95 protein-coding genes and 2 riboswitches (2 of these 97 running past the window's edge) are annotated in these 115343 nt (G+C 37.4%); of the genes, 20 read left to right on the top strand and 75 right to left on the bottom strand.

Annotated elements, in window-relative coordinates; translation table 11 throughout:
* Both AC4G3L_RS09545 and AC4G3L_RS09540 read right to left on the bottom strand, forming a co-directional pair.
* Positions 1 to 153, bottom strand: the 5' portion of a protein-coding gene (locus tag AC4G3L_RS09545; protein ID WP_491076722.1) for a phosphocarrier protein HPr. The gene continues 114 nt to the left of window position 1, outside the view; only the first 153 of its 267 coding nucleotides appear in the window; it begins with the start codon at positions 151 to 153; the stop codon falls past the left edge of the window.
* A 387-nt stretch (positions 154 to 540) separates the two neighbouring features.
* Entirely contained in the window at positions 541 to 1284 is a 744-nt protein-coding gene (locus AC4G3L_RS09540; protein WP_491076721.1) for an SDR family NAD(P)-dependent oxidoreductase, read from the bottom strand.
* A gap of 215 nt (positions 1285 to 1499) precedes the next feature.
* On the opposite strand from AC4G3L_RS09540, the gene AC4G3L_RS09535 reads away from it, so the two are divergent.
* Positions 1500 to 1997 (top strand): sigma-70 family RNA polymerase sigma factor, encoded by a 498-nt coding sequence (locus AC4G3L_RS09535; protein ID WP_491076720.1) that lies wholly within the window; start codon positions 1500 to 1502, stop codon positions 1995 to 1997.
* A 71-nt stretch (positions 1998 to 2068) separates the two neighbouring features.
* On the opposite strand, the gene ykzS is transcribed toward AC4G3L_RS09535, so the two are convergent.
* Positions 2069 to 2263 (bottom strand): protein YkzS, encoded by a 195-nt coding sequence (ykzS, locus tag AC4G3L_RS09530; protein WP_491076719.1) that lies wholly within the window; start codon positions 2261 to 2263, stop codon positions 2069 to 2071.
* Positions 2264 to 2532: 269 nt separating this feature from the next.
* Between ykzS and AC4G3L_RS09525 the strand changes: the two genes are divergently transcribed.
* Positions 2533 to 2712 (top strand): YkvS family protein, encoded by a 180-nt coding sequence (locus AC4G3L_RS09525; protein WP_491077180.1) that lies wholly within the window; start codon positions 2533 to 2535, stop codon positions 2710 to 2712.
* A 168-nt stretch (positions 2713 to 2880) separates the two neighbouring features.
* The gene (map, locus tag AC4G3L_RS09520) at positions 2881 to 3624 is read left to right on the top strand and encodes a type I methionyl aminopeptidase (protein ID WP_491076718.1); all 744 of its coding nucleotides are present in this window, start codon (positions 2881 to 2883) and stop codon (positions 3622 to 3624) included.
* Positions 3625 to 3714: 90 nt separating this feature from the next.
* Here map and AC4G3L_RS09515 read toward each other — a convergent pair whose 3' ends face one another.
* The 6 genes from AC4G3L_RS09515 to AC4G3L_RS09490 all read right to left on the bottom strand — a co-directional run bounded on the left by AC4G3L_RS09515 (position 3715) and on the right by AC4G3L_RS09490 (position 12052).
* Positions 3715 to 4740 (bottom strand): YkvI family membrane protein, encoded by a 1026-nt coding sequence (locus tag AC4G3L_RS09515; RefSeq protein ID WP_491076717.1) that lies wholly within the window; start codon positions 4738 to 4740, stop codon positions 3715 to 3717.
* A gap of 291 nt (positions 4741 to 5031) precedes the next feature.
* Complete coding sequence (locus tag AC4G3L_RS09510; protein ID WP_491076716.1) at positions 5032 to 5466, bottom strand: MarR family winged helix-turn-helix transcriptional regulator; 435 nt, start codon at positions 5464 to 5466, stop codon at positions 5032 to 5034.
* 571 nt (positions 5467 to 6037) lie between these two features.
* Positions 6038 to 6208 carry a Spo0E family sporulation regulatory protein-aspartic acid phosphatase gene (locus AC4G3L_RS09505; protein ID WP_491076715.1) on the bottom strand — a complete coding sequence of 57 codons (171 nt, stop codon included), beginning with the start codon at positions 6206 to 6208 and terminating at the stop codon, positions 6038 to 6040.
* Between the two features lie 207 nt (positions 6209 to 6415).
* Positions 6416 to 8587 carry an ATP-binding protein gene (locus AC4G3L_RS09500; protein WP_491076714.1) on the bottom strand — a complete coding sequence of 724 codons (2172 nt, stop codon included), beginning with the start codon at positions 8585 to 8587 and terminating at the stop codon, positions 6416 to 6418.
* Positions 8588 to 8738: 151 nt separating this feature from the next.
* Entirely contained in the window at positions 8739 to 11039 is a 2301-nt protein-coding gene (locus AC4G3L_RS09495; RefSeq protein WP_491076713.1) for a thiamine pyrophosphate-dependent enzyme, read from the bottom strand.
* A complete protein-coding gene (locus tag AC4G3L_RS09490) occupies positions 11039 to 12052 on the bottom strand; it encodes a 2-oxoacid:acceptor oxidoreductase family protein (RefSeq protein ID WP_491076712.1) in 1014 nt (337 codons plus the stop codon). Before AC4G3L_RS09490 ends, AC4G3L_RS09495 begins: the two co-directional genes overlap by 1 nt.
* Before the next feature lie 341 nt (positions 12053 to 12393).
* On the opposite strand from AC4G3L_RS09490, the gene AC4G3L_RS09485 reads away from it, so the two are divergent.
* Together AC4G3L_RS09485 and AC4G3L_RS09480 are read left to right on the top strand one after the other, a co-directional pair.
* Positions 12394 to 13464: an acyltransferase family protein gene (locus AC4G3L_RS09485; protein ID WP_491076711.1), complete on the top strand. Its 1071-nt coding sequence runs from the start codon at positions 12394 to 12396 to the stop codon at positions 13462 to 13464.
* A gap of 195 nt (positions 13465 to 13659) precedes the next feature.
* Entirely contained in the window at positions 13660 to 15417 is a 1758-nt protein-coding gene (locus AC4G3L_RS09480; protein WP_491076710.1) for a B12-binding domain-containing radical SAM protein, read from the top strand.
* 33 nt (positions 15418 to 15450) lie between these two features.
* Here AC4G3L_RS09480 and ykzP read toward each other — a convergent pair whose 3' ends face one another.
* The gene (gene ykzP / locus AC4G3L_RS09475; protein ID WP_491076709.1) at positions 15451 to 15606 is read right to left on the bottom strand and encodes a protein YkzP; all 156 of its coding nucleotides are present in this window, start codon (positions 15604 to 15606) and stop codon (positions 15451 to 15453) included.
* A gap of 193 nt (positions 15607 to 15799) precedes the next feature.
* Here ykzP and AC4G3L_RS09470 point away from each other — a divergent pair, with 193 nt between their 5' ends.
* Positions 15800 to 15994 (top strand): alpha/beta-type small acid-soluble spore protein, encoded by a 195-nt coding sequence (locus tag AC4G3L_RS09470; protein WP_491076708.1) that lies wholly within the window; start codon positions 15800 to 15802, stop codon positions 15992 to 15994.
* A 179-nt stretch (positions 15995 to 16173) separates the two neighbouring features.
* On the opposite strand, the gene AC4G3L_RS09465 is transcribed toward AC4G3L_RS09470, so the two are convergent.
* The 4 genes from AC4G3L_RS09465 to AC4G3L_RS09450 form a co-directional block, all read right to left on the bottom strand.
* Positions 16174 to 16950, bottom strand: coding sequence for a TerC family protein (locus AC4G3L_RS09465; RefSeq protein WP_491076707.1), 777 nt, complete (start codon positions 16948 to 16950; stop codon positions 16174 to 16176).
* 19 nt (positions 16951 to 16969) lie between these two features.
* Positions 16970 to 17129, bottom strand: a riboswitch (yybP-ykoY riboswitch).
* Between the two features lie 71 nt (positions 17130 to 17200).
* Positions 17201 to 18745, bottom strand: coding sequence for an aldehyde dehydrogenase family protein (locus tag AC4G3L_RS09460; RefSeq protein WP_491076706.1), 1545 nt, complete (start codon positions 18743 to 18745; stop codon positions 17201 to 17203).
* Between the two features lie 16 nt (positions 18746 to 18761).
* On the bottom strand, positions 18762 to 19859 hold the full coding sequence (locus AC4G3L_RS09455; RefSeq protein ID WP_491076705.1) for an SDR family oxidoreductase: 1098 nt from the start codon (positions 19857 to 19859) through the stop codon (positions 18762 to 18764).
* Positions 19860 to 19990: 131 nt separating this feature from the next.
* Positions 19991 to 21571 (bottom strand): peptide chain release factor 3, encoded by a 1581-nt coding sequence (locus AC4G3L_RS09450; protein WP_491076704.1) that lies wholly within the window; start codon positions 21569 to 21571, stop codon positions 19991 to 19993.
* Positions 21572 to 22201: 630 nt separating this feature from the next.
* Here AC4G3L_RS09450 and AC4G3L_RS09445 point away from each other — a divergent pair.
* Complete coding sequence (locus tag AC4G3L_RS09445) at positions 22202 to 23041, top strand: formate/nitrite transporter family protein (RefSeq protein WP_491076703.1); 840 nt, start codon at positions 22202 to 22204, stop codon at positions 23039 to 23041.
* 65 nt (positions 23042 to 23106) lie between these two features.
* On the opposite strand, the gene AC4G3L_RS09440 is transcribed toward AC4G3L_RS09445, so the two are convergent.
* Both AC4G3L_RS09440 and AC4G3L_RS09435 read right to left on the bottom strand, forming a co-directional pair.
* The gene (locus AC4G3L_RS09440) at positions 23107 to 26637 is read right to left on the bottom strand and encodes an AAA family ATPase (protein WP_491076702.1); all 3531 of its coding nucleotides are present in this window, start codon (positions 26635 to 26637) and stop codon (positions 23107 to 23109) included.
* Between the two features lie 3 nt (positions 26638 to 26640).
* On the bottom strand, positions 26641 to 27906 hold the full coding sequence (locus AC4G3L_RS09435; protein WP_491076701.1) for a metallophosphoesterase family protein: 1266 nt from the start codon (positions 27904 to 27906) through the stop codon (positions 26641 to 26643).
* A gap of 248 nt (positions 27907 to 28154) precedes the next feature.
* Here AC4G3L_RS09435 and AC4G3L_RS09430 point away from each other — a divergent pair, with 248 nt between their 5' ends.
* The gene (locus AC4G3L_RS09430) at positions 28155 to 28796 is read left to right on the top strand and encodes a Bax inhibitor-1/YccA family protein (protein ID WP_491076700.1); all 642 of its coding nucleotides are present in this window, start codon (positions 28155 to 28157) and stop codon (positions 28794 to 28796) included.
* A 166-nt stretch (positions 28797 to 28962) separates the two neighbouring features.
* A complete protein-coding gene (locus AC4G3L_RS09425; protein ID WP_491076699.1) occupies positions 28963 to 30186 on the top strand; it encodes an MFS transporter in 1224 nt (407 codons plus the stop codon).
* 265 nt (positions 30187 to 30451) lie between these two features.
* Here the strand turns inward: AC4G3L_RS09425 and AC4G3L_RS09420 are convergent, their stop codons facing one another.
* The 6 genes from AC4G3L_RS09420 to ligD (AC4G3L_RS09395) form a co-directional block, all read right to left on the bottom strand.
* A complete protein-coding gene (locus tag AC4G3L_RS09420; protein ID WP_491076698.1) occupies positions 30452 to 31990 on the bottom strand; it encodes a solute symporter family protein in 1539 nt (512 codons plus the stop codon).
* The gene (locus tag AC4G3L_RS09415; RefSeq protein WP_491076697.1) at positions 31991 to 32326 is read right to left on the bottom strand and encodes a DUF485 domain-containing protein; all 336 of its coding nucleotides are present in this window, start codon (positions 32324 to 32326) and stop codon (positions 31991 to 31993) included. It lies immediately after the preceding gene.
* Positions 32327 to 32535: 209 nt separating this feature from the next.
* Positions 32536 to 33993, bottom strand: a complete 1458-nt coding sequence (locus AC4G3L_RS09410) for a murein hydrolase activator EnvC family protein (protein WP_491076696.1) — start codon at positions 33991 to 33993, stop codon at positions 32536 to 32538.
* Positions 33994 to 34429: 436 nt separating this feature from the next.
* Positions 34430 to 35257, bottom strand: coding sequence for a non-homologous end joining protein Ku (ku, locus tag AC4G3L_RS09405; RefSeq protein WP_491076695.1), 828 nt, complete (start codon positions 35255 to 35257; stop codon positions 34430 to 34432).
* Between the two features lie 79 nt (positions 35258 to 35336).
* Complete coding sequence (gene ligD / locus AC4G3L_RS09400; RefSeq protein WP_491076694.1) at positions 35337 to 36542, bottom strand: non-homologous end-joining DNA ligase; 1206 nt, start codon at positions 36540 to 36542, stop codon at positions 35337 to 35339.
* Positions 36539 to 37480, bottom strand: a complete 942-nt coding sequence (gene ligD / locus AC4G3L_RS09395) for a non-homologous end-joining DNA ligase (protein ID WP_491076693.1) — start codon at positions 37478 to 37480, stop codon at positions 36539 to 36541. Before ligD (AC4G3L_RS09395) ends, ligD (AC4G3L_RS09400) begins: the two co-directional genes overlap by 4 nt.
* Before the next feature lie 393 nt (positions 37481 to 37873).
* Between ligD (AC4G3L_RS09395) and AC4G3L_RS09390 the strand changes: the two genes are divergently transcribed.
* Positions 37874 to 38221 (top strand): short-chain dehydrogenase, encoded by a 348-nt coding sequence (locus tag AC4G3L_RS09390; protein ID WP_491076692.1) that lies wholly within the window; start codon positions 37874 to 37876, stop codon positions 38219 to 38221.
* A gap of 230 nt (positions 38222 to 38451) precedes the next feature.
* Here AC4G3L_RS09390 and AC4G3L_RS09385 read toward each other — a convergent pair whose 3' ends face one another.
* On the bottom strand, positions 38452 to 39240 hold the full coding sequence (locus AC4G3L_RS09385) for an SDR family oxidoreductase (protein WP_491076691.1): 789 nt from the start codon (positions 39238 to 39240) through the stop codon (positions 38452 to 38454).
* A gap of 214 nt (positions 39241 to 39454) precedes the next feature.
* Between AC4G3L_RS09385 and AC4G3L_RS09380 the strand changes: the two genes are divergently transcribed.
* Positions 39455 to 40495 (top strand): AI-2E family transporter, encoded by a 1041-nt coding sequence (locus tag AC4G3L_RS09380; RefSeq protein WP_491076690.1) that lies wholly within the window; start codon positions 39455 to 39457, stop codon positions 40493 to 40495.
* A 200-nt stretch (positions 40496 to 40695) separates the two neighbouring features.
* On the opposite strand, the gene AC4G3L_RS09375 is transcribed toward AC4G3L_RS09380, so the two are convergent.
* The 5 genes from AC4G3L_RS09375 to AC4G3L_RS09355 all read right to left on the bottom strand — a co-directional run bounded on the left by AC4G3L_RS09375 (position 40696) and on the right by AC4G3L_RS09355 (position 45734).
* On the bottom strand, positions 40696 to 41400 hold the full coding sequence (locus tag AC4G3L_RS09375; protein ID WP_491076689.1) for an ABC transporter ATP-binding protein: 705 nt from the start codon (positions 41398 to 41400) through the stop codon (positions 40696 to 40698).
* Entirely contained in the window at positions 41397 to 42209 is an 813-nt protein-coding gene (locus AC4G3L_RS09370) for an ABC transporter permease (RefSeq protein ID WP_491076688.1), read from the bottom strand. Before AC4G3L_RS09370 ends, AC4G3L_RS09375 begins: the two co-directional genes overlap by 4 nt.
* 74 nt (positions 42210 to 42283) lie before the next feature.
* Positions 42284 to 42778 carry a nitrous oxide reductase accessory protein NosL gene (locus AC4G3L_RS09365; RefSeq protein WP_491076687.1) on the bottom strand — a complete coding sequence of 165 codons (495 nt, stop codon included), beginning with the start codon at positions 42776 to 42778 and terminating at the stop codon, positions 42284 to 42286.
* On the bottom strand, positions 42775 to 44052 hold the full coding sequence (locus AC4G3L_RS09360) for a right-handed parallel beta-helix repeat-containing protein (RefSeq protein ID WP_491076686.1): 1278 nt from the start codon (positions 44050 to 44052) through the stop codon (positions 42775 to 42777). The genes AC4G3L_RS09365 and AC4G3L_RS09360 overlap by 4 nt, the downstream gene beginning before the upstream one ends.
* A 482-nt stretch (positions 44053 to 44534) precedes the next feature.
* Positions 44535 to 45734 (bottom strand): helix-turn-helix domain-containing protein, encoded by a 1200-nt coding sequence (locus tag AC4G3L_RS09355; protein ID WP_491076685.1) that lies wholly within the window; start codon positions 45732 to 45734, stop codon positions 44535 to 44537.
* A gap of 152 nt (positions 45735 to 45886) precedes the next feature.
* Here AC4G3L_RS09355 and AC4G3L_RS09350 point away from each other — a divergent pair, with 152 nt between their 5' ends.
* Positions 45887 to 47155: an MFS transporter gene (locus AC4G3L_RS09350; RefSeq protein WP_491076684.1), complete on the top strand. Its 1269-nt coding sequence runs from the start codon at positions 45887 to 45889 to the stop codon at positions 47153 to 47155.
* A 356-nt stretch (positions 47156 to 47511) separates the two neighbouring features.
* On the opposite strand, the gene cdr is transcribed toward AC4G3L_RS09350, so the two are convergent.
* The 3 genes from cdr to gntK all read right to left on the bottom strand — a co-directional run bounded on the left by cdr (position 47512) and on the right by gntK (position 52826).
* Positions 47512 to 49158: a CoA-disulfide reductase gene (gene cdr / locus AC4G3L_RS09345; RefSeq protein ID WP_491076683.1), complete on the bottom strand. Its 1647-nt coding sequence runs from the start codon at positions 49156 to 49158 to the stop codon at positions 47512 to 47514.
* Between the two features lie 243 nt (positions 49159 to 49401).
* Positions 49402 to 50892 (bottom strand): amino acid permease, encoded by a 1491-nt coding sequence (locus tag AC4G3L_RS09340; protein ID WP_491076682.1) that lies wholly within the window; start codon positions 50890 to 50892, stop codon positions 49402 to 49404.
* A gap of 90 nt (positions 50893 to 50982) precedes the next feature.
* A riboswitch (Lysine riboswitch) is annotated at positions 50983 to 51187 on the bottom strand.
* A 100-nt stretch (positions 51188 to 51287) separates the two neighbouring features.
* Positions 51288 to 52826, bottom strand: a complete 1539-nt coding sequence (gntK, locus tag AC4G3L_RS09335; RefSeq protein ID WP_491076681.1) for a gluconokinase — start codon at positions 52824 to 52826, stop codon at positions 51288 to 51290.
* A gap of 173 nt (positions 52827 to 52999) precedes the next feature.
* On the opposite strand from gntK, the gene AC4G3L_RS09330 reads away from it, so the two are divergent.
* Both AC4G3L_RS09330 and AC4G3L_RS09325 read left to right on the top strand, forming a co-directional pair.
* Positions 53000 to 53548 (top strand): TlpA family protein disulfide reductase, encoded by a 549-nt coding sequence (locus AC4G3L_RS09330; RefSeq protein WP_491076680.1) that lies wholly within the window; start codon positions 53000 to 53002, stop codon positions 53546 to 53548.
* Positions 53549 to 53676: 128 nt separating this feature from the next.
* Entirely contained in the window at positions 53677 to 53856 is a 180-nt protein-coding gene (locus AC4G3L_RS09325) for a hypothetical protein (RefSeq protein WP_491076679.1), read from the top strand.
* A gap of 47 nt (positions 53857 to 53903) precedes the next feature.
* Here AC4G3L_RS09325 and AC4G3L_RS09320 read toward each other — a convergent pair whose 3' ends face one another.
* The 19 genes from AC4G3L_RS09320 to AC4G3L_RS09230 all read right to left on the bottom strand — a co-directional run bounded on the left by AC4G3L_RS09320 (position 53904) and on the right by AC4G3L_RS09230 (position 78279).
* The gene (locus AC4G3L_RS09320; protein WP_491076678.1) at positions 53904 to 54968 is read right to left on the bottom strand and encodes a lactonase family protein; all 1065 of its coding nucleotides are present in this window, start codon (positions 54966 to 54968) and stop codon (positions 53904 to 53906) included.
* A 140-nt stretch (positions 54969 to 55108) separates the two neighbouring features.
* Complete coding sequence (locus AC4G3L_RS09315) at positions 55109 to 56779, bottom strand: glycerol-3-phosphate dehydrogenase/oxidase (protein WP_491076677.1); 1671 nt, start codon at positions 56777 to 56779, stop codon at positions 55109 to 55111.
* Positions 56780 to 56947: 168 nt separating this feature from the next.
* Positions 56948 to 58441, bottom strand: coding sequence for a glycerol kinase GlpK (glpK, locus tag AC4G3L_RS09310; RefSeq protein ID WP_491076676.1), 1494 nt, complete (start codon positions 58439 to 58441; stop codon positions 56948 to 56950).
* 60 nt (positions 58442 to 58501) lie between these two features.
* A complete protein-coding gene (locus AC4G3L_RS09305; RefSeq protein WP_491076675.1) occupies positions 58502 to 59341 on the bottom strand; it encodes an MIP/aquaporin family protein in 840 nt (279 codons plus the stop codon).
* A gap of 185 nt (positions 59342 to 59526) precedes the next feature.
* The gene (locus AC4G3L_RS09300) at positions 59527 to 60078 is read right to left on the bottom strand and encodes a glycerol-3-phosphate responsive antiterminator (RefSeq protein WP_491076674.1); all 552 of its coding nucleotides are present in this window, start codon (positions 60076 to 60078) and stop codon (positions 59527 to 59529) included.
* Between the two features lie 102 nt (positions 60079 to 60180).
* Complete coding sequence (locus AC4G3L_RS09295; RefSeq protein WP_491076673.1) at positions 60181 to 63516, bottom strand: YhgE/Pip family protein; 3336 nt, start codon at positions 63514 to 63516, stop codon at positions 60181 to 60183.
* A 266-nt stretch (positions 63517 to 63782) separates the two neighbouring features.
* Positions 63783 to 64397, bottom strand: coding sequence for a flavin reductase family protein (locus AC4G3L_RS09290; protein WP_491076672.1), 615 nt, complete (start codon positions 64395 to 64397; stop codon positions 63783 to 63785).
* A 15-nt stretch (positions 64398 to 64412) separates the two neighbouring features.
* Positions 64413 to 65021, bottom strand: a complete 609-nt coding sequence (locus AC4G3L_RS09285) for an alpha/beta hydrolase (RefSeq protein ID WP_491076671.1) — start codon at positions 65019 to 65021, stop codon at positions 64413 to 64415.
* A 344-nt stretch (positions 65022 to 65365) separates the two neighbouring features.
* On the bottom strand, positions 65366 to 66604 hold the full coding sequence (locus AC4G3L_RS09280) for a cation:proton antiporter (RefSeq protein WP_491076670.1): 1239 nt from the start codon (positions 66602 to 66604) through the stop codon (positions 65366 to 65368).
* Positions 66605 to 67108: a cation:proton antiporter regulatory subunit gene (locus AC4G3L_RS09275; RefSeq protein ID WP_491076669.1), complete on the bottom strand. Its 504-nt coding sequence runs from the start codon at positions 67106 to 67108 to the stop codon at positions 66605 to 66607.
* Between the two features lie 305 nt (positions 67109 to 67413).
* Entirely contained in the window at positions 67414 to 68334 is a 921-nt protein-coding gene (locus AC4G3L_RS09270; RefSeq protein ID WP_491076668.1) for a C40 family peptidase, read from the bottom strand.
* A 15-nt stretch (positions 68335 to 68349) separates the two neighbouring features.
* Positions 68350 to 69432: a mandelate racemase/muconate lactonizing enzyme family protein gene (locus AC4G3L_RS09265; RefSeq protein ID WP_491076667.1), complete on the bottom strand. Its 1083-nt coding sequence runs from the start codon at positions 69430 to 69432 to the stop codon at positions 68350 to 68352.
* Positions 69419 to 70360, bottom strand: a complete 942-nt coding sequence (locus AC4G3L_RS09260; RefSeq protein WP_491076666.1) for a S66 peptidase family protein — start codon at positions 70358 to 70360, stop codon at positions 69419 to 69421. Before AC4G3L_RS09260 ends, AC4G3L_RS09265 begins: the two co-directional genes overlap by 14 nt.
* Positions 70361 to 71063: 703 nt before the next feature.
* Positions 71064 to 72062, bottom strand: a complete 999-nt coding sequence (locus AC4G3L_RS09255; RefSeq protein ID WP_491076665.1) for a glycosyltransferase family 2 protein — start codon at positions 72060 to 72062, stop codon at positions 71064 to 71066.
* Between the two features lie 14 nt (positions 72063 to 72076).
* The gene (locus tag AC4G3L_RS09250; protein WP_491076664.1) at positions 72077 to 73765 is read right to left on the bottom strand and encodes a DUF6044 family protein; all 1689 of its coding nucleotides are present in this window, start codon (positions 73763 to 73765) and stop codon (positions 72077 to 72079) included.
* A gap of 365 nt (positions 73766 to 74130) precedes the next feature.
* Positions 74131 to 74919, bottom strand: coding sequence for an HAD family hydrolase (locus tag AC4G3L_RS09245; protein WP_491076663.1), 789 nt, complete (start codon positions 74917 to 74919; stop codon positions 74131 to 74133).
* Positions 74920 to 75041: 122 nt separating this feature from the next.
* A complete protein-coding gene (locus AC4G3L_RS09240) occupies positions 75042 to 76403 on the bottom strand; it encodes an aspartate kinase (RefSeq protein ID WP_491076662.1) in 1362 nt (453 codons plus the stop codon).
* Positions 76404 to 76893: 490 nt separating this feature from the next.
* Positions 76894 to 77424 carry a tetratricopeptide repeat protein gene (locus AC4G3L_RS09235; RefSeq protein WP_491076661.1) on the bottom strand — a complete coding sequence of 177 codons (531 nt, stop codon included), beginning with the start codon at positions 77422 to 77424 and terminating at the stop codon, positions 76894 to 76896.
* 321 nt (positions 77425 to 77745) lie between these two features.
* Entirely contained in the window at positions 77746 to 78279 is a 534-nt protein-coding gene (locus AC4G3L_RS09230) for an RNA 2'-phosphotransferase (protein ID WP_491076660.1), read from the bottom strand.
* A 227-nt stretch (positions 78280 to 78506) separates the two neighbouring features.
* On the opposite strand from AC4G3L_RS09230, the gene AC4G3L_RS09225 reads away from it, so the two are divergent.
* Complete coding sequence (locus AC4G3L_RS09225; protein ID WP_491076659.1) at positions 78507 to 79238, top strand: NAD-dependent protein deacylase; 732 nt, start codon at positions 78507 to 78509, stop codon at positions 79236 to 79238.
* 149 nt (positions 79239 to 79387) lie between these two features.
* On the opposite strand, the gene AC4G3L_RS09220 is transcribed toward AC4G3L_RS09225, so the two are convergent.
* From AC4G3L_RS09220 to AC4G3L_RS09205, 4 genes are all read right to left on the bottom strand, one after another.
* A complete protein-coding gene (locus tag AC4G3L_RS09220; RefSeq protein ID WP_491077179.1) occupies positions 79388 to 79951 on the bottom strand; it encodes an NAD(P)/FAD-dependent oxidoreductase in 564 nt (187 codons plus the stop codon).
* A 443-nt stretch (positions 79952 to 80394) separates the two neighbouring features.
* Positions 80395 to 80934 (bottom strand): helix-turn-helix transcriptional regulator, encoded by a 540-nt coding sequence (locus AC4G3L_RS09215; RefSeq protein WP_491076658.1) that lies wholly within the window; start codon positions 80932 to 80934, stop codon positions 80395 to 80397.
* A complete protein-coding gene (locus tag AC4G3L_RS09210; protein ID WP_491076657.1) occupies positions 80931 to 81773 on the bottom strand; it encodes a sialate O-acetylesterase in 843 nt (280 codons plus the stop codon). The genes AC4G3L_RS09215 and AC4G3L_RS09210 overlap by 4 nt, the downstream gene beginning before the upstream one ends.
* A 234-nt stretch (positions 81774 to 82007) precedes the next feature.
* Positions 82008 to 83201: an MFS transporter gene (locus tag AC4G3L_RS09205; protein WP_491076656.1), complete on the bottom strand. Its 1194-nt coding sequence runs from the start codon at positions 83199 to 83201 to the stop codon at positions 82008 to 82010.
* A 1003-nt stretch (positions 83202 to 84204) separates the two neighbouring features.
* On the opposite strand from AC4G3L_RS09205, the gene AC4G3L_RS09200 reads away from it, so the two are divergent.
* Positions 84205 to 88923 carry an Ig-like domain-containing protein gene (locus AC4G3L_RS09200; RefSeq protein WP_491076655.1) on the top strand — a complete coding sequence of 1573 codons (4719 nt, stop codon included), beginning with the start codon at positions 84205 to 84207 and terminating at the stop codon, positions 88921 to 88923.
* A gap of 147 nt (positions 88924 to 89070) precedes the next feature.
* On the opposite strand, the gene AC4G3L_RS09195 is transcribed toward AC4G3L_RS09200, so the two are convergent.
* On the bottom strand, positions 89071 to 90138 hold the full coding sequence (locus AC4G3L_RS09195; protein ID WP_491076654.1) for a DUF3626 domain-containing protein: 1068 nt from the start codon (positions 90136 to 90138) through the stop codon (positions 89071 to 89073).
* Between the two features lie 224 nt (positions 90139 to 90362).
* On the opposite strand from AC4G3L_RS09195, the gene AC4G3L_RS09190 reads away from it, so the two are divergent.
* Complete coding sequence (locus AC4G3L_RS09190; RefSeq protein WP_491076653.1) at positions 90363 to 91586, top strand: NupC/NupG family nucleoside CNT transporter; 1224 nt, start codon at positions 90363 to 90365, stop codon at positions 91584 to 91586.
* Positions 91587 to 91894: 308 nt separating this feature from the next.
* Here the strand turns inward: AC4G3L_RS09190 and AC4G3L_RS09185 are convergent, their stop codons facing one another.
* Positions 91895 to 93184 (bottom strand): C40 family peptidase, encoded by a 1290-nt coding sequence (locus AC4G3L_RS09185; protein WP_491076652.1) that lies wholly within the window; start codon positions 93182 to 93184, stop codon positions 91895 to 91897.
* A 543-nt stretch (positions 93185 to 93727) separates the two neighbouring features.
* On the opposite strand from AC4G3L_RS09185, the gene AC4G3L_RS09180 reads away from it, so the two are divergent.
* Positions 93728 to 93880 carry a hypothetical protein gene (locus AC4G3L_RS09180; protein WP_491076651.1) on the top strand — a complete coding sequence of 51 codons (153 nt, stop codon included), beginning with the start codon at positions 93728 to 93730 and terminating at the stop codon, positions 93878 to 93880.
* Positions 93881 to 94289: 409 nt separating this feature from the next.
* Here the strand turns inward: AC4G3L_RS09180 and AC4G3L_RS09175 are convergent, their stop codons facing one another.
* From AC4G3L_RS09175 to AC4G3L_RS09160, 4 genes are all read right to left on the bottom strand, one after another.
* On the bottom strand, positions 94290 to 94799 hold the full coding sequence (locus AC4G3L_RS09175) for a DUF1643 domain-containing protein (protein WP_491076650.1): 510 nt from the start codon (positions 94797 to 94799) through the stop codon (positions 94290 to 94292).
* Between the two features lie 98 nt (positions 94800 to 94897).
* Entirely contained in the window at positions 94898 to 96175 is a 1278-nt protein-coding gene (locus AC4G3L_RS09170; RefSeq protein ID WP_491076649.1) for a DUF4179 domain-containing protein, read from the bottom strand.
* The gene (locus AC4G3L_RS09165) at positions 96168 to 96686 is read right to left on the bottom strand and encodes a sigma-70 family RNA polymerase sigma factor (protein ID WP_491076648.1); all 519 of its coding nucleotides are present in this window, start codon (positions 96684 to 96686) and stop codon (positions 96168 to 96170) included. The genes AC4G3L_RS09170 and AC4G3L_RS09165 overlap by 8 nt, the downstream gene beginning before the upstream one ends.
* Positions 96687 to 97304: 618 nt before the next feature.
* On the bottom strand, positions 97305 to 98207 hold the full coding sequence (locus AC4G3L_RS09160) for an AEC family transporter (protein ID WP_491076647.1): 903 nt from the start codon (positions 98205 to 98207) through the stop codon (positions 97305 to 97307).
* A gap of 193 nt (positions 98208 to 98400) precedes the next feature.
* Between AC4G3L_RS09160 and AC4G3L_RS09155 the strand changes: the two genes are divergently transcribed.
* Positions 98401 to 99657: an MDR family MFS transporter gene (locus AC4G3L_RS09155; protein WP_491076646.1), complete on the top strand. Its 1257-nt coding sequence runs from the start codon at positions 98401 to 98403 to the stop codon at positions 99655 to 99657.
* Between the two features lie 150 nt (positions 99658 to 99807).
* Here the strand turns inward: AC4G3L_RS09155 and AC4G3L_RS09150 are convergent, their stop codons facing one another.
* Positions 99808 to 100119: a hypothetical protein gene (locus AC4G3L_RS09150; protein ID WP_491076645.1), complete on the bottom strand. Its 312-nt coding sequence runs from the start codon at positions 100117 to 100119 to the stop codon at positions 99808 to 99810.
* A 288-nt stretch (positions 100120 to 100407) separates the two neighbouring features.
* Here AC4G3L_RS09150 and AC4G3L_RS09145 point away from each other — a divergent pair, with 288 nt between their 5' ends.
* Positions 100408 to 101172, top strand: a complete 765-nt coding sequence (locus tag AC4G3L_RS09145; protein ID WP_491076644.1) for a DUF4931 domain-containing protein — start codon at positions 100408 to 100410, stop codon at positions 101170 to 101172.
* Positions 101173 to 101294: 122 nt separating this feature from the next.
* Here the strand turns inward: AC4G3L_RS09145 and AC4G3L_RS09140 are convergent, their stop codons facing one another.
* From AC4G3L_RS09140 to AC4G3L_RS09075, 14 genes are all read right to left on the bottom strand, one after another.
* On the bottom strand, positions 101295 to 102290 hold the full coding sequence (locus AC4G3L_RS09140; protein ID WP_491076643.1) for a glucosamine inositolphosphorylceramide transferase family protein: 996 nt from the start codon (positions 102288 to 102290) through the stop codon (positions 101295 to 101297).
* Between the two features lie 16 nt (positions 102291 to 102306).
* The gene (locus AC4G3L_RS09135) at positions 102307 to 103857 is read right to left on the bottom strand and encodes a lipopolysaccharide biosynthesis protein (RefSeq protein ID WP_491076642.1); all 1551 of its coding nucleotides are present in this window, start codon (positions 103855 to 103857) and stop codon (positions 102307 to 102309) included.
* Between the two features lie 26 nt (positions 103858 to 103883).
* On the bottom strand, positions 103884 to 105077 hold the full coding sequence (locus tag AC4G3L_RS09130; RefSeq protein WP_491076641.1) for a glycosyltransferase: 1194 nt from the start codon (positions 105075 to 105077) through the stop codon (positions 103884 to 103886).
* Positions 105074 to 106135, bottom strand: a complete 1062-nt coding sequence (locus tag AC4G3L_RS09125) for a glycosyltransferase (RefSeq protein WP_491076640.1) — start codon at positions 106133 to 106135, stop codon at positions 105074 to 105076. Before AC4G3L_RS09125 ends, AC4G3L_RS09130 begins: the two co-directional genes overlap by 4 nt.
* 38 nt (positions 106136 to 106173) lie before the next feature.
* Positions 106174 to 106509, bottom strand: a complete 336-nt coding sequence (locus tag AC4G3L_RS09120) for a helix-turn-helix domain-containing protein (RefSeq protein WP_491076639.1) — start codon at positions 106507 to 106509, stop codon at positions 106174 to 106176.
* 33 nt (positions 106510 to 106542) lie between these two features.
* Positions 106543 to 107688, bottom strand: a complete 1146-nt coding sequence (locus tag AC4G3L_RS09115; RefSeq protein WP_491076638.1) for a DegT/DnrJ/EryC1/StrS family aminotransferase — start codon at positions 107686 to 107688, stop codon at positions 106543 to 106545.
* Positions 107669 to 108331, bottom strand: coding sequence for an acetyltransferase (locus AC4G3L_RS09110; RefSeq protein ID WP_491076637.1), 663 nt, complete (start codon positions 108329 to 108331; stop codon positions 107669 to 107671). Before AC4G3L_RS09110 ends, AC4G3L_RS09115 begins: the two co-directional genes overlap by 20 nt.
* A 5-nt stretch (positions 108332 to 108336) precedes the next feature.
* Positions 108337 to 108933, bottom strand: a complete 597-nt coding sequence (locus tag AC4G3L_RS09105) for a sugar transferase (protein ID WP_491076636.1) — start codon at positions 108931 to 108933, stop codon at positions 108337 to 108339.
* 161 nt (positions 108934 to 109094) lie between these two features.
* On the bottom strand, positions 109095 to 110285 hold the full coding sequence (locus tag AC4G3L_RS09100; protein ID WP_491076635.1) for a glycosyltransferase: 1191 nt from the start codon (positions 110283 to 110285) through the stop codon (positions 109095 to 109097).
* Between the two features lie 11 nt (positions 110286 to 110296).
* Positions 110297 to 111412, bottom strand: a complete 1116-nt coding sequence (locus AC4G3L_RS09095) for a glycosyltransferase family 1 protein (RefSeq protein ID WP_491076634.1) — start codon at positions 111410 to 111412, stop codon at positions 110297 to 110299.
* A gap of 5 nt (positions 111413 to 111417) precedes the next feature.
* Positions 111418 to 112485 carry an EpsG family protein gene (locus AC4G3L_RS09090; RefSeq protein ID WP_491076633.1) on the bottom strand — a complete coding sequence of 356 codons (1068 nt, stop codon included), beginning with the start codon at positions 112483 to 112485 and terminating at the stop codon, positions 111418 to 111420.
* Positions 112486 to 112521: 36 nt separating this feature from the next.
* Complete coding sequence (locus AC4G3L_RS09085; protein WP_491076632.1) at positions 112522 to 113415, bottom strand: glycosyltransferase family 2 protein; 894 nt, start codon at positions 113413 to 113415, stop codon at positions 112522 to 112524.
* Complete coding sequence (locus AC4G3L_RS09080) at positions 113399 to 114547, bottom strand: glycosyltransferase family 1 protein (protein WP_491076631.1); 1149 nt, start codon at positions 114545 to 114547, stop codon at positions 113399 to 113401. Before AC4G3L_RS09080 ends, AC4G3L_RS09085 begins: the two co-directional genes overlap by 17 nt.
* Positions 114532 to 115343, bottom strand: the 3' portion of a protein-coding gene (locus AC4G3L_RS09075; RefSeq protein WP_491076630.1) for a glycosyltransferase family 4 protein. 343 nt of this gene lie beyond the right edge of the window; only the last 812 of its 1155 coding nucleotides appear in the window; the start codon falls outside the window, past its right edge; it ends in the stop codon at positions 114532 to 114534. Before AC4G3L_RS09075 ends, AC4G3L_RS09080 begins: the two co-directional genes overlap by 16 nt.

Here is a 115343-nt window from a genome sequence, read left to right as displayed (position 1 = left end):
CATAACACCCATGATTGATTTAAGATTTACTTTCTTTTCTTTATATTCTAAGTTGATATCTGAATTGAATTTACCTGCTGCTTGTACTAGCAAAGTTGCCGGACGAGCATGAATTCCTGTTTCTGCAGTTACATGAAAAGTTTTTTGTACCAAAGTAATCGAACTCCTTTATTAATAGTTATTGTTGTGTTTTGGCCATAATTAATTCTAGCTGCTTACATCTTTATGATTTTACCCAGTTTCAACCGGTCCTATGTATAAAATGATGTACAGTTGAATTATGTACCTTTCCTCACAATATAGGCTATACCCTATAAGAAGAATGTACAGAAAAAATCTAAATTTTTCAACTGCTTTTACATATTTAGAACCATAAATTAATCTAAACTATAATAATGAATGAAACATAAATGGTTCACAACTATATATATAGCTTGGCAATACAAGTAAGTATTGTATATCTTTCTCGATTTTACAACAAAGGTATTTATAATGACAAATTTGAAGAACCTGTCCAATCATTTTATCTATTAAAATATATCAATCTTTATAAATCATTTTTCTGGTCATACCGCCATCAATCACCAAATTTTCTCCATTAATAAAATCGTTTTCGGGGTCACTTAAAAACAAGCATGCTTTTGCTATGTCTGATGGCTTTCCGACTCTGCCTGAGAAATGCTGAGTGTGATCCATTTCACGTAAAGCAGAGTAATTATCCGTTTGGATCCAGCCAGGGCTTATACTATTTACACAAATGCCTTTTTCAGCTAATGAAGCGCTTAATGCATGAGTTAGGGCAAGGATTCCACCTTTTGACGCAGCATAGGCTTCTGAATTTGGTTCAGATTGGATTGCACGGGTAGACGCAATATTAATAATCGAACCACCCTCTTCGTCCATGATTTTAGCTCCTTCTCTTGAAAGGATAAATACACTTCGTAAATTTGTATTAATAATACGATCCCATTCTTCTGTTTCCAACTCAAAAAACGGAGTAAATGCTGACACCCCCGCATTATTTATAAGGATGTTGAGCTTATTCCATTTATCTTTAATTACTTTCATTAGATGAAGGCAGTCTTCTTCTTTACTGAGATCAGCTCCAATAAATGAAACTTCGTGTCCCTTTCCCCTTAAATCTGCTTCTACTACCCTTCCTGTTTCTTCCTCTATATCGGTTAATACAACAGTTGCTCCCTTTAATGCATATTGTGTTGCGATTTCTTTTCCAATTCCGTTTGCAGCGCCCGTTACTAATACAACTTGATTTTTACTATTCATATGCCAATTTCCTTTCTTAAATTATTAAAATGTACAGATTCCACAAAATAAGTCCATAATTTTAAAAATATAATCCATTTTAATTAAAAATAAACGATTTTCGGCTAAATAACACATCATATTTTCGTATTTCATTTTTTTACAACAACGAACTTACCCCTTACTTTAGAGATACCCGGGAAAATAGAGGTCGCTCCTCACAAGGAAGGGTCAATGTGGATAATTTTGATTCATTAGTTAGCCAATATAATCCATTAATTCATCATATGATAAAAAAGCTTCATATCATATGTGATCATGATGAATATTATCAAATAGGATTAATTGCTCTTTGGGAGGCAAGCCTTAACTTTGATCCAGCAAAAGGTCAATTCCTCTCTTATGCATATAAATCCATACAAGGTAAAATGCTTATACAGCTTTGTAAGTCAACTAAAATAAGTGAAAGAGAATCAAAAAAATCACCTGAATACTGGGATCTTTTAAAAGTTGAAGATGATGTGCTTAGCCTGGAATGGTACTTTCCTAAGCCTTTACTTACATCCTTAACAAATAACCAATATAATTGGCTGTTTGAATACATTCAATTTGGTAAAACCATTACAGATATTGCATACGAATACAACACAACCTATGCAACGGTAAAATCCTGGAAACAAACGACATTAAAAAAAATAAAGGGCTATCTTCATACGCATCCAGACGCTTTCTAACTGTAAATGTTCTTCTTACGCCATAAACTAACACAAACCCAATTTTAAGCAATTGGGTTTGTCTATTCCATTTAACTACGGGGATCCTTAAAATATTGATAGGTTAGATCACCGCCTATATGAGCTGTACCGCGAAAATGTTTAAAATCTTCCCTCTCCACTAGCACAGAGCGAAAAGCCATGAAATCCTGTTTTTTAACATCCAGTTTATCTATATCGCCATTCTTTAATTGATCAAATAATGATTGAATTTCTTCTTTATTCATTAACATAACCTCCTTAGTTATACATCAACATCATACTCTTTAACTCCCATCGTAAACAAGTATTCCATATGGTCAGAAAAATAGTGATTATTTGCTCTATTAAGATTCCAATTAATCACAATTTATACTATAATTACAATATTAATTCCACATAAACTAAATAGTAGGGATTTTTACTATATAAGCAACCTTCCAATCCCCATATTCAAAGATAAGTTTACTATTTAGATATCTTGACAACTTTACTAAACTGAAAAGGTGTGAACATGATGAAGAAAGCTGATGTAGGCAATTTGATTGAATTTCGCAATGGTTTACGCGGAATTGTTGAGAAAGTGAATGAAAACTCTGTCATTGTGGATTTAACTTTAATGGAGAATTTTGATGAATTGGAGCTGGAAGAAAAAACGGTTGTCAATCATAAAAATTATAAAATTATATACGAATAATCTAAAGAACGAGGCTTAATTGTCCTCGTTTTTATTTTTAGCCTTAACATCCCTTACTTTAATTTTGTTAGAAACTTAGATATAATAATAAGAATCGATTCCATTTGGAACCTTTCAACTAAACTTTTCATACGAATGAAGAGCATAACAGAAAGCGGGTTTAGTATCATGATTGTAAAAAACGATAAAGACTTAGAAGGATTAAAAGCAGTAGGCGCAGTAGTCTCACGTGTCAGGGAAACTCTGAAAGCCGCAACAGTTCCTGGGATTACAACGTTGGAACTTGACTTAATCGCAAAGAAATTATTTGAAGAAACAGGTGCTGTGTCTGCTCCAAAAAACGAGTATGATTTCCCCGGATATACATGTATCAGCGTGAACGAAGAAGTAGCTCATGGAATTCCAGGTAAACGGATTATAAACGAAGGCGATATGGTAAATATCGATGTCTCCGCCGTATTAAATGGATATTATGGTGATACGGGCATTTCATTTCCCGTCGGCTCTACAACCAGTCAAAAAGAAAACTTATGCCAATGTGCAGTAGATGCCTTCCATCACGGAATCAGCAAAGCAAAAGCCGGATCCAAAAAAAATCAAATTGGTAAAGCTGTTTACAATACAGCCAAACAAAATGGATTTAATGTAATTAAAAACCTAACTGGCCATGGAATTGGAAGAAGCCTGCATGAAAAACCAGATCATATTTTAAACTATTATGATCCATGGGATTCTGAACTTCTTCAGGAAGGCACTGTTTTAGCTGTTGAACCGTTTATCTCCACAAAAGCTACAATGGTGACAGAAGCCGGTGATGGCTGGACGTTTATAACAAGCGATAAGAGCTTGGTTGCACAATGTGAGCACACCATTATCGTGACAAAAAATGAACCGATTATTTTAACTTTATAAATAAAAACACTAAAGAGAAGGGAAACTCCCTTCTCTTTCTTTATGCCTGCTATACAGGGAGCTTTTATCCCTCACTAATGGTAACAGGTCTTATTTTCTCACAGCTATTAATAGTAAAAAGCTTAAACTAATGTACCCAAAAATCGGATACAACAAAGAAATTAACGGGCCGTAATCCATCTGTCCTACACATAAACAAATCGCGAATATCCCAACATAAAGCGACCAGGAAGGTAATTCGGTTGTTTTTTTCAGTTGCCTTTCAAGCCCAAAGGCATTCCCAATTAAGCTTGAAAAAATTTCTCCAAAAATAATGAATAAATAGAGCCCATATAAAAACGGTGCAATCTGTTTCATTACATAGGCAGTTGGTATATTCATAAGCCCTATTCCCGTCACGGATGATAGGGAAATATGGCTGCTCACCAAAATAATGGCTAATATAAAACCTCCTAAATTAGCCCCTTTTCGGATTATATTTTCATCCTGAATTTCGACTGCAAGCGGGACAAGGACAGCCTGCGTCAATGCCAGATTAAATGCCGCATAGGAAAAGGGTGATAAAATGATTTTCCAGCTAACTGAATCCGGAACGTTAAACAAAGTATGGATAGGATTGATATTGACTATAGAAATGCACATTAGGGCTAAATTAAAGACAATCATCGCCGGCACCACAAACGTATTAATCGATAATAATCCCTTAGTCCCCCAGCTCATCACAACAACTGAGAGAAACGTCGTAAAAATCATTCCACCGGTTTTAGAAAAGCCTAATTGCTCTTCAAACAGGCTGCCAACTCCTGCCATCATAACACCTGTAACCCCAATCAGCATACCCATAAACAGAATATTGACAACAAAGGATATACTTTTACCGAATAGCCAATCGTTGAATTCCATATAATTTTTTAAATTTTTATGTAAAGCAATAATCATTATTTTACTGCCAATCCTAATAAAGATAAAACCTGCAAGGACAATGCCAAATAAACCATAAATTCCATATTGGGTAAAAAATTCATATATTTCCTTACCAGTTGCAAAACCCGCTCCAATTACCGTACCAACATATACAGCTGCAACCTGGAAGATACTTACACGCTCATTATTCACCCTTGTCCCTCCCCCGCTTATTCTCACTTTATGCAGGTTGAGTGTCTTTATGAATAAATGTTTTTTGCAAGGCCTTGGATGGAATATAGCCCATTTGAAATATAAAAAGACATCTCTCCTATCTTGGAATAATCAGAGTATATATGACACTGTCTGTTCATTACTCAAATCTGGTCAATTTCATCAGGCAAAAAATAGCTGTCGAAATAATCGACAGCTAACCTATGTATAAGAGCTTATCCTATTCTTTTATTAGAATACAGACCTCTATGATTAAATGGGTACAGATATTTATTTAAGAGGGACAGATTTGCCTATTTTTTTTAGAAGTTCAATCACAATTTTTTTCTCTTCAGCTGTTAAATCATCCATTAAACCCTCAATTCGTTCCTGATGCTCAGGAAATATACCTTCCAGGAATTCCTTGCCCTTATCAGTTATTTGCGCATAGGTCACACGTCTGTCAGAAGGGCTTGCAACTCTTTTTAATAATTGTTTTTTTTCCAGTTTATCTACAACATAGGTTATACTGCCACTGGCAAGTAATATTTTATCTCCTATATGCTGCAATGGCTGATCTCCTTTATGATAAAGAAGTTCAAGTACTGCAAATTCGGTAGGGTTAACTCCTGATTTTTGAATATATTTATTTGTATAGTCACTGATTGCCCGGTAAGCTCTCGACAGGACAATAAATATTTTTAAAGATTGATTTTGTTCTTCCATATCTAATCACCTACATTTGACGGTTAAAATTCAGATTATCATCCGCGTAATTATACTTCTTTCCATTTAAAAAGTAAAACTATATAGTAATGGTGTTATTCGTATTTATACAATAGTTCAATCTTCCGATTATGGTGGTCCTACTACCTTTCTGTTCCTCTAGTCTATTTGAGGCTATAATTTTCTTTTATAAGTATACATCTTAAGAGCAGAGTCATTGAAACTTAAGAAGATTTTGGCTGGAAGAAGTATACGGAAGATATAAAAGTTTTAGTTCATACAGTTTGGGTGTCCCCATAAGCTTTCATTAGCATCTGTTCCGATTATGTTGACTCGCAGAATGGTATATGAATCAGCCTAGCCCTAATACATCGGATGAACCTACTGAGGAGGATTGGATTAATTGCTCTTACCTAAAACTGTTTGAAAGGTCGGATTCGGCTTTGCATCTTACACTTGATCCTAAGAGAATAGCCATACAGTATGGAGGAGTTGTTTTAAAAAAAACGGAGTAATACTCAATTAAGAGACAACGCCAATAACAATCTTTAATCATTCCTAAAACAATTTACTAACTAACTATTGAGTATTCCATTCTGATATGCTCTATTATTAACTGGTCAAGCTGCCTGCTCAATTTTAATGTTCCTTCATCTAAAAAACCATTTGTCGTGGCATGACTAATCATCTTTTCTCTTATAGTTCGTATGGCTGTTTCAAGACTTTCTTTTCGATTCTGCAAGAAAAAGCTCCTCCTTCTAATTTCCACAAATACATTAAAAAGAATTATGCCAAAATTACAAAACATTGTAAATACTATCGCAAAAATAGACAAAAAACAATGATGATTACTTATTTTTTATACATTATTCAGCAAAATCCTCAAATCAAAAAATAAGAAACCCCCATTGGATGAAAGAGTTTCTCACTTCCTCATATTTCTTTATTATTATGAGAATTCATGATTAATAGGCAGATAGATTTGAAACAGAGTTCCTTTCCCTTCTTCACTTGCCACTTCAATCCAGCCGGCATGCTCTTCAATAATTTTATAGGTAACCATCAATCCGAGACCTGTACCCTTTTCTTTGGTTGTATAAAATGGTTCTCCTAACTTATCAAGGACAGCCTCTGAGATTCCAGTTCCATAATCCTGTATCGAAATTATTACATGATTATCAAAAAATAATTCTGTTGTAATATCAATAAATCCACCTGCAGGCATGGCTTCAATAGCATTTTTGATTAAATTTATAAAAACTTGCTTAAGTTGGTTGCTCTCACAATGGATCGGAGGGATTTTGGAAAAATGTGTATGAAATTGAATATTCAGCATAGATGCCTGTGCGCTTAAAAGATCCAACGTATTAGCAATAATGGTATTAACCTGTTTGACTTGATAGGAAACAGCCTGTGGCTTTGCAAGGATTAGAAAGTCCGTGATTATCGTTTCAATTCTTTGCAATTCAGATGATATAACCTGAAAATACGTTGAATATTCGCCATGTAAACTTCCTTCCAGCAATTGAATAAAACCTTTCAAAGCAGTCATCGGGTTTCTGATTTCATGGGCAATCCCAGCAGCCAACTCTCCCACTACATTTAATGTGTCTGATTTTTTCAATTGTTCCTCCATCCTTAGTTTATCCGTTACATCTCTAAAGATTGTTAAATTCTTACCAGGTATTATATCCAGCCTCGATGAAAAATCCAGTTGTTTACTTTGTCCGTCTCTGCATGCAAGTTCACACACAAAGTGATGGTGTTTATTTTTGTTAATTAACGATATATGCCTCTGTAAATGTTTGATCTGCTGGCCGCTCAGCTTAAATATTTCTCGTAATCCTTTGTTTTGTATATCCTTAATTGGAGCCCCAATAATCGCAGCCCCAGGTTCATTAATATCAAAAATCCTGCCGTCTGAACCCCAGATAATAATCCCATCAAAAGTACCGTCAAAAATTTTCTTGAATTTATTTTCTGATATGCGAAGCTCTTGTTCCATCTCTCGCTTATCACTAATATCCTTACAGAGAAAAAGGGTATATGGACTTTTGCTAATCTGTTTCTTTGTTAACTCAAGAATCTTCTTTTTCCCACTTGAAAAATGGCAGATTAGTTCCGTTTTCTCTTGGTCATCCATGCTTTTCAAAGTTTCCGAATAGAATAAGGTATCTGTCTTATCACCTCTGATATCCATTATATTCATATTGATTAAGTCTACATGGGACTTTTCAAACAAGGCACAAACATGTTCATTGGCCTGAAGGATCTTTCCTTTAGAATCTACCATAAAAATCCCATCCATTGATTGGCAAAACACATTTTGAATTCCTTCAATCAGATGATGATGATCCGATTCTTCAAGGACATCATAGATAACCGTATAGTATAAACCGCTGTAAAAATTAAAATGGGTAGTATATTGGTATGTAATCTCCTTTGAATCCACTAGAAGTTCAATTAGACGCAAATTGGAACTATTCGAAGGTAAGTGATTGAGTATTGTTTCAAAGTTATCTTTGTAAGCCGTTGTAATAAATTGATATAGGCTTTTTCCAAGAATTTTTGCTTTATCTATATTTACGAGCTCACAAAATGCTTTATTTCCATCTACAATAATACCTTCTTTTGTATGGATGATGATATAGCACTTTAAGTCATTTATGATATCGACGTACAGATTATCCTGACTTGCATCACCCTTCTTAAACCCATTATTTGATGGAAGTAACATATAGGTTATCCTCTCAGAATGTGGATCCAGAACAGCATTTACTTCAAGTCCAACTGTAAATGGTCCAGAAGCCTTTAAAAACCATTTATCCTCTGAATAACCCTTCTGATTCAATTTACTAATATGGTCTTCAATGAACGTATTGGGTACTGATAAAAGAAACTCCCGTAGATTACCAGGTGAACCCTCGCTCCCTAACTGCCTGTACAAATTAACCGCCTGCTCATTTTTTGATATTATATTCAATTCCATATCTGTTATAATAATGGCTTTTGTAAATAAGGAAAAAAAGTGCTCCCATGTTTGCTGACTTGTACGCAAATTTGTATTTTCTTCAATCATACTTGTATTATTTTCCCGTCCATTCAAATCCGTATTAGTCAAGGGGGATCCTCCTCACACTAGTGACATATGATACGATACTTATTCTACAAAATTATGGAAAAACCTTTTTTAATTAACCAGAACCAGACTAAAAACCCCCGAAAGAGATTCATTTATCGAATCTCTTTCGGGGGTTTGAAAGACGAAACAGTTAAAGAGTAGGATTCTCATGCTTGGCAAGCAATTGATTCCATCTTCTATTCACTTCTTGTTCAAATTCCTCTAGCATCCAGGCATTCTCTTCTTTTAGCAAATGCTTAGTTTTCCCCATATACGTTAACCATTCGGATAGTTCAATCCGCTTTTTCCTTGCTTCCGGGTTATACGTTATGGTTGTCTCTCCATTTTCAACTTCATACAGCGGGAAGAAACATGAATTCACAGCTGCTTCCATAATTTTTGTTCCATAGCGTTCTTCTGCTTTCCAATTCAATGGACAGGTGATTAAAATTTTACCGTATACAGTCCCTATATTTTGTGCATACCATTGCGCTTTAGCCGCTTTTTTAATTAAATCCTGCGGGAAGGCTTCTGATCCTGTAAAAACATAGGGAATACCAGTCGCAGCCATTATTTGAGCTGTGTCTTTATGGTGGAACGCTTTTCCTTTTTGCGCTCTCCCTACCCCTGTTGTACTTGTCATATGGCCCATTGGTGTAGAATAGGACATTTGCGAACCAGTATTCATATAGCCCTCATTATCGTACTCAAGCATAATTAGTTTATGATTACGTAAAGCTGTCCCAATAGCGGAACCCATTCCAATATCCATTCCACCATCTCCGGTAATCATGATAAAAGTCGCGTCATCACTGATGGAAATTTCACCCCGGCGTTTTTTCTCTAAAAATGCTTCGAGAGTTCCGGATAACGTCGCTGGTCCATTTTGGAAAAGATTGTGTATCATCGTCTGTTTATGAGAACTGTAAGGATAAGCTGTTGTCACTACATAGGCACAACCTGTTTGAAACAGGACCACAATATCCCCTTCAATTCCTTTAAAGAACAATTCCAATGCAGGGAAGATTCCACAACCCGGACATGCTCCATGACCTGAAGCCAAACGCTTCGGCTTGCTCATCAATGAGCGTAAAGGAGGAATACGAACCTTTAATTTTCCGCTCTCCTCATCTGGGGTAACCTGAATAAGCCCTGTTTTATATTCATCACCACTATGTGACTCTACTGAAGGCTCTGGCGCGACTTCAGGAATTCCCGGATTGACCCCGTAATAATCAAATGTTTTTTCAATGGAGCCGTTATTTAATGCTTGCAGCGTCATTTCAAAAAATGCTTTTGCATCTTCAGGATAAAAGTCTTTTCCTCCCAAACCAAACACACGGCTTAACACAATTGTTTGGTTATCTCGATCTTCCTGTAAGGCCGATTTCACTTCATGAGTCAAATTAGGACCATTCGCACCATAGGAATCTGCTCGCTCTCCAACTAATAGCACTTTCACATTCTTAAGAGCCTGTCTGATTTCTTCAGCCGGGAACGGACGGATGATATTAGGGCTGATTACACCAGCTTTAATGCCTTGTTTTCTTAAATCATCGACAACATCCTTGGCTGTTTCAGCTGCTGAATTCAACAGGAATAAAGCTACTTCCGCATCTTCCATCTCATAAAGATCCAGAGTTTCATATTGACGTCCTGATAGTTCTGCATATTCACTAGCCACCTGCTTATAGATCTCCCCTGCCTTATACATGGCTTCCGACTGCTGGTAGTGATTATTCATTAAGTCATCCCCGTTCATATGGGCACCAATCGTTACGGGATTATGAATATCAACATGCGGAAAATTAGTTGGCGTTTCGCCTACAAATTTCTGAACAACAGCTCTGTCACTAAAATAGTTCACTTTTCTCTTTTGATGAGAGGTAAAGAATCCATCATAAGCAACCATAACCGGTAAACGAACATCCGCATGCTCTGAAATTTTTAAAGCCATGATATTCATATCGTAAACAGCTTGTGGCGTTCGGGCAGTTAAAATGATCCAACCTGTATTTAAAGCAAAGTATAAATCAGAATGATCTCCCCGAATATCAAGTGGACCACTGATCGACCTTGTCACAAGGTTCATCACCATTGGAAAACGGGTACCTGATTGAACCGGCAACTGTTCGAGCATATACATGAGACCATTTGCACTTGTTGCATTAAACACCCTGGCTCCTGTAACAGCAGCACCATAACAAATTCCTGCTGAACCATGTTCTCCATCAGCTGCAATCAACTGGATATCGTGTTCACCTCTTGATCTCATAATATCTAAATACTGAGCAATTTCAGTTGAGGGGGTAATGGGGAAGTATCCCATGACATGATAATTAATTTGGGCTGCCGCCATTGCTGCCATTTCATTACCTGATTCAAAGGTAGTCACTTGTTCGGCCATTTTATCCTTTACCAATTCAGACAGTTCCATTTCTGATATCGCCATTATTTCATCTCCCCTGCTTCAGTTGATAACGTTTGTTTTACAGTATTTTTCTCAGCAAACCCTATAATTTCTCGCATTTCCTGGAGAGCGCTAGTTGGACACGCTTCTATACATTTTAAGCAGCCTTTACAGTATTGATAATCAATTCCTGTTAAAAACATTTGCTTACGCCCGCGCTTATCTTCTCCCTCTTCCCAGACAAAACAAAAATCCGGGCATGCTGTATCACAGGCAGAACAATGTATACATTTTTCAACATCCCATTCAGGCAAAAACCCTTGTCTAGATCCGGATAAATCTTTTAGTATGCTATTTCCCTGAGCGATAATCGTGCCACCAATGACTTGGGTTTCATATCCCAATGCCGGTAATTCTCGTTTATAACTTTTACCTTCTGCATCTTTAGGTGCTTCATAGTGCTTAAAACTTACTTCATGATAACCCCGTTCAAATGTACGAATATTCGGCTCAACTAAATGCGGATATTTCTTTTCAAATGTTTTTCTAATAACTTCTTTCATCGATTCCGGATTAAGGAAATCACATATACGGAATAAGGCTCCAAGCATAGCCGTATTTACCTTGGTCTTTTCTTCAACTGCTATACCAAGGGCATCGACTATAGCTAATGTCCCATATTGGAGATTTAAATCCTTTCTTATTTGATCGAACATCCTCGTCGAATTAACGAGCACAATTCCATCCGGACGTAGGCCGCTCACAACATCGACCATTTTATACAATGCTTCATGAAAAACTCCGATAACATGCGGTTCTTCAATCGGACTGTGATCACGTATTTCAGTGCCCGCATCACAGAAACGCACAAAACTCTTCACTGGGGATCCTTTTTTTTCAGAACCATAAGAAGAGAAGTTGGACCCATTAAATCCATGCCCAAGTACACCTGATTCAGCAAGCATCTTCCCAGCCAGATTCGCCCCAAGTCCTCCGATTGACTCCAGGCGAATCTCATAAAAACCTTGTTGATTCTTTTTTGGAAGAACGGTCATTTATCTTTCCTCCCTATTTCCTTACGATAAAATTTGCGGTTTACCTATAGATATTTATTACAAATATATTGAAAGTTAATAAATACAGTTCTCGTTGGTATTATTTTTATATTGAATCTGTTAGCTGTTTTCCATTTAAACTATATACAACAGCTATCTATATTTTTGTATTACAGATACATCCCAATCTACCATTTAGATTATAGTACGGAAATAGATGATTATCACATTGATAATCATGGTTTAATTGGATGGTTATACTAATTTTCCATCTGACTTGTTTATTACCTTTAAGAAGGGGAATAATAGAAAGAATTTGCCAGGAAATTTAGGAGGCAGCTATGAGGCAGAGAGAAAGCTATTTTGACAATGCAAAATTCATATTAATGTTCTTTGTTGTCTTTGGTCATATTTTACGAACGTATATTAATGAAAATGAAACAATCTATGCTCTATATAATACAATTTACACCTTTCATATGCCTGCTTTTATATTACTCTCAGGTTTTTTTGCAAAAGGCTTTAAGAAAAAAGGCTATATAAAGAAACTGAGCACGAAATTAATTCTTCCCTATTTACTTTTCCAAGTTCTCTATACGCTTTATTATTATTATTTATTCGATAAATCAACTCTTAGGTTCGAAGCATTGGAACCTAACTGGTCCCTGTGGTTTCTATTAAGTCTATTCTTTTGGAATTTAATGCTTTTCGCTTTTACAAAATTTAAACCTTTAGTAGGTATTGGATTAGCAATCGGAATTTCTTTACTGATCGGATATTTTGATACAATCTCTACTTATCTCAGTTTATCGCGGACATTTGTCTTTTTCCCGTTTTTCCTGATAGGCTATCATTTACAAAAAGAACATTTTCAAAAAATAACGACTGTAAAAAATAAAGTTTTCGCATTGGCATCCTTTGGTATAATTTTTATTTGGTTCACCTTTTTTCCAGAGTTAGACTCCCAATGGCTACTCGGTTCAAAGCCTTATTCTGAGATTGAAACTGTATCGTACCTGTCTATGTTTAAACGACTTGGATTTTTCACCATTAATTTTTTTATGATTATGAGCTTTATGGTCCTTGTGCCTAAGGGAAGTTATTTTTTTACAAGTTGGGGCAAGCAAACCCTATATGTATATTTATTGCATGGCTTTTTTGTACGTACTTTCAGATTTACAAGTTTTAATGAATACTTTACGACAGTAGAAAGTTATATTTTATTGGCAGCAATGTCGTTGATCATTACAATTATTCTGTCAAGTACTCTAGTCAGATCAATTACACAGCCCATGATTGAGTTTAATACCCGTCATACAAAAATAATGCTGTATAAATTAAAAGGCTATTTACATTTTTATAAACAAAAATTTGATTTATCTAAATCCATGAATCGCAGTCCTTCAGAATAAGAAATATTCCGAAGGACTTTTTCTTTATTATTTCAGCGTCCTTTTATCATAGCCCTATTATTCCTTCTGTTATCTCTCATGAATAAATAGTACCAGCCTTAAATCTTATGTAAAATAACACCATTACTGTAAAGCCATTCACATATATGATAATATGAATTGTTAGCAAACGGTGAAAGGAAGTATGACAAATACATGAGAATTATTGGAACTACTTTAAATGCCAAATATATTCATACCAATTTAGCCCTTCGTTATTTAAAAGCTTATGCAGCACCGGAGTATAATGTAGAAATCATTGAATACACCATTAAAGATCCGGTTATGAACATCGTTACGGACTTGTATAACCAAAAGCCAGATGTCATTGGCTTTAGTTGTTATATTTGGAATATGGAAGAAATAAAAAAAGTCATTACGATACTCAAAAAAATTAATCCGGATATCTACATTGTGCTTGGCGGTCCAGAGGTGACATACGATCCATTCTTCTGGCTTAAAGACATACCTGGAGCTGATTTTATTGTAATAGGTGAAGGAGAAGCCACATTTAAAAATCTTATAGCTGAAATAGATGGCAATAAAGACTTTCACAGTGTTCAGGGAATAGCGTTTCTTGAAGGTGAAAAACCTATCCTGACACCTGCTGCTCCAAAGGTAGATTTAAAGTCTATTCCATCACCATTTAGATTTGAAGAGGACATCCCTAACTTATCGAAGCGGATTACGTATATTGAAACAAGCCGTGGTTGCCCTTTTAACTGTCAGTTCTGCCTCTCATCCATTGAAACCGGCGTTCGTTTCTTTAACAGAGAGGATATTAAAGAAGACATTCGATTTCTGATGAAAAATGGTGCAAGAACGATTAAATTTATGGACCGAACTTTTAATATCAGCCGTAGCTATGCTCTCGATATATTTGAATTTCTCATTAAAGAACATGAACCAGGTTGTGTTTTTCAATTTGAAATTACAGCGGATATTATGAAGCCTGAAGTAATTGAATACTTAAACAAAGAAGCTCCTCCCGGCTTATTCCGCTTTGAGATCGGAGTCCAATCAACAAATGATTATACGAATGAATTAGTAAAACGAAAACAAAACTTCGACAAATTAAAACGCACAGTCACCATGATTAAAGACGGCGGGAAAGTAGATCAGCATCTAGATTTAATTGCGGGCCTACCTGAAGAGAATTATAACTCCTTCCGAAAAACATTTGATGATGTGTTTGAAATGCGGCCAGAAGAACTACAATTAGGCTTTTTAAAAATGCTTCGAGGTACAGGTTTGAGAACTCAGGCTAAACAATGGGATTATCAATATATGGATCAAGCCCCATATGAAATTGTCAGCAATAATGTAATGCCGTTTTCCGATATCATAAAAATCAAGCAGGTTGAGGATGTACTGGAGAAATACTGGAATGATCATCGATTGGATCTGGGAATGGAGTATATAGTTAGCACTGTTTATAGCTCTCCCTTTGATTTCTTCCAGGAATTCGGAAGCTATTGGGACAAAAAAAATTGGTCCCGTATCGGTCATCAGCCGGAGGATTTATTTAAACGCCTGGTTGAATTTATCAGCGTTACGCATCCTCAGAATCTCGATACACTTAAATCACTATTAAAAGTGGATTATTTATCACCACTTACCTTTAAACCACGTAAACCATGGTGGGAATATTCTATGACTAAGACAGAGAAATCTCCTATTTATCAGGCTGTTTTGTCTAATCCTCACTTGGTTGGAGAAGAATTTAAAGAACTGAAATTAAATGAAAAAGAACTCTATAAGCATGTACTGATTGATGAACTTTCCATTGATATGATGCATTATTTAGAAACAGGCGAAATCATAACGGCTCAGACCTTGTTGATTGCATACTTCAATCCTAAACTTGGCGGTTCAAAGCTTTTTTATGTACATTCTGATGTATTTACAAAATGAATAGAGCTCGACTGATGTCGAGTCTCTATTTTTTTATTTGCCTTGTTTACCACGTTTGGAATTACGGTTTGCCCCCTTCATAGGATTCTCACCATGTGTAAATTCTGCGGAAAACTCTGTATCCTCCAGATTTTTTTTAGGTGTTTTACTCAGTTTATTAACTGCATTCATTTCAGCCTTGCGTTTCATTTTAGACACTCCTTTCCTTTTCTGTTAGTATCCGTTTCAATTTTCAGTTTCATGCAGAATTTCTTCCTTACTTAAAAGGGAAACCATGCCTATTCATCCATACAATAAACTGCATTAGATTATAGCTTTCATCCATATTAAAAATGTGGACGAATCATAACGTCCACAGTAATAGCAATGTGAGGTGAATGAAATGTCCAACAGTAATAAATTATTGGTACCAGGTGTACAACAAATGCTTGATCAATATAAATATGAAATAGCTGCCGAATTCGGCGTTACATTAGGTTCAGATACGGTTTCCCGTGCAAATGGTTCAGTAGGTGGAGAAATAACAAAACAGCTTGTTAAACATGCACAAGCGCAACTAGGCGGAAAAACTAAATAAATGGCATAAAAATGTCCGGTCAAAACCGGACATTTTAGACTGTAAGCAAAGTACCTTGGGAGACCTTGTCTACAGTATTTTTCTTTTTTGCTGTTCTCTCCTATCCGGTTTCCCGCAGAACTAAAAAACCGGAATACTTGGCAGAAACCATGTATTCCGGTAATCATACAACTATTAAATTACATTTCCTGATCAATTTGGTTATTGGCTTTAACATCTTTACCTGAGACAAGGAATCCAATGACAACAATTGCTACTAGTACACCCCAGAAGATGAGTTTCCATGTTGTTGACTCTGGGAAATGATGATCAATGATTGCAACGCCTGGATGTGCAAAAGTCATGACTGCAAGCTTCACTCCAACCCAGCCGACAATAAGAAAAGCTGCTGTCTCAAGGGATGGACGTTTGTTCAGCAATACAACAAACTGTGTTGCTGCAAACCTCATAATGACCAAACCAATGAATCCTCCAAGGAACATGACGATGAATTGTCCCCCATTAATGCCTCCAATTTGGAAAGAACCAACTTCCGGTAAAGTAACAGCCAGAGCAACAGCTGCAAGCATAGAGTCAACCGCAAACGCCAGGTCTGCTACCTCGACTTTCAGAACAGTCATCCAAAAACCGGATTGCTTTCTTTCCTTAACATTTTCTCCTTCGGATTTTATTAGGTAGTGTTTTACTAAATAATTAATCATAATATATAGCAGATATACGGCTCCAATCGCCTGTATTTGCCACATATCAACAAGTAAGGAAATCAGGAATAAGGAACCAATCCTAAAGAAGAAAGCTCCAATCAATCCATAAAATAATGCTTTTTTCTGTTGTTCCTTCGGAAGATGCTTAACCATAACAGCCATAACGACTGCATTATCGGCTGCCAAAATTCCTTCAAGTCCAACTAACACCAATAATACCCAGGCATACTCCATAAATATTGCCCAATCCATAAGTCCAATTACCTCCTTAAATTTTCCAACCCAACAAAAAAGACCAATGCCAAAAAAGTATCTTTTTGACAAAGGTCTTGCTAGACATTGTTTAGATGCCAACAAAGCCGATGGTAAAAAACCACGTAATGACGACTTTGTTTTAGGTTTCCCTAACGCTACTCCCCTTTGAAAGGTTTGTATGAAGTTTGTATACCTTATTATATTGGCTCCCATTTAGAAGTGCAAGCAATAACTTATAAAATCGAATTCATTTTGATAGTTTAATAAGTTTTAAATATTCCTTGAGCACAGTAATCATTGATGACTGTTTACCAAAATAGGCAGTTAAGAGTGAATGGAAATGCTGATATTTCCCTTTATAAGGGTACCACTGAATTTCTGATTTTTTGAATCCCAAATCTTCCATCACCGCTTTTTCATGACAAAATATACGAAGGCCTTCATCTCCATGATACCTTCCTATTCCACTATCTTTAACACCTCCAAAAGGCAGATTATTATTGGCAACTGTTATTAATACATCATTAATTAGGACAGCACCTGACATTAGCCTTTTGGCAGTGTTTCTTCCTTTTTCCTTATTCGTAGTCCAAACACTGGCATTTAAACCGTAATTGGAATTATTAGCTGCACGTATGGCATCTTCTTCCGTATCGACAGTTAAAATAGGCAGAATAGGCCCAAAGGTTTCCTCCTGCATAACCAGCATATCTTCTGTGACGTTTGTTAATACGATGGGTTTAATATACATAGAATTTTCATCCCATTCCGCTGGCGGTTCTCCGGTTAGAATTGTTGCTCCTTTTTCAAGTGCATCTTCAACATGCTCTCTTACAATAGATATTTGCTGAATAGAGGTCATAGAACCAATATCTGAATCTTTGCCATTCCCTTGCTTTAATTGATTAACAATGGGTAACAGTTCCTGTAAAAAAGGTTCAAGTGCTTCACGCTCAATAATTAACCTTTCTACACTCATGCAAACTTGGCCGCTGTTCGTAAAAGCTCCCCAAACAGCTGCTTGGGCTGCGCGCTTCAAATCAGCATCATTAAACACAATCATCGGATCCTTTCCGCCCAATTCAAGAGTGGTAGGAATGAGATCGCGTGCTGCTATTTCCTGAATAATTCTCCCCGTTGCAACAGAACCGGTAAAAAATATATAATCTGGTTTCTGTTTAGTCAGACTAGAACCAAGTTCTTTACCACCATGCGCTACCTGAAAGACATCCTTTGGGAACCCTGCCTCCTCAAATAGGCCTTCTATCATTTTACCCACTGCTGGAGTAACTTCAGATGGTTTTAAAATAACTGTGTTTCCGCCCGCAAGTGCCGATACAATAGGGACCATCGCTAAAAGGAACGGATAATTCCATGGAGATATAACCAATACAACTCCTCTTGGCATGTAGTGAATACTCGATTTGTGACCAATCAACAAAAATGGCGTACTCACTTTTTGAGATTTCAATGACTTTTTGGCATGTTTCTCAATGTGCTTAATGGCATCCAGGGTTGGCATAATATCAGCCACTAAAGCATCCGTTTTCACTTTTCCAGTATCCTTAGAAATAAGTTCAGCTATCTCATCAAGCCTATCAACAATAGTCAATCTCAATTGCTTAAGATAGAGTAGACGTTCTTCAACGTTTACTTGTGACCAGGGAACAAATGCATTTTTTGCTTTATTCATCATTTCACCAGCAGAACTTGCCGGTGTCTCTTCATACTGCATAATTACTTCCCCAGTTGCAGGTGCATATACATTTACTTTTTCTTTTAAGGCTTCCATATTTGTTCCTCCTCAATTATGTAATCGCTATATGAAATGCCCGATTATTCTTATTGGCTCTATAATATTCTACCATTGGTGTCACGCCCTCTTTAAAATCAGGACATTTAATGCCCCCTTCAGCAAGATCAGCCTGTGCCTGGGTACAGTCAAAATCTCCTTTCCATGTAAAATAGTCGAGAGATTCTACTTCCACACCCAAAAATTTTCTTAAGGGTTTGATTGATAAAGCCATTTTGGTCATTCCAAATGGAATATAACCTATTGGTTGCTTATCATTATACTCTTTCATAAACATCTTATAAATATCTGTAACCGTATAAGGTTTTGGGTCCGTTAAATGATAAGTTTTCCCAGCACCTTTAGGGCTCAACGTCAGATAGGCTGTTGCCTTTATGATATAGTCAACAGGAACCAAATTTATAACACAGGTCGATTTTGTTATGTTGGGGATAATTGGAAGGAACTTGATTCTGTCCAAGAAATTTAATATAAAATATGGGCCATCAAACTTAATGGTTTCTCCAGTCAATGTGTTTCCTTTCACGATACCTGGTCTTATAACTGTAACAGGTACTTGATGCATGATTTTCCGAACTAGAACTTCCGCTTCATATTTGGTTTCTTCATAATAATTTTTGAATTGGTCTGGCCTGATAAGTTCATGCTCATATAATTTTCCTTCACGCCTTCCAGCCACATAGGCTGTACTGAAATAAGTATATCTTTTTAAGTTAGGAAGGGATAATACATATTCATTTACATTGCGTGTTCCTTCTACATTAACCGAATAGGCTAAATTTTTTGGGACGGCTAAATCATAAATGGCAGCCAAGTGAAAGAAATGAGTAATATCTTCTTTTTTGAAACCGTTTTCTTTTTTACTTATGTTTAAATTTGGTTTTGTGATGTCCCCTTCCATGAGAATAAACTGTTTTTCATCTAGATGAAGATCGTTTAAAATTTTCAATCTTTCATTTACAGCCTTATGCCATTCAGATGGCAGTACAACAGCAATCAATTTATCAAATAACTGATCCTGTTTTCTTAATTCTCTTATTAATTGATTTGAAATAAAACCTGGAAAACCGGTGAAAAAATAGACATGTTTCATTCTTCACTCTCCTATCATCCTCTTTTCCTATTTTAAGAATATTTAGAAAAATATGTCAACATTTAATTGTTATAGAACAGTAAAAAGCAGGATTTCTTCCCTTACTGGGTTAAAATCCTGCTTAAACTTAATTAACGTTCATGCTGATCCATTGGATTATATAGTTCGATAGAAGGGTTTTTCTCTTGGAACCAACGTAAAGCAAAGTCATTTTCAAATAAGAAAGCATATTGATCATAGCGGTCACGGACTAGAATACTTCTTGAGCTTGAAAGCTTTTCATCGATTTTTTCATTTGTTGTCCAACGCGCAATCTTGTCACCCATTCTTTCCATGATGACTTCTGTGTTGTATTCGTTTTTCATACGGTGCTCGAATACTTCAAATTGCAACTGTCCGACTGCTCCAAGAATATAGGATTCAATCCCAACCGTTTTAAATAATTGAATGGCACCTTCCTGCACCAACTGGTGGATTCCTTTATGAAAATGCTTTTGCTTCAACACATTTTTGGCACTTACACGTACAAACATCTCAGGTGTAAATTGTGGCAATCGTTCGAATGAGAACGCTTCTTTCCCCGAAGTTAGTGTATCACCAATCTGATAGGTTCCTGTGTCATATAATCCTATAATATCTCCGGCTACTGCTTCAGCAATATTATTTCTTTCCTCAGCAAGAAATTGTGTAGAATTATTAAGTTTCATCGGCTTGCCAGTTCGGCTTAATTGAACAGTCATTCCTCGTTCAAACTTCCCGGAACATATGCGTAAAAATGCAATCCGGTCACGGTGCATAGGATTCATATTCGCCTGAATTTTAAATATGAATCCGGAAAAAGTATCCTGAATCGGTTCAACTGGACCCATGGTGGAAGGTCTTGGCTGTGGCTTTGGTGCAAACTCTAAATACGTATCCAAAAACGTTTGTACACCAAAGTTTGTCAGGGCACTTCCAAAAAATACAGGAATTAATTCACCATTTTTTACTTTTTCACGTGAAAATTCATTACCTGCCTCATTTAATAAAAGAACTTCTTCCAATGTTTGCTCATATAAAGGAGATTCAACAATTGAATGATCTCCAGCCACTTCGCCTTCTTCATTTAATTTTAAATAATGTTCGTCATCCTCGGCTTTAAACATCTCAATACGGTTATAATAACGGTCATATATACCGAGGAAGTCCTTACCCATCCCAATTGGCCAATTCATTGGATAGGACTCTATTCCAAGTACTTCTTCCAGTTCCGCCAATAACTCAAGCGGTAATTTACCTTGTCGGTCCATTTTATTAATAAATGTAAAGATTGGAATACCTCTCATACGGCAAACTTTAAATAATTTCAGTGTCTGTGCTTCTATCCCTTTGGCTGCGTCAATAATCATAACCGCACTATCCACTGCCATTAACGTACGATACGTATCTTCACTGAAATCTTGGTGTCCAGGTGTGTCAAGGATATTAACACGTGTCCCATTATAATCAAACTGCATAACACTGGAGGTTACAGAAATCCCACGTTGTTTCTCAATTTCCATCCAGTCACTTGTCGCAAATTTGCCGGTTTTTCGTCCTTTTACAGTACCCGCATCACGGATTGCGCCTCCAAATAACAGCAATTTTTCTGTTAATGTTGTCTTACCTGCATCCGGGTGAGAAATAATTGCGAAGGTCCTTCTTGATTCAATCTGTTCTTTTAAATTAGTCATGTGAGCCATCCTTTTATATATAGTGAAACTTTCTACTATTCATATCCTGACAATTTCCAACAATACTTTAAAGCCTGCTAAACAATTTGAATAGCTGCTTGATCCCCAAAATACGCTAGTATGGTGATTCCTTATATTATTAGAGTCCTTAAATACATCTTATCAAATATACCATGTAAAAAAATAATATGTGAATAGGCGAACCATAAGTTTTAATCAAACAGTCATATTTTCTCATATATAGTGAATCACAGTCAATTCGTGTTCATACAAGTATTTTATTAATCATTGGGGCAAAGTAAGTTTACAAAAAAAAAAAACGAGCAATCATGCCCGTCCCTTACGCTATTTTTTTCTCTTCGTTATTTTTTTTGTAATATAACTAATCAAAAGTGGCGCAGCTGCTGCAATGATTCTTTTAAAGATTTTATTTTTCAAAATAATCACCATCCTTATACTTCCTATACCCGTATTACATGGAAGATAATCACACGATTAAGCATGTTTTACCTTATTTGAATAGATAAGCCTATCAGAAAAGTGAATAATTTCACAAACTTATTGATTAATTAAAGAAGTCATAGTAGTTTATTAAATGGACATTTTTTCAACACAGGAGGATTTAACATCATGGAAGAACAAGGATTACAGTATTTAGTTGCCCTTGCCAATAAAAAGAAAAAATTGTTAGACCATTTCCCTCTTCATTATTTCTTGAGAGCAATGATGGCAGGAATATTTGTAGGGTTTGTCATCATTACCTGCTTCAGAACAGGAGAATATTTCAGAGTAGCCGATTCACCTTTCGCTTACCTTTTCCCTGCCCTTTTTTTTGGTATCGCATTAATATTAATTATTTATGGCGGTGCAGAATTATTTACGGGTAATACCGCTTATTTCACAGTTGCTTATATGCGTAATGCCGTTACACTGAGAGATTTAGGCAGAAACTGGGGCGCTTGCTATCTTGGGAATGCTGTTGGAGCCATTTTCTTTGCCGTTCTATTTTATCTTACGGGCATATTTAGCCATATTCCAAACGAGCATTTAATGCATGAAATTGTATCCTATAAAATGCATGGATCTGTTACAGCTTTATTCTTTAAAGGGATCCTTTGTAACTGGCTTGTTTGTTTAGCTTGTTACTTGCCTAGCCAAGTAAAAGGTGACGGAGCTAAAATGGGAATGATGATCGCAGTCGTATTTTTATTCTTCTCATCAGGCTTTGAACATAGCATTGCGAACTTATCTTTATTCTCTATTGCTTTAGTATCACCGCACCCTGATACCATTACAATCGGAAATGCGATTTACAATTTAATTCCCGTTACTTTAGGAAATATTGTCGGTGGAGCGATTTTTGTAGGAATGTTATATCAATTCTTAAGTAAATCAAGTACAAAGCTTCAATTACAGGATAACATGAATAAAATCACTGAAATCACAGAGAAACAGAAAAATACAAAATAATTCATACTCAAATGAAACCAACAGAAAGAAGACCAATTCACACTTTATGAATTGGTCTTCTTTATTTAATTCAGGACTGCCTCTTTATGAATGTGTATCATTTGATAATCCTCTCCATCGAGTGTTTGCTCCAACAAGTGAACTAAATGATAATGATGAGTAAAAAAGATTACTTGAGTCTTTTTTGATAAATCTTTTAAGATCGATAAAGTGACCTTAGATCGGTCATTATCAAAGTGAACTAAAATGTCATCGACGATAAATGGGATAGGTTCATTTTCTTCACAATATTTTTCAATACTCGCAACCCTTAAAGATAAATATAATTGATCTTTTGTCCCATCACTCATCGCTTCAATTCCAATTTTCTCATTATTTCTGAGACCCATTAGCACTTCTTCATCTTTATCATTATAATCAACGGTCAACCCTTCAAAGGAGTTCAAGGTTAATTTCGCAAAAAGCTTTGATGCTTTTGTTAAAATCGGATTTTGATTTTCAGAACGGAAATATTCTATACCCTTCTGTAATACAAAGGTAGCTAATTTTTTTTGGACATATTGATCGGTCAATTCCGCCAGCTCAGCCAAAATACTTTCTCTTTCTTCAGCGGACTGAACAGCTGCGTATGAATTCCCCTTAATCTTTTCTTCATATTCTTTTCTGCAAACACCAAAGATTTGGTTTTGCTCCGTTCTTTTCTCTTCCAAATCGGCAAGCTCTGTCTTCAATTCTGCCATTTGACTTTCCAAAAAATCTAAATCAAGCTTATCTATTTCATCTTTCATTTCTTGAATCGATAAGCCATTGCCAATCTCAAGTAACACCTTCTCCAGATTAATTAATTCTCCAGATAGCTTTTGCTTTTGTCGATATTTATCTTCAATAATTTGCATTTCCTCGATAGTCTTTACACGAGCTGTCTGTAACAATTCATCAAGACGATTAAGCGCCATCTCCTTCTTATCCTTCGCTAATCGATATTCTTTTTTTCGTTTATCCAATTGCGCATTCCATTCGAGTTGATTTTGTTTACACTTTTTCTGCTCCTGCAACTGATTGGTTAAATCATAGACAAACGATTGGATATTTATAGGTTCGGGTAACTGTAAAGTGTCAGCTACGATTCTGATATGGTCTAAATATTCACGGACAAATAAAATGCCAGCTTTTGCTTTGCTATTAATATCAGTCCATTCATCATACGTAGCTGTCAATTCATTGTACTTATCAAGCATTTCCAATGTGTAATCAATTGAAGCCTGTCTTTCAACTTGCAAGGGGCTAGTAGCTTCCTTCCATGCCTCTTGCCAATTGACTAACTCACTTTGCTTACTCGCAACCTCTTGCTCGATTTGTTTAAGATCAGCAGCCTTGCTCTTCCACTCTTTTTCCAACGAATTTCTCTCATTGATACGCTCTGTTGCTAAATGGATTACCCTATTTGCTTCTCTGATTAAGTCAGTAAGAGTCCATTCTGATACTTGAGCATCTAGATCATCGGTTAATTCAGAAAGGGCAAGGTATAGGCGGCTTTTGATGGCTAATCGTTTTTCTGTCAGCTCATCCCAAAGTTTCTGTTTCTTTTTATATTCGCCTTGATTCTGTTTAATAACCGTGTATTTTCTTACCCATTCTTTCATTTCAATTGGCGATAATGGCTCAATACTGAACGGTTCCCAAAGCTCGTTCCATTTCTGGAAAAACTGACTCATCTCATCTTTGAGGCACTCAAGTTTTGTCTCTGCGGTAGCAATCTTGGTTTCTGATCTCTTAATATCCTGCAAAGACTTATTCTTCATGCCCACTTTTGCAGATTCTTTCCACATAATATCTGAAAGCTCATCCGTTGTTTTCAAATCATGCTCGAATTTATCTTCTACCTCAAGCTGGCTGCAGTAATCCTCAATTAATTCACGATCAATGACTTCACCTTTAAGTTTATTTTTAATTAAGCTCCAACCACGGTCACGAATCTGACGGCTTTTCTGTAAATCATCTTCTGTAGGAATAACAGACAAGGCTTCTAATTCAGCAATTGATTTTTCTGCTTCCAGAATAATCGTTTTCTCAACTTTAATACCACGTTCCAAATTAGTTTTATCTTCATTAAATCTTTCAAGTTGCTCGATGTACTGATTAATGGTTTCTTCTAAAATGGAAATATAAAAGGAATCAAACTCCTCTATCGAACCCTCCCATAGTGGTAAATAGTTGAGCTCTTCCATTGTTTTGTCTTTAAGATCCTTTATTTCCTGTGATAGAACATCAATAGTTTTTTCGATATTTCCTTCTATTTGGGCGTGGTCAAGTACAAGTTTAAGCTTGGCAATATCCTTTACCTCTCCAAAACCTTCCCATTTCGCACGCATTAATGCAACAGTTTCCCTTAAACTTTCATGTCGTTTATTAATTTCTTTTATCGTTTCATGTAAGATCCCATATTGCTTATAAAGCATACGGATCTTTTCTTTGCGAGAAATGGCAATTCTAAAATCCTCAATATTGACACTATCTACACTACGATAGCCCAGCTTAATGAGAATATCGTTCATCCGATTAAGCGCCTGCTCAGCCTTTGCCTCATTTACATGTAAGTCTTTATTTTCTTTCTCGTATGCACCAACTTGGCTGAAAAGAGATTGAATCATAGACTCACATGTTAAAAGTTTTTCATCGATATCCAGTTTGGCTAACTTTTCTTCGAGCGCCATTATTTCTGTATGGGATATTTTAGCATTTTCATCAGAATGTTTTAATTCATTTAATACATTTTCTCTTTGTAAATTAAAATCGTTGGGTAAATCCGGAATTTCAGTGAAGCTCTTTTGTTGCTCGATTAATGTGTCTCTTTCAATAAGAATCGGAGCAGCTTGGTTTAGCTTGGATAATTTTTTTAGAGTTGCGTCTACCTGGAGGTACTGCTCCCTTAATTCATCCAGCTGTTTCTTACCATGATGATAATCATCCTCCAGCTGCTTCCATTGTCTGGCAAGCATTTGCGAATCATTAAGTCGGCGAGCTAATTCTTTTTCTTTCTTTAATAATTCATTAATCCTTGGTTTTGAGCCACCTGATTTATATAATTCCTTACTTGCCGAATCAAATTCTTGCATAATTTTCTTTACTGCATTAATCCCAGAGGCCGCAGCAAACAAACTTTCTCCGACGCTACCATTTGACTCTAGCAAGGCTTCTCCGCCTTCCCGCAGAGTTTCATGATTGAGTGCAAACATATTTCGAAATGTTTCCTCTGACAACACATTTATATACGGTGATAAAACATTGTCTGGTAACGCTTCTCCGTTTTCACTAAGAATGGTCTTTGACTTTCCTTTTCTTCGTACGAAGGACAAAGAGTTACCTGATGAATTGGATAGGCGGGCCTTTATACGTAAATTTGAATTGGGATGTATAAATGAATCCTTAGAATTATGCGGAATGCCATACAAGAGTTGAGTAATGGAACGCAGCATAGTACTCTTTCCAGCTTCATTATTTCCATACAGGACGTGTAAAGATTGATTTGGTTGAAAGGTAACCGGATAATCAGTAAAATGACCAAACGCAGTCAGATTTAACTCTTCAAAACGCATGCCTTATTTACCCCCTTCCATTTGTAGCTCAAGGCTCACCAGTTGTTTAACTTCCTCCAGCTTTTCTTCCAGCATGGAAACTGAATCAGGTACAACCATATTCTCTCCTCTTTTTAAATCGGTCGGCAATACGTTGGTAATCGCCGAAAACTCTTTTCTCACATCTTCGAGCAATTCATCCAGATCACTGGTCTCAAGCCAATTAAAAATGGAATTCGCTGGATTGTTTTCACCAGAGAAATGTTTGGACTCTACCGGTGGGGCCGTTTTATTCTTTATTTTCTCTATCCATATTTGTCCATGCCCAACAGCGAAAGCAGCGGACCTAATATCATTTAATACTCTTTCTTTATTTTTCAAAAGCTCCTGATATATAGAAGTATTGCCACTAACGGCTACTCTGGCTGCGAGCATTCTACCATCTGCATGATCTAAGTGTTTTTCCAGCTCCTCTTCAATTTTTTGAAGAAATTGATCGTAATCAGTTAGACGTGCAGCATCTATCTCAATGATCTCCCAGCGTAATACATCCAGTGATATATGATTTAATTCCTGTATGCGACCATCGCTAACTTTAATTAAGGAACATCCTTTTGGACCTGTCTCTTTACTGTGTCGGCTTTGAATATTTCCTGGAAAAAGAATGACTGGGTTTCTTTCACATAAAAATTCCCGTTTATGGATATGCCCTAGAGCCCAATAGTCATATTCTTTTCCCTTCATATCCTCTATGGAACATGGAGCATAGTTCTCATGACCTTCCCGACCGACAGCTGAAGTATGCAGGATCCCTATATTAAAATATCCACTCTCTTTCGGAGGATAGTTTTTGGTGAGGTTATCTTTAACTGCCCGGGTAGAAAAACTCTGTCCATGAAGGGCGACACCCAGCTCGTCAATAAAAATACTATTGCATTTTTTATCATCAAACACATATACATTATCAGGCAGTTTTATTTCTTTAGTTATGATACTTGCTGCGTCATGATTCCCTTTTATCATATAAACAGTGATATTATATTGTTTTAACCTAGCCATTTCATTAGCAAAAAAGAGACCTGTATTGTAATCCTTCCAATCCCCATCATACAAATCCCCTGCAATGATTATGAAATGGACCTCTTTTTCAATCGCTAAATCTATTAAATTTTTAAATGCATCTCTGGTGGCACTGCGCAATCTTTCGACAGGTGCTCCCTCATATCTTGATAATCCTTTTAAAGGACTGTCCAAATGAATATCTGCAGCATGTATAAATGAAAAATTCAAAAGTTCTCCCCCTTTCCCAGTTCTTCTAACCATAGAATAGCATAAAGCGGAATGCCCGGCAGTCAAATTTTCACACTACCAAACACTTACAAAGATGTTAACTTACCACACAAACAGAACGTTTGTTCTTATATTTAATTATATACAATCCGTTTCGATTTGTCTCTAGTAGATATATTTATATCAGATGAAACCTTTGATAAAGTATAACGTAAATAATAGTACTACAAAAAAAGAGAGGTAATTGGATGAATTCGTATACTGAAAGTAATAAATACCATATTCCTGCCGTTATAAGAACATTCGCTATATCTTTAGCCATTTCCTTAGTTGGATTTGTAGCCGGTAATTTTGTCCCTCCATCCTTGTTCTTACCACTGATGATCATTGAATTCGGCATGTTGCTTGCAGCATTTTTTGTGAGGCGGAGGAAACTTCTCTCATATAGTTTCTTATATGCGTTTACTTTTATATCAGGCATCACCTTATATCCTGTAATCTCAAACTATTTGGTAACAATAGGACCACAGCCCATTATCATGAGCTTAGCTGCTACAGTAGTTGTATTTGGCGGACTCTCCCTATATGCCGCAACAACAAAGCGGGATTTAACATTTTTAAGCGGATTTCTGTTAGCCGCATTGCTCGCCATCCTTGTTATTGGTATATTTAATATTTTTTCACCTTTATCCTCTACTGCTATGCTTGTCTATTCATTTATAGGGATACTCGTTTTCAGCGGGTATGTACTATATGATGTAAACCGTATGAAACAGTACGGAGTAGGTGAAGATGAAATCCCCTTAGCTGCACTCAATTTATATCTTGATTTTATTAACCTGTTCCTATTTATCCTGAGATTTATCGGGATCCTATCATCAGATGATTAACAATATGAAGCACTGTGAGCTATATTCACAGTGCTTTTATATTTAATATCCCACGATACTTGTCATATTTTCACATCACATTAGCTCATGCATTTGTACATAATTTCTTATCTTGTGTGGCAAAGTAATTGCACAGAACTGCTTAGAGAGATGAGGGAATTATTAAATGAGTTCACAAACGGATACCAATAAAATTAGTTTTTGGTGTTTGGCCAGTATAGCAGCAGTGCCACTAATAATGACATTAGGTAATTCAATGCTTATCCCTGTTCTACCTATTTTAGAAAAGAGAGTTGGAATCTCCTCTTTCCAATCCAGTTTGATTATTACAAGCTATTCCGTTGCCTCCATAATTTTAATACCGATTGCAGGCTATTTATCCGACCGTTTTGGGAGGAAAATGATCTTACTGCCTAGTTTAGTTTTAGCTTTTATCGGCGGGCTAGTATCAGGCTTTGCCTCTTGGAAAATGGAAAACCCATTTATGGTTATTATAATAGGACGGATTATTCAAGGAATAGGATCATCTGGTGCTTTTCCAATCATATTACCCTTAGTTGGCGATCTTTTTAAAGACGATGATAAAGCAAGCTCTGTTCTCGGAATTGTGGAAACATCCAATACCTTTGGAAAAGTTTTAAGCCCCATACTAGGAGCTGCATTAGCCATTTCTCTATGGTTTCTTCCTTTCTTTGCTATATCATTTCTTAGCTTGATAACCTTTTTTATGATTCTTTTTTGCATAAAAGTTCCGAAGCGAAAAGATGAGCCTCCCACTCTAAAAGAATTTTTACAAGGTACAAAGAAAATTTTTAAGAAGGAAGGAAAATGGTTATACAGTATATTTCTCACGGGTGCATTCGTTATGTTAGTTCTATTTGCCATTCAATTTTATTTATCTTCGACCCTTGAATCCAAATATGACATTCATAATATTAAAAAGGGATTTGTACTCGCTATCCCCTTATTTTTCTTATGTTTAGCTTCATTTATTACAGGAAAGAAAATAAAGGACAATATAAAATTGATGAAAATGCTCATCTTGGTTTCAATTATTATTAGTGCATTAACCATCACTTTCGCATCTTACTTTGATAACATATACTTACTTATTGGGATATTATCATTATTCGGTGCTGGACTCGGCACCATTTTGCCATCATTAGATGCAATCATTACTGAAAACATAGATAAGAACCAAAGAGGTACGATTACATCCTTTTATAGCTCAGCACGCTTTTTTGGAGTGGCAGCTGGTCCTCCACTCATGTCTTATTTTATGAAGCACAACGAAGCCTATCTTTTTTATAGCTTTGGTGCCCTATCATTAATTTTATTTTTTATCGTCCTTAAATTTATCAAAAGCGAAGAAAAAGAAAAAACAGCTTAAAAAAATATGTTCCTTAGCCACTACTGGCGAACAGGGACATATTTTTTAATGCAATAATTAAAAATACACATGAATTAAGTTAAATCAAGTCATGTTAGAGGTGAAATATCTCTTTAAAGCTGATTAAATTTTAAATATTTCTTGGGAAATATAGAAAAAATAAATGATAAGATAAAACAAAATCAGTGCTTACTTGCACTGATTTTGTTTATTACTGTCTATTGTCGTTATATCAGGAGTTCAAACACTTTTAATGGTCATACCATTATTGGGTAGTATCTAAACCCGTATTGGATTTTACCAAAATTTCATCATATTTCGCTTCTTCCTCTTTCTTACGAGATAATAAAGTACCAACATACCCAGCGAGGAAACCGAGCGGAATGGATACTAAACCTGGTGTTGTCAAGGGAAATAAAGGTTCACCAACTAATATGGCTTTTCCAGCTTCTGGACTGAACACATTGGGACTGATTAAGACAAGTCCAACGGAGGTGATCAACCCTACTACCATCGCACTGATTGCTCCAGTTGTATTAAATCTCTTCCAGTAAATTGTATAAATAATGACAGGTAGATTCGCACTGGCAGCCACGGCAAAGGCTAATGACACAAGAAAGGCGACATTTAAATTTTGTGCGACTAAAGCTAAAAGAATAGATAACACAGAGACACCAACAGAAGCATATCTTGCCATTTTCACCTGGTCTTTTTCTGTTGCTTTCCCTTTCTTCCATATTTCATTATAAAAATCATGAGCAAAAGCGGATGCCCCTGTTAATACGAGGCCGGCAACAACTGCCAATATCGTTGCAAATGCAACTGCTGAAATGAAAGCGAATAAAATATCTCCACCAAGTGCTTTCGCCAGTAATGGTGCTGCCATATTCCCTGCTGCATTTGCATTTACTATGTCAGTACTACCAACAAAGGCAGCTGCTCCAAATCCAAGAAAAATGGTCATGACATAGAAAATCCCAATAATCCAAGTGGCATATACAACTGAGCTTCTTGCTGTTTTAGCATCCTTTACTGTAAAGAATCGTACGAGAATATGCGGTAAACCAGCTGTTCCAAGAACAAGCCCCATTGTTAGAGATAATGTATCCAGCCCATCAGTATACTTTACTCCTGGATTAAGAAATGCTTCTTTTAAAGGAGTAGCCGTACTCATCTGTTCAAACATATTAGCAATATTAAAATCAAATTTCGCAAAAACGATCACTGAAATAATAAATGTTCCCGCCATCAGCAAAACAGCTTTTACAATTTGGACCCAGCTCGTAGCATGCATGCCTCCAAAAATAACGTATATGGTCATTAAAGCTCCAACAATTAAAACAGCCGTTGTATATTCCAAACCTAGCAGTAATTTAATTAAGGCACCAGCCCCTACCAGCTGAGCAATCATATAGAATATAGAAATGGACATCGTATTAAAAGCGGCAACACCCCGTATTTTTTTCGCATCAAACCTCGCCGCTAACATATCTGCCAACGTATACTTACCAAGGTTCCTTAATGGTTCGGCTACTAGATACAATACAACCAAATAGGCAACCAAAAAACCTATACTGTAAAAAAAGCCATCAAACCCAGTTAAAGCGACTGCACCGGCTATTCCTAAAAATGATGCTGCAGACATATAATCTCCTGCAATGGCCATGCCATTCTGCCAACCCGTCAGACCACCTCCGGCTGTGTAAAATTCATTCGCATTTTTGGTTTTTTTAGAAGCCCAATACGTAATAAACAATGTAACAAGTACAATACCGAGGAACATATAAAAAGCCGTATAGTTCATTTATTGTTTACCCCCTCTTTTCAACACCTCTTCACTTAATCGATCAAACCGAGCTGCTTTTTTGGAATAAATCATACATAATGCCCACGTCATAATAAATTGCGCAAAAGCAAATACCCATGCCCAGGTGATATGCCCATAAAATGAATGATTTAACACGGTTGAGTAAGAGGTCATTACAGGAAGCGCAAAATAAAAAATTAGGAAAAACAATGTAAAAGGTATGATGAATTTTTTCTTTTCTTTTAACAATTGTTGAAATTCAGGACTTTGAACAATGGCCGAGTAATTTCTATGATTCTTCTCTTCCTCCCTGGCTATCTTCGTTTCTTCCATCTTAATCCCCTCTCTTAAATTTAATTAAAACACATACAAAATATTCTAAATATTCTAAACAATAAAAGTATACTCTATTGTTATCCTTTGGTAAACAATATTTTGATTTATTTTATTTAAACACATGCTCTTGTCTCTCTAAAAAAGCAAAACTTAATTTCAGTCATTCCAAAAAAAACAGAGACCTAGATAGGCCTCTGTACTTTAATTTATAGATATTCAGAAGGATTCACAACATTTGATTTACTTGCATTCCAAGGTCCCTTATGGAGTTCAAAATGTAAATGCTGGCCTGTTGAACGTCCAGTACTTCCCATTAATCCAATTTGTTGACCTTTGCTCACAGTTTGTCCTGCACTTACCTTCACACTGTTATCTCTCATGTGTGCATAGACAGTTGTGTATTGTACTCCATCAATATAATGTGTAATAAATACTACATTTCCATAACTGGAAGATTTGTAAGATCTGGAGACCACACCGCTTGCAGAAGCAACGATTGGAACAGTACCAGGTGTTGCAATATCAACTCCTCCATGAGATTTTCCCCATCTTGGGCCATATCCGGAAGTATAATAACCTGCAGATGGCTTCATGAATAAACCGGATGAGCTACTAGGAGCAGGTGCACTGGATTCTTTTACAGCAGATCTTTGAACTGGTGCACTTTTTACTGGCGCACTTTTTACTGGTGCACTTTTTACTGGCGCACTTTTTACTGGTGCACTTTTTACTGGTGTACTCGATGAAGAAGATTGTTTACTTTCTACTTGAGCATTTTTAGCTTCTTGAGCTTCTTTTCTAGCTTCTTCTTCTTTTTGCTTGGCAAATTCAGCCTGGCGTTTTTTCTCTGCAGCAGCAGCGGCTATCTTTTCTCTAACGATTTCAGCTTGACGTTCTTTTTCCTGTTCAATCGCTTTCTGCAAAGCAGTTTCTTGGCCTGCTAAGATAGAAGATTCTTCTTCCATGCTTAATTTATGTTCTTCCAAGTGTTTCTCTTCTTCTTTAAGTTTTTTCATCAGATTATTTTTTTCTTTTTTCTGATTCTCTTGTTTTACCTTCAAATCAGTTAGTTCTTTTTTCATTGTTTCCAAGCTTTGAAGTTTATCTTCTACTTCTTGCTTTTTATTCTCTAATTCTTTTTTATCTTTTTCTTGCTCTGCAATTAATTCATTATCAGCTTCCATGATTGTACTGACCGCATTAACCCGTTCAACAAAATCACCAAAGTCGCTTGAGCCCACTACTACTTCCAGATAATTCATCTTTCCGCCTGTAACTTGATAGGATCTTGCACGTTCTTTTAATAACTCTGTTCTTGCTTCAATCTTCTTTTCAAGTTCTATGATATCTTTTTTTAATTGTTCGATATCCTTTAATGTATTGCTAATTTTAGTATTGTTATCATTTATTTTGGAATTCGTTTCAGTAATCTCTGATTCTAACTTTTGAAGCTGATTGGTTAAATCAGTTTGTTTATCAACTACATGATTTATAGATTCATCTGTTTTAATGATATCTTGATTTACCTTTGCTTTTTCATTTTTAATCTGATTCTCTTTTCCCTCTAATTCAGATAAGGAAGCGGCAGTAGCATAGCCTCCGGATAATAATGAACTAGCTCCAACCACTAGAGCGATGTTAAATGCAATTATTGACTTCTTCAAGCAATGATCCCCTTTCAATGTCTCTACATGATAGACTTCGTATCTTGCCTCTATATATAAGTGATATAATTTTAAAAGAATATTTACCAACCAATCCATTCTTTGGTACTGCCTTATTATATCAGTCTGATATAATATTTCTACCATTTAAACATTACATTTATATTTCGACAAATCTTGCATTTGTAATAAATTTAATAAACGATGTTTTCTTAGTTCTTTAGACATGTATTTCTCTTTATTTCAATCTACTGAATGATATATACAAATCTTTTGAACCGGTACTAAAAACCCACCTTATAAAAACCTTCTTAAATTCGACAAAAAGTTTATATATTCTGATTATTAATAAGTACAATAAAAAAAGCCGATTCTTCATAATAGAAACGGCTTCTAATTAGTTAATCAACGCTTGCTTTTGAAAGCAAGAGTGATATTATGAAGTTTCTTTCTTTCTTCGCGGTGCTCTTTTTTTCGCTGGTTTTGCTGCAGATTTGGTTTGGTCAATGGAAGCCTGCAGCGCGGCCATCAAATCTACTACATTGGATGTCGCTTTTTTGCCTGCAGCAGGAGTGACTGTTTGTGACTGTTTTTTCTTTTCTATTAATTCCAGTAAAGCTGTTCTATACTCGTCATGATATTTTGAAGGATCAAACGTAGTTGTTAACTGATCAATCAATAAAATCGCTGTGTCCAATTCCTTCTGGACAATTTCTTCAACAGCTGGAATATTGGGTACATCCGCAGCCTTTCTTACTTCATCTGGAAAGTGAATGGTTTCCATCAATAAAGTATTTCCTAAGATCCGTACTACAGCAAGTGATTCCTTCGCGCGGATTGTAATTTTCGCAAGACCAACCTTGCCTGAGGTTTCCAACGCTTTTCTCAGCAAGGAATACGCCTTAGTGCCACCCTCGTTTGGTGACATATAATAGCTCTTTTCAAAGTAAATAGGATCAATTTCTTCTATTTTAACAAAATCTATGATTTCAACTGCCTTATCCTCTTGCTCTTTCTTCAGCTTTTCCAGCTCTTCTTCATCCAGAACAACATATTTCCCTTTTACGTACTCATAAGCTTTGACTATATCCTCTTGCTCCACCTCTTCCCCGCAAACCGAGCATACTTTTGAATATTTTATAGGTGCATGACATTTATTATGTAACGTTCGCAATGGTATATCTTTATTTTCGGTAGCAGCATGGAGCTTTATCGGGATACTAACGAGTCCAAAACTAATGGTTCCCTTCCAAATTGTATGCATAAATACACCTTCCTTTTAGAATATCTTAACCAAAATCATAAATCATTAGTCTTATACTGATCTTTGTCAGATTAGATCTTTAATTTTGCTTTTCTTTTATAAAGTTTATAATTTTTTTCATTTGATTCGATTGATCCATGGCAAAGTAACTGTCAAATGGATTTATCCCTTCAGAAACCCGCTTCTTAACGATATTCATAGAATATTGTTCTGTTTTCAACCCTGTCTTTATTTCTTCCCAAAACAATGGCGCTGCAATACAGGGGTTTTGTGTCTCTCTCGGTGAATACGGACAGATGATCGTCTTGTCTTTATCATGCTGGATATAGTCGATATAAAGCCGGTTTCCTCTATTTTTTTTCAATCGTTCCGTTGTAAAATCATCAGGAAATTGATTAACCAGAAAGTTGGCGATGAATTCAGTGAATAATCGTGTTTCAGGATAGCTGATTGTCCCTTCGATCAATGGAATATGGATTTGGATTCCTTTTCGTCCTGACAATTTCACATAAGCAGTTAATTGAAATTGATCGAGAATTTTCTTCATTTCCAGTGCTGCTTTTACGGCTAGCTGTAAATCACCTAATTGAGGCGGATCAAGATCAAAAACAATTTCTGCAGGATTTTGTTTCTCCAGTTCATTGAATGGAATATGAAATTCAATTGCCGCCTGGTTCCCGAGCCACAAAAGAGTTTCGATATTATTACACACGGTATAGTTAATATCATGATTTATAGCTGTTTCCACAAACCTCGGTGCATAATCCGGAGTTGATTTTTGATAAAATCCTTCTGAACCCACACCTTCTGGATACCTTTTAACCGTTAAGAATCTATCCTTTAAAAAGGGGAGCATGAAGTCAGATATGGAAAGAAGATAGTCTATATATACCTCTTTTGTTACTGATTGTTCTGTCCAAATCAATTTCCCTGGATTCGTAATGGTTACCTTCTCAAATTGGGACAACGCCAATTTAGTCCATGTACAAGTTGTCCACTTCTCGTTCACGGCTAAATTTACATAGACAGGTGATACTAATTTAAATTTGGTAATGGCTTTGTATTTGATTTGTATACAAATCCCAGGCGGTACTTTATAGATTCCTTTTTGATGTTCGGTACCTGTTTGTTGCAAAATGGTTAGGATCGCTTGTCGCTCTTCCTCCGTAAATCCTTCTTTTACTTTCCCCAATTCAATAATTTCATCCATATAGAGGACAGCCACCGTACAAACTTTTTTGACGCTATCATATTCAGTTAAAAAACAAAGTCCTTTATACCTCATAGGTCAAGCTCCATTAAGCATTTTTCTGGATCATGTTCAACAAATGATTCCAATAAAGGCTGCCTTAATGTCATTGATTCGGTCCATTCCAGATAGGTGACTTTGACCGTATAAATAGGCTGTACCCATTGATACTTCTTGGCTTGGTCCAATTTTGTACTAAAAGGATTTTGGGACTGGGAGGCTTTCTCCATAAATTGTTGAATTACCTTCCATCCCTCTTGTGTATAGTATCCTTTCCCTGCACGGCCGATATAGTGAAGTTTTCCTGAAGAGTCATATAACCCTAATGCCAAAGATTGCAATTCGCTCCCCTTTAACAAATAACCACCTACAACAGCGATGAGGTCTTTATAAAACTTAATCTTTTGCCACCGTCCATCTTTTCCATTCAAACTATATGGTTTATGCAAATCTTTAGCAATAATTCCCTCCAGATTTTGTTCCATGATAGCTTTATACAAGGTATCTCCATCCCGAAAATTTTCAACAACTTGTACATATTCTGTAGGCATGATAATAGACGATAACAACCTTTGACGTTCTTCAAGCTCCTCTTCGATGACCCATTTACCATCCAAATATAAAATATCGAATATCATGTATATAATAGGTCTTTCCTTTATTGCATCCATAATATAAGGGGAACGATTCATTCTATCCCGCTTCATAACTTCATGAAACGAGGGTTTCCCGTTATGCAAAGCAATAATTTCCCCATCAAGAATTACTGAAGATGCGGAACAAAAGGTATCCAGATCAGTCAATTCCGGATACTGCTTTGTTCGATTATTTAAATTTCGATTGATCAATTCTACCTTATTATCCATTTTATAGACCAGCATACGGACGCCATCCCACTTAACTTGGAATATCCATTCCTCACCTTTTGGGATCACTTCAGCAGAAATCGGCTCAAAGGGTTTTACTGGATCCATATCTATCTCCTTCCGTCTAATATGAATTTCATTCGATTATACAGTATGAGGAAAATTATACAGAATATATTGGTGTAACTATGGATAATGCTTCTGGCACTATTCTCGCTAAGAAATCAAAACAATATACCTATTTCTATTTTTTCTTTCATAAATATGGATAATTTATCTTGAAGAGAGTATTTTTATTGAATAGTATGAGGAGGAAGATGTTTGAAGTAAGTTTGAGTTGACGTAATAAGAAAAACAAAGTCTTTATCTTACAAGTCCATACCTAAATCTATTTCAAACAATGATTTAAACCTTATATCATAATAAAGATATCCTCAGCAAATAGTAAAAATCGCATCAGTTTCCAATTATGCTATTTGTATCAGTGAAAGGAACACAATTATGGCTTGCGTACACCAATTTGGAATTCTTGATTATTTTGATGACCAAAAGAAATACAATGATTACACCCCCCACACCTACAATTGCATTTCTGTAGATGACGATATAATCAATTCGTTAAGTAGAGATCTATCAACTATGAAAACATACTATCATTCATTCAATCGCGCTGAATGGGGATTAGCTTATTATGGAATAACAATTATTCCACCTGAATCTTTAGCCTTATTTTATGATGTTGTTGTATCATCTCGTGATTTCAAGTGTTCCAAAGAACTAAGTAGACTGGCTTCAAAAATTATGAAAGCAGCGGAAGAAAAGAAATATATGATTCATTACGGAGTTTAAATCCCTCTTTATTCATCTTTAAAAGAGAAGTATTTTTGCTTAATTAAAAGGCAGCCAAAGTTTTGGCTGCCTTCATTATTATAAATTAATTCCATACTAACTCTTTCAAACTATCTTCACCGTTCCAATAAGTTTCGTATGTAACCAAAAATCGATCTACTATTTAGCAGACCCCTATCTCGTGTTACTTACCTGCATAATATAGAGGATGCTTCTGAATACAGAATTATTTACAATAACGATTCTGTACCATCTACATATATTTCAGTACCGGATATGTGGCTTGATTCATCAGATGCGAGGAAATATACCAAATTAGCTACCTGTTCCGCAGATCCTGGTCCATCTGCCAATGGCTGCATTCCTTCTGGATACTCGATTGGTATTTCGATTTCCTTTAAACTTTCAGATTTAGTCGTGCTGTTATCGATATTCGTTTCTATAGCACCCGGACAGATTGCGTTAACACGGATTTTATATCTGGCCAACTCAAGTGCTGCCATTTTCATAAATCCAATTTGGCCTGCTTTTGATGTACTATAGGCTGCCATTCCAAACCCGGAGTACCTTCTGTTACCATTAATGGAGCTTGTAATAATAATACTTCCTCCATCTGTTTTCATATGTGGAATGCAGTATTTCACAAATAGGAATGTGCTTCTGAGATTTGTTTCAATTACTTCATCCCACTCCGCAACCTCAAATTCTTCAATAGAAGACCATGTGCCGTTTATACCAGCGTTACTGAACAGAATATCAAGCCTTTCCCACTTATTCATAACCGCAGAAATACCTTCACGAATCTGGGCTTCATCACGGATATCAACCTGATAAACACAGGCTTCTCCTCCGACATTCACAATCTCTTCTTTAACTTTTTCTGCATTTTCAACATTTATATCCATAATACATACACGAATATCATTTTTAGCAAATTTCTTAGCTGCGGCTGCTCCTATTCCAGAACCTCCACCAGTAACGATTGCGACTTTTTTCTTTGATTTTTCTGACAAAGTCATACGTTTCACATCTCCCATGATTCATTTCTACTTATTTATCCATTTCGCATAAGAATGAAACGTACACTCGTCAGTTAATGTGTATATTCCTAGGTAAATTTCCTATTTTGTCTAATTTATTTTAAGTTTTTTACCAAAACCTCTTATAAACATTATATCTAACAGATATAATTGAGATATCAAGCGTGATGCCGAAAGGAGAAACAACAGGTTTATGTTTTCACTCAACCAGTTTATCAAAAGCAGAGGATTCATTCGTTTTCTTACTATCTTATTTTTAATAGGTATCTTTTATGCTCTAAGAGGAATGATGAACTTAGTTTTGTTCACCTTTATTTTTATTTTTTTAATGGGCGGACTTGAAAGAATCATTTCCTCTATCATTTCCAAATTCAGTCCAATTCAAATCAAACCTCAAATTATCATTACCCTGCTATATACAATCATAATTTCCGCTTTGGTTATGATCGTTTATAAATATATACCTATCATTACCCTGCAAATAACCGAACTTGTAAAAGTGATAACTGATTTTTATAAGCATCCGCCGGATAATACAGCAATTGATATCGTGATCAGCGCCATGCAACAATTTATATCACCTTCTGAGATCGAAGCAAATGCGGTTGCTGTATACAGTTACATAGCAAATATCGGTAAAATAAGTCTGCAGCTATTTTTGGCCCTGCTGTTGAGCCTGTTTTTTCTCTTAGAAAAAGATAAAATTAAACGATTTAGCCGTTCATTTAAAAGAAGCAAACTGGGCTTGCTTTTCACTGAATTAGAATATCTGGGTACTGTCTTTGTGAACTCATTTGGTAAAGTCATCGAAGTTCAATTTTTAATTGCATTTGTAAATGCCGGTTTATCGACTATAATTCTCTATTTCTTAGGTTTCCCACAGCTATTGGGACTTGCCATTATGATATTTTTATTGGGTCTTATACCTGTAGCCGGGGTCATTATTTCTTTGATTCCCTTATGTACAATTGCCTATAATATAGGCGGAGGCATGCATGTTTTATATGTAGTTATCTTGATAGCGATTATCCATGGTTTGGAAAGCTATGTTTTAAACCCGAAATTTATGTCTGCCAAAACTCATTTACCTACCTTCTTCACATTCTTGGTCCTGGTATTTGGAGAACATTTCTTAGGGATTTGGGGACTAATTCTTGGGATTCCTATTTTCATCTTTGTCTTAAATATGCTTGAAGTTCCAGAAACTGAAGTAGTTGAAACGAAGAAAATTTAACCAGAAATAAATTCTCTTTTCAAAAGGCATCAGACCTGTATTAAAACGGTCTGATGCCTTTTAATTTTGTCTTATTTGTGAGCAGTTCAGATCATTATTTTTGCACTCTTATTTAATAGGAAGACCACTGGTAAAATATAAGAAAAATATCCAATTATATTCACCAAGAGTACTGTTCGTTTTTTTTCCTTTTCCTAATTTCAAACCCTTTGTCTGTATAACGTCAATAATTTCTTTGTAAATTCATCTATATTTGAAAAATCATTTTCTAGTGTTTTAGCAAGCTGTCCTTTTTCTATAAATAAAACCTGGTCAGCAATCTCTGCAGCAACGTCCATCATATGGGTAGAAAATATCGTAATGGTACCTGATGCTTTTAGCTTTTTAATGCTAGCAATAAATTCATTAATCCAATATGGATCGAGCCCATTGGTCGGTTCGTCCATAATTAACAGTTGGGGTTCATTTAAAATAGATTGTCCTAATAACAGTCTTTGCCGCATTCCTTTTGATAAATTTTTTACAAGTTCTTTCCGTTTGTCACTTAATCCCAAATTCTCAATTACATCTCTAACTCTGGCATCAGATACCTCTCGAATTTTAGCATAAAAAGACAGAAACTCTTCAACATTCATTTCTCCCTGCGCATAAAATTCATCTGGCATATAACCAATCCGTGATACATACTCCTTATTTTGCTCTACCATATGAACCTCATCTAGAATAACTGAACCAGATGATGGCGAAGAAATACTCGCCAAAATATTCAGAATCGTACTTTTACCTGCTCCATTCCCGCCGCATAAGGCAATGCATTGCCCTTCCTGTACAGATAAAGAAAATGGGTGCAGCGCTGTTTTCGTTTTATAATGTTTTGAAATATCAGTCACATCCAACTTTGTCATTGTGCTCTTCTCCTTTTCAAGAACCAAATAGAAATAAAACCGAGCGCAGCGATATACACAAAGGCATATAGAAAGAGCACTCCCCATACAATCCCTTCATTAAATAACGGAACCAGTCCATCATAGGATTGACCAAAGATTGATCCTCCGTCCAGCCTGATTACCAGGAAAAAGCGCAGAAACTCTGCCGGATTAACGATCATCGCTATTTTCATGATGGGACCAATCATCTCATAAGGTAAAGCTCCTAAAATAGCCATTAAGGTAGTCGGCCAGATCATGATCAGAAAAAACCACAGTGCAACAGATAAAGTAAGTGCCTGCCATCTCGTGCTTACAAGAGATCCTATGAATAGACCAAGTGTCAAAAAAAATAAGATTAACAGCATGCTAAATAAATATAAAACAAGCATCCATGTTAATGAAATATCAATCCCCGTCAGTAAACCAATGATCATACTAAGCCAGTACGCAAGTGAAAAGCAAACTGCCTGTGCAGTAAATTGGCCTCCAAGTTTCCCGAAAAAATAAGATACGCTGTCTAATGGATATGTACATAATAATCTCCACTGACCATTTTCCATTTCGTTGGCTATTGAAAATGAACCAAAAATCAACATAAACAGTGGCAATATATATAACATAATATTAACTACTGTACCGGTAATATTTGTATACCCTGAGATCGCTCCATTTGTGCGTTCTAAAGCAAGCAATAAAGAAATGACAACAATCCAGAGAATAGCAATCGAATAATAGGAACGGCCGCGCGCGGTCATTCTCCATTCAGAGCTCCATATGTTCCACATTTTCCTTCCCTCCTATATTGATATCTACATAAAAGGCAACCATGTTGGTTGCCCGTTTTACTTTACATTTCACTTTATCCATGACTCTCTGTTTTTTCATGATTCATCTCTTTATGCTGTTTCCATTCATGTTTTTGCAAATCATCATAGGATAATAAATCTGCTCCTGATTCTTTTGCAAACTCTTCAGCACTAGATTGATCTTCAAAAGAAATAACATGATAAGACATTGGTGTTTTGATATCATCGCCATATACGAAATAAGAATCTTTCACATCTATCCATTCTTTGGAATGATAGTCACGTACAAAGGTCTTTTCGATTTCCTTATCTTCATTTTCATCTGTCCAATTAAACATACAGCCAATGTCGTCAAACACCATCGTTTTTCCATTAGTCAGGATAATTTCTGTTGCATGTTGATTATCCGCAACAGACATATTGCAATTCGCACAAGTATCGTTCTTTGGATCAATTTCTACAGGTTTAGCTTCATCTTTACTGCATGCAGACAAAAGCATGAGCGCCCCTATACCAACTAACGCTGTTTTCCATAATGGTCTTTTCATCCTTTTTTCCTCCCTTTGATAAACAAATATAAACTGCAAATGAATAACAATCCGCTGACAAGCCACACGATTAGATCAGCTTGATTCTTTTGTTTATTTGATTGGATGGGCTCCATTAAAGGTGCCGAATCCGTTAATAACCCATCATCTGTGCTTTTCAGCATTTTTTGCAGAATCGTCATTCCCGGAGCCTGAAAAAAAAGTTGATAATCGGGAACTTCCTCTGTTAAAGCCAAAAAATAGGGATCTGCCGTGTAGATTAGTTCACTTCTTCCATCACCATCAGAATCTATCCTTGAAGATGCATCCCAGTAGTTTGCATCCACTTGATTCCTTTCACTATTGATGGCTTGAGCATCATTCACATTTCCGAGAAAATCATTGTGATAGATTAGATTATCCTCTGAATCTTTAAACTGCACGCCTACAAAATTGGATTGCAAATTGTTTTCTTTTACGGAATTGGAACTTGAGTTTTCTATAAATATACCGATTCGATTATTTTGAATCTCATTTTCTTCAACCACTACATTTCCTGAATCATAAAGTAATAATCCTTGAGAGTTCACATTTTCATTATTTTCAGCGAATGTATTCTTACGGACAATCGCCTCTTCTGCCCCCATGATCATTGCTCCGGTATAATTATTGACGGACTCATTTCCTTCAAGCAAACAGGAATTTGAATACATCAAATGCACGCCATAATGGGCAGCGCGTATATCATTTTGTTCAAATGTATTATGATGACTGTATTCCACGTAAAACCCATCCTGAACATTTTCAATTGAATTATTACTGAACGTGTTATGACTCGACTCCCATAAATTTACAGCATGACCTTCAGATGTCCCAGTAAATGAACTTTCTTTAACCAATACTTGATTTGCTTCATCCAGCTTAATACCAGTTCCAACAGACCTTATCGTTAAACCGTTTAGTTCATGGTGGTTTCCAGATAGTACAATGGCAGCTTCATCTAGCGGTAAGCTGTTTGCTTTAATTTCAATATTTTTTATCTGGACCTTTTCACCTGCAATTGTTATAAAGGATTGCTCACCCGTATATGTCAAAATGGTATTCTCTGTTCCTTTAATCGTGATCGGCTTGTTAATTGTAATTGGCTCTTCATAAGAACCACTTTTAACAATTAAGGTTCCCCCAGCGGGTGTTTGGTCGATCTGCTGTTGAAGAGTAGAGTCTGCCAAAATACTCGGATTATGAATAATCCATAACACGATAAGTAATAAAACAATGCGTAAACCCTTCCTCATAAGACCACCCTTTTATCAATCATCATGTATTCAACCTAGTATAGTTGATGAATAATAACATGGATTTTATTTATATAATTATTTTACTTGAATAACAATTCTGAATTCCAGCAAAAAGGTACAACTATTTTTTCAAATAACTTAAAAGTCTGTTTTATAGGATTTTTTATGAGTGGAAATTTGATAGATCATAGATGGAGAGAAGAAACTTAGAAGGATGATGGAAGAGGGAGAAATACAAAAGCAATCGCTTTCGCAATAAAGAATGGATATGTTTAAATCAGTAGATAGGGGCTCATTCAACAACAGCAGAACAAAACTTGGATTGCTCTTAGGGGGATTATGGAAAGTTATTTCTATCTGAGAATCTTTAGAATGCTATTTTCTGACAGATGAATTATTCCTCTAAGAACAACTAAATAGAAATCAAAACAAAAGGAACTGATTTTTAGAAAGGTTCATCAAATGATGGAATTCATTATTCAGTTCCCTTTTTCTTGTAACAATTTACTCCTAACCTCAACGGCCAATTTATAATAGACAGATTTCGGCATTCTCCTTAATAAATCACCTGTTCTATTAATTTGATTCAAGGCTTCATCCTTATAACCCTGTTGATTCAAGCATAAAGCGATATATACCCCGGCGGATTGCACCATTGCTACATCAATTGGATGGACCAAAGCATTTGATAGCTTGCATTTACTCAGACTTTCCATAGCTTGATCTATTTTACCCAAACCAAATAAAGCCTTTCCTTTCTCCAAATAATAGAGTTCTTCTACCTTTTCTGGCATACCTGCGTATTCTTCTATATAGTTTAACGCTGCTGCATAGTCCTTTGTTATTTCATTATGATAAACCGCATATAAAACTGGAAACATCATCAGAGCTATCCTATTCTCAGAAAATACCGCATATTGCTCAGACTTTTTTATTAGTCTAAGAAACTCCCTTTCATCCTTCATCATAAGCGGATAATTGGCAGCAATCCTGTATATATCATCCATCCGATAATATACATTCGTATCATTTGATAATTTTATAGCTTCCTGCATCTTCAAATAGGCTTTTTCATATTCCTCCAATGCCATTAGGTCGATCCCCTCATCCAATAAAAGCTTTAACTGGAAAACAATATTTTCTTCCAAGCCATTACCAGTGTATTGCTTTCTGATTTCATTCAAAATGGATAATGATTCATTCCATTTCCCATGCCACATACAATATTGATGATAGAACCATAAGGTTTCAGCACTGTCTAAGAATAAGGAGTTCTTCTGAAAATAGACAACAGCCATTTCCATATATTTTTGCATATTGGGTTTATCCATTTGGAGACCTGCCTCTGCATACAAGCTGTATAATTTCGCTTCCATAACACCCCGGGGCATATTATCGGAAACGACTTTTGATAATTTATTGTATATAGCTGAGTAGTTTTTTTTATTTAGATTATCCTTAATTTCATTCAGTAAGGGTAAATAATCCTCTTTTTCATTTAGAAGGTCTCCTGGTTCACAACCAAGTTTTTGAGCAATATAGGTAAGTACGCTCATTGAAGGAGTGGCTTTGTCGTTTTCAATTTGACTTAACATTCCTTTTGTCAATCGATCTCCAGCCAATTCAGATTGAGTAAGCCCCATCGCTTTCCTTAATGTTCTTATTTTATTTCCCAGCATGAATTCTCCCTCCTTATGGAAAGTATACGGTACTATATTCATATTCACAAATAAAAGTTTAATTATTTTAAACTTTCTATTGACTTACCAAAATATGTATTTATATAATAAGTTTAATAATATTAAACTTTTAAACCAAAGGAGAATAGTCTATGAGTGTAGGTTATACGGAAGCAGAGCAAGATCGATTAAGCGCAAGAAATATCTTATTGTTTGTCTTAGGAAAATTTATCTCGTTGTTTGGTTCAAGTATCTATTCATTTGCCATTGGATTATATATTTTAAAAGTTACCGGTTCAGGTACGAGCTTCGCCCTTGCTCTTGTATTTGCGTCTGTACCCCGAATTATTTTCGGTCCGATTGCCGGAACACTTGCAGATCGCTTTAATCGAAAAACTATTATTATTTTATCTGAAATTTTAAGTGGATTACTCATGTTTTTCATGCTTGGCTATTCTCATTTTTTTGGGCTTCCGCTTGCATTACTGTATAGCTCTGAAGTTTTATTAGCCATCTTTTCTACCTTCTTCTCTGTGACTGCATCTTCAACCATTCCCTCAATGGCAGGGGATCATTCCATACAAAAAGCAGGTTCTTTAAATCAATCGGCTTCATCCCTTGCCGGAATTCTCGGTCCAATCATTGCTGGTATTCTATATGGATTCATGTCTATTGAAGGAATTATTCTGCTAAATGGAATTACCTTTACCATCGCTGGTGTCATCGAGTTATTTATTATTTTCAACCTGTATGCGGAGAAAACGATAGAACAAGAAAAACAGCGATTTCTGAAAAGCATGACAGAAGGATTCTCCTATTTAAAGGAAAATGTTTTTTTATTCTCTCTGCTGAAAGTCTCTCTTTGGATTAACTTCTTCTTTGCAGGTATAAATGTTGCTATTCCTTACATACTTAACACTTCCCTGAATTTTTCCTCACAATCATATGGAATTGCAGCTTCAATGGTATCCGTCGGAGCACTCATAACCTCTCTAATCATCTCACGACGTCCGGAAATAAAGGATAAATTAAAGAAAATCCGCCTAGGTTTAATCGGAATGGCTTTATTGGTTATTATGATAGGCATACCGCCTATGCTCGAAATAACTTCCGAAATGGTGAATGTCAGCTACTATATTCTCGTCCTTGGACTAATTGGTTCCATCATTATGGTTGTTAATATTCCGATTCAAGTATTAATCCAGCGCACAACCCCAAGCCACTATCTTGGTCGTATATTTGGATTAGTCGAAACCATTGCATCCGCCATCTCCCCGCTTGGGATGATATTATTCGGCATCTTACTTGATTACATTCCATCCTATTTTATACCGCTCATTACCGGATTTTCATTGCTCTTAATTGTCTTCCTTGCCATGCCAAAAATAAAAGAACCAAAGGAAGTCGAATTAGCAGGTTAATGAGGAAAGAAAAGCACCCAGCTGAAGTTGTCCAGCTGGGTTATTTTTTATGCTTCCATATCCATATAAATATTTAATTATAAGGGGATTTTACCGATTTTCAAGATCCATACAGCAGATTTCATCCTTGAACCAGCTGAGTTCTCCCTTATTGATACAGATTAGAGTGGTCATTTAGCTTGAATCCAGCCGTACTCTCTCTTAATCCAGCCAATCCGGGTCTTAATCCAGCCGATCTCTGAAGTTGGCTCTCTCTCCCTCCCTTTTTAACCTAATGAGTCTCTTCCAAAATAAAAAAGCTCCCTTCATGCCGCGAAATCACTAGCAAGAAGAGAGCCTTCACCTCTTATTTTTTATTATTTCTCAGGAAAAGCTTTAGAGTATAAATTGTACCCGCCATCAAGATTTTTAACTTTTATGCCATTCCCTTCAAGTATTCTGGTAGCTAAATAGCCTCTCATGCCAACTTGGCATGTAAGATACAAATCTTTATCAGCAGGAATCTCTGATAAACGATCTCTCAGCTCATCTACAGGAATATTAATCGATCCGGCAATCGCTCCTTTTGCAACCTCCTGTGGGGAACGAACATCAATTAAATAGCCTCCGTTTTCTACAATCTCATCAATTTCATGCCATTGTACGGTGCTGACCATTCCTTCTATAATGTTTGTTGCTGCATAACCAGCCATATTAACCGGATCTTTTGCGGAGGAATACGGAGGAGCATACGCTATCTCGATATCCGGAAGATCCAATGCTGTTAACCCACCTTTTATAGCTGTGGCAATGACATCAATTCGTTTATCTACACCGTCTTTTCCAACAGCCTGTGCTCCGTAAATCTTCCCTGTTTCTTTATCAAAGATCAGTTTTAAATGTAATTGGGAAGCACCTGGATAATAACCTGCATGGCTGCTTGGCGCTACATGGACAACTTCATAAGGGATATTTAAACGCTTCAAAGTCTTTTCATTGCTTCCGGTCGAAGCGACAGTTAACTCAAATACTTTTGCAATCGAAGTACCTAAAGTCCCGTTATAAACACTCTCTTTTCCATGAATATGATCGGCTACTAAACGACCTTGACGATTGGCTGGCCAAGCGAGAGGTACATAGGTATCCGTACCGTTAATGTAATCTTTTACTTCAATTACATCACCAACCGCATAAATCGAAGGATCTGAGGTTTGCAGATGCTTATTGACTTTAATCGCCTCACGTATTCCAAGCTCAAGACCGGCATCTTTCGCTATGGTACTTTCCGGTTGAACACCAATCGCCAAAAGAATCATATCAGTCTCAACTTCCTTGCCACTTTTCAAGCGAATGACACTGCCGTTCTTCTCAATAGCTGAAACACCATCTTCAAGGATTAACTCGACACCATTATCTCTCAGATGTGTATGGACGATTTGAGCCATTTCCAGGTCAATGGGCGTCATTACCTGATTGCCCATCTCAATGATTGTTACATCTATGCCGCGTTCCTTGAAATTTTCGGCCATTTCAAGTCCAATAAACCCACCGCCAATAACGACCGCCTTCTCTGGTTTTTCCTGATCCACTTTTTCTTTAATACGATCAGTATCGGGTACATTTCGAAGCGTATAAATAGATTTGGCCTCCTCAATACCCGGAATAGCTGGCCATATCGGTTTGGAACCCGGAGACAAAATTAGCACGTCGTAGGATTCCTCATATTCTTCTCCTGTTAAAACTTTCCTGGCTATTACAGTCTTATTCTCACGATTAATCTTAATGATTTCTGTCCAATTACGGATATCTAAATGATAACGCTGTCCCATTCCTTCAACCGTTTGAACCAGTAGTTTATTACGGTTTTGAATCACATCTCCTATATAATATGGAAGACCACAATTGGCAAATGATATATATTCACCTTTTTCAAACATGATGATTTCATCTTTCTCACTAAGACGACGAAGTCTCGCTGCTGCAGACGCTCCGCCTGCCACACCGCCAACAATCAAAATCTTCATTTTATATGACCTCCAGTCATTCATTTATTATGCTAATCGTAATATACCCTTTGGGGTATGTCAATTTTTCTATACCACATTGAACTAGATGATCCCACTTACAGTAGATAATTGGATTTATTTACCATCCCTTCTTTTCAACATGTATTGCTGCTTTACAGGATTCCACTAGATGACCCTAATAAAAAAGCAAACCCTATTCTTAATGAAAAGATAAAGGATTTGCCTCACCATGCATCATATTTAAAAAGCCTTTTTCAAATAATATTTTTCGTGTTGTTTAACTTCTTCCATATTTTTAGGAAGATAGCGATAGAAAAGGATTCCACTTGCAAGTAGGATAACTCCGAATATAAACGTTTTTAAATCAGCGGTTCCTTTGATAATCACCCAAATGGAGTAAGCTGTTGCCAATATAGCTATAGTGCCGTCAAAAATTCGGGATCGCATTTCTCCTGATTTATACGTCTCACCTGTCCAAACTAATTTTAACTGGAATGAGGAAGAGATTAAATAAGGGACTAAATAAGAAAGCGTCGCTATATAAATAATGAAGTCAAATGCATGGGCAATTGAATTTGAAATGGTTGAAAAGATAAATAATTGACCTAATCCATTAGAAACTACCATAGAAAAAACAGGGATATTATGCTTATTAATCTGCATGAATTTTGGTATAAATAATCCTTGTTTGGCTGCCTGATACGGTATTTCAGCACTTAATAATATCCAACCGATCGTTGAACCAAATAAACTGATTAGCCCAATCACAGCTAAAGCTTTTCCGCCAATCGGCCCCAATACCGTTTCGATAGCATCAATTAAAGGTTTTTCAGACTGAAGAAGCGCATCCTGTGTTAATAATCCCATAACAAGCGTACTAATTCCCATGTAAATGGCCAACGCAATCAATAGACCTAATATAGTCGCTCTCTTTACATCCGCTTTTTTCTTAGCCCTTGATGCGAATACAACTGCGGATTCTACACCGACAAATGCCCATAAAGTAGAAACAGCCGCAAAATTTACCTGACTAAGCAACCCTCTACTTTCCCCATCTATCACACGAGTTTCTGCAAAAGGTAGAATATTAGACTGCTCAAATGCGAACAGCCCAATGATAATGAATAATCCAAAGCCCACCACTTTGGCAGCAGTCGCAACAAAGTTTAGCTTACCTGCACTCTCCATGCCCTGCATGATAAAGAAGTGAACGCCCCAAAGCATGAGGGTACATACCAGGAATGTTAGAGCATTACCAACTTTCAGAGTAAAACTCCCTATTGTAAACAGTTCAGCTGTACTTGTCAGGCTTGGGAAAAAGGTGGATAAATAGCCAGCAAACGTAGTAATAATCGCAATATTACCAGCAAAATTACCAATCCAATAACCCCATGTTGACATAAAGCCTGATAATCTTGAAGCTAATGAATCTTCCTTAAACAATTCCTTTGCATAGATTTGCGGACCACCTGTTAAATGTGGTTTCCGTATAGCCAGATTACCAAATACTAAGGCAATCGTCAGTACACCTAAACCTGTTAATCCCCATGCCATGATTACTCCGGCAGGACTCGCTACTTCTGCTAATGTTCTCGGCAGCATAAAGATACCGGATCCCACCATATTGCCAACTACAAATGCCGTTAAAACCCATAAACCTAGTTCCTTCTTGTTGTCCACGATAATTCCCCTTCCAAAGCTGTCATAATACTCTCTCTTTGAATTATCCATTTCCGTGTCTCTTTCCGTGTAAGTAAACAAAATAAAAAACACACCTTATCATGAAGGTGTGCAACATTTATGTATAGCCACACCAGACAATAAACGGATAGTTCTCCATGGTATTCATACCCAGAGCGGTATGTCTATATTCCCATGACAGTCCTGCACCTGTTCGGATACAGTCCCAGCTGCTCTTTTCGGAAAAAAAAGAACGCTTCGGCAAATTTCCCTTTCAACCATAGTCAACAAGCTTTCCGGCTCTCTTTTTGGTTTACTAATAAAATCCGCGACCTCTACCTCATCTTGGTCTGATGAGGATTTATATTAAATTTATTCCTGTTTAAAGGATACAGGGAAAATTAGAATGTTGTCAACAAAAATCGACACGGATATACTTTAGCGCATTATTTCTGCTCAATCCATTTATTCTGATATTCTGCGATGCTTTTGTATTCTTCCTCCAGTTTTCGATATATGCTGATGTAGATAGGGATTAACTCCTCATATCTTTCTACATTTGATTGGATTGGGCTGTGAACATATGTAGTTCCTACATATTCAGATACAATGGATAAATCATCAATTTCACCGAGTGCATACCTTCCGAGTACAACAGCCCCTAAGCATGAACTTTCAATGCTTTCAGGTACATCCACTTCCTGATTAAAAATATCCGCCAGCATTTGTCTCCACAAAGCTGAACGGGCAAATCCTCCAGTTGCTCTGATTTTTTTCGGTACTCCTATTAATTCCTCTAAAGCCAATAATACAGTGTAGAGATTATAAATGACTCCCTCAAGAACTGCTCTAATCATATGTTCCTTTTTATGATGAAGCCCCAGGCCAAAGAACGATCCCCTGGCATCAGGATTCCATAAAGGCGCTCTCTCTCCTGCTAAATATGGATGAAACAATAACCCGTCTGCTCCTGGCGCCACTTCCGATGCAATCTTAGTAAGTACATCATATGGGTCTATTCCAAGACGTTTAGCTGTTTCCACTTCAGCGGAAGCGAGTTCGTCCCTCAACCATCTGAATGTCATGCCTCCATTATTTACTGGTCCGCCAACCACCCAATGCTTATCTGTCAAAGCATAGCAAAAAGTTCTGCCCTTTTCATCCGTAATTGGTTTATCAGTCACCGTACGAATGGCTCCACTGGTTCCAATGGTAACTGCCACGATGCCCGGATCCATTGCATTTACGCCCAAGTTGGATAAGACGCCGTCACTGGCACCAATCACAAAAGGGGTATCCGGCAATACACCCATTTCCGAGGCATAACCAGTATCCATACCTGATAGATAATAAGTAGTTGGGACAGGCTTAGATAAATGGTCAGTTGTAATACCGGCAATCGAAAGAGCTTCCATATCCCATTCCAAATTCTCAAGATGGAACATGCCTGTTGCAGAGGCAAGCGAATAGTCTATTAAAAATTGTTTAAATAGCTTATAAAAGACATATTCCTTAATTGAAATGAATTTATAGGTCCGATTCTTTAATTCAGGATAATCGTTTGTCAGCCACGTAATTTTGCTCAGTGGGGACATCGGATGAATCGGTGTTCCTGTCCTATAATAAATCTCTAGTCCATTCTCTTCATTTTTTATATAGTCCGACCACTTTTTCGAACGGCTGTCAGCCCATGTAATACATTCCGTTAATGGGAGTCCATTTCGATCAACGGCAATCACGCTATGCATAGCCGAACTAAAAGATACTAATGATAGCTGGTCAGGACTTATCTTACTTTCGTCCATTACTCCTTTAATGACTTCCAGAACAGCATGAAAAATCTCATCCGGATTCTGCTCAGCGATAAGAGGAGTAGGACTGTTTAATGGGTACTCTTTATGATGGGTACTAATCACAGTTGAATTATCCGAAAATAAAACGGCCTTTGTACTGGTAGTGCCAATGTCCACACCTATATAAAACATATCTATCTTCCCTCATTTCCCTAAAAACTCAATACTAGATTCTTACCTTTAATCATATTTTTATAAACAATGTAACACGTTTTGATATTAATGATTATTTTTTTCATGACTAGTAAATACTTTCTACTAACTAAAACGAACATATAAACCATAAGGGGTAGGTGACGCTTACATTGAAAAAAAACCAACTAGTTTTCCTCTTACCATTCATTTTATTCATTGTCTTTTTTATTTACATTACGTTTCACAAAGAGCCTTTATCCGAGGAATCCATTACGGTAATGACTCAAATAGGCATCAAAGAAGGCCAATCTGCACCGAATTTTGAGTTAAAGACGATGGACGGTCAAAACGTTCGTCTCTCTGATTATCGCGGTCAAAAGATACTGTTAAATTTTTGGGCATCCTGGTGTCCTCCCTGCAAATCTGAGATACCAGATCTAAATGGATTTTATAAGGAACATAAAAAAGAGAATATCACTGTATTGAGCATTAATATGACCCATGCAGAGAAAAACAATGAAGTCGTAAAATCTTTCCAAGATATGTATAAGATTAAATACCCTATATTACTTGACCAATCGGGTAATATCGCAAAAATATATGGGATTATGACCATCCCAACTAGTTATTTCATTGATACTAACGGTTTTATTCGCGAACGCATCATTGGACCTTTAGAAAAGAAAAATATAGAAACCATGATCAAAACGATAAATTAATGTTCTAATTTATAAATATACTTAAAAAACACAAATAAGACAAAATTTTACTTATACTTCCAGAAAATGCATAGTATAATAAAATCTATATAAAGCTTAATTCTAAATCAAGGGGTGTTGTTTCACGAATGAAGGCATACAATATTTTAATTACATTGATGCTTGTCCTAATCAGTTTATTGTCTATTAAAAATCTGTATACGGGTCAATGGGACATACAATATTCCATGACAAACGGTGGAATGGCAATCATAGTTTTAGGAATCTTTACAGCCTATAGACAATCCATAAAAGAACAATCCAATTAAATAACAGCTGGTATGGACTAATCCAAACCAGCTTTTTTTATTGGGCATCATTCACTTTTTCTTACGATTGCCTGAACACAAACAGGTTTCGGTAAAGGTACGCTATTTCCTGTATAAGTTGGAATCCCATCCTTATTGATTTCAAATAATACTAATGAATCAGTTTGCTCATTTGCTACAATAATAACTTTCTCTTCAGCTATTAATGTAAAATTCCTAGGGCCTTCTCCCTCAGTATGTGTGAAAGCAATAATCTCCGGAATACCTGATTCTGATACTTTATATGTGACAATACTGTCATGTCCTCTATTCGTGGCATATAGGAATTGACCATCAGGGGTAATATGCAGATCAGCTGCCGTATTTTCCTCTTTATAATCATCTGGCAAAGTAGTAATGACAGCTAACAAGGACTCTGGAATATACTGTTCATTTAGTTCAAATACAGCGACCGTATTACTTAATTCCTGGATGACATACATAATAGGCATTGTTGGGTGAAATGCGAAATGCCTTGGGCCTGATCCCGGAATAGCAGATATTTCCCCCATACTGGTAAAATCATTTGCATCATACATATAAAGTTTATCGGTACCTAAATCAGCTGCTACTACAACAGCGGAATCCGGTACAGGTACGATAGAATGAGCATGTGCAGCATCCTGCCTATCTGCCCAAACCCCTGATCCGATATGTTGATTTGTTATAGTATGTTCTCCAAGTGATCCATCCTCCTGGATAGCTATCTTTGTTACTGTGCCACCATAATTGCTGATGTATAAACAATCGTTGTTTTCATTAAGACTCACGAAACAAGGTGCCATACCATTAGTCGACTTTCGATTCAGCTCCCTTAGCTGATCTGTCTGCCGATTGATCGCATAGGAAACAACCATTCCGTATTCTACTTCACTTACCGCATATAAATGTGTTTGAGCTTTATTTATAACCAAATATGAGGGATTTTCTATCCCCGTATATTTCTCGATTAGATTCAGCTTATTTTCTTTTAGATTCAATTTGAATAAATGAATTCCGGCACTGCTTTCATCTGCATAGGAGCCCGTATAAATCATCCATTCCTGTTGAGAGTTTTTCTTTATATTACTCATCTTATCTGCCCCCGATTCATGTTAATCCATCTATTAGTTTTCTGCTTCTTCTCTATTCCCTTTTTTCAAGATATTGAATCTCAAAAAAAATCCCCACAACCAATATTTCATGGATTGTGGGAATCTTGCTTGTATTCGCTTTAGTTCATAACTGGCTCAGATTCCGGATGAGCTGCATCATGCAGCTCAGTTTCAAGCTCTTCTGTATAAGCTTCTGTCTGCTGATCCGTCCAGTGCAGGACTTGTTTCATATAGGAAATCACTTGGTTTTTATATTCATGTACATGTGCAATATCGAATAAAATCATACTCGTTCTGCGATTAAAGAAATCAAGTGGTGTATACGCTAATTCATATTCAATCGCATAGCACAATTTTGTGAACACTGATAATGGCAAACCAATCTCTTTAGCTTTTTCTTTATTTTTGCGTGCTATTTCAAAAAGGAGTGGTGCATTGGATCCATATTTTGAAATAATCTCTCTTGCTTCCTCATCTGATAATCCAGTGCCGACTGCTTTTTCTTTTGTTTTGCTTATATAGGAATTAAATTTTGATGAACCGCCAACCCGGCCTCCGGATATTGGCATTTTTTCTGTATAGCAGCTGCTGAAATGTTTATACCCTTCATCTCTGAATTGTTTAGCTACCAAATCTAATACCATTTCTGCCATTTTTCGATATCCTGTTAATTTGCCGCCTGCAATGGTAATTAAGCCAGAATCAGATATCCAAGTTTCATCTTTCCTGGAAATTTCCGAAGCATCTTTTCCCTCTTCGCTGATTAAAGGACGAACACCGGCCCAGCTGGATTCAACATCCTCTTTGGTTACTTTAACGGAAGGGAACATATAGTTAATGGCATCCAATATATAATCCCTGTCTTGATCTGTCATTTTCGGATTTATCGGATCTTGATCATAAAATGTATCTGTTGTTCCAACATAGGCTTTACCTTCACGTGGAATTGCGAAGACCATTCTTCCATCTGGTGTATCAAAATAAACCGCTTGTTTCAGTGGGAAACGAGACTGGTCGATGACTACATGTGCACCTTTAGTAAGCTGCAGTACTTTCCCTTTTTTCGAATGGTCTTTTTCACGTATAAAATCTACCCATGGACCAGTCGCATTAATAATTTTTCTCGCTTTAATCTGGAAGGTACCCCCGTCCATCATATCCTTTACATTCACACCAACAATCTTTCCATTTTCATAGATTAAATCCTCTACCTTGGCATAATTCAGCAAGCTGGCTCCTTGATCGAACGCTTCTTTCATAACTTCCATTGTCAGGCGGGCATCATCTGTTCTGTATTCAACATAATAGCCACCGCCCTTTAACCCTTCTCTTTTAACCAGTGGGGCTTTTTCAATCGTTTCTTCTTCTGTTAGCATCGTGCGGCGTTCTTCTTTTTTTACTCCAGCAAGAAGGTCATACATACGCAATCCAATGGAGGTAGTAAATTTACCAAATGTACCCCCTTCATGGAAAGGCAGTAACATCCATTCAGGTGTAGTCACATGAGGGCCGTTTTCATACACGATAGCTCTTTCTTTCCCAACCTCTGCCACTACTCCTACTTGCATTTGTTTTAGATAGCGCAATCCTCCGTGGACCAGCTTAGTCGAACGGCTTGATGTACCGGCTGCGAAATCCTGCATTTCAACGAGACCAACCTTCATCCCTCTCGTAACGGCATCCAAAGCAATCCCTGCTCCGGTAATTCCTCCTCCGATAACAAGAACATCAAAATGTGTATTCTGTAATTTACTTTTATATTCATGTCTATTAAAACTATTTAAACCCATACCCTTATTCCTCCTCTGTTGATAAACCTATTTATATGTAAATAAAAGAGACCACAAAATACATTACCCTATTTTAAAGGAATGTACTCGTGGCCTCTCGATTTCTATAACCAATTATTAACTTAACTTCAGTATATCATTTTTTGAAGAAAATTCTATTATATTAAATTATGATTTAAAGCTTCTTGTACTAGCAACCGCTCTTTCCCAACCATCAACCAGTTCAGAACGTTTCTCTTGGTCCATTTTAGGTTCAAATGATTTGTCGATAATCCATTGGGAAGCAATTTCGTCCTGGTTCTCCCAAAAACCAACAGCAAGTCCAGCTAAATAAGCAGCTCCAAGTGCAGTCGTTTCGTTAATTTTCGGTATTTCAACAGGTACATTTAAAATATCACTTTGGAATTCCATCAAGAACGAATTCTTAACTGCACCCCCATCGACACGCAATGTTTTCAACTCAATTCCAGATTCCTCTTCCATTGCATCAATGACAGCTTTTGTTTGATAGGCCAATGATTCGACGGTTGCTCTGATAAAGTGATCCTTTGTAGTCCCTCTTGTCAGACCGAAGACTGCTCCTCTTGCATCACTATCCCAATATGGAGTTCCGAGACCTACGAAGGCAGGAACTACATAGACTCCATCCGTAGAGTCCACTGCCCGGCAATAGGTCTCACTATCAGCAGCATCCTTAAGCATCCTTAATCCGTCGCGCAGCCATTGGATAGCGGAACCAGCTACAAAGATACTTCCTTCCAGTGCATATTCCACTTTACCATTTAATCCCCAGGCTAAAGTCGTCAATAATCCTTTTTCTGATTTAACTGGTTTTTCACCCGTATTCATCAGCATAAAACAGCCTGTTCCATACGTATTTTTAGCCATTCCTTTTTCAAAGCATGCTTGTCCAAACAATGCTGCCTGTTGGTCACCAGCAATACCTGCAATTGGGATACTCTTACCAAAGAAGTGATAATCAATCGTTTGTGCATATACTTCAGAGGACGGACGCACTTCTGGAAGCATGGATTTCGGAACATTCAATATCTCCAATAATTCATCATCCCACTCAAGGTCATAAATATTGTACATCATCGTTCTTGACGCATTTGAATAATCCGTTACGTGTGCTTTACCGCCGGATAGCTTCCAGATAAGCCAGGTATCGATTGTTCCGAATAATAATTTTCCTTCATTGGCTAAATCACGGGCCCCTTCCACATTATCCAGGATCCACTTAACCTTTGTCCCCGAAAAATAGGCGTCTATTAATAAGCCAGTTTTGGTATGAAAAAGATCATTATGGCCAGCATTTTTCAATTCCTCACATATATCTTTTGTTTGGCGGGATTGCCATACAATCGCATTATAAATAGGTTGACCTGTCTCTTTGTTCCAAACTACTGCTGTTTCACGCTGATTGGTAATTCCAATTCCTTCTATATCTGTGGCCTCTATACCTGATTCTGATAGACAGCCTGCAATTACAGCCAGCACTGAACCCCAAATTTCATTGGCATTATGCTCCACCCAGCCCGGCTTAGGAAAGTACTGCGTAAATTCCTTTTGAGCACTATGTACAATTTCCCCTTTTTTATTGAATAAAATAGCTCTGGAACTAGTTGTCCCCTGATCAATTGATAAAATATATTTCTCCATTTTTTTCATCTCCCATCTACTAATTTTTATATTATAATCGATTTCTATAAAGTTAGTAACTTATAACCTCGCTTTTGCAGGATTATTAGCCTGTCGTAATGCTAGTTCTGAATCTTTGTTAGTCATAAAATAAGCGATTACCAGGATAACCACAGTGCCAGCTAATACTGCCCAGAAAGCTCCTGTCAACGTATTATTGAAGACCGCTTTATGGAACAAAGCACCCAAGGATCCGCCAAGAATAGGCCCTACAACTGGAATCCATGCATACCCCCAATTAGACGGTCCCTTCCCGGCTATCGGAAGAATCGCATGTGCAATACGCGGACCCAAGTCACGTGCCGGATTGATGGCATACCCAGTTGTCCCCCCAAGAGCCATACCGATTCCTACGATTAAAAGACCGACTGCGAATGGATTTAAGCCTTCCGTAAAATCATTCGCTCCAATAAATTGCAGGCCAAGCAATAAGATAAATGTTCCTATTACCTCACTAAGTAAATTTGAAAATGTATGTGGAATAGCGGGACCAGTTGCGAAAACACCTAATTTTGTCCCTGGATCTTCAGTTACTTTCCAATGCGGTAAGTATTGTAAATAAATAAGTGTCGCTCCAATAATTGCCCCAATCATTTGCGCTAATATATAACCAGGTACATCTGCCCAAGCAAAATCTCCACTAAATGCAAGACCAATTGTAACAGCAGGATTTAAATGAGCACCGCTAATACCGCCGACCGCAAACACGCCTAATGTAACACCAAGACCCCAAGCTATGGTGATAACAATCCATCCAGCATCTTTTGCATAAGATTTAGTTAAGTTGGCTCCGGCACACACCCCTGCTCCAAAAACAATCAAAATTATTGTTCCTACTAATTCACCCCAGAATGGTGTCATTGCTTCCATCTCCCTTTTCATGAAATGAAGAAAAAAATGGAGATACAGCACTACCAAAATATTCCTAGCTATTAGGAATACGGCCACCTGTGTCTCCATGTCTTTCACATACTTATTAACTTAAACAAAGTGTAAATCTAATTGTAAACGCTGTCAAATAAAATGAAAAAAATAGGGAATATGACTTATTCCCCTGCAAAATACTGCCAAAGTTCTCTTTTGGACGAAGTTATAGACACAGCTCCAGCTGCAAGTGCTTCTTTCGCTTCTTCAACGGTTCTGATTAATCCCCCTGCAAAAATCGGCAAATTGATTTCTTTCGCCACTTCTTTAACCATGTTTGGAAGTGCACCCGGAAGAACTTCAATATAATCCGGCTGTGATTTTCTGACCATCCTATAACTGCGCTCGAGCGCATGGCTATCAATCATAAAGATTCGTTGTACAGCAATTGCCTGATGCTTTTTTGCCTCTTGAATAACCGCTGATTTTGTGGATATGACACCATATGGTTTAAATTCCTGACAAAGATACTGAGTACCATATTCATCACTTTTAAGTCCATTGATCAAATCAACATGAAAAAACAGTTGTTTATTAGCCATCTTGGCCATTTGCGTAATATGTTTGATTTGTCCAAGATGAGTATCTAAAATAACCCCTGTTTTAAATCCTGATTGTAAAAACTTTTCAAAGTCCTTCATAGTCGAAGTTGCCGGTAATATTTTTTGATTCATCTTATCTCTCCCGTCCGGACCCCTTATTCAAAAAAAATCCCATTCAATATAGAATACAATTAATTTTTGCATTCTTCTACTAAAAGGGATTAACATTATTATTTACAAGACTAATTCTGGATCATCTGCTGATTCATTCTTTTTGAAAAAAGATAGACCAGCAGAAAGACCAGCAAATAGAACCAGGAACACTACCAGTATTACTCCATTAGCAAACATCATACCGAAGTCATCGAGTGATACTAACGCACGGAAGCCCGCAATAGAATACGTCATCGGTAAGAAATTACTTAGATTACGCAAGTATTCAGGAAGCATATCGATTGGTAAGGCAGAGCCCGTCGTAGATAGCTGCATGACGAGAAGTGCCACACCTATAAATAAACCAATGTTGCCTGCAAGCATAGCCAGGAAGAATACAATCGACATAAATGATATACTCGCCAATACAGCAAACAAGATGAGGAACAGACTATTCGCAACCCCTGAATTTATAAAGAAAATGGTAAAGACGGAAAGGAGAATGGCTTGACCTGCCACCAATAAAGCGAGTAATCCATATCTTCTTGCATACCATGCGAAGCCAGACACAGCCGCAGCATCCGCCGGCTTTCTAACCCCAACAACTAATGTCATTAATAACACACCTACAAATAATGCTAATGATAAAATATATGGTGCATTTGCGTAACGATAATATGGGTAGCTGTTAATTTTTGAATCTACCAGTTCAACCGGAGAAGAGAACATTTTAATCGTATCATCGGTTGCATTGATGCCAGATGTTTTTTCGGCCCCATCACCTAAACCGCTTGACAATTCTAGGGACCCGTCTTTGATTTGACCGACACCGTTATCAATTTCAGTTACCCCATCTTTCATGGTTCCCCAGCCCGTATTTACAGTTGCATTTCCATCTGCCACTTGCTTAGAGCCATCATGTAACTGTTTGGATCCATCAACAGCTGTTTTCCAGCCTTCATTCACCGTGGCATTACCATCTGCTACTTGGATAGCACCATTATTCAACGTATTTAAAGATGTAGATAGCGTTCCCCACGCATTATTCACGGTTGCCGTACCTGCTGACACTTGCTTAGAACCATCATATAGCTGTTTGGATCCATCTACCGCAGTTTTCCAGCCAGCATTTACAGTAGCATTACCATCTGCCACTTGGACAGCACCATTATTCAACGTGCCTAAAGATGATGATAAAGTTCCCCAAGCGCTATTGACTGACCCAGTACCTGCTGATACTTGCTTGGATCCTTCATAAAGCTGTCTAGAACCGGTAACTGCTGTTTTCCAGCCATCGTTAACTGATTGATTTCCGGCAGCTACTGTGGTGAGGCCGTTATCTAAATCAAAAAGACCGTTTGATAAGGTCGACCAAGACTTGTTAACACTAGCCGTTCCATCTGCCACTTGTAGTGAACCATCATATAAATCTTTTGAGCCATTAACAGCTGTTTCCCAACCAGTTGCAACTGATTCATTTCCTGCTGCTACCTCGGTTAGCCCGCCGTTAATTGTGCCCACTCCGCTTGTAATAGCTCCCCAATTTGTATTTACTGAATCAGTGCCTGTTTCTATTTGCGCAGCACCTGCTGCTAACTCAGATGCTCCTGTAACAATTTTCTCTTGACCCGGTATAATTTGTTGATCAAAAGCACCTGCCAATTTTTCTACCCCTGGCTGCAATTTACCTGAAATGCCTGCAGATAAGGATTCAGCCCCATTTTTCAGACCATTTTCTTTCCTAATACCCTGATCAACTGCTTCTACCCCAGCCGCGACATCCTGGGCACCCTTTAATAACTTTTGAAAATCCGGATCATCTTTTATACCTGGATAGATTAGCGCGATCTTATCTCCTAACTGTTTTATTCCACCTGCCACATCATTTGAACCCTTTGCAAGAGCCGGTGTACTGGCAGCTATTTGATTAATACCGTCTCTTAATGCTGCACTTCCACCTACCAAGGTTGGCATACTTCCATTGAGTTGATTTACACCATCTTGTGCTGTCTTCAATCCCACTAACATATCAGAAGTTCCTGTTTTCAAATCTCCTGCACCTGCATTTAATGCTTTACCACCATCTGCAAGTTCCTGAATTTTACCCCTATTACCATCCAACTGAGAATATAAAGCTGCGGATCCATCTTTTAGATCGTTTGCACCTTTTGCAAGCTTCTCAATATCCCCAGATTTTCCACTCATTGTTCCGTAAAGTTGATTTAAACCATCTTTAAGTTCGCCAGACCCTTTAGCCAGCGTATCGATATCTTCTGCTTTTCCATTTACAGTAGAGTACATTACAGATGAACCTTTCTTCAAGCTCTCTGTCCCATCTGCAAGTGCCTCAATATCCTTCGCCTTTCCACTAAATGTTCCGGATAAAGTCTGTAATCCACCTTCTATTGTCTTCGATCCATCTGCCAGCTGTTGAATTTCAGCTGACTTCCCACTTACTGTGGAATGAATTAAGCCGGATCCATCTCTGAGATCAGCTGCTCCATTCGCTAGTTTTGCAATATCAGCGGATTTCCCTGCCATTGTACTGTTTAACTGGCCCACACCATCTTCAACCTGCTTCGCCCCATCTGCAAGCGTATTAATATCACCGGTCTTACCACTTACGGATGAATAAATAAGGCCGGAGCCATTACTGACCTGGGCTGCTCCATCGGCTAATTTTGCGATATCAGCGGATTTCCCTGCCATTGTTCCATTCAATTGACCGAGCCCCTGTTCGACTTGCTTTGACCCGTCTGCCAGTTTTTGAATATCTCCTGTTTTTGTTGTTAATGAATCTAGTAGGGTTCCAGTACCTTCCTGAAGTTTAACAGAACCTTCATGGAGCTTTGTTGAACCTTCTGCGCCGGATTTAAATCCTTCCGCCACTTCACCAAGCTGGGCAAAAACTGTACTTGTATAGGTGGCTGTGATTGTATCAGCCAACTGCTCCTTAATTGTTCCTATAGCTGTTTTCGTTGCAGTTGCCGCTATAAAATGCAATCCTTCATTCTGGGTATACTTTAGTTCAGGTCTCACTGGATTTTCGTCCATTACCGTCGATACCTTTTGCGAAAAGTCTTCTGGAATTTCAATAACCATATAATATTCATTATCATTAAGTCCGCGTGTTGCTTGTTCCTTACTCACAAATCTCCATCCCAGATCATTTCCTGCTTTAAGTTTGGCAACCAAGTCTCTTCCTACATTTATTTCCTTACCATCTGTTACTGTACCTGCATCGTTATTCACAACTGCGACCGGTAAGTTTGATAGATTATCATATGGTCCCCAACTTGGTGTCAACATAATAAGACCATAAACTAATGGCACCAGTAAAACGGCAATTAATGCTACCCAAAAACCTCTCTTACGGCTTAATTCTGACATCCGATTCTTGTTACCTAAAGCGTTCATGTATTACCCCCACTTGTCCGATTTATTTATATAAAAGCGGTTATGTAAGCGCAACCACTCTTATATAGGTATATATTCTGAATATTTAGTCAAACTCCTTCTCATAATTTAAAAATTTTGTAAAATACCTAAATATATCGCACTATTTCTAATGTTAATAAGAAAAAAATTATGACGTTAATTAAAATAAACATATCGAGAGTGATTATTTTGAACCATAATACAAAAAAAACTTCCCTATTCGTAGTGGGAAGTTAAATCATCTATCATTTAGGTCTTTCTAAAACAAATTGTTCTCCGACCTTCATATATTTTTGTCCAGCAAGTCGCGAAACCGGCTTAAGTGATTCTGTATCGATCATACCATCCTTGTAAATAGATTCATCTATATGATAGAGAACGATATTTCCTATTAACAAATCACAACCAGCATCTTCAGCTGTATGCCCTCCTAGTGGAATGACTTTATGAATTGTACATTCCATCCGTATTTTAGCAGGAGTAAGGCCCGGAACTCTGACACTGACACTATCGATTATCTGAAAAGGTGACCCATCAAGCTCACTTTTTTCCGATGGCAATTCTGCAGCTGTCCAATTTGCGCCTTCCACATTATCCTCATCGGTTATATGAACGACAAATTCTCCTGAATCAATTGCATTCTTTGATGTATCCTTTCTTTCACCGTTCTTTCGCTGGATTGATACAGCAATCAGCGGAGGATTTGAACTGACAATAGTGAAATAACTAAAAGGTGCAATATTTATAGTTCCTTCGTTAGATATGGTAGATATAAGGGCAATAGGTCTTGGAATGATTGCTCCTGTTAAAAATGTATAATTCTCTCGTTCGCTCATTTCGGCTGGATTTAAAGATATCATTTTATCATCTCCATTTTATCGAAACTCTTGAGAAAACCACGACACTGCAGCATCTACTTCTGACTGTGTCAGCTGGTGTCCATTATATTCCCAGTGTACTGTTACATGGGCACCGGCAGCCCGCAGCATTTTATCTAATTCTTCAGTTTCTTTTGATGAACAAATCGGATCATTCTTTCCAGCACCAATAAAGATTGGGAGCTCTGTCATTTCGGGTAGCTTTAATCCTCTGATTGGAACCATTGGATGATGCAAAATGGCCCCCTTAAATGTATTTTGATAATGGAACAGCATACTGGCTGCTATATTAGCTCCATTAGAATAACCAACAGCTACAATGTTATCACGGTCAAAACCATATTTAACAGAAACTTCATCTAAGTAATCACTTAGTTCCTTTGTGCGAAATCGTAAATCTTCTTCATCAAAGACACCTTCTGCCAATCTTCTAAAGAATCTTGGCATTCCGTTTTCTGAAACATTCCCCCGGACACTTAATATGGAGGATTCTGGTGAGATCATTTTTGCAATCGGCACCAAGTCGTTCTCTGTTCCACCTGTACCATGCAGCATAAAAAGTGTCGGTATTTTCGAATTAATCCCTTTAAAGAATAAGTCTCTCATGCTTAAATCCCCCCCAAATCATGATCATGAAGCGTCCGATTTTTTTCTCTATGAATCCATTTCATTCTTACACTAACAGGTTTAAAATTCCACAAAACAAAGATCGTTCTTAGAAGTATAACCATAAAAATTATCTTGAAACTAGTATATTATACAACTCAATTTATTACAAAATTAAAACAAATGATGGTGGCTTTAAAATATACGTTTCCATTTATTTCAATTTGTTTTTCTAACTATTTAATCATTGGATGGATCACTTGGAAATAACCAAGCAAAAGGTCCTGATCAACTTTTTAAATAACATTGATCAAGACCTTCTTCATGTAAAACCAGAATATGATTTACAAATTTTCATCTAAACCTTCTCTTAGTCTTTTTTTATCTTCTTTCGGTACAGTCCACTTAAATAGCTTATTTAGCTGTTTAAATATAGTTTTAGAGTTCTTGGTTAATATAGGACCAAGTATGGCCAATATTAATACATATAACGCCGAAAAAGGTTTTAACATATCAGAAAGCCCGCCGGCGATTCCGATATTGGCTAGTATAATAGAAAACTCACCTCTTGATACAATCGTCAAACCGATATTCGCAGAGGATTTATGTGATAGTCCCGATTTGCGGCCTGCAATCATACCGGCAATAAAGTTTCCGAGTACCGTTAAAATAACAGCACCGAGTGTAAACCAAACTGCTCCGCCAAGTGTATATGGATCTATACTTAATCCAAAACTAAAGAAAAAGATAGCTCCAAAGAAATCTCTGAATGGTACGACAAGCTTTTCAATACGATCACTTTGTTCAGTCTCAGAAAAAACTAAACCTAGAAGTAATGCCCCAATGGCTTCCGCAACGTGGATTGTCTCGGAAAATCCTGCAATAAAGAAGAGAGTAGCAAAAACGACAATGATAAAAATTTCATTCGAGGTTATATTTAATAGTTTGTTTAAAATAGGTGTAGCTTTTCTTGCCATGATAAAAAATAACAACATGTACCCAAAGGCAATTAAAACGGAGATTAATGTAGAACTGACAGAAGTGGAATCACCTAATACTAATCCTGAGATAATAGAAAGATAGACAGCCAGGAAGATATCTTCGAACATAATAATACCCAGAATCAATTCGGTCTCAGTGTTCCCTGTTCTTCTGAGATCAACAAGTACTTTAGCAACAATCGCACTTGATGATATGGTGATAATTCCTGCAATGATTAAGACATCCAAAATGGAAAATCCTGTAATAAATGCGTATAAGAAACCTAAAGTAAAGTTTATTAAAATATAGATGGTTCCGCCGACCACTATAGATTTACCTGATTTAATCAACTTGCCGACTGAGAATTCCAATCCAAGATAGAATAGCAAGAAAAGAATGCCCATTCTACCCATAAATTCGATTATCTCGGCACTTTCAATAAATCGCAAATCAATAATACCTATTTTTGGTGCTTGCGGTCCTACCAACATTCCTAAGATGATTAAGAAAGGAATAATAGAAAATTTCAGTCTACCCGCGAGGACAGCCGCAATAGCAACAAGCACCAGAGCTGTTCCAACTTCAAAAATCATATGATCCACTTATAACGACTCCCCTTCAGCAAAGAGAGCTTGCTTCATAAAGGCATTAACATCTTTACGGTCTCCTGATAATACAAGGGTGTCCCCGGCAGCTATAATAGAAGAAGGCCCTGGATTTAATATTTTCTTATTAGGTTTATGCAAAATAGCGATGATATTTACAGCAAACTCTTGTCTAATATTGCTTTCATCAATCGTTTTGCCTGCAAGCTTAGAATTCTTCTTAACTTTGACCCACTCTATTTTTAAATCGTCCAAAGCCAATTCAATGGATTCAATTGCTTGCGGTTTATAAACCATACCACCTAATATGGCCGCAATTTGTCTGGATTCAGCATCATCGAGCGTCACACTGGAAATACTTTCATCCAGATCATCAAAATCATAATGATACATATCCCTTCTTCCATCATCATGCACAATAATAACGATCTTCTCATCTTCCTTTGTCATGATTTCAAACTTCTGCCCTATACCCGGCAGGGCACTCTCGCGTATTCTCACTCTAATTCCCTCCTCCAATTTATAAAAAAAAGAGGCCTATTTTTATAGGTCTCTTCATTCATTTTCTATAATTAAATTGTATCTTTTTTCACAAATATTTTCAAATCATATGATTTATCAAACTAATCTATCTGTTCGGTAAATTGGGCATGAACCGGATAATTTACATGTTTCTAACCTAAAATGAGCCATCTATTCACTAAATTAATACGATTGTGCACCGTCTAAATAACAGAATAGACATCCTCATTTGGTTCATTTTATTATTGCAACAGAGACTCCTTTTTACTATTCATTTATTGACATCACTCTGTCCAGTACCGTCTCGCCATACATAGCTCTTCTTCATATACAGTCCCTTCCATCTCGATGATTTCAATTGATTTTCCTGTATGCGGTGAGTGAAGAAGTCTGCCATTTCCATAGTAGATCCCCACATGATGAATGGCTCCTTGTCCTTTCTCGTATGCAAAGAAGAGTAAGTCACCCGGTTGCACTTCAATTACCGGAATCTCTTTCCCATACTTTGCCTGCTCTCTCGCATCACGCGGAATTAGATAACCGTTTGCCTTACACATTGTATAGACGAAACCAGAACAATCATAGCCATAACTACTCATTCCGCCCCATAAGTAGGAGAGGTCAATAAATTGCTCTCCACATGTAACAATGTCCGTACCGCTTCCCAGTTTTCTTGTTTCATGTATGTTGAATAAAGTTGTATCATTCTTTTGTAAAAACCCAGTACCTAACGGGGTTCCCACCTGAATCTGTCCAGCTTTTTCACCTAAAAATGGCAATTTTGTTTGATAACTGAGCAATAGTGTTTCTTTTGATTTCTCGAATGAAAGGAAAGCTTTTTTACTCGTTATGACCGCAACGGTTTTAGTTGAAAATGGCACATCATTTTCTAATTGGCACAAAGGCACCCAACCCGGATATCCTCTCGAATCTTTTCCGGTTGACTGCTCGATAGCAATGATAGATCCCCAGTCATTTTTGCATTCCAGCAATAAAACTTGTTCCCCAAATAATAATTGAGTCTGAATTCTGTTCGATTCACATAAATCAAGCTGCTCGGCTTCGTTCATAGATAGAAGCCATTCTTCCAATCGTACCGGATGGCTAATGGCTGGTCTATCCACTAACGCTCTAAATGACTGGTTAGTAGTCCAAACGGTGGCTACTGCTACATTTACGCTCATTATTTTACCATCGTGTGCCACTATGAACCTCCACTCTTACTTCAACTGAACCTGCCCGATACCTAAGCCCGCCTTTTCCGGCAACGTAAATGTACTGCCGTTATATTGAATTCCCCCCTCAATCAGGGAACGGGATAGCATGAGAGGAGCATCAAAATCATAACGGGTAATGTTGCGTTTACTTGCAGCAAAATGGGCAGCTGCCGTTATCCCTAAATGCGTTTCAATCATACTGCCCATCATACATTCCATCCCAGCTGCTTCAGCTAATTGATTAATATGATGCGCGTAAAAAATTCCGCCTGTTTTCATCAATTTAATATTAATAAGGTCAGCGCTGCGCGTACGAATCACTTCTAATGCCTGTCTTGGAGTAAACACACTCTCATCTGCCATAATAAACGTATCCACATGATGGGTCACCTGTCTGAGCCCTTCCAAATCATCTGCTTTCACTGGTTGCTCCACCAATTCGATTTGTAAGCCCATATCCTCCATATGGTGAATCGCTTGAATCGCTTCTTTCGCTGTCCATCCCTGGTTTGCATCCAGTCGAATCGTAACTTCGTCCCCTACACATCTTCTGATTTCTCTCACCCTGGAAATATCCTCTTTTATGTCTCCGAGACCCACTTTAACTTTTAAAATAGAGAATCCGTTTTTTACATAACTCAAGGCCTCCTCACCCATTGTTCCAGGTGCATCCACACTTACCGTAAAATCCGTTTCAAGCCGAGAGCTGCTGCCACCTAAATACTGATATAATGGCAACTTACTATTTTGGGCCAGACAATCATAAATGGCCATGTCAATGGCTGCCCTCCCGCTAGAATTCCTAGTCATTAATAGGGATAGATCATGAAAGATCTCTTCAAAATTCAATATATCTTTCCCTACTAAATAAGGCTTAAAATACTCTTCGATGGCCGTATCTATTGAATGTAATGTATCCCCTGTAATAACGGCTGTCGCGGGGGCTTCTCCCCACCCAATCAATCCATTGTCACATTGAACTTTTACATAGATTGATTCGGCTGTGTTCACGACCCGCAATGCCGTTTTAAAGGGTTTTAATAAAGGAACTTGAATACGGAACGTTTCAATACTAGTAATTTTCATTTTCTAGCCCGCTCTCAATTATAAGTGTCTTCTCCACTGTATTCATCCTCGCATTCACACCAAGAGGTATTCCAACATGTGGGTTGCAATGGCCAATTTTAAATCCACTTATAGCAGGTTTATTGATTAGGTTAATATAATGGGACAATACCTCATCCAAAGTCAGTGTCTGCTTACTACTTGGCTCGCAATCCGCAAAATCACCAATAACCAGACCAGCAATTCCATTTAACTTTCCAGCCAACCATAATTGATTTAAATAGCGGTCAATATTCCTTGGCTCTTCATGAATATCTTCTATTAAAAGAATCTTTCCTTTTGTATCTATTTCATAGGGAGTCCCCAAGGCTGATGTTAGCAAGCATAGATTACCACCCACCAATTCTCCTTCCGCCTCTCCCTCGACAAATGTATGTAAAGGTGATATTTCCTCTGTATACATGACCTGACCTGCTTTAAATAATTGTTTAAAAGATTCTTTTGATCGTAAGTGGACATCGTCATTGCCTATATCAGATGCAAGCATAGGCCCGTGAAAGGTGACTAATCCCGTTTTCTGGCGGATTGCCGTATGCAGATATGTAATATCAGAGTATCCCCAAAAGATCTTTGGATTGTTTTTGATTACTTCATAATTAATGGCCTCTGCGATTCGCGCCGTCCCGTATCCCCCACAAGCACATATGATGGCTTTCACTTCTTCATCCTTAAACATCGCTTCAAGATCTTCCACTCGTTCCGCATCTTCTCCGGCAAGATAGCCATATTCTTTATAGAGGTGGTTGCCCATTTTTACAGATAGCCCTAAATCCTGCTCCAAAAAAGATAGCCCTTTTTGAAGTGTTTCCTTATTTGGAGGACTTGCAGGAGCAATGACCCCGACCGTATCTCCTTTTTGTATCCGTTTTGGTTTAAGTTGTTTCGGCATTCTTCTCACTCCCCCATAAATAAAGGATGCTCCATTGAACATCCTTTTAAAATTACAGTATGATTGATCCCTGATACCAATCTTTAACTATAAGAAACTATGTCTGTATCTTCATCAAAAGGAACATCCTACAAATCATATGTATGTTAATTTAATCGATCCTATTCAATAAACAATCTACCTATAACTGTTCAATATTAACCTTTAAGTTTTTTCAATTATCTAATAAATCAGGTTGTAATTATTTTCTTTAAAAGTTCCCCAAATACTTGATTGCGCTATTCCTACTTAAGGATATCTTATCATTAGCAAGCAAAATGGTTAGAATTTAATTGGTAAACTGATGCACAAGAGCATTCCGACTCAGATAGGTAATTCTTTTGTTTAAACAACTTTGTACACCAAATAAAATAAATGGCTATCCCACCACAGGTAAATAACATCCAATATTGGCATCTAATAGGGCCCCACTATTAGACCAGTGGAAATTTAGATTTTGCTCAGCAGCGAAGGCACCATTTAAAATAATAAACATCTCTTCAGGCGCAGGAATTCCTACAATACAGCAAAATAAAATAATCACCCAGTATCCATATAACTGTAAATAATGTGTAACAGCATACCGCCTCTTTTTTTTCCATCCTGCTTTCAAACCTATTTATACGTATATAGTCCGAAAAACGATGGCTCTTGAATCAGGAACTTAACGAGATTTATATTCATTTTCCTGTTCAGTTTCATTTTTTTGATCTTCCGTATAGTTGTCCACATCTATGGCGTAAATAGGCCTTTGTTTTACCTCTTTAAAAATTTTTCCGATATATTCTCCCACTATTCCAATACCGATCAACTGTAAGCCTCCAATAATCCACAGAGAAATCATGATGGAAGTCCAGCCAGATTGTGTATTCCCCAATGTTTTTTGAACCAGTGCATAGCTACCTGCGACCATACTGACAAACAGCGTCAGAAAGCCAATGTAGGTAACACAGCGTATAGGTGCCACGCTAAAGGAAGTTAGACCGTCCAGCGCAAAAGAAATCATTTTCTTTAGAGGGTATTTAGACTCCCCTGCTTCTCTTTCCTTCCGATCATATAATACTTCAGTAGAAGAAAAGCCAATCATAGGAATCATCCCTCTTAAGAATAAATTACGTTCCTTATATTTTAACAGCTCCCCCAATGCACGCTTACTCATTAATCTGAAATCTGCATGATTGGGAATTAGTTTGATACCCAATTTACCCATTATCCGATAAAAACTGCGTGCTGTCGTACGCTTGAATAAGGTATCCGTTTTCCGCTGACCTCTGACCCCATAGACAATATCGTATCCTTGATTGTATTTTTCAACCATCTCTTTTATGACATGAATATCATCCTGTAAATCAGCATCAATGGAGATGACACAATCAGAATGCTTCCCAGCCGTTGCGAGACCAGCAAGCAATGCATTTTGATGACCCACATTGCCAGCTAATTTCAGACCTTTTACAAATCTATTCTGTATACTCTCCATTTGTATTAAATCCCAAGTATCATCTACACTGCCATCATCCACAAATAAAATCGCACTTCTATTTGAAACGGATCGGGAATTCAGTAACTCTTTTAAGATGGATGAAAGCTCTTCTGATGTTTTAGATAATACCTCCTGTTCATTGTAACAAGGTACAACGATCGTTAATACAGGCAGATTCATTATGATTAACTCCTTTACAAGACATGATAGAGATAGATCTTCCACGCTGAATCCTCATGCTCAAAGATATCCATCAATTCAAGGTTATTCTGATTTGCATTCAAAATAGGTACAGCTGAGATAATATATTGACCGCCCATTTCTTTCAGGACGTTCGTATTCAACTCTAAATTTTTAATTGTTTTCGAAGAATCTTTCCTATAGTCATACTTCTTTCCAAGCTCATCCACAAAAATATAACAACGGCCGCCCCATTTATCAAAATATTTTTTTAGCTGGGCATTCTTATCAAGCTCCGCCGCAATAATTTCTCGGAACTGATGCTTGTATGCCAATGGATAGTAATTGTTATACGTATCCAAAGTATAAAAGCCATTATACTGAGCAATGGCAGGATGTAATCCTATACTTACCACTCTGTATGTATCCTGAGGTTTGCCAATATAATCTTTGATTTCAGTAAATTGGTCAACAGCATAAAATTCTTTGAATGTCGGTGCATCAAGCCTTCCATAATACACCTCTGGATTGTACATAAATAAGACAATCAACTGAGCAACAATGGCCCCTTTAGATAAAAGCTTCCATCCTCCTCCATATTTCCAAAGAATACGGCAGGACAGAGCAAACAATACGTATAAAACCAACGGTCTCAGAAAATGAAAACGGGCAAAATTGAAATTATTTAAAAGTGAAATTTGTTCTTTCAAGGATGCCCATCCCTCATAAAACCAAAATGCATACCACGCTGACAAAATAAAATTCAAGATAAACAACTGCACATAATGTTTTTCACTTTTCCAAAGCTTGTTTCGATAAATAATCCATAAAGCTATAAATGATAGTGGTAAAATAATATATTGATGAAGCGTTAATACATGATTATGTCCAATTATGTAGTTTTTAAAAATGAGACGGGTTGATCGGGCAAATCCTAAAGCAGAACTGAAATATTCATCTCGGCTATTTGGCTCCTCAGGAAAAACCAAAGAATACACCAAGCGATATTCGATCAATAAGTAATTAAAAGTCATTAAGGCGATGCTGCCGAAAAATACCCAATTCGGATCTTTTTTCTTAATCCAATCATATAGCCACAGTAATCCCATAGCTGCCAGGAAGAAAAAGAATCCTAATACAAAGCTTGAATAGAACGGCAGAAGAATAAGAATAAGCCAATCTGTCCACCGACTATCTCTTCCTCTAATATTTAAAAATGCATACAAAGCTAGCGGATGGCCTAAGGTAGCCAGCATTCCCGATGGCCAAAATGGCGTCAAAGCAAAGGCCAGTGCAACAAACACACGGATAAAACCGTGCTCCTCTTTTCGAATAAAATGCTTTTTAAGTAAAAGATACATCCCTAGGAAGGCAAAGAATCTTGTGATGGTCTGGCTGATTGAATACGCAGTCATAGATGGCAATAAATAATGAAGCCACTCAATTCCGCTAAATTCAGTTCCAATCGAGTTCCTCGGCAAACCATTGATAATTTGAGGAATGGTCTCATTAATTGGGCCGAACAGCATTTGATTATCCTTCAGGACCTTATACCACGTAATGTTGGAATCTAAGTTGTCATGTACCCGTATATGCGAATTTTCATCAAGGATAAACATCGGGGACAAAAAAATGATCAGTAACACTAACGCAGCGGTCAATAATTTAGTTTCCCCAGTCCATTTATTTCTTAATTCCCCCACTGCTATACACCGACTTTTCAAGAAATATTTAAAATTAACCTACCAATAATTGTAAAATTATAACAATGTTTTTATGGTATCTGTTTAAATATCCATTGTCAAGGAACGTTTGGGATAATATGGATATCAAGATCCTTCCAATAGTTCTTACAGGGGCCAGGCGTTATATAGCAATTATTGCGAGATGCACAAAAGCTCTGCTTTCTCTCAGCTTTCACTCACCTTCCGCTACCTTTCGTAAACCTTCGTCAAAAGATAGGCACAAATTTAGCTGTTTGTTTCTATGACTCTAAAAAGTACACAAAAAAACCAGCTCATCAACTGAACTGGTTTTATAGTTTTGTTATCTTTTATATATATAAATCTTATGACTGGATTTCATTTAGCAGCTGAATTAAATCTGTCAGCTTTTTAATTTCATAAGCAGGCTTTACCTGATCGGTTGTTTTTTGATGGCGATTTATCCATACAGATTGAATTCCTGCGCTATTGGCACCGAGTATATCTGTCATGAGATTATCCCCGACCATCAGAATATCCTTTTTTTCAACATCCATTAACTTAACAGCATGATCAAATAGTTCGGGAGCCGGTTTACCCTGTCCAAAATCTCCCGATATCACGATATGATTAAAATAGGGAGCTATTTCAGGTGTTATTTCAAGCTTGGTTGTTTGTAATTGCGGTGATCCATTTGTCAATAAAAGGAGTTTGTATTTTCCCTTCAAGTGGTCCAGCACTTCAAAGGTATCTTCATAAATGAATGGATGTTTTCTTCTTTCCTCGGGAAACGTATCTGCCAATATTTGTCCAAAATGCGCATCATCTATCCCTAATGCTTTCAGCCCATTCGTCCACACATCTTGTCGATAGACCGGCACAATTCGAGCCATCCTCTGGAATTGCTCATGGCTATCCTGAAAATCTCCCCATAATCCCTCAAAAGGATTAATTCCAATCATTTGTGTGAAAGGGAATGTTTCATACGAGCTGTACAATTTAATAGCTTCTTCCCTGACAGATGCCTCAAGCTGCTCTGGATCTATCCGATATCTTTCCTGAGCCAGTTTGCAAGTTGCATGGAAAGCTTCCTGCACGCTTTTCTGATCCCATAACAATGTATCATCGAGGTCAAACATGATTGCCTTTACCATTATCGATTCCTCCGACTTCCATCCATAACTTTTTCATTTATATCGCTTAAGCCACTACACTGGCTTTCTATTTGATTTTGGAATGATACCCTTTATACCTGTACTAGATTTACCACTGTCCCTTATACAATAACACTGGTAAAAAATTCATTATAAAGAGCGGCTACTGCCTGTTTTTCTTGAATTTCTTTCACACCAAACATCATACTGACTTCAGAAGATCCCTGATTAATCATTTCGATATTAATATCAGCATTGGCTAAAGCCTTTGAAGCCCTGGCCACTGTACCCACATGGGAGCGCATTCCCTCTCCCACAATCATAATCAGGGATAAATTATGTTCTATTTTCACCTCGTCTGCCTGTAATTCTTCCTTAATCCGGCTGACAATAATCTCTTCAAGCCTGATGTCTAGTTGGTTCTGTCTTAATATAACAGTTATATCATCAATTCCTGAGGGGACATGTTCATAAGATAACTGTAACTCTTCTAGAATGAGAAGAAGTTTACGTCCAAAGCCTATTTCTCTGTTCATTAAATATTTACTCACATATATACTGCAGAAATCATTATCATTTGCAATCCCGACTACTGGCCCATTTACCAATTCTTTCTTACTGACAATCATGGTTCCAGGTGATGAAGGGTTATTCGTATTTTTAATATTTACCGGAATACCTGCTCTAAAAGCAGGAATCAATGCTTCGTCATGCAAAACACTAAATCCGGCATAGGAAAGCTCACGCATTTCCCGATAGGTCAATACACTGATTTCCTTTGGCTTATTCACAATCGTTGGATTAACTGAATATACAGCATCGACATCGGTATAATTTTCGTATAAATCAGCTTTAACTGCGTTAGCCAGAATAGCACCGGTGATATCCGAGCCGCTCCGCGGGAATGTCATCACTTTTCCTTCCTTTGTATAACCAAAGAACCCCGGAAAAATGACGATTCCTTGTTTGTTTCTTAAATGAAGCAGATTCTCGTATGATTCTGCTAATACTTGAGCGTTTCCAGGCTCATCGCTGACCATTAACCCCGCCTCACGGGGATTCATATATTCAGCTTCCACACCTCTGGCTTGGAAAAAAGCAGCCACCAATTTGGCGTTATTGTCTTCTCCACTGGCTTTAACCGCATCCATAAACTGATCCCTATCACTCATATCTCCATTGAGGATTTCCAATAAATCAGCTTTGATTGTATCCACGATTGGACCGATAATGGATAAATCTTCTGCTATAAGTCGATAGCGTTCAATAACCATATCAAATAAATATTCATCACAATTTCCCGTTAACCAGCTTTCTCCACATGCAATGAGCAAATCTGTCACTTTTGTATCAGAAGAAAATCTTTTACCTGGTGCAGAAACTACGACGATTTTACGTTGTGGGTCTGAAACTACAATCTCAAATACTTTATTCAGTTGTTCTCCAGATGCAAGAGAAGTTCCCCCAAATTTAACTACTTTCATTCTGCATATCCCCTATGTTTAATTTTCAGATAATATTAACTATTATCACTTCTCAGCACTAAAGTTTCAAGAGAAAATATGAAAATTTTCAAATAATATCCATTATGATTTCATAATTTTCCTTCTTAGAAAGCAAGTCTATCCACATAATCATTTAGGAAGGCCAGTTGGCTCATTTAATGAAAAACCAAGACAGGCCATTTCATACAGGTGGCAGATATTTTATCCAATCTAGTAACTTTGTTAAAAGAATCTAATTACACAATCGTACACAGAAGTGCTGGAGTATATAGAGAGCATTTCTAAACGACGCTTTTCTTTCACTTATTGAAACATTAAGGAGCCTCCGTCTTTGGAGACTCCTTTGATTTGCGAAATTAGAATCATTCTTCAAAAAAACTCGGCTGCATATAGATTCTTTGGTGGACTTCAAAGTAAAAAGATTAAATAAAGTTAGCTTATTCAATGAACAGGATGGGTTAATTCCGATTTAAGGATTGTCTAAATCTACAATTTCATCAAGGTGCTGGGCATAGTAAGTAATACCACGCTTAAAGAATTGAAGTGGTTCATCATTTGTAGTTTCCATTAAATTCATTAAGACGATTTCCATTGCCCTTTTATATTCCCCTGTATTATATAAAGCCATAGAATAAAAGACTTGTAGGGCTCGATGTTCAGGGAATTCGGTCACACCACGGTGAAGGATGCTAACTGCTTCTTTATAATGCCCCAAAATCCGGTAACTGCTTCCGAGACCAAGGAAACATCTTTGTAGATCTGAACCGGATAGACCTTGTTCAATTGCTTTAACATAATAAGGAATTGCTTTGTTGCATAATCCAGAATTATCATAGGCAATCCCTATTTGATAATTAATTTCTGCGTTTTCCGGGTCATTTTCTGACAGATTTATAAGAAGATTAAGTGCATGATTTAAAATAGCCGAATCCTCTTTCGCGCGACCCTCTTCACGTAGTACGATAGCATGTTCCAGAAGTTCACGTAGATTTTTATTCATTTGTACCCACCTCATTTATCTTGTAATTTACTACCACCGTATTTTTATTTAAAGTCCTTATGTCCTACATTCGACAATATGGAATAAAACCCCTTTTTAGAAGTGTACAATCAGAAGCACATTTCTAAAGGAGTTGTTTATGTTATTAGTCACGCAGAGGGCGAAGGGGCAAGAAACATATTAATGAATTTTATTAAGAACTCTGTCTAACAAGTATGATTCGAATATCATGATAAAATTCGAGTTGAAAGATGAAAAGAAGAATAAGTAAGGAGGAAAAAGAACAAGGTCGTTCTTAGTGGCGGTCCCTTTTTTATTTCCTCATTGCACCTCCAAAAACTCAACCGGTACTGTTTTCGTTAACCAAACATTATTTTTTGAACGATAAAACACATATCCTTGTTTCATCATTTCGCCACTTCGTACACGATACACAACCGGTCTCCCGTGTCGTTTTCCTACATTGATTGCTATTTCCTTATCAGGTGAGAGATGAACATACAAACGATTCTTTGGAATTAGTCCAATACGTTCAATGGATTCTGTATACTTTTCTCCCGTACCATGCCATAAAAACTCCGGGGGCTCCACGATTTCCAGCTCTACATCAACTGAAATGGAATGTCCTTGGTTTGCTCGAATAAGAGTCTTATCCTCATTAAAAGAGTATCTCTGCTTATCATCGGTTCGTACAATTTCCTCTAGGATATTCATATCCAAAGGATATTTTTTAGAAATACCTTTAATTAATTCCTCAACATCCGCCCATCCATGCTCGTCCAGGGTAATTCCGATTGATTCTGGTTTGTGACGAAGAATCATACTCATGAACCTGCTCGCTTTAATCAAACTCATTTGCTTGTTCCTCCTTTACAAAATAAAAATTAAAAGAGAATAGAAGCTCCGGATTCAAAGCTGCATCTCTCGATTTTTCGATCTCTTATACTTTTTAGGTGGTTTTCTTCTATTCTCTCATAATAAGTGATAATTTCACGAAACCAATAATTTAGAATAGCCAATTGGCTCATGATATAATGATGAAATAATCATGTACACAGGACATAAAATAGGAGGCAGATATTTTGTCCAAACTACTAACCATGTTAAAAGATTCCCAATATACAGTCGTATTTACAGGTGCAGGCATGTCGACTGAAAGCGGCTTACCTGATTTCCGCTCTACTAATAACGGATTATGGAAGAAACAAGATCCAGGCACTATTGCCAGTACAGATGCTCTTAATCAAAATGTCAAAGAGTTTTTTGAATTTTATCGCAATCGTGTGGTAGGAGTGAAGGAACACGGCCCACATAAAGGGCATTCCATTCTTGCTAAATGGGAACGTGAAGGTATGGTCCAGAGTATCATCACGCAAAATGTGGATGGATTCCACCAGGAGGCCGGCAGTAACCAGGTGGCAGAATTGCACGGAACCTTACAAAAGGTGCACTGCCAAACATGCGGTAAGGAATATGGCAGTGAAATGTATTTAAATGAATCCTATCAATGCGAGTGCGGGGGCAAACTCCGTCCATCCGTCATTCTATTCGGTGAAATGCTGCCTGAAAAACCATTTCTGATGGCGGAAGAGGAAAGCGAAAAAGCAGATTTGTTTATTGTTCTTGGATCATCTTTATCCGTTACACCCGCCAATCAGTTCCCGTTAATCGCTAAGCAAAATGGTGCCAAGCTGGTGATCATTAATTTGGAACCTACTGCTTTCGACTTTTATGCAGATCTCGTGATTCAAAACCGTAAAGCAGGGGAACTTTTAGCAGAAATAGATGCTGAGTTAGTTAAATATACTGAATAAATTCAGGTCAATCTTCTTACCCGAAGATTGACCTTTTTTTGTATGCAGTTGCCATCCTTCTCAGTACCTATCAACTGTACGGATTGGCCCTAAACAAAAAAACGACCCACTAATGAGCCGTATAGATATCAGTCTATTATTCATCTAATTTATGACTTCAGAATATCATGATCTACATAGCGCTCACCATTCAAAGAACTAATAACATTAATGGCTACTCTTGCTCCGTCCCCTGCTGTAATAATTGTATGCATACTCACACCTGCAACTGTGCCGGCTGCCCAGACATGGTCAAGATAGGTTTTACCGGTATCGTCAGTATCAATTATTTTTTTGATACGTGGTTCAGTACCGGGTTTTGTTTTAATACCTGAAGCTTCAGCGAGATCCACTAACATACCTGAAGCCAAAATAACTTCACTGGCTAGATAGCTGGATTCATTCGTTTGAATGATAACTCCATCATTTGTCACTTCAATGTTCTCAGCGGTTTCATTCTTGAATTCAGCTCCAAATTTCTCGGCCTGTTTTTTACCGATTGAAATAAGATCAGGTCCGGTTATTTCTTCTACACCGTAATGGTTTTCGATCCAGGCACGTTTAGTGACACTTTTATCATTATCTAATACCAATGTCTTCTTGCCTGCTCTGGCAGTGAATAAAGCAGCACTTGCACCGCTTGGACCCGCTCCTATAACGATAACATCATACATATCCTCGAACCTCCCAGCCATATTTTCGTTCACCTCTTATTATAACGGTAATAATTACCAAATTCTATTGAAGTGCTTTTTCGAAAATACATAAAAAAATCCAGGTGAGTAAGAATTAATATAGGGTAAATAGTATAATAAAATAAACCTATGCGGATTTACAACGTTAAGATATGCAGGATTTTATTCAGTAACAATTATGACGCCGCAATCATCCTTTGCAAACGTCTAAACCATTACTGGTACTGGAATTTATCAAAAGTGCATAAAAACCTGTATAAACAATGTTACACCAAAAAAGCTACAAACACTGATGTACAGCGTTTGTAGCTTTTTTCAATATTTCTAAACTTTTGTTTGGAACTTTATTTGTATTGGAGCTGTATATGGTACTTATTGGTGCCTGATTTTTATTTTCTGATGTTAGTATGGTTAGTTTTTATTTATACAGTATCTTCTTCTATATCTGCCTTCAATTCTTTAAACCATTTTAAGTTCACTAAATGGTGGGAACGAGAATTTTCGTTCATGCGACGAAAATAATCAATTTTACCAGGTAATTCTTTAGTGGTAGCTAGGTATTCATTCAGAAGAGCAATTCTGGCTTCAGTTTGATTAATTTGTGATTGGATTAATTCTAATAATTTATTTTTATCGAATTCATCTGCAAAGAGCAATGTCCCATAGAATTGTAAGTTTACATAATCGGATTTAGTCCCATATCTGGTCATTAATTTATCGAATTCTTCTCTTCCTAAAGATGTGATTTTAAAGGTATGAATTTCACGACCATTATTTGGATTTAATTGACGTGTTTGCTCAATCAATCCTTTTTCTTCAAGTTGTTGCAAATTGTAATAAAATGAACCTTTAGTAAAGTTAACGATATATTTATAATGTCTTTTTTCCATTAAACTTAATAGTTCGTATCCATGAGCGCCAGGGTTTTGAATAAGTAAGCCAAGGATAAGCAAGGGAATCAAGGTTGCATCACCTTCGCCATTTGTGCTTCAAATTCAGCGTATGTGATTTTCCCTAGAGCCAAATTCATACTGTGAATATAAATTTGTTCAGTTTTCGAATAGTTATTGTTTATTTTTAGTGATTGATTTTCATCTGAAAGAGGCTCTAAGATATGACACTTTTTCGAAAATGCTTCGAAATAGCGATAACCGAATTTCCTCTGGGAAACGGCGTTCAAATGAATACCATCTGGATTGGCAGTTAAACCTTCGGCTGATACAAAATAACAATATTGCTGCTCATGAGCGAATCGACGTAATTCTTCGTTGATCTCTTGAAACTCTGTTGAATACTTTCCAAAACCTGTTTTTCCTAGAAAATCACCAAGCTCACCAATGATTAATGGGACATTTTGAAGGTTTAATTCTTTGCGTAAAGTTTCAATGATAAGAGATAACTTTTCATAATACGTTTCATGTAAAGAATTATTACTATCACTTTCACCTTGATGCCAAAGTATGCCACAAATTTCACTAGTTTCAAGTGCAAATCGAGCTTCAGACAAAGCATGTTGAAAAAGTGTACCTTGTGGATGCCAATCGTTCAAGGAACTGCCACCTTCCGCACAAGGAATCAAACCAATTTCTTCATCCGGGTTAGCTTTCGACCATGCCTCTGCAAAAGATGCTGCTAGACTTACACCAGCAACAGGGCGGTCATAATTAATCGGCTCTGTCATCATTTGCCACTGACCATTGCGAAGCATTTTTATTTTTTCATTATAGATAGGTTCTACCTCATGCAAGAATCCACGACCTGCCATATTTGATTGTCCTAACATTAAAAAAGATTTTATCATTTAAATTCAATCCTTTACATAATAGTCTAATTAGACTTCTAATTATAGAGTCTAATTAGACTATTATCAACTCACTATAATTAGTCATGACGGGACCTCGTATATACGAATGCATCCATAGATGTTTATATATAACTACAATAAAAAAGGTACTACATCATTAAAATGTAATACCTTTTTAGTAGTTTCATAGTAATATTTCACCCTAGGTAAAAGAATTGCGTAATTAAATGATCAACGAACTGCCCTCTCCCGAGTTAAGAGAACATATAAAATCATTGAAATAAAAACAGACACAGCAGCCGTCATATAAATACCGTTATAGCCAAATGAATGTCCAATTTGTCCAAAAATCATGGCTCCCACCCCTATACCTAAGTCGAAAAATGAATAGAATGTAGCATTTGCCATTCCTTTTCGATTTTGAGGCGCCTGGTCAATTGCCCATGCCTGCAAGGCTGGCTGAACACTTCCAAAGCCAAATCCATAAAGGAAAGCCGCAAACAGCATAACGCCCATACTAGGTAACCACGATAATAATATCATAGCAATAAAAATCAATAAGGTTCCCGGTATAAATACAGCTTTATGCCCTTTTCGATCATATAATTGCCCTGCAAATGTTCTCGTTAACATGACAGACAAGGCATAGATTACAAAATACCATTGAATCCCTTCAATTCCCTTTTGCGCCGTATATAAAGGAAGAAAAGTTGCTATTCCTCCAAAAGTAAATGTAATGAAAAATGCCAGTACAGATGGTTTCAACGAACTTTTTTCATACAGATCCAGCGTTTTTTTGCCACTTGGCTGTACAGTCACTTTCTCAGCCTTCTTGAATTTAATTTGCGTTGCTACTAAAAGAGCCATTATTCCAAGGACAGAGCAAATCAAGAAAAATTGATTAAACGGCAACAGAACAACCAATGCCAGGCCAAGGGATGGCCCAATTGCCATTGCTACATTTCCGGATAGCCCAAAGTATCCCATCCCTTCACCCCGTCTTGATGCCGGAACCAGGTCAGAAGCCACCGTACCTGTAGCTGTCGTTAAGGCACCCCAGCCCAACCCTTGAATAATCCGCATCATAAACAGTAAAGCAATACTTGCCATAAATCCAAATGATCCAACTGTCAGGATAACAACAATCAAACCTCCAAAATAGACAATTCGTCTTCCCTTTGTTTCCAATGCCTTTCCTGCAAAGGGTCTGATCAGTAAAGCTGAAAATGTAAAAATACCAACTACTGCTCCAATAAGCTGGTCACTTCCACCGAGATGTTTAACATATAACGACATAGTCGGCAATGTCATTTGGAAACTTAAAAAAATCAAGAAGTTCGTGATACAGATGAAGACAAAATCTCTTGTCCATATTTTTTCCTTTTTTATTTTCTGTTGTACACCTTGTTGTACTTGATCAATCATTTTATACCTTCTTTCTTGTCCTATACATTCATTAATCTTATCGAATCCCAAACTATCTTTCTATGGAAATTTTGTTAATAAACAAAAAATCCTCCCTTTTCTGTTGGCAAGAGAGTTATATATTGTTATTCCAATCCACATAGTTTTACAGAGCGTACTAATACTAAAATGTTATACAACATTCATATTTATAGCTTGGAGTATACAAAGCTTATGAGCCTCTTTTGGAGCGTTTCGTCATATGACATCTCTTTTTTAATCATTAATCTGTCACTCTTAATTATGAACATTTTGTCTATTTTTAACAAATATAATACTCACTTAAACTGGTATATTTTAGGTGGAATGAGGAGAGAATATAGTAAGCTATGAGTATAATTCCAAAAGCCTGATAACCAGAGGATTAGGAGTAATTACGCAATATTTAAATAATCATTTACTACCTGGAGCATACGTCAGTTTAATTGCGAATATCCCCGCTAATCGGCTCTATCAAAAATTCGGGTTTGAATATACTGCTCCCCAATTCTGTCGGGATGTACCGGAAAATATAACTAATCCATTGAAAATAACAGCCAGTACCCTTTGATAAAATATAAATAAATTTGATCATCCATTATTCTTAATAAATATCTATCATCCAAATTAGTAAATTATTAATGATTTCACTCTGAGTTTTTTGTCATTCAGATTTTGATTATACGTGTCAATAGCTCATCTTATATGACCTCCCATCACCTTAAACTGAACATGTAAACTGATATATTATCCTCATAAGTATTTCTACCTACTCCCACCCTTTTTCATGTGCAAATACGAAAATTAGGCAATACTTTTTAACTATTTTTAGAAAAATCTAAATATTCAAAAGACTATTTATAACCGTGGTGTTAAATTTAAAGTGTGGTAGATACCAAGTTATTTACCAAAATTCTATTTTCAATAAAAAAAGGGGGGATTTTGTAGGTTTCAGGTTTTGACAAATGAAGAGGAGGTTGGAGCTTTGCGTTACAAAAATACTAAAAATGTAGTTTTTGCTTTACTGTCACTGCTATTACTTTTATCTAACTTATTAATTGGTATAGGAACAGCCAGCGCTAATACATATGAAAACACCAATCTTAAACCCATCAGGAACACTGTAAATAAGAAACTGGATGTAAGTAAATATGACCTAGATGAAAAGGTACGGGTTATTGTAGAACTCGAAGGAACCCCTGCGATTGAATACGCTACTAAAAAAGGGGTTATGTTTAAAGAACTTTCCAAAACAGAACAATCGGAATTACAAGCAAGTGTTAAAGATCAGCAAACCGATTTCCTATCATCTGTTAATAAGAAACGTGTAAAATTCGATGTTGAAAACTCCTTCACAGTAGTTGCAAATGGGATCAGCGGTGAAGTGAAGGCTTCAGACATTTCAAAGCTTGAAAGTATCTCTACTGTTTCGTCTGTGCATATTGCCAATGAATATAAGCGACCAGAAGTAAAACCTCAAATGGTAACGAGCGGGGATATTGTTAAAGCAGAAGAAACATGGGTCAGAGGATACAATGGTACGGGTACAGTTGTCGGTATTATTGATACAGGAATCGACCCAAGCCATAAAGATATGATTTTAACCGATGAAAGTAAGGCTAAATTGAAGAAATCAGATGTAGAATCAGCTTTAACTAAGAACAAACTCTCTGGAAAATATCACACTGCAAAGGTCCCATACGGATATAACTATTATGATAAGAACCAGGAAATTTTAGATTTGGGACCAGATGCATCCATGCACGGAATGCACGTGGGCGGAACTGTTGGTTCTAATGGTTCTAAAGATAACGGCGGTATAAAAGGGATTGCCCCCGAAACGCAATTATTAGCTTTAAAAGTGTTTGGTAACGATGCAGCTATGCCTTCTACTTGGGGCGATATCTATATTAAAGCCATTGATGATGCCATTTTGCTGGGTGCAGATGTGCTAAATATGAGCCTTGGATCAACCGGAGCATTTCAAAATCCTGAAGATCCTGAACAAAAATCCATTGAACGTGCAGTCAATAATGGTGTGTTAATGTCGATTTCGGCAGGTAATTCAGCTCAATTTTCTGATGGATATGCAGATCCCCTTGCAATCAACCCTGATATTGGACTTGTCGGTTCACCAAGCGTTTCCAGGGATTCGATTTCTGTAGCCTCTCTTGAAAATACACATGTATTTGTAGACAAGTTTGAATTAACAATAGGAGGGGCAACTTACCAAGCTGGGTATAAAACACAATCCTCTCCCCTTCCATTGGATGTTTTTAATACTAGCGAGAAGGATGTTGTTTATGTTGGAGACGGACACCCTGATCGATACAAGGACAAGGATGTAAAAGGAAAAATCGTCTTTGCTGTAAGAACAGGCGCCACTCCGAACTACGGGGAAATACAAAAGCAAGCTGAAACAGCCGGAGCTATTGGTGTTATTGTCAGAGGTACTCCAGCACATGGCGACTTTGTAAGCATGGCCTTGAATAACCCTACGATTCCTCTAGTATCATTGCGTGTAAGTGACGGTACCATGTTCGAAGAGAAATTTAAATCTGCCGGTGAAGTCGGCAAGGTTAAATTCACTGGAGAAATGATTCAACTTGAAAATAGTACAGCAGGTCAATTATCCACCTTCACATCTTGGGGAGTGACACCTAACCTAGACTTTAAACCGGAAATTACAGCACCTGGCGGAAAAATCTATTCCACCTTAAATGATAATAAATATGGTGTCATGAGTGGTACATCCATGGCTGCACCTCATGTTTCTGGTGGATCAGCACTTGTGTTGGAATACGTCAAAAAAACCTTCCCGAACCTTACAGGTAAAGATAAGGTTCAACGTGCTAAAACAATATTGCTAAACACGTCTGAAACCATTAAAGATTCTACAGGTACAACCTACTATTCACCACGCCGTCAGGGTGCAGGTTTGATGCAATTGAATTCTGCTGTCACTTCACCGATTTATGTTGTCAATAAAGGAACAGATGAAGGAAAAGTAACTTTGAAGGAAATTGCAACCGATAAGTTCTCCTTCACACTGACAGCTACTAATTTCAGCAAGAAAGATGCCACCTATACAGTAGATACAAGCGTGCTTACTGATGCTCTCTATGAAGCTGGTGGACATACATTTAATGATCTAACACCTCAGGAAATTAAAAAAGCGGTCGTCTCATCGGACAATGAAATAACAGTTGAAGCTGGTAAGTCTAAAGATTTCACAATCACGATTGATTTAAAAAATGCAAAAGCTGATTTAGAAAAAGCGATGAAAAACGGATACTTTGTTGAAGGCTTTGTTTTCTTAAAAGCTAAAAACAAAGAAGATTCACTTCCTACTATTTCCGTACCATTTGTCGGATTTAAAGGGGATTGGAACAAAGCAAACATAATTGATCCAATGAGTAATGATGCGAACTCTTTCTACGGAATGACTGGTCTCGCCAATGCAGATACTGGGGAATTTTACGGAGTCAGTCCATTTGATAAAAATGAAATTGTCGATCCAGGTAAGATAGCCTTTTCACCAAATGGCGATGGACAGAATGATTTAGTAGCACCCGCTTTATCCTTTTTACGAAATAGCAAAACGGTGGAATATAGTATTATCGATACAGATGGTAAAACCCTGCGTAAAATAACTACAGATAAATACCAAAGAAAGAATTATGCAGCAGACTCTGTCGTCACATTTGAGCCATATACTACGGAATGGGATGGCAAAGTAAATAACAAACAGGTTCAAGAAGGACTATACTATTACGAAATTAAAGCAACAATTGATTATGAAAATAAAGACCCTCAAGTATTTAAGATGCCTATCCTGGTTGATAACACAGAGCCAACTGTATCTGATCTTAAATATGATGACTCAACTAAAACAGTCACATTTAAGGCAGAGGATACAAAAACCGGTGCAGGACTTAAGTACATTGAGCTTTCCATCAATGGTAAAACACTAAAGAATTATGTAGCACCTAATACCACGAATACCTATAGTGTTATATTAACAGACCAAAAGTATTCAGATGATGCTCCTGTGGAAGTGAAGAACGGAGATAATATCAATGTTATAGCACATGACTATGCCGGAAACCGCGACGCTATATCATTATTGGATAAGACAATCCCTTACATCATTTCTGAAGAACCTGCACCACTTGGAGTTTATAGAGATCTTGAAGTATTGGTCGAAGGTTATGTAACGGACGATTCTGAGATGGATTATGTTTGGGTTGAATATGAAGGAAAACGCCAAAATCAAGTTCTTAAATGGGATAAAGAAACAAAACAGTATTATTTCTCGGATATACTCGAATTCTCAAAAGAAGGAAAACATGACATTCGTTTCTATGGATCTGATGTAGCCGGCAACAAAATTGATTTCAACAGAGAAATATTCATAGATACAAAGGAACCTACAATCGATATTGATTATAAAGCTTATTCAGCAGGCGAAAACCAAAAGGTTACCGTCAAAGTTGGAGATAATTATAATGCGCTTCGATTACTTGTAAATGGAAATGAAGAAATAAATACTTTTAATGAGTTGGGAGACTTACCTGTACATGCAAATTATTCAGTGACCGAGGATATAGAGCTACAATTAGAAGATGGCATAAATGAATATGAATTCGTCCTTGAAGATTTAGCAGGCTATCAGGTTAAGAAGAGAATTGAAATTAATAAAGTTCCTGTACCTGTTCAGCCATCCGTTAATGCAGTATCGGATGCAAGCACAAAAATCACAGGTACAGCACCATCAGATTCAAAAATAACTATTACAGACAAAAAGAACTTAACATTATCTACAACTGCGAAAAGCGGTAAATTCTCAATAGATTTAAAAACCAAACTAAAAGCGGGTACTAAATTATACGCTACTGTTACAGATCCAAAAACTGGATTATTGAGCCAAGAAACAACGATCACAGTTACAGACAAAACTGCTCCTTCTGCACCTTCTGTCAATGCCGTTTCAGACAATTCAATAGCTGTCACAGGGAAAACCGAAGCAGGTGCTGAAGTGACGGTGAAAGCCGGGTCTAAAACTCTTGGTACCACTACTGCCAACAGCAAAGGAAACTATACCGTTAAAATCAGCAAACAAAAAGCCGGCACTTCCCTTTCCGTAACTGCGAAAGATAAGGCTGGCAATACAAGCAAGGCGAAAACGGTTAAAGTGGCCGATAAAACAGCACCTTCTGCACCTTCTGTCAATACGGTATCTGACAAGTCAATAACCGTAGCAGGTAAGACAGAAGCAGGTGCTAAAGTGACGGTGAAAGCCGGGTCCAAAACTCTTGGTACGGCTACCGCCAATAGCAAAGGAAACTATACCGTTAAAATCAGCAAACAAAAAGCCGCCACTTCCCTTTCCGTAACTGCGAAAGATAAGGCTGGCAATACAAGCAAAGCCAGAAGCGTTAAAGTCACGGATAAAACAGCCCCATCCGCACCTTCTGTTAATACGGTAAAAGCAAGTTCTACAAAAGTCACAGGGAAAACCGAAGCAGGTGCTAAAGTGACGGTAAAAGCGGGATCCAAGACACTTGGTACTGCTACGGCTAACAGTAAAGGGAACTATACGGTCAAAATCAAAAAACAAAAAGCCGGCACTTCCCTCTCTGTAATTGCGAAAGATAAAGCTGGAAATACAAGCAAAGCAAAAACGGTTACGGTAAAAAAATAAGTATACGAAAAGGTGCTCTGGCAGGAATACAGAGCACCTTCTTCTTAGAGATTAAAAGCTCGAATACCCTGCTCTCATAATAGGAAAGAAAGGTACTTGGGATTTCGTTCCTTTTCTTTATTTAGGACACTTGTCATCCACTTTAATTCACCCATACCTCACCAGCACATGCCAAAGTAGCTTTAATTCCTGAAGCATATTTTTGATAGACCCATAATCCTTCCACTTTTCAGGATGCTGATATAAGTCCTTTACCGCAAGGCCAATTGTCCTTGCATCAATATAATCGCTTTGTGCAATCCTTTCTGCCAAATAAGGCATTTTGGGCCCTCTAAAATCGACAGGCACATCTTCCACACTAAGCTTATACCCCATTCTCCAATACATACTTATTGAATACTTGCTGCATATTTGCTCTAGCATTTCTCCTATATCAGTACCTTGGTAAGAACAATCAGCCACAAGCGCTACCACATCATTTTCAAGCGAAATATCCCCATGAACCTGCGCTTCAATATAGGAATCAAGATTTCGAGTAGGTTGCAGTAAAGGATTTATCGGTATTTTGGAAAGATTAGTTAAAAAGTGATGGATTAACTGAGGCGGCCGCATCTCTCTTTCACCAAGTACAAATTCTCTTGAAAATGACTCATCTAAAAGCGCTGCTATCAGTAAATCAAACTCTTGATACGTTCCTTTTTGCTTTAAATTAAGGTGAGAGTCCATGTATGTATAGGTAGAACGGTATGAAACGTTAGGGGAAAGCAGAAAATAGCAGGATCCAAAGCGGGGTGCCGGTCCATCTGAATGTAACATCAAATTTAATGCACCGTATTTAGGTCGTTCTCTATTTAATGTGCCATTAAATTGAAAGGCACCTCCAAACATTCTTTCTTCCCAAAGGTCACGTTCTCCCCCCTGGTGAGCAGTTACACTTCCATTCGAGATCCCAGTCTCAAATTGACTCTTATATACACCATCTTTCATCAAAGACTCGGCTACACTTACCATCTGATAATCAAGTCGGTCCGGATGAAAATGCAAGCTGATCCTAGCATTGGCTTTCATAGCCTTCATGCTATTTCCATAAGTTCCCGGTGATATGTTTGACATCTCCAGCACATGATTAATGGTAAGTTGTGCTTCCTTTTGAAGGCTTCTCGCATAGTTATTAACATGTTCAATTGCCAGGCGCTGGGGCTTCGATAATTGCATATTAATCCAGTCCTCCTTCAAAAAAGTCTATTAAATGACTTTATTATTACTATACAAATTTTCCTATATTCATGCCATATACTCTGCTAACACTACGATTTCAGAATGAAATTCCTTTGAATACACTCTGCTTGCATAATGAGCATATGATTGTTATATTAACAACTTGTATAAAAGTAACAATTTTCTTTTTTTATGTAAAAATACAATCATGAGGTGACATAATGAATTACCTATGGGGTTTGTTAGGGATTATCTGTATTTTAGGCATTGCCTTTCTCTTCTCCACTAACAAACGTAATATTAATATTCGTACTGTGATCGTGGCACTAATGATCCAAATTTCTTTTGCTTTTATTGTTTTAAAATGGCCACTTGGACGAGCTGCTTTTCAAAAAATAACCGATGTTGTAAACCATACGATTGGGTATGCCAATGAAGGAATCCAGTTCCTGGTAGGCGGTCTTTATACACCAGAATCCGGCATTACAACGGTTTTCTTATTTAATGTGTTAGGAATCATCATTTTCTTCTCAGCCTTGATCTCTGTTTTATATTATCTGGGGATTATGCAATTTGTCATCAAATATGTTGGCGGCGCCCTATCAAAACTATTAGGTACTAAAAATGCAGAGACATTTAATGCTACTGCCAATATTTTCGTCGGTTGCACTGAAGCTCCTCTGGTTATAAAACCATTCATTGAAAAATTGACGAAATCGGAATTATTTTCTGTTATGGTCTGTGGGTTAGCTTCTGTATCCGGGAGTGTATTAGTAGGATATGCTCTAATGGGGGTACCCTTGGATTATTTACTTGCTGCAAGTGTTATGTCGGCACCTGCCGGACTATTGCTTTCTAAGATTATGATTCCGGAAATGGAAGAAAGTCAGGAAGATGCGGAAGGCTTTAAGATGACTAAAGATGAAGAATCTGCAAACGTAATTGACGCAGCTGCTAACGGTGCCTCAACAGGACTTCAATTAGCTCTCAACGTTGGAGCTATGCTGCTTGCTTTTATCGCCTTAATCGCTTTATTGAACGGAATCTTAGGTGCTATTGGCGGTTGGTTTGGCTATGATCAATTATCGATTGAATTAATCTTAAGCTACATATTTGCTCCACTGGCTTTCGTTATTGGTGTTCCCTGGAATGAAGCCCTGCAAGCCGGGAACTTCATTGGTCAAAAACTCGTTATAAATGAATTTGTTGCTTACAGCAACTTTGCCCCAATGATTGATACATTATCTGATAAAACAGTTGTCATTATCAGCTTTGCACTCTGCGGGTTTGCCAATCTTTCATCTCTCGGCATATTGCTCGGAGGACTAGGAAAGCTTGCACCAAGTCGCAGACCGGATATTGCTCGTTTAGGTTTAAAAGCAATTATGGCAGGCGCTTTGGCATCTTGTCTAAGTGCTGCTATTGCCGGAATGATTATTGGATAATAATAATGGACCATCAATAACGATTAAAAAAAAATGAGGCCGCCTTTAAGTCATTTATTGACTAATCGGACGGCCTCATTTTTTTAGGTAACATCCATCCAAAAGAGTGGTTGTAGCCATATGAAAGGAGAATTTAAACGTTTAAATAGACTTCAACTGATAGTCGATAAGGCTGGCGAATTATCTAAGAGATTAAGCATAATAAGATAGCACTCTTTCACTCGAAATTACGGTTAAACCGATAAAAATTAATCAAAAAAAAAGAGACATCATAAAATGTGACGTCTCTTTCTTAATCTTTTTATCTATTAATGAACGCGCACTACACGTCCATTGAATACTGTTTTCCAGTATCCGCTTGTAAGACTTGCTTTTGCTACACCAGTTGAGCTTTGAGAACCGATGAATTTTCCACCGCCAACATAAATGCCGACATGGCCGTCTTTCTTATACGTATCGAAGAAAACCATATCTCCTGGTTGCATTTGGCTTCTAGGAATCTGTCTCCCAGCATTTTTCAAAGCATCTGTGCTTGCCGGAACAGAGTATCCGCCTTGTTTAAATGCCCAGCTAACGAAACCGGAGCAATCGAAACGGCCTGCTGCAATATCAGCTTGAGTTCTTCCGCCGCCGAATACATATACAGAGTTACCGATATATTTATTTCCTGCAGTGATAACGGTTTGAATATTTTTATTTTGGGTATTACCAGTAGTATAGATTGGCTTATTTGTAGAAGAACTATTGTTTGAGCTTGGTTTCTTATTGGAAGAATTAGCTGGCTTAGAGCTTGTTTCTTCTTTCTTAGTAGTGCTTACAGTTTCTTTACTAGAGTTGCTTGTTTTAGAATCAGCAATTTTTTCTACCTTTTCTTTTACATTGGAAGTTTGTGTAGCAACAACCGGCTCAATTACAATATCGATGTTGTTCGCTTTAGCCTCTGCCAATTTTCGTTGACTATCTTCTTCCTTAGCCTTAAGCTCTTCCTTTAAGGAATTTGTTTGATTCTGTTGTTGCATGATATCCTGCTGCATTCCAACAAGTTCTGTCTTCATATCCTTTAAACTAGCAAGCTTTTCTTCCACAGTTGTTTGCTTTTCCTCAAGGTTTTTCTGATCTTCTTCAAATCCATCAATTAATTCACGATCCGCTTGAACAATTGTGGAAACAGCTCCCATACGTTCAATAAAATCTCCAAAACCAGTAGATCCAAATAAGACCTCAAGATAACTAGCAGTACCACTTGTTTGTTGGTACGCAACCGCACGTTGCTTTAAAATTTCCTGGCGTTTTTCGTTCTTTTCTTCCAGCTCTTTAATTTCTCTATCCAGAGCCTTTACTTGTTTTCCCGTTTTGACAATTTCTTCTTCTGTATTATTAATTATGTTTTGATTATCTTTAACAGCCTTGTCGATCTGAGCAATACGATTATTAAGTGTAGAAATTTCAGCTTGTACCTCATTTAGAGCAGCCTGCGCTTTGTCTACCTCTGCTTGTTTGACTGGATCTTTTGCGGCACTGGCTGATGGAATTCCTATGTAGCTGCTGAATCCAATTAATAGAGCTGTATTAAACGCTATAATTCGTTTCTTTATCATTTAGTGTTTCCCCTGCTTCCTTGTTTGTTTAATCTATCAGGTCTTTCCTACCATTTCTATTTATCTATTAACTAATATGGATTAGTATATCATTCTAATTTAACAATTAAGTTATATTAATATTACAATTGTGTTTCAAACACATTTTTATTATTACATATCGTTAAAATACAACACTCTCGATATCTATAATCCACATAATAAATCACATATAGTAATATAATCAGATGATTTAGTATAAAAGTCCTACCAATAAAAAGAAAACGCATACATTTTTAAATATTATCGGTCCAGTCTAACTATCCGCCTATAATATAACTTAAATAACGTGTAGAATATAAAGGATTCAGGAGAAATAATTGCTGAAGAAATTACCCTAAAAGCCCCTAAGATCATTTTGATAGATACCGTATTAAAAACCCTTTATCATTACCAAAAATCTCTTAATCTTCCAGTTATGAAAGTGCATTTGAAAAAATGTGAAAGAATCTATCCATACCAAATATGGGAATGGAAATCATAAATCATAAATAATACTAGATTATGACAAATTCTCATGCCTCATTTATCGACACTGCTCGGGGGTATGATTATGTTTTCATTTTACCAATCATGGGTGGTATTATCATCGAATTATGGGGGATTCCTCTGCATCAGTTGGAAGCCGTATCCGAAAGTGCAAAAGAAGAAGAATAAAAATAAAGAGGAAACTCCTAAGAAGGAAAGGTGATGATATAAAACGTATAAGCCTTTGTTTCCAGTACAGGCAGCAAAATGAATATAAGAAGGTAGAAGGATGAATATAAGAAGGTAGAAGGATGAATATAAGAAGGTAGAAGGATGAAAGGATTTACAAAAAACGATTAAGAATGAAGATGATGAAAATATAAATGAGACAGAGGATAAAATAGAAGAAGACAAGAAAGAAGATGAGGGCAATCCAGCTGGTGAGCAGGGAGAAAAAGCTTTTCCTGTAGAAGATGACTCGGATGAGACTGAACCTGATCCTTTAACGACGCCTCCTGCCTCCTAGAGAAACAAACAATCACATACATGAAATATCAAACAAGAGCTGCCGAAACCATAGGGCAGCTCTTAACTGGTTTTATGACGGTGTCTTAAATGAACTTACATTTGGAAAGAGATAAGGTTGAATTGTGGTATCGCTTCTTACAAAAAGTGGATGCCTGGGATGGCCGTCTCTTGTTGTACCAAGGCAGTTTGGAACATACCCTTTAAACCATTCGGATAGTTCCTGATAATCATGGTGATGAATGGTACAGTTTTCTCCCCAGCCAACTATGATTTCAGAACCGCTGTGCAGGGCATTTTCTAAATAGAACCGGTTCTCTGGACCTGTCGCCTCCTCTAAAGACAAATTGCTGAGCTCTCTCCAGTCCCTGCTCCGATAAGCAAATACATTTACCAATTCCAAAGAGCCGCAATCCATTTTCTTAGCAAACGAAATACAGCGCATTGTTGTACGGTCATCCACCCTGTCATCAGCTGTGCTTGGATTTAAAAGAACAAAGACAGCTTTCCTAAGATTGTAATCATCCCATTCCCTCTTTAGGGAGTATCGATAATTCCCTTTAATGATTGCACTCTTTTTCAACCGATTTCCCCCTTTCCATTCCTATTATTATGTATAAGCTCATCAGATGACATTTATGATAAACTCTGCCAACAATCATGCTGGCAGAGTTTATTCATTTATTTGATCCGTAGTTTGACTTGTTGTTTGTGGGTGAGCGGGTACGTATCATATTGAAGCTTAAGAGGACCTTTAATCACCTCATCTGGTTTATAATTGAAGCTTATGATTTCACCCCCCTCTATCTCACGGTAATGGATTTCCCCTGTTGAAATATCTTTACCAGTTCCGTCAGTGATCGTCCCCCCTGCCATAGCAATTTCCGTATCCCTAGGGATTCTTATAAAAATATTCACCATATCCTCTATTATTTCAGAAGATTGCACAATCCCGTCTGTCGGATATTTTAAGAGCCTGCCAGTTTTTTCATCCACTTCAATGATCAACTCATCCTTATTAAGAGCATGGATCCCATCAAATAGCAGATACAGTTTCTTTGGCTGCCGAAAATAATTACTTGCAATATAAAGATGGCTTCCTTCTTCACTCGTGTAACTACCGGTAGCTCCCCATATTTCACCACGCTCATCCATTATCCTAACATGGCTCAAATCGAAAATTTTCTTTGTGTTAGCAGGGTCATAGTCTACCTCAATTCTAATGCTCAATGGATCTATCTCAACTTTTCCAAACGTAATATTTTGTTGATCAATCGTTACGGTTTCATTAATATCTATCTGTTTATGTTGATCCTTATACAAGGAATGATCTATTTTGAGAGGAAACTTAAATGGACCTATTAAGCTCGAGCTATTTTGAAGATGGAATAAAAGTTCGACTTTTTCTCCCTTTGTTAACTGTTGATGTAAATCAATATCCAAAGATCCATCCCCATCATCATGGGCGGAATACGATATCGATTGTTGATCATCATCTTTTCCATCAATCAATAATTTTGGGGATTCGATTTGTAAGTCTTCTGCAGCTCCAACGATATGATAAAAAATCACCAACCTGTGTCTATCAAATATTAAGGATTCAATCGTAACCTTATATCCACCCTTCTCTTGCGTCTCACCAATAGGTTGTAAAAAATCATTTTCTACTGCAGACATATATCCTTTATCGTCTCTGATTAGATTAATAATTTTTTCTGCACCGGGTATAGCAGAGAGAGCATTTGCAAAAGCTGGCGATACACGAACCAGACTAATGCAAGACAAAAGTATAAGTGCAGCGGCTGCGAGTCCCCAATATCTCATCCGTCTATTTCTTCGCTTGTGCTTGGCTTTTCGAAACCCCCTTTGAATGACTGCGGCTAATTTTTCATCTGGTGTAGGTATGTATTCCATTTGCTTTTTTAGCTCTAACAAATCCTGCCTCTCTTTTTCATACATGGCTGGTACCCCCAGTCTCTTTCATTAGTTCCTTTAGTTTCTGAAGACCTCTGTAAAGCCTTGTTTTTACTGTACTTTGTGGGCATTCACAAATGGTCGCAATTTCCGTTATAGGCAAGTCCCGTAAAAACTTTAATATGACGATTTCACGCGATGGCTCATCCAGATGCATAAGGGCCTCTTCTATTTCTAATTGCCTATAATTATCCGTATAGGCAATTTCTTGTCCAATAAATTGATGGTACTTTTTCTTTGTTCTTAATTCATTTGAACAAACATTTAATAAAATTCTTACAAGCCATGTTGAAAAATAGGAAGGTTTCTTTAGCTTTCTAATTGAACGGTAAGCTCGATAAGTCGTTTCCTGGATAGCCTCCAGGGCTTCCCCTTCATTTTTCAAATAGACAATAGCCATACGATACAATTGCTCCTTATGTTGTTCCAATAAGGTTAAAAAGGCATCATCATCGCCTTTTATAGCCTTTAGAACCAAAGAAGTCTCTTCTTCCATCCGGCTCCCCCCTGTTTTCTCTCTATCTATTAGACTATAAACATAAGTAAAAAGTTTCAATTATTTTATATTTTTTACATAAATAGACAAAAAAACAGTACACCTATTTTGTTAGAAGGATCTTGTTCATAAAATTGTTTTGTAAGGATGTTTACAAGAAAATTCGGTTAAGTACCAGGGAAACTTCCTTTACAGGCAAAAAAAAAGACCTCTTAGATGGAGGTCCTTGTAGCAAAACATATCTATAACGAGAGTATAAAATACAGAAGGGTAAACAATGGAAAAATCATAAATGCTACGTTCATTATTTGAATAAACCCGAGGAATACAGTCTTTTGTTCTGCATTTTTATTAACATATAAAAAGGAAAGAATACCGATAAGACAAGGGATTAAACCGAATAAAGGATATCTTTGAGGATCAGAGTTGGCTGACTGCATAATGGCCATTACACCTAACACCAGACTTATTCCCATCAATAGAATGGGGAACCATATTTTACTTTTATTCATTTACTCTAACCATCCTTTCCTACGACATATCCTATTTAACATGATATCCATTTGATTAGCTGAATTAATTTTATGTATTCCACTAACCTAACATTCTTCGTATCTTCTATAACACAAAATAGAAGATGATCGGTAATGTGATTAAACTCAATATGGTGCTTATAAATGTACAGACCGAAACAAAATCTGGTTTTGTATTAAATTGAATCGCATACATTGTTGTATTCGCTGCTGCAGGCATTCCCGCCATAATAATCATTAATTGCTTGAGCAATGAATCGATAGGCAAAAAGCATGTAATTCCCCATGCTATAAGTGGCGCGACAGCCAATTTAATCAATAAGGCATATGTAACCTTTTCATATTCAATTTTCTTTAGACTGATTTTTGCCAGCTGCATACCTAAAACGAGCATAATCGTCGGGATGGCTGCACTTCCCACTAAATCAATCGTGGTCATCAAGGAAGGGCTTATGGAAAGACCACTATACTGAAGTAACAGCCCTAAAACTGCTCCATACATAACGGGCATACGAATTACGACAGCCAGGGTATCTTTAATCCCACCACCTATATCACTCCCTCGTGCTGCTACAAAAAGCCCAATGGTTGCCATCACTATACTTTGTGTAACCATTAAGATGATTGCATAATCAAATCCGGAAGCGCCAAATAGCAATAATGCTACTGGTGTCCCATAATTCCCATTATTCATAAATACAGAACCAAGAATAAGTCCGCAAGTCTCCTTCAGATTGTATTTTTTAATAAAGGAAATACAATATACAATCAATATAAGTACAAAACAGAGGCCGAACGCGAAAATCACGATATAGAGATAATCCATCGTCAGTTTATTTGTATAAAACGTTTTAAACACAAGGACAGGCGTCATTAGATAGAGTGACATGGTTGAGATGGCTTTGGTATCAAACCCAATTTTCTTCTCCCCTATATAGCCTAAAGCGAATATGACAAATACAGGCATCAATACATTAACAAACTCCACTCTGCTACCCTTCTCTCTCGTTGATACGATTATGTAAGAACATTTTTATATCATTATACCAATTTATCCCTGCGAACAATCTATAAAAATCTATTAATTTTAAATTTTTAAAAAATAGATATTCATTTTCTGTTTATTTAACTTTAAAATAGAAATTATTGGAAGAAAAATCAAAATGGAAACAGGAGGCTTTATGCAGTCGATCAAGAATTTATTTATTCCTTACCAAGGATTGCCGAAAGAAATTTATATCATTTTCTTTGCGAGGATTATTAATAGTTTAGGAGGGTTTATACAGCCTTTACTTGTTCTGATTCTAACTCAAAAGATTGGCATGGATAGCGGGAAAGCAGGACTTTATATTACATTATTAAGTGTCATTTCTGTGCCAAGTATGATTTTGGGAGGGAAATTGGCAGATACTTTGGGCAGGAAATTTATTATTGTTGTTTCACAAGCTTTAGGGGCATTTACCGTTATTGCAGGAGGTTTTATAGAGCCTTCTATAACCATGGCCTATCTACTCATGCTGTCATCCCTTTTCTTTGCCCTATGTTCACCAGCCTACGACGCCCTCTTGGCAGATTTAACCACACCAGAGAATCGGAAGGGTGCTTATTCGTTAACCTATATGGGTTGGAATTTAGGTTTTGCCGTTGGCCCTATCATTGCCGGTCTACTCTATAAAAATCATCTAAACCTTATTTTTATCATCGACGGAACAGCTACACTCTTAGCTACATCAATGATTTTGATTTTTATAAAAGAGACAAAATCGAAGCATGTTTCGATAATAGATGAACCGGAAAGAAAACTCGAGCAGCATGTAGAAGGTTCTGTGTTTAAAGTACTGATGGCGAGGCCCATATTAATTATGTTCGCTTTTATCCTATTGTGCATAGAATTCGAGTATGCTCAATGGGCATTCACCATTCCGCTTCATTTAGAGGAATTATTTAATGATTCAGGTGCAGCTTATTACGGAACACTCGCTGGCTTTAATGGCATATTGGTTATTATCTTTACGCCGATTATTACTAAACTGACTAATAAAACAAGGCCGATAAAAGTAATAGCCGGTGGAGCTTTTTGCTATGCTGTCGCCTTTGGAATGCTCGCCTTCACCACTCTGCTTCCCTTCTTCTATGTTTCTATTTTCATCATGACAATTGGGGAAATCATGATTGCGATAAATGCGTCAACCTTTATCGCAAATCAAACACCTGCTTCACACAGAGGAAGAGTAAGCAGCATACTCCCACTTGTGATAGGAGCTGGGTACGCATCAAGTCCACTGGTCATGGGTAACTTTATCGAAGCATATTCGATCACTTCTGCCTGGATGCTGATTGGTTTCCTTGGAATCATATCGACAGGATTAATGTGGTTGCTGCAAAAGAAAGATTTAACAAATCACTCTCACTCAGACAATGTGAAGGTTGGGGCTTAATCTATATGGTAAAGGGGCCGATCCGATAAGTCTCCAAAATATAACAGATAAAGAAAGTTAATATGATATGCTCCCTATTAGGTAGACAGATTAAAAAATAAATCTGTTTATCTGTAGGGAGCTTTTTATATATAAATTCATAGTTGATAATTAGCTAATCAATACTTCATCTTTTGAAACAATTTTCCACCCATTTGCCACCAACTTCGCTATGTAGTCGTCAAGACTAATTTCCTCCATTTCAATAGCAAGTGGATGAAGCGATACATAGCATTCATTTTTCTCATATTGAACAGTTACTTTAACAACTTCATACCCATTATGAAATCTCGTGTCAAAACCGGGATCCTCCATAATATCTCCTTTAATAGGGCGGAAAGCTGATTCAAATGTTTTCATTACTATTTCACTTCTTCCATGTTCTTTTGTAGATGTTAGAAAGATGAGCAATTTGATTTTCATGCTTTCACTCCTTTATATATAGTTCAAACTTTTGCTAAGCGTATCACTTCAGTAGAGCTAAAACAACAAATTGTAGCTTTCTCCATGCTTTGCGAACATTCAATAATAAAGTAGGCGATTTGCTGAATCCAAACCCTTGTACGATAATATATATGGTTACTAATGGTTCGTTGAATGTATTTTTAACGCTTCTAAAATATGGTCAAAAAGATACAATCCCTTCTATCTTTAATTTATAATAGAAGAGATTGAAGTTTCTTTTTAACAAGATCGTAAGGTAGGTGCAGTATGGATCAACAGCAATTATATTTTTCAAGTGCAATTGGCAGTCAAAAACCAGAAACCATTCGTAATAAAGCAGCAGCCTGCCCCTTTTGCCATAGAGACGAGCTTACCGATATTATTGAAATGAAGGGAAAGATCATTTGGTTAATGAATAAATATCCCGCCCTTCAAGATACCTATCAAACGGTCATAATTGAAACGGATCAATGTAACGAGGATATAAGGGGATATGAACAAAAGCATATGCGTGAATTAATACGCTTCAGTATTGCCAAATGGCTTGAGGTGGAGAAGACGGGTGAGTACGAATCTGTTATCTTATTTAAAAACCACGGCCCCTTCTCAGGAGGCAGCATTCAACATGCTCATATGCAAATAATTGGAATGAAGCATGTGGATTATCATAAGAATATGGCTATGATTGATTTTGAAGGCTTAGAGATCTACAAGAAATCCGGTATAGAGTTAAATGTTTCAAAATATCCTATCATCGGTTTTACCGAATTCAACTTAATATTACATACACTAGATGAAATGAATGATTTTGCTGATAAACTACAAATCCTTGTTCGTTATATTTTAAATGGGTTCCATAAGGGATGTACCAGCTATAACCTTTTCTTTTACCATTTTCATGACCTGGTTATTTGCAAAGCCATCCCGCGCTTTGTGGTATCCCCTCTTTTCGTTGGATATAAAATTCCACAGGTTCTTATGGAGGACCGACTTGATATAATTAAGCAGGATTTATCCAGGTTGCTCGTCTAGGCAACCGTAAGTCTCCCTTTTTTTGGGAGGCTTTTTTTCCGCTAGCTTAGCATCCCATTACTAACAGTACGACTGTTCTAAACTGCCAATCGAAAAATCTGTATACCCGGCAGCTTCAAACGTTAGATGACAACAAAGGCAGCAACACTTTTCCAGAGCCAACTCCCATATTTACACCGTATGTAATCTAATTTCCATAACAGATACGGACGAGTCTCAAGTCTGTGTCCATCGACGGCGATCAGCCACTTGTCCTCTTCCGTTTTCACCTGATCAATACTATGCATTCCATCCCTGCGCCAGTCATTTTCCTTTGTGCCTTTCAGCACAAGATTTATTTCATTCTCCTGATAACTGCTCTCAGTCAAATCCGTAATCTCAAAAACTCTGACAGCATGTCCATACGTTGGCTGCCCATCCTGCGTATATCGGTAAATCCTTCCATTATCGACAATCACTCTTCCGCCCAGTCTCGTAACATGATGGTTATTGCGGATAAGAGGGCTTTTTGGATGCTCAGTCCAATGTTCTGTTAATGAATTGGAATGAAATAGATGCAATTGTCCCTGTTTACTCGCAAACATCCACCATTTCTGGTTGTAATAAAATAAACTTGGATCCGCATATTTACCATCAACCATTTCAGAAACAATCTCCCATTTATCCGGAAATTGCTTTGCTTTATACAGCAGGATTTTTCCCGCTTCGATTGTTTCCGGAATCATGTAACTCTCCCCTTCATGCTCAAAAACATAAGGATAGGATAAATGATAGCTTTCTTCTAAAACCATCCTCCCATATTTCCAGGAATGTCCATCCTTGCTATGCGCAAAGCTGATAACGCCCTTCATGGTAGTTTTATCCAACACCTCAAAAAACATATAATAAGATCCGTTTCGATAAATAATAAACGGATCTGCAATGAATTCAGCAGGAATATCCGTAACATCCTCTGCTTTTAATGTCGGTGTTTTAAGTACTTTTTTGGCCGGCTCCTCTGTTACAAGCTCTGTGGAAGTAAATACTTTGATAGACCACACCCCTACAATAATCTTCCTTTTCCATAAAATTAAGCTGCCCAGCATGATAAGCAGACAACAAACAGATACCCAAACCAATACAATCACCTTTTCTTTATTTTTCTAATGAACTCCGTTGACTAACCCCCTTCAACCTACGGAGAAAATGAAGCATTACGTTTTGGATGTAAATAAATTCATCACGTTTATAAAATAGCACGGTATATACCACACAAGGTATGAGCGCACTAATACACCCTTTCGCCATTAATGAAACAAAATTTTCTCCGTGGACCACGAGGTTTGCAATCCATACCGTTAGCGTACCTGTCCCTATCGTTAGACAAGCGTAGAGTGTGTATGTTTTAAAATAGGAAAATACCTCTTGATCGAACAGATATTTATAAACTAGTCTTGGTGAATTCCAAAACACAGTGGTTAACGTACTAATAAGGGTTCCTAGAAATATTCCTGGCAAACCCATATACTTCACTAATACACAAGATGCTATTAAATTAACTCCTGCTTCCAATAATGTAAAATATTGATCTTGGACGAATATACCTCCCTTCACCTTAAAAATTAAGACGGAAGCTCTCATTCCTGTTACATAAAAATTTATCAGAATGATCCAGTACGTCAAAGGATCCAATAGGTACCCACCGCCAAGCCACCAATTAATAAATGGTTCCAACATACAAAACAAAAAAATGACACTGACAGAATATATCCAAAAGTTTAAAAAGTAGGTTACCTTGAATATGTGATATCGCTTTTCTTTATTCTCGAGGGCGATTAAATGCCCAACACTGGCACCGAAACCATCTAAGAGAGGCGCAAGGATGGTCCCCAATTGCCCCATAATCATCGTATAGTTTGAATAAATTCCTACAACAGTAACTCCTATAAAGGCCGAGATTAATAAATGATCAGTACCGGTTACACAAAAGCCTGAAATATTATGAAGAAACATGGCTTTGATATTTTTTATCAGCTGCTTCTTTTCAGGAGCATCCAGTGAATAGCGGATCTTGGTTTTAATATAGGGATAGCGCTTAGTGACGATATGTCCATTTAGCATGGTTTGGATAAGGAATAATCCAACTTCCACTGCTAAATAAAGAAGATAGTTATGGGTCCATAGTAGAATCATAATCTTTCCTGCATATCCGAGCAGCTGAAAAAGGAAATTAACGCGCATTAAAACATACTCTTTCTGATCAGCGGCAATTAAGGATATTTTATGAGCATTCAAATAGGCAATTGCATTTTTGGCTACGAATAGAAAGTAGGCAATGGTAACCGTCATGCCCACATCATGTTCTTTTAATAAATTCCCTAATAAAGGATAAAAGATAAGGCTAATTACAATTATAATTATGGCTAAAATCGCATAGGCTCTCTTATACAGCTGAATGAGCGCAATAATTTTAGGACGATCAGATAGGGCAAGTGGTTTATATAAACTATAAACAATGCTTGCTCCAATACCGCTCTCTACCAATGCCAGCATGGCCAGTACATTTGTCAGCAAGCCATTTATACCTAGATAGGTAAGACCTAAACTGTCCAAAAAGACCTTTCTTGAGACAAAGCCAAGCATGGCAATGATGATTTGCGTGCCCATTCCAATGTACATATTTTTTATAGAATGCTCCGTTCTCATTTGTCCCATCCTTTAATGGCCGCGGCTTAGTCAATCAACTGATAAAAACGATCAATATTTTCACTGCTTCCCTTTTTCTCTTTCTGCAAGTTTCTAACTATCTGTTCCCGCAACATGGGATTGATCATTAATTGCTTTATCCCTTCATATATAGCTTTCGGATCCAGCTCCACAATCAACCCATTAATTCCATGCCTTATTTGTAGATGTACGGATTCGAACCTAGTTGAGACAATAGGAATATTCAGATGACGTGCCTCCGCTATGGCCAGCCCATATCCTTCTGACCGAGACGTTTGCACATACACGTCAGCATGCTTTATATAGGGATAAGGATTTTCCGTGACCCCAAGCAGGACAACATAATCCTCTAGTCCATTCCTCTTGATAAATTGCTCCATATCTTCCTGCAAAGGACCTTTCCCAAGAATATACCAACGGAAATCCATGCCATCTCCCTTTAACAGCTTACAGGCTTCAAGCGCAAGATCAAATCCTTTCAAATAATCCATGCGTCCGATGGTTAACAGAGAAAAACCCTTTTCGTATGGATAAACCCCTTTAACGGGTTCCTCTGCTCTCCTCTTAATTTCTTCATAGTCAATCAGATCGTAAACAACCTCCACTTTATTCTGAAAGTGAGGAAATGTTTGAATATAGGTGCTCTTTGCTGAATCAGATACGGCAACAATTTTTTCATAACGATCATAAAATTTATTCTGATATGCTTGTTCTTTCGGTTCAAGTTCATAACTGGCATTTACCCAGCTGAATTTTTTTGTAGCCTCGACCTTTTCAGCTACATAAAAATTTGGAATTCCCTGTGCATAACTGATCGCAATATCATATTTTCGTGTATTTAGTCGAATTCGCTTTGATACACTCTCCCAAAAAATTCTCGCTATTTGAGGATTGTTATAGGACCTCACCCTCAGGCGTACAGAATATACGATCCTTGACCAAAGCATTCGATATTCTCTATGTCGTATGGCGTACTTGATAGCTTCGATAAAGCTGAGACTTGAAAAATACATATACGGCAGCGGCGGCTGCAGCTTTACTTCAGCCGGTACCAATTTTTCAAGAGGGCCTCCATATGCAAACAATAGCAATTCAACCGAGTACTTCGAATAATCGAGCAATGATAATAATGTAATCAAACTTTTTTCAGCACCTGCGCAGCTTAAGGAATCTATTACAAACAAAACGTTCTTCTTCATACACTTACCTCTCCATTTTTCTCCGTGACCATCATTCGTTCGAGTCCTATGGGTTTCGGAAGAATATGCATCATGCGCAGACCTTTTTTTACTAGTAAGAAGGCAATATATAGATAGGGATCGATATGAAAAAACATTAACTCTCGCCTGAGCCCCTTGTCTTTTTGCACTGCTTTATATAAGAAAGAGAAATTTTCTCTAATATATAATTCGATATCAGCACGATACATCCCAGCTGGATCTTTCTTTCTATTTCTAAGTAAAAGCTGATAATGAATCAGATGAGCTTTAGCAATTTCTTTATAAGATTCGTCTGACAAGTCACTGTAATACTGTTCTAAAAATTCATGGCGCTGCTTTAATCCTTTCAGATAATCCAAATTCTTCTTAGAATAGGAAGCAACAATGCTATCTGCATGCTGATAATAATAATAGAGGGGTTCATGTGTAATCACATACGTATCAACTTTTTGCATGACTAGATGTGACCAAAATACATCCTCAAAAAAAATACCCTCTTGAAAGGGAGTATCTTTAATAAGTTCTGTTTTATAAAGTTTCCCCCAGGCAAAATTTTTCACGACTTGATTGAGAACAAGCTCTCGCATTAATTGTTGATTATCCAAAACGACCGGCGGATTATCCTGTTGCTCGAATCGATGGTCATATAGAAAATAATCCTCATAGGCGTAATAATGAGCTGTTTGTATAACATCAGCGTGAAACTGTTCCAATCGATCAACCAAACCATCTATTAAAGCAGGGGCAATCCAATCATCGCCATCCACAAAGAACGTGTACTCACCACTTGAATAAGTCATTCCGGTATTTCGTGCATCTGAAACACCGCCATTTTGTTTATGAACCGGAATAATTCTTTGATCGTGGTCGGCATAATAGTCTATGATTTCCCCACAGGAATCAGGTGATCCATCATTGACTAAAATGATTTCAATATTTTGATAGGTCTGGGAAATCAGGCTTTCAACACAGCGCGGCAAATAGTTTTCCACCTTATAAACCGGTACAATAATGCTGACCTTTTTCTTATTCAACATAATTATTCATTCCTCTTCCTTCAAATAAAAATGGCCATTTACGATTTATTTTTCCACTTAATATACTGAACTAATGCCCGATATTCATCCATTTGCTCTTTATCAATAACCGTTGTCTTTAATTCCTCAATTAATTCTATTAACTCCTGATTCAGTTTGTGATCAGGTTCAATATTTTCCTGTACACGCAATAGTGTTTTCAAATCAGCATTTAAGACAACCGCCAGCCTTTTCAGCACTTCAATAGATGGGTTTTGATTCACTCCTCGTTCTATATTGCTTAAATAGGATTTGGATATTCCGGCGTTGGCTGCAAGCTGAGTCAGTGTCAGTCCTTTACGCTTTCGAATTTCCTGTATATTTCTCCCTATCATTTCCTCACCTCCTTCTGAAGCTCAGGTTATTGACTACTTTAATGTCATCCGCAAACAGTCAATAACTCTCTCCATATCCTCTTCTGTCATATTGGTACCTGATGGAAGACAAATGCCTTTCTCAAATAATTGTTCAGATACAGGCAAATCATCTTGATGGGCAAAAAAATCAACATCTTTAAATAAAGGCTGCATATGCAATGGCTTCCACATCGGTCTAGCTTCAATATTTTCATCTGCCAATGCCTGTAAGCATCGTGTAACATCTTCTTTATGTTCCAAAGTGAGTACCGTCAGCCAACGATTCGATAAGGTATGTTCCAGTTCAGGCAAAAAGTTCAAACCCTCAATCTCAGACAGAGCTGCCCGATACGTTTCATAAATCATTCTCTTCTTTTCAATTCTGTCCGGCAAAACCTCCAGTTGTGCCCTGCCAACCCCTGCCAGAATATTACTGAGCCGATAATTATAACCGACTTCTTTATGTTCATAATGAGGAGCGATTTCCTTTGCCTGCGTGGCCAAAAATTTTGCCCTCGCCAGAGCCTCAGTATTATTCGATATAAGCATTCCTCCACCAGAAGTAGTAATAATTTTGTTCCCATTGAAGGAGAAGATACCAAAATCACCCAAGCTTCCGCATGATTGGCCATGATAAAAGGAACCAAGGGCTTCAGCGGCATCCTCCAATATAGGCACTCCATATTTGGAACAAATGGCACAAATCTCATTCATCTTGGCACTTTGCCCATACAAATCTACAACAATAACAGCCTTAGGAAGTTTATTGCTTTTCGCCGCAAAATACAGCGCCTGTTCAAGAGCCTCTGGTGACATATTCCACGTATCCGGCTCAGAATCAATAAAGACAAGCTCCGCTCCCTGATAAATCACTGGATTAGCACTGGCGATAAAGGTAAGGGATGAACAAAAAACGACATCCCCTTTCCCCACATTCATCAAAGATAGCGCCAAATGAATTGCTGCGGTCCCAGAATTAACAGCCACCGCCCCCTTCACCCCAGCATATTCAGCGATTTCTCTTTCAAACGCATCAATATGCGGACCTGCAGGAGCAATCCAATTATCCTCAAGAGCTTTATGAATAAAGGCCATTTCTCCACCACTTAGATGAGGGATCGCCAGAGGTATTCTTTTCTTAAATGCCACCGTCTGCACTAGCTCCACCCCCTTCTTTATTCTCAATGTTTCGGGCAGGTACACCCATTGCCTTACAATAGTCAGGTACATGTTTAACAACCGCTGCTCCGGCTCCAATTTTTGACCATTTACCAATGTTGATTTCAGGGATAATAGAAGCTCCGGCTCCAACCAGGACACCTTCTTGAAGAGTAACTGACCCAGTTAAACATACCCTTGGAGACACATGGGCATAATCCCCTATCTCACAATCATGATCGACAATAGCCCCCGTATTAACAATCACATGCTTTCCAACCTTTGAATCAGCGTTAATGATGGCTCCCGGCATTACTACGGACCCTATACCTATTTGGGTACTTGGGCTAATGATGGCTTTCTGGGAAATTAGTGTACAATAGCGCTCGTCGGATAGATTTAATTTCTCAGCAATTGCTTTTCGGGTCTCATTATTCCCAATCGCAATGACTACTTTAACGTCCGGATATTGCTTCAAAATAAAATGAATAGAATGAATTGGCCCAATATATAAATCTAAAATGGCATCCAGCAATTCATACTTATCATCCAGATAGGCAATAATTTGACCACAACCGCTGGATTCTATTAATTCTTTAATCACCTTACTGTGCCCTCCATGGCCAATAACCGCATAATTCATTTCAATCACTCCTTCAGCGGACGTTTAAAATAATCTACTGTCGCCATCCCTTGTTTTGTAATGCCTTCAGAATGTATAACTTTTTTGAAGGTGAAGAATATAATCTTCAAATCCAGCCAAAAGGTACGATGGTTGACATACCATAGATCGTACGCAAATTTTTCTTCCCAGCTAATGTTATTACGGCCATTGATTTGTGCCCAACCTGTAATACCGGGTACCACCAAATGCCGTTTGGCTTCTTCTTCCGAATAATAGGGTAAATACTCCATCAATAAAGGCCTTGGACCAACAAAGCTCAGTTCCCCTTTTAATACGTTATATAATTGCGGCCACTCATCCAGACTGTATTTTCTCAACCATTTCCCAAATGAAGTCAGCCGTACTTCATCCGCTAATAAATGACCGTGTTCATCGCACTCATTTGTCATTGTCCGAAATTTATATAGTTGAAATGGTTTTGTATATAAACCGGGTCGCTGTTGCATAAAGAGGACAGGAGATCCCAATTTAAATTTGATTAGAATCGCTAAAATAGACAAAAACGGCCATAAAAAAATCAGCATGACGAGTGCCAAGCTGAAATCAAATACTCTTTTCAATTAGATACACCTCACTTGTACGGGATTATGTGTGAAAACCATTGTTCACATAGTTCGTTGGAAACTTGCTTATTTTATTAAGAAAGTAAACATATCATGGCTCCATCATCGAGGAAAAGTCACCTAAATGGTATTAAAAAGAGAATATTTTAAATGAATGTCTATCTATCATCCAATAAATTTACCAAGGGATGGACTTTCTCTAATCCCTGTTTGTTTCTCCTAGCCAAATGATTCTTGAGTACTGTACGCCCTTCAGCAGAAATCAATAGTTGTTCAATCGCATCCGCCAACCCCGTTGTCCCGCTTTCAGCAATCATTCCGGTCTCCCCATTCCTGATTTGCCCACGAAATGATGGAATATCAGTCACCACAACTGGACATCCAAGTGTAAGTGCTTCTTCTACCGCGACACAATGGGCTTCTGTTCGAGAAGGCTGTACATAGATCATAGAGTTTTTTATGTAAGGATAAGGATTTGCTTTTTCACCCAGCAAATGAAAGCATTTCTCTAATCCATACTCCTTCACTTTCTTTTCCAGGGAGTGTAGCTCAGGCCCATTTCCAATCCAATACCATCGAATTTTCACTCCACGCTCCACAAGCATTTTGCAAGCGTCCACGGCTTCCCAAATTCCTTTTTCCTCGACCAATCTGGCAACCGTCACGACAGAATTCGCCTCTGCAAACTCCTCTTCCATCGGCTCCTCTGCCTGCAATCGTATCGATGCGGGTGATACCATATTATGAATGACTTTTATCTTTGAGGAATTCTCCGGGAAGTATTCTTTTAATGAGCGACTGGCTGATTCAGATACACATACAATCCAATCGCTTTTTGCAAATACTTTTTCATCGAGTTCCGGTGCTGGCCAGCCCTGACCCATGCTGTAATGATAGTCCATATGGTTATAGACGATTTTCCGTTTTGCGTTCACCTTCTCAATCACATAATAATTGCAAAAGAAATCGAGGTAACTGACAGCTGCATCATACACTTTTTCATTCGCCGGAAGTGTCGATCGATAAACAGACCACCTTCTAGCAGTACCTACACCTCTAGATAACCTGCCGGCCAGGGCGGACAACAGCTTAGCGGCCAGCAAAGAATATTGTTTGCCTCGTACCAATTGTGGGATTGCCTGTCCAATCGGCAGTGAAAATGTTTCAAATAATGGAGGCAATAGGTTCACCTCACGAGGAACCTGCGAAAATAAAACACCACTATAATCAAATAAAAGCAAATCGACTTCGTACTTTTCATAATCCAATTGATGAAGCAGGGCCAGGAGACTTCTTTCCACTCCACCAGTTTGTAAATACTGGGCCATAAATAAAATTTTTATCTTCATTCTAAAATCACCTAACTCGCCGACATGTATAACTTTGCCCATTGTCTAACGCTATTTTCCACATCAAAACCATTCTGTAAAAATTGATCATGTATTCCTGATAAAGATGGTTTTTGCAGGGAGGCAGTACCCATAATTGCATCTGTCCAATTTTCAATCGGTTCTTCAAGCCCCAAATAAGTAACTAATCCTACTCCCGTATCCACTGCAGCAGGAACACGATCTGACACGATACATGGCGTTCCCGCACACTGCGCTTCAAGGGCGGCAATTCCAAAGCCTTCGAAAAGGGAAGGAAAGACAAAAACATCAAAGAGATACATCCATTTTGGAATATCCGGCTGTATGCCAAGGAAATGAACCGATTTTTCGACCCCTAATCTCTCAGCCTCAATCTCTACTTCCTGCTTTAACGGTCCATCCCCAACAAATATGGCTGAAGCTTTTACACCTCTATGGTGAAGATGTTGAAGAAGGCTCAGAATAAACGATTGGTTCTTAGATTCTGAGAAACGACCTACATGTCCGATTATCAGATCTTCCAATGGAATACCCATCTTCTTCCTTTCTGCTTGCCTATTTACTTCATTCAGTGATTGATAGCTTGTTATATCAACCGTGTTATTCATAATTTTTAAGTTTCGGGAATTCTCCCCAAACAAGAAGCGGCCCGCTTCATCACTGCAGGCACAATATTGATTGGCAAACATATGAATCATTCCTTTTAAAGCCCTCAGCCCCAATGCCTGCATTCCATATTCTCTTCTATTCCAACTCGTGCAATGTGAATGGCAGATGCGGATTTTCACCTTTGATAAAAAAGCAGCAAACGCCACGACGCCTCCCTGAAAATCAGTATGAACATGCACCGCATCATACTGTCCATCCTTCATGATAGATACTAATGTTTTAATATAAGGTGCAGGACCTGCCCTTCCAAGACTAGTAATTCGGAAAACCTTTCCCCCCAGTTGCCTGATTTCTGCTTCAAATTCTCCCTCTTTTAACCCATGGGAAACAAAATCAAATTGCAGCTCTTCATGGTCGATTCTGCGATATACATCCATAATCAACATTTCCGCTCCGCCTCTCTCCAGAGCACTTACAACATGCAACACTCTTCTCATTCTCATCACCCGCCGAAAAAATGACTTTTATATTCAATACCGAGAGAAATAACTTCCTCATAATAAAAGAAAACAAAATAGAAGATTAAGATTCCAAAGTAAATCAGCTTCCGATCCCTTTCTCTGAATGATTGCACAACCCACGGAATCAAGATCAGCTGATAAAGCCCGAAATAATAATAAAATCTGGCAAATATCCAGTTCTGAGTGGAGATAAGCATAAACACCAATCCTAAAACGGACATATTTATAATGACATCACTTTCAGGAAAGATTTCTCTTATCCGCTCTCTTCCCAAAAAAGCCAACAATAGAGGTACGGAGGTGACAAGCACACGCACCATGCTGGCTCCTCCTTCAGAAAAGCTTTGATAATGTCCGTATTGTGTCGATTCCAGTGCGGAGAAAAGCAATTCTGAGAATTGATTGAATCCTAGTATAAGAATCACGGATAAAAAAAGAAGCAAAAACGTCGTTTTAGACCACGCCTTGCTTCTGACAAGAAAATAGATTGGAATCATAATAATCGCACTCATATGGATGCTTGAGGCCAGCAACACAACAAAGCCATATTTTTTCCAGTTTCCTTTTATTAAAAAGGTTGTCCCCGCAAATAAAATGGCTGCTGCCAGAAATTGACGCAGCCCATTCATAGAGGTTAAAAAGAGACCGCTTGTGATAAACACATACAAGCCTATTTCGATTAAGCGGCAGTATCTATAGAGCACTATCAGGATAAGACCGTTGGTAAGCAAGGCTGTCACAAAGATTAACAGCTGCGGATTCATAGAAATGCTCTGCAGCAGCATTTGCAACATTCCAAACCCAATGTCTTTATTTTCGAAAATATACGCCCAATCCATTCTATTTATTTTGTAGGCATGCATATAGAAAAAAGTATCCCCGATATTTGAACGTAGTCCTGAAACACATACGAGTGTCAAAAGAGCGAGCAGAGCGAACAACTTGTTTGGTTTGATCGACATCGAACCAAACCCTATATCAAATGAATAAAATCTTGCCATCAAAGCAAACATCATCACTAACGCTAAATTTAAATATAATACTGTCATAACAGTCTCCCTTCCTCAACTGAAAGACAGTCCAGCCTAGGCTGCTGTTTTTCTTCTTATATAGGCGTAGAGCAAAAAACCCGGAAATAGGGCTAATCCAGTCAGCCATTTTTCAGGCGTATCCTGAAGAAATCGTTTATTCCCATCCAGCAAACTACTAGACACATAATGAATAGCCTGCCGGAATTTAAATTGCTTTCCAGCCATCGGAAGCTTCATTAATTCTGTTCGATAAAAGGCAAACCCTTTGGGATTCCGGCGATATTGGCGCAGCATATTAAGACTTGAGCCATCCGCTAAATATTCAACACAGCAAAGGACTTCATTCATCAATAGCATGTCATACTCACAATCAAGCCGGTAATACTTATAATCGAGACCGACATATCGTTCATTTTGAAATAAAGGATATGGGTATTTTTTCGTAAGACTTGTCCGATATACAAGCTTTTTATCACCTTTAATCCCATGCTTATGATAGAGATTAAATAATGTGGATTGTTCCAGATCATCAGGAAACCTAGTTCCAATGATCGTTCCATCTGAAAAGGCATCTAGCCCAATGATGCCGCCCACATGCTCACCGCCATGACACTCCCAAAAAGTGAGTATTTTTTCGACCGCGTCCATCGGCATATAATCATCTGAATCAATACATACATTCAATTCTGAATTCATTAGACGATATGCTGTATTATGTGCTCCATGCATCCCTTGGTTTTCCTGATAAACATAGCGGATGTCGACAGCTCCTTCCTCTATCCAGGAGCTGACCAGTTTTTCTGTCCCATCATTGGACCCGTCATCAATTATGAGCCAGCTGAAATCCTGACATGATTGTTTTTTCATACTATCGTAACAGGTGCCTAAACAATAGGCTCGATTGTACGTTGGGGTAAATACAGTCAATCGATTAGGAGGTACGGTCACCGACAGCCCTCCTTTCTTCAGCAGAGTTAACAAGATTGATATAAAAGTGATTCATCCACTCCGCAGTAGAACGGATATCATATCCTTTGGCAGCCAGAGTACTCGCCGGAATTTCTCTTTTAAAATCTATCTTGGCAAAATAGCTTATTTTAGTCAGCCATTCTTCCACTTTACCCAATCTGGCATATCGAATTAAATCAGCACCCAAATCTACCTCCTGAGTGATATGTTCAGACAATATACAAGGAAGGCCAGCAGCCTGCGCTTCTATGATTGTGACCGGTAATCCCTCATGAAAGGAGGGAAATAACATGAGGTCAAACGCCCTTAAAAGATCAGGAATATCATCTCGAATCCCAAGAAAAAGGACTTTATCCCTAATCCCTCTTCTGACAGCCAGTCCTTCCATTTGCTTACGCAGTGGTCCATCTCCTACTAATATAAGTCGAGCTTCAGGAAAAGACTTTAATGTTCGAACGAACACCTCAATCAGGAAAGCATGATTTTTTTGAACATTAAACCGGCCTACATGACCAAGCAACAGCGCATCATCTGCAAGATTTAGTTTTTTTCGAATGCGTAGTCTCCTACCCTCTGAAAATAAGAACTTCTCGCTCTCTACTCCATTTTTAATAATATTCACTTTCATGGAAGAGTTGCCAAACAACCAGGCTGCTGCCTTTTTCGAGCAAGCCGCATAATGAGTAGCGTTTTTTTGAATATGGGTTCCTGAATACCACTTATACGATTTGATTGCCCAACTTCCTTCACTTTCTGTATTATGACTATGCGCAATACGAATGGGAACTCCACTCTTTTTCGCTGCTTTACATACCAATCCGCTCATCTTATCCAGATGGGAATGAAGTATTTTATATTCGGGATGACTTAAAAAAAATTCTTTTAAAAGAAGCTGGTATTTAAATGGACCTACCTCAGAAATATAAGGAACTCGATGAATCATTCCTCCCATACCTTCAATTTCCTTGTCAAACACCCCGGGCTTGCATGTCAAAAAATCAAATTGAATACGGCTTCGATCGACATTTCTATACAAATTCATAATAAATGTCTCCGCACCCCCGCGATTCATATTCACTACTGCATGCAAAACTCTTATTGGGCTGTCCACGCTTCTTCCTCCATTTCATTCATATATTTTTGATAGATTCGGCTCACTTGCTGCAACACTCTGCCAACACTGTACGAACTTTCCATAATTTCTCTTCCATAAGCACCCATTTTAGATTCCATGGCAGGATCCATATAAAGCACTGCCAGTTTATTTACCATACTCTCCATATCATTTTGTTCCACAATCCAGCCGTTTTGGCAGTCTTGAATCAGTTCATTATGACCCCGGTTCCGTGTAGCAATCACTGGCAACCCGCAAGCCATCCCTTCCATTACATTAACTGGCAGCCCTTCACGCTGGCTGGCTGAGACCACAACATTACAAATTGGCAAAAGGCTATCAATATCATTCCTGAAACCCAGGAACTCCACTTGAGTAGATATCCCCAACCGTTTTGTCAGATTTCGGCAGTCTTCCTGCAACTCTCCTTCACCTGCAAGCAGGAGCTTTATATTCGGAATGCGTTCTATTAAATGGGCAACCGTATGAATCAGAAACTGGTGATTTTTATTTCGATTGAATTCGGCCGCATAAAACAGGAGATAATCTTCCTCCGAATAACCGAAATTCTGTCTTCTATCTAATTTTTCCACCTGAGGGATCGGTTTAAATTTTTCTATATCGACACCGACTCCATTAATTTTCTCGATTCTCCCAGCATTAAATGGATGCTCTTGCAGCAGTCCATAATCCTCTTCATTAATCGTAATCAGACAATCTGTATAATTGGCAAGCCATTTTTCAATCGGATAGTAGACCAGCCAATTTAAATAAGGAGCGTGTTTATAAAAAT

The sequence above is a fragment of the Bacillus sp. z33 genome (assembly GCF_058313615.1).
The sequence above is the reverse complement of the archived record's forward strand: the minus strand, read 5'-3'. Positions and strand labels throughout refer to the sequence as shown.

Coding starts and splice junctions, on each gene's coding strand:
- AC4G3L_RS09145 (WP_491076644.1), top strand. CDS start 100,408: ATGGATCAACAGCAATTATATTTTTCAAGTGCAATTGGCAGTCAAAAA.
- AC4G3L_RS09205 (WP_491076656.1), bottom strand. CDS start 83,201: ATGATTGATCAAGTACAACAAGGTGTACAACAGAAAATAAAAAAGGAA.
- AC4G3L_RS09525 (WP_491077180.1), top strand. CDS start 2,533: ATGAAGAAAGCTGATGTAGGCAATTTGATTGAATTTCGCAATGGTTTA.
- AC4G3L_RS09190 (WP_491076653.1), top strand. CDS start 90,363: ATGAATTACCTATGGGGTTTGTTAGGGATTATCTGTATTTTAGGCATT.
- gntK (WP_491076681.1), bottom strand. CDS start 52,826: ATGTTTTATATAGGTGTGGACATTGGCACTACCAGTACAAAGGCCGTT.
- ykzP (WP_491076709.1), bottom strand. CDS start 15,606: ATGAAACGCAAGGCTGAAATGAATGCAGTTAATAAACTGAGTAAAACA.
- AC4G3L_RS09460 (WP_491076706.1), bottom strand. CDS start 18,745: ATGGAAGCCTTAAAAGAAAAAGTAAATGTATATGCACCTGCAACTGGG.
- AC4G3L_RS09255 (WP_491076665.1), bottom strand. CDS start 72,062: ATGAATCTGCCTGTATTAACGATCGTTGTACCTTGTTACAATGAACAG.
- AC4G3L_RS09120 (WP_491076639.1), bottom strand. CDS start 106,509: ATGATAGGGAGAAATATACAGGAAATTCGAAAGCGTAAAGGACTGACA.
- AC4G3L_RS09320 (WP_491076678.1), bottom strand. CDS start 54,968: ATGAGTAATATAAAGAAAAACTCTCAACAGGAATGGATGATTTATACG.
- AC4G3L_RS09125 (WP_491076640.1), bottom strand. CDS start 106,135: ATGTTGAATAAGAAAAAGGTCAGCATTATTGTACCGGTTTATAAGGTG.
- AC4G3L_RS09195 (WP_491076654.1), bottom strand. CDS start 90,138: ATGCAATTATCGAAGCCCCAGCGCCTGGCAATTGAACATGTTAATAAC.
- AC4G3L_RS09300 (WP_491076674.1), bottom strand. CDS start 60,078: ATGAATCAAAAAATATTACCGGCAACTTCGACTATGAAGGACTTTGAA.
- AC4G3L_RS09290 (WP_491076672.1), bottom strand. CDS start 64,397: ATGATATCTTTAAATCCAGCCGAAATGAGCGAACGAGAGAATTATACA.
- AC4G3L_RS09130 (WP_491076641.1), bottom strand. CDS start 105,077: ATGAAGAAGAACGTTTTGTTTGTAATAGATTCCTTAAGCTGCGCAGGT.
- AC4G3L_RS09430 (WP_491076700.1), top strand. CDS start 28,155: ATGAATTCGTATACTGAAAGTAATAAATACCATATTCCTGCCGTTATA.
- AC4G3L_RS09465 (WP_491076707.1), bottom strand. CDS start 16,950: ATGGATTGGGCAATATTTATGGAGTATGCCTGGGTATTATTGGTGTTA.
- AC4G3L_RS09425 (WP_491076699.1), top strand. CDS start 28,963: ATGAGTTCACAAACGGATACCAATAAAATTAGTTTTTGGTGTTTGGCC.
- AC4G3L_RS09375 (WP_491076689.1), bottom strand. CDS start 41,400: ATGACAAAGTTGGATGTGACTGATATTTCAAAACATTATAAAACGAAA.
- AC4G3L_RS09100 (WP_491076635.1), bottom strand. CDS start 110,285: ATGAAGATAAAAATTTTATTTATGGCCCAGTATTTACAAACTGGTGGA.
- ligD (WP_491076694.1), bottom strand. CDS start 36,542: ATGAGGTATAAAGGACTTTGTTTTTTAACTGAATATGATAGCGTCAAA.
- AC4G3L_RS09360 (WP_491076686.1), bottom strand. CDS start 44,052: ATGAGGAAGGGTTTACGCATTGTTTTATTACTTATCGTGTTATGGATT.
- AC4G3L_RS09305 (WP_491076675.1), bottom strand. CDS start 59,341: ATGACACCATTCTGGGGTGAATTAGTAGGAACAATAATTTTGATTGTT.
- AC4G3L_RS09170 (WP_491076649.1), bottom strand. CDS start 96,175: ATGTATGAAAAAGAGAGGCAGGATTTGTTAGAGCTAAAAAAGCAAATG.
- ku (WP_491076695.1), bottom strand. CDS start 35,257: ATGCATACAATTTGGAAGGGAACCATTAGTTTTGGACTCGTTAGTATC.
- AC4G3L_RS09510 (WP_491076716.1), bottom strand. CDS start 5,466: ATGGAAGAACAAAATCAATCTTTAAAAATATTTATTGTCCTGTCGAGA.
- ykzS (WP_491076719.1), bottom strand. CDS start 2,263: ATGAATAAAGAAGAAATTCAATCATTATTTGATCAATTAAAGAATGGC.
- ligD (WP_491076693.1), bottom strand. CDS start 37,480: ATGGATCCAGTAAAACCCTTTGAGCCGATTTCTGCTGAAGTGATCCCA.
- AC4G3L_RS09180 (WP_491076651.1), top strand. CDS start 93,728: ATGACAAATTCTCATGCCTCATTTATCGACACTGCTCGGGGGTATGAT.
- AC4G3L_RS09095 (WP_491076634.1), bottom strand. CDS start 111,412: ATGAGAAGAGTGTTGCATGTTGTAAGTGCTCTGGAGAGAGGCGGAGCG.
- AC4G3L_RS09325 (WP_491076679.1), top strand. CDS start 53,677: ATGAAGGCATACAATATTTTAATTACATTGATGCTTGTCCTAATCAGT.
- AC4G3L_RS09135 (WP_491076642.1), bottom strand. CDS start 103,857: ATGAGAACGGAGCATTCTATAAAAAATATGTACATTGGAATGGGCACG.
- AC4G3L_RS09350 (WP_491076684.1), top strand. CDS start 45,887: ATGAGTGTAGGTTATACGGAAGCAGAGCAAGATCGATTAAGCGCAAGA.
- AC4G3L_RS09540 (WP_491076721.1), bottom strand. CDS start 1,284: ATGAATAGTAAAAATCAAGTTGTATTAGTAACGGGCGCTGCAAACGGA.
- AC4G3L_RS09495 (WP_491076713.1), bottom strand. CDS start 11,039: ATGGCGATATCAGAAATGGAACTGTCTGAATTGGTAAAGGATAAAATG.
- AC4G3L_RS09245 (WP_491076663.1), bottom strand. CDS start 74,919: ATGGTAAAGGCAATCATGTTTGACCTCGATGATACATTGTTATGGGAT.
- AC4G3L_RS09385 (WP_491076691.1), bottom strand. CDS start 39,240: ATGACTTTGTCAGAAAAATCAAAGAAAAAAGTCGCAATCGTTACTGGT.
- AC4G3L_RS09440 (WP_491076702.1), bottom strand. CDS start 26,637: ATGCGTTTTGAAGAGTTAAATCTGACTGCGTTTGGTCATTTTACTGAT.
- AC4G3L_RS09260 (WP_491076666.1), bottom strand. CDS start 70,360: ATGCCGAAACAACTTAAACCAAAACGGATACAAAAAGGAGATACGGTC.
- AC4G3L_RS09210 (WP_491076657.1), bottom strand. CDS start 81,773: ATGATAAAATCTTTTTTAATGTTAGGACAATCAAATATGGCAGGTCGT.
- AC4G3L_RS09285 (WP_491076671.1), bottom strand. CDS start 65,021: ATGAGAGACTTATTCTTTAAAGGGATTAATTCGAAAATACCGACACTT.
- AC4G3L_RS09090 (WP_491076633.1), bottom strand. CDS start 112,485: ATGACAGTATTATATTTAAATTTAGCGTTAGTGATGATGTTTGCTTTG.
- AC4G3L_RS09185 (WP_491076652.1), bottom strand. CDS start 93,184: ATGATAAAGAAACGAATTATAGCGTTTAATACAGCTCTATTAATTGGA.
- glpK (WP_491076676.1), bottom strand. CDS start 58,441: ATGGAGAAATATATTTTATCAATTGATCAGGGGACAACTAGTTCCAGA.
- AC4G3L_RS09415 (WP_491076697.1), bottom strand. CDS start 32,326: ATGGAAGAAACGAAGATAGCCAGGGAGGAAGAGAAGAATCATAGAAAT.
- AC4G3L_RS09370 (WP_491076688.1), bottom strand. CDS start 42,209: ATGTGGAACATATGGAGCTCTGAATGGAGAATGACCGCGCGCGGCCGT.
- AC4G3L_RS09315 (WP_491076677.1), bottom strand. CDS start 56,779: ATGGGTTTAAATAGTTTTAATAGACATGAATATAAAAGTAAATTACAG.
- AC4G3L_RS09155 (WP_491076646.1), top strand. CDS start 98,401: ATGCAGTCGATCAAGAATTTATTTATTCCTTACCAAGGATTGCCGAAA.
- AC4G3L_RS09490 (WP_491076712.1), bottom strand. CDS start 12,052: ATGACCGTTCTTCCAAAAAAGAATCAACAAGGTTTTTATGAGATTCGC.
- AC4G3L_RS09455 (WP_491076705.1), bottom strand. CDS start 19,859: ATGAAACATGTCTATTTTTTCACCGGTTTTCCAGGTTTTATTTCAAAT.
- AC4G3L_RS09480 (WP_491076710.1), top strand. CDS start 13,660: ATGAGAATTATTGGAACTACTTTAAATGCCAAATATATTCATACCAAT.
- AC4G3L_RS09240 (WP_491076662.1), bottom strand. CDS start 76,403: ATGAAAGTAGTTAAATTTGGGGGAACTTCTCTTGCATCTGGAGAACAA.
- AC4G3L_RS09450 (WP_491076704.1), bottom strand. CDS start 21,571: ATGACTAATTTAAAAGAACAGATTGAATCAAGAAGGACCTTCGCAATT.
- AC4G3L_RS09265 (WP_491076667.1), bottom strand. CDS start 69,432: ATGAAAATTACTAGTATTGAAACGTTCCGTATTCAAGTTCCTTTATTA.
- map (WP_491076718.1), top strand. CDS start 2,881: ATGATTGTAAAAAACGATAAAGACTTAGAAGGATTAAAAGCAGTAGGC.
- AC4G3L_RS09110 (WP_491076637.1), bottom strand. CDS start 108,331: ATGAATTATGCGGTTATTGGCCATGGAGGGCACAGTAAGGTGATTAAA.
- AC4G3L_RS09420 (WP_491076698.1), bottom strand. CDS start 31,990: ATGAACTATACGGCTTTTTATATGTTCCTCGGTATTGTACTTGTTACA.
- AC4G3L_RS09365 (WP_491076687.1), bottom strand. CDS start 42,778: ATGAAAAGACCATTATGGAAAACAGCGTTAGTTGGTATAGGGGCGCTC.
- AC4G3L_RS09355 (WP_491076685.1), bottom strand. CDS start 45,734: ATGCTGGGAAATAAAATAAGAACATTAAGGAAAGCGATGGGGCTTACT.
- AC4G3L_RS09220 (WP_491077179.1), bottom strand. CDS start 79,951: ATGTATGATGTTATCGTTATAGGAGCGGGTCCAAGCGGTGCAAGTGCT.
- AC4G3L_RS09445 (WP_491076703.1), top strand. CDS start 22,202: ATGGAAGAACAAGGATTACAGTATTTAGTTGCCCTTGCCAATAAAAAG.
- AC4G3L_RS09470 (WP_491076708.1), top strand. CDS start 15,800: ATGTCCAACAGTAATAAATTATTGGTACCAGGTGTACAACAAATGCTT.
- AC4G3L_RS09390 (WP_491076692.1), top strand. CDS start 37,874: ATGGCTTGCGTACACCAATTTGGAATTCTTGATTATTTTGATGACCAA.
- AC4G3L_RS09485 (WP_491076711.1), top strand. CDS start 12,394: ATGAGGCAGAGAGAAAGCTATTTTGACAATGCAAAATTCATATTAATG.
- AC4G3L_RS09150 (WP_491076645.1), bottom strand. CDS start 100,119: ATGAAAATCAAATTGCTCATCTTTCTAACATCTACAAAAGAACATGGA.
- AC4G3L_RS09340 (WP_491076682.1), bottom strand. CDS start 50,892: ATGGATAATTCAAAGAGAGAGTATTATGACAGCTTTGGAAGGGGAATT.
- AC4G3L_RS09235 (WP_491076661.1), bottom strand. CDS start 77,424: ATGAATAAAAATCTACGTGAACTTCTGGAACATGCTATCGTACTACGT.
- AC4G3L_RS09165 (WP_491076648.1), bottom strand. CDS start 96,686: ATGGAAGAAGAGACTTCTTTGGTTCTAAAGGCTATAAAAGGCGATGAT.
- AC4G3L_RS09295 (WP_491076673.1), bottom strand. CDS start 63,516: ATGAACGCTTTAGGTAACAAGAATCGGATGTCAGAATTAAGCCGTAAG.
- AC4G3L_RS09380 (WP_491076690.1), top strand. CDS start 39,455: ATGTTTTCACTCAACCAGTTTATCAAAAGCAGAGGATTCATTCGTTTT.
- cdr (WP_491076683.1), bottom strand. CDS start 49,158: ATGAAGATTTTGATTGTTGGCGGTGTGGCAGGCGGAGCGTCTGCAGCA.
- AC4G3L_RS09230 (WP_491076660.1), bottom strand. CDS start 78,279: ATGAGTTTGATTAAAGCGAGCAGGTTCATGAGTATGATTCTTCGTCAC.